The following is a 115343-nucleotide window of genomic DNA, read 5'->3' on the forward strand; positions in this document are numbered from 1 at the left end:
GAAACTAAGACTAACCAAGTTTTTATGATGGTAACTCCGGAATTAGGGGGCCTGACCGATTCTGCCTGGTTTTGCCTACTTTTTCAAAAATAAAGCCTTCATAATCCTCTAATCTTTCCATCGCCCCGTCAACGAGCAAAATAACGGTTTCGGAAACCGCTATGCCAAATTAGTACCTTGTCGTGACCCTCCTCGCTCGCCATGCTTCTCAACAAACAGAACCCTTGCTTGAGTTACTCGTCACAAAACAAAAAGACGCCAGCCTTGTTCTCCTCGAACAGGCCGGCGTCTTACAATTCGATCTTACGCCGTAATGACCGTGATTCCCCGATCCTGAAGCTGCTCCAAGACGTCCTTCGGAATGTGGCGGTCCGTCACGATCACATCCACCTCGGATAAGTCGGCCACATGAGTAAACGCCTTCACGCCGAACTTGCTGGAATCCGCTAGCAATATGACTTGATCGGCGATCGAAATCATTTTTTGCTTGATGCGGGCTTGCAGTTCATGCGATTCGCTGATCCCCCGCTCCAGATGAATGCCTTTGCAGGACAGAAACAGCTTGCTGACGTGATACGACTCCAGAGACCGCTCGGCCAGCGGGCCGACAAAGGACAACGAACGCTGCGCAAGCAGGCCTCCCGTCGAGATCACTTCGATTTTCTCTTTACCGCTGAGCTCGGTCGCAACCTTGATCGAGTTGGTGAGCACGGTCAGCGTATCGTCCGGAACTTCGGAAGCCATGTACCATGCCGTCGTGCTCGCATCCAGCAAAATCCGGTCCCGAGGGCCGATCAATTTGATCGCGGCTTGCGCCATCCGTTTCTTCTCTTCGGCGTAAGCGATTTCCCGCTCGGTATACGGTATTTCCGAATAGGACTCCTTTACGCTGACCGCTCCGCCATGCGAGCGGCGAAGACGCCCCGCTTGCTCCAAGCGGTCCAGGTCGCGTCGAATCGTCTCCTCCGTGACTTGGAAGATCTCGCTAAGCTCGGATACCCTGATTGCGCCTCTTTCGTTGACCAAGCTTACAATTTTCTCATAACGCTCCGCTACCAGCATGGCTGCCCCCCTCTCCCAGACGACCAATTACTTTTCCAAGCCGGTCCGCTTTACAAACTGATCATAAGCACGGCCCCACTGCTCTTGCTCCTGAGGCACATATTCGGTTACCGGGAATGAATCCCGAATGGCGCGGCGCGCCTCCCAAATATCGCTGAACACGCCTTGGGCGATCCATTGAACCGCCAAATTGCCGATCGCGCTGCCTTCCGAAGGACCGGCCCATACCGGCTTGCCGATCGCGTTAGCCGACCATTGGCACAACAGCGTGTTGTTGATGCCGCCGCCGACCATGTGCAAGCCGCTGAACGATTGTCCGGACAGACGCTCCGTCATTTCGAATACGTATCTGTATTTTAAAGCGAGACTTTCCATGATGCAACGGACAACTTCTCCGTCGGTTTCGGGAGCTTGCTGCCCGGTTTGGCGGCAGTATTGCGCAATGCGTCCCGGCATATCGCCCGGCGGAAGGAACAGTGCATCATCCGGATCGATGAACGACTTGAACGGCGCCGCCTCGCCGGCCAGCTTCACCAATTCAGGGAAGGAGTACGCTTTGCCGGCTTTCTCCCAGACGCGCCGCGTTTCCTGGATGATCCATAATCCCATAATATTTTTGAGCAGCCGGTATGTGCCGTAAGCGCCGCCTTCGTTCGTGAAGTTCAGCTCCTGCGCAAGCTCGTTGATGACAGGCTCCTGCACTTCGGTTCCCATCAGCGACCACGTGCCGCAGCTTAAGTAAGCGAACGAGCGCTCCGTCGCCGGAACGGCCGCCACCGCCGAGCCGGTATCGTGCTCCGCAACGGCATACACCGGAATCGAAGGAATGCCGAGCTCCTCGCATACGGAAGCCTGCAGCATGCCGGCTTTGCTGCCCGGCTGCAGAACTTCTCCGAACCAGGATTTCGGCAGTCCAAGCTTCGCGAGCAGCTCCTCGTCCCAGTCGCCGGTGTTCGGATTGAACAGCTGGGTCGTCGTCGCGTTCGAAAACTCGTTGTGCATGTCGCCGGTCAAGAAATAGCGGAGCAAATCCGGAATCATCAGGAACCGATTGCCCTCCTGCAGCCATGGAGAGTTCGCCTGCTTCAAGGCATACAGCTGGAAAATCGTATTGAATTGAAGGAACTGGATGCCGGTCTTGGCGAAAATCTCGGATGCCGGAATGTCCGCAAACAGCTTCTCCATCATGTTCTCGGTATGACGGTCGCGGTAATGATACGGATTGCCGACGAGCTCGCCGTTCTTCCCGATAAAGCCGAAATCGACCGCCCACGAATCGATTCCGATGCTGTCGACTTCGACGCCTTGATTTTTGGCGATGATCAGCGATTGCTTGATTTCGTGATACAGCCGCAAAATATCCCAGTGCAGGCGTTCGCCCACCTGCACCGGATCGTTGGAAAACCTGTGAAGCTCCGTGATTTCGATGTTGCCGTCCACGAGGCGCCCCAGCATCGCCCTGCCGCTGCTGGCCCCCAAATCAAAAGCGACAATGTTTCCCAAAGGAGATCACCCTTATTCGTTAATTAGTTGCCGCGCTTCAGAAGCACTTCTTGCTCGTATGCTTTCACTTCCGCCAGCCACTCTTCGCGAACCGGAACGCCTTTGGATGCGCAGTAGTAATCCCAAACCGCACCGAACGGGTACGTTTTGAATTCCTCGGTCAAAGCAAGGCGAGTCGTATAGTCGCCTTCCAGCTCCGCTTTCTTCAGTGCTTCCACCGGATCAAGCATGGCGCGGAGCAGCGCTTTGACTGTGTTGCGCGTGCCGATGACCCAAGCCGCTACACGGTTGATGCTGGCGTCGAAGAAGTCAAGGCCGATGTGCGTCTTGCCGAGCAGGTCGCCGCGGACCAGTTCGCGGCCGATATCGATCAGCTCGTCGTCCAGCGTTACGACATGGTCGCTGTCCCAACGCATCGGGCGGCTTACGTGCAGCAGAATGCCGTCCGTGAAGAGCGACAGCGAAGACAGCTTGTTGGAGATCACTTCCGTCGGATGGAAATGGCCTGCATCCAGACAAATCAGTTTATTGTTTTGAATGCCGTAGCCCATGTAAAACTCGTGGGAGCCGACGACATAAGCTTCCGAACCGAGACCGAACAGTTTGCTCTCGACAGCGTCGAGGTTATGGGCCGGGTTGAGCTCTTCAGCAAATACTTCGTCGAGCGAAGCCTTCAGGCGCTGTCTCGGCGCCAGGCGATCCGCCGGAGCGTCCTTGAAGCCGTCCGGAATCCATACGTTCGTGACGCAAGTTTGGCCGAGCTGCTCGCCGAAGAAAGCGCCGATTTTACGGGATGCCTTGCAGTGGTCGATCCAGAATTGGCGGATTTCCGGGTCCGGATGGCTCAGCGTGAAGCCGTCCTTCGACTTCTCATGGGAGAAGCAGGTCGGGTTAAAGTCGAGGCCCAGGCCTTGCTCCTTCGCCCAGTCCACCCACTTTTGATAATGCTTCGGCTGCAGCTGGTCGAGCTCGACCTTCTCATCCGTATCCGCGTAGATCGCGTGCAGATTCACCTTGTGCTTGCCCGGAATAAGAGAGAACGCTTTCTCCAAATCTTGGCGAAGCTGGTCAGGCGTTTGCGCGGCGCCCGGATAATTGCCCGTAACGGAAATGCCCCCGGTCAAGTCTTGGCCGCGGTTCAAGAAGCCTCTTACATCGTCGCCCTGCCAGCAGTGCATGGAAATCTTAATTTGCTCCAGCTGCTTCAGCACTTGATCGACGTCAATGCCGTGCGCAGCATACAGCTCTTTCGCCGCTTCATAATTGGCTTGGATCTTGTTGTCCATGGACACAACACCTCATCTGGTTAAATTATTTTATCGGGTAAGCCATAACGGACATCAGCGCATTCTCAGCCTGTGTCGAATCCAAACGGCTGTATTGGACGATAATCGGTACGTCGCTCTTCACTTCGATCGCGTAAGGGACGCCGACAGGAATCGCTTCTCCTGCATTGTTCTTCAGGCCGCTCGTGCGGATATGTCTCGTGCGCCGGCCCGGCACCGTCTCGGCGATCCCTTCAATGGGATCACGATCTTCAAAGAAGATCGTGATCTCAAGATGGGCATCCTCGGAGGCGGTGTTCAGTACGCAAATCGACTCATGGCTGGTCAGTGTCCCGGAGCTGATCTCCGGGATGTAACCGTCGGGAATAATCCAAAGCTTGTCGCCAGCAGCAGATGGCATATGAACTCCTCCTAATGATGAATTCGTATTGCTTGGCCTGCCTGAATTAGCGAGTGAATGCAGCCGGTACGCCGCCGTCGATCGTCAGCATGCAGCCGGTCGTCTTATCCGATTTCGAGGAAGCGAAGAAAGCTACGCCTTCCGCGATGTCGCGCGGATAGATGTTAACCAGCAGCGTCGTGCGCTTGCGGTAGTACTCTTCCAGCTGGTCCGGCTCGATGCCGTACGCAGCGGCACGCTCATTACGCCAGTTGCCGTTCCAGATCGCGGAGCCCTGCAGAATCGCATCCGGCAAAATCGTGTTGACGCGGATGCCGAACTCTCCGCCCTCAGCCGCAATGCAGCGCGCCAAGTGCGCTTCGAGAGCTTTCGCCGCGCTGTACGCCGTAGCGTTCTTACCTGCATAGACGGAGTTCTTGGAGCCGATGAACACCATGTTGCCGCCGATGGCTTGTTCTTTCATCAGAATGAACGCTTCGCGAGCTACGAGGAAGTAGCCGGTTCCGAGCACGTTCATGTTCAGGTTCCACTCTTTCAGCGAAGTTTGATCGAACGGGCTGGACGTAGCAAGACCCGCATTGTTGACGATAATATCTACACCGCCGTAATTAATCGCCGTTTCCGCATACGCCGCTTTAATCAGCTCTTCGCTCGTTACGTCGACCTTCACAGCCAGAGCGCGATTCTCGCCGTATTTCGCATTGATTTCATCAGCAACCTTCTGAGCGCCTTCCAGGTTCAGGTCGGCCAGCACGACATGCGCGCCTTCGGATACGAGACGGCGTGCCGTTTCGCTGCCGATACCGCCTGCTCCGCCCGTGATGAAAGCAATCTTGCGGGAGAATTCCGCTTCTGCCGGAGCAAGGGACAACTTGTACAGCTCAAGCGGCCAGTATTCGACGTTGTAGGACTCGTTCTCGCTCAGGGATACGAACTCGCCGAGAGCCGTAGCGCCTCTCATGACGGCAATCGCACGGTGGTACAGAGCGCCGCTCACCTGCGACATCGCCCAGCTCTTGCCTGTGTTGATCATGCCCACGCCCGGAATCAGGATAACGCGCGGTGCCGCTTCGAACATCACGTCGCCTTCGTTCTTGTTGCGCTCGAAGTACGCCTTGTAGCTTTCTTTGTAAGCGGCGATGCCTTCTTTCAGCTTCGCCTTCAGACCGTCGATGTCTTCTGCATTCGGCGTCCAGTCGATGAACAAAGGAACAACCTTCGTGTGCACCAGGTGGTCAGGGCAAGCTGCGCCTACCTGAGACAGAGCCGGGGAATTTTGTCCGCCTACGAATTGAAGTACATCGTCGGCATCGTCGAAGGAGAGGATCATCTTCTTCGCATCGCTGACAGCGCCGCGAACCGTCGGCATTACTGCAGCTGCAATGCTTCTGCGAACGTCAGCCGGCAGAGCCGCATGCTTCACGCCGCCGAATACTTTATCTTCTTGAACGCGGGCTTCGATATAAGCTTCCGCTTCGTTGATGATCTTAATCGTCTGAGCGTAGGCCGCTTCGGAAGTTTCGCCCCAAGTAACGAGACCGTGCTTCTCCATCAGTACGCACTCTGCCTTAGGGTTGGCCAGTACGCCTTCAGCGATCATCTTGGACAGCTTGAAGCCTGGACGGATATATGGAACCCATACGAAACGGTCGCCGAAAATTTCACGAGCAACGGCTTGGCCGTTGTCCGCGCAGCAGATGCTGATGATCGCGTCCGGATGAGTATGGTCAACATGGTTGAACGGAAGGAATGCGTGCAGCAGCGTTTCGATCGATGCGCGCGGATGCTTCGCGTCGATCATGCAGTTCGCGAGGTATGCAACCATATCCTCGTCGGACATGTCGTCTTTCTCGAACAGCGGGCGAATATCGTCCATACGGAGACCGGTGAAGTTCGAAGCCTTCATCGTCGCAAGGTCGGAGCCGCTGCCCTTTACGTACATCACTTCAACGTCGCGGCCGCGGAAATCTTTAATCACGGTTTTGCTCGACGTATTGCCTCCGCCGTAGTTGCAAACGCGGCGGTCGGTGCCGATCAGATTGGAGCGGTAAACGAGTTGATCAAGACCCGTTACTTGCTCAGCAGCTTTAGAAGCGTCCCACAAACTTTGTACCATTGGTTTTACCTCCGAATAGTTTTATTTATGTTTGTATTCATATTTTCACGTTTGTAGTCATATGAAAACAAAAATATTCAAAAACAAATAAAGACGAAATAAACAGAAAAAGAGAAGCATCGGCTTCTCTCTTTGATTCGCTTTGTCATTATTTTGTCCATCCGCCTAGCGGTTTAACAGCCGTTCCATATAATACGCAATCTGCTTCTTCCACCAGGACCAATCGTGACTGACATCGTATCCCCAGAACTCCACATCCGCCGGAATCCGCTTCTCCTCCAGCACTTGCTTCAGCTTCTGCGTCTCCGATCTCATCAGATCCTCGTAGGCGCCTTGGCCGGTACAGACAACTATGCGGCTGCTTCTGTATGAACTCAATAAAGCTTCATCTTCCAAATTCCGCAAATAATGAAGCGGCGAATGATAGTATACGGCCTCCGACATGTAGTCTCCGAAGAAACGATTTGTGGAATACAATCCGCTGAGGGCAATCAGCCCGTCAAAATCATGCGGGTGCCGGAAAAAAAAGTTTGCAGCGTGGAACGCCCCCATCGAGCATCCGGTCACGATCATGTTGTCCGATCTTCCGCCGTTGCTCTCTTTGCTGCGCTCCAAAATAACCGGGATAAGCTCTTTTTCCACATATTGATCGTACTGCTGGTGCCGCGCCATGCGTTCCTCGATCATCGGATGCTTGGCATAGAACGTCTCTTCATCGATGCTGTCGCAGGTCCATACCTGGATTCGTCCTTCGTTGATTTCCCTCTCGAGCGCACCGATCATGCCGCTGTCTTCATATTGATAGAAGCGTCCGCATGACGTCGGAAACACCAGCACCGGCTTCCCGCGGTCACCGTACACTTTATACTCCATGTCTCTATGTAAGAAACTGCTGTAGGACTTATGATACGCAATATTCACGTTGTCACCTCGGCATACGCTCTTACGGCTTGAATGTATGCCGCCATATCCTTCACCACATCAAGACTCGAAGACCGGAATTGGTACGCGTAGTTCCCTCTCGTTTTACTAGGTACACCGACGATCGGCTCGTGGCGAACCAGCCTCTCTCCCAGCTGATCTACAATATCATGGTGTTCGTACTCGTATTCCAGATGCGGTTTGCGGCTCGCGAAGCCGGTATAATATTTTCCGATAAATGGCCCATCCACCCGATTGTGCACGACCATCGTCGCCCACTGCTTATAAATATCCATATCGTACGAGTAGTTGATCGCATCCGTCATCCACGTGCCGGGCGGCCGCATATTCACTTCCAATCCGATAATGGTTCCGTCCCGCTTGGACTTGAAAAACTCGAGATGGAAAAAACGTTCCTTAATCCCGTAGGCTTGAATGACTCTTCTGCCCGCATCTTCGATGTCGGGACTCACTTCTTTCAAACAATAATAATGAAAATGATCGTTCGTATTCACTGCATCCATAATGCTATGCGGAAACACGTGGCTTGCTGCAAAAACAACTTCGCCGTCTTTGTTGACGAGTCCATCGTATGTATGCAGTACACCGTCAATATACTCTTGGAGAATAAATTCCACATCGGCCGGCTTATTCTTGATGAACTGCTCCAGCTCCCGTTCATTATCCAGCTTGTAGGTCATGTGCGCTCCGGCGCCTTGATTCGGCTTCACGACGAGCGGGTAACCGACCTCGGCCGCGAATTGCTTCACCTTGGACATCCGGCTCAAGCTCGTTAAGGAACGAATCGCTTTCACGCCGCTTTTGAGAAAATATTTATCCATCTTCGACTTCTGCTTCAAATTCGCAATAAAATCAAGCTTCGTCCCCGGAATGTGAAAATCCGTACGGATCGCCGCTTCGAGCTCCAGCCAATGTTCGTTCAGAGATTCAAAGCGATCGATCTTCCCGTATTTGTGAATGTAGTAGCCGACCGTACGCAGCACCGCATCATAATCTTCGAGATGATCGACCTTGCGGTATTCCGTCAGCGACTGCTTCAGCTTATCGCCAAGTGCGTCGTACTCCACATCGCCGATACCTAGCACACGGGCTCCGCAATGATTGAGATGGTAGCAAAACTCTGCGCAATACGCTGGAAAATGAGGCGAGAAAAAAACGAAATTCATCATCCTTCCACCTCCTGACGACTCTTACCTAAAATGGTATCCCGACCTGTCTGACTTTTCAAGATGAAAACCAAAATTAAGGCAATCTTATTACTTTGCGACAAAAAACGCCCATTGCAGGAGCATGCAGGTTTCCCTGCCATGCCTCCGCGCCGGACGTTTCTGACGAACGAACTATTTTCCGCTTACGAATAATTCTACCTTGCTTCTGATGTCTTGTGCCGTGGCCTCGTTCAACAGCTGCCGGGCGAGCTGCTCGCATTCCTCGCGGTTCAGCTTAGCGATCACCGATTTGACGCGGTTCAGCGCCGCCGTTTCCATGCTCCATTCGTCGAGGCCGAGTCCGACGAGCAGCGGTGCCGCCAACGGATCGCCCGCCATGCCGCCGCACATGCCGACCCACTTTCCTTCGGCGTGAGCCGCCTGGATCAACGTATGGATCGCCCGCAGCACGGCGGGATGGAAATAATCATATAAATACGCAACCTTCTCGTTCATACGGTCGACGGCAAGCGTGTATTGGACGAGATCGTTTGTGCCGATGCTGAAGAAGTCGACTTCCTTGGCAAACAAATCCGCCATCTGAATGACGGACGGAATTTCCGCCATGATCCCGACCTGAAGCGAACGGTCGACCTTCACGCCTTCGGCCTCTAGCTCGAGAGCGGCTTCCTGCACGTAAGATTTAGCCTGCCGCCATTCTTCCATTGAAGAAATCATTGGGAACATAATTTTGAGCGTACCGTACGCGCTTGCGCGGAGAATGGCGCGAAGCTGCGTCTTCAGTACGTCGGGCTGATTCAGCCCGATCCGAATCGCCCGGTAGCCAAGGAACGGGTTCTCTTCCTCCGGAAGCGCTAAGTAAGGCAGCGCCTTGTCACCGCCGATATCGAGGGTGCGGATAATGACCGGCCTCTCTCCCCACTTGGCGGCAATGTCCCGGTACACCTCGAACTGCTGCTCCTCGGAAGGCATCCTGCTTGCGTTCATGTACATGAACTCGGTTCGGAACAGACCCACACCTTCGGCGCCGCCTTCCGCAGCAAGCTCGGAATCGTGTACGGAGCCGATGTTGGCGACAAGCTCGAAGCGAACGCCATCCGCCGTCGCGGCGGGTAAATGCCGGAACTTCTCCAGCTTGCTCTTCTCCTCCAGCGTCTGCACCCGCTTCGCGCGATACGTCTCGGCCGTCGACTCCGCTGGATCGATCACGCAAATGCCCGTTTCCCCGTCGACGATGATCGAAGCGCCGTTCGGAATGCCGTCGATCGCCTCGCCCATCCCGACAATGGCCGGGATCCCCATTGATCTTGCCAAAATCGCCGTATGCGACGTTTTGCCGCCGATTCTTGTCACGAATGCAACCACGTTCTGCGGGTTGATCTCCATTGCGTCGGAAGGGGTAATGTCGTGAGCGATCAGAATCGTCCCCTCCGGCATGGCGCTCAGGTCCTGGCGCTCCTTGCCTTGCAGCGCGTCCAGCAAGCGGCCGCCGATATCGCGGATATCCTGTGCACGCTCCCGCATATATTCTTTGTCCATGCTCTCGAACAGCTTGACGAACTTCTCCGTCACCCGCAGAGCCGCCGCCTCTGCGCGAAGATGCTGCTTGCGGATCGTCTTCTCCATGTCCCCGGTAAATGCCGGATCCTTGAGAATACCTTGATGTCCGGCAATAATTCCTTGCTGCTTCTCGTCAAAGCGGCTTGCGTTACGGTCAAGAATGTCCTGCAGCCGCTGATGGACTTGTGCTTTGGCGTCCGCGAGTCTCTCCAGCTCTGCTTCGATCTGTTCCTCCGCGACGACGGCATCCTTATCGACAACACGCTCTTCCTCATGCAATCCGTAATGATAGGCGGTGCCGAACTGGATCCCCGTCGATGCGGCGATTCCTTTCACCGTACGTTCCTTCATCATCATTCTCCAAAACCGCTTTCAATCAGAGCAATCAGCTCGTTAACCGCCTGCTCCTCATCCGGCCCCTCCGCTGTCACCGTGACGGCCGTTCCTTTTTCGAGCCCTAACGCCATTAAGCCCAGGATGCTTTTCGGATCGATTTCGTCATCTTGGCCGGCAACGCTGAAATTGAGCTCACTTTCGAATTTGTTCGCCAGCTCGGTAAACAGCTGAGCGGGCCGCAAATGAAAGCCCTGCTCGTTCTGAATGGTTGTTGTCTTTGTTACCATATCTCTCCACTCCCTATTATCTCTATATTAGAATTGCAGCGCCTGCAAAATATCGTCAGCCGTTGCGGCGCCTTTCAGCTGCTCGCGGAACGATTCGTGAATGAGCTTGCGCGCCAGTGTCGTCAATATTTTCAGATGCTCTTGGCCGGCATGATCGTACGGCACGCCGATGAGGAAAGCCATCACGACAGGCTGCTGATCGAGCGAGTTCCATTCCACCGGCTCCTTGAACTTGACGAAGGAAAGGCCGGGAGAAGCGACGCCTGCCGATTTGCCGTGCGGAATCGCTACGCCAAAGCCGATACCGGTCGATCCGGTTGCCTCCCGGGCCAGTACGTCGCTGACGAATTGGGCGGCATCGGATACGTGGCCTGCTGAGGCCAGCAGCCCCGCCATCTGCTCGATGGCCTCCTGCTTGCTGGTCGCCTCAACATCTAAACGAATGGAATCTTTACTAATGATATCGCTTATATTCATGGATGACACTCTCCTCAGTATTGGGGGCTTCTGGAATTATTCGCGGTTCTTCTTTAACACATTCACCATAATGGCTGTAACGACCGTACCGACGAGAATGGCGATGGCATACATGCCTACGTTCGTAACCGCATGCGGAATCGGCAGGACGAAGATGCCGCCGTGAGGCGCACGAAGCGTAGCGCCGAACGCCATCGAAAGCGCGCCGGTTACAGCGGAGCCGACCATAATGCTCGGAATGACGCGAAGCGGATCGGCTGCAGCGAATGGAATGGCGCCTTCACTGATGAAGGAAATCCCGAGCACGGATGCCGCTTTGCCCGCCTCCTTCTCTTCCTTCGTGTACTTCTTCGGGCTGAGCAGCGTCGCAAGGAACATACCAAGCGGAGGAACCATACCGGCCGCCATTACTGCTGCCATTGGACCGAACACGTTGCTGGCGAGCAGCCCTACGGCGAACGTATACGCCGATTTGTTGACCGGACCGCCCATATCGAACGCCATCATGGCGCCGAGAATGAGTCCCAGCAGGATCGCATTGGTCGAGCCCATGCTCGACAGCCAAGCGGTCATTGCGTCCATCACCGCTTTTATCGGAGTACCGATAACATAGTGCATCAACAATCCGACAGCTAGTGTAGACAATAACGGAATGATCAGAATCGGCTTCAAGCCTTCGAAGTTTTTCGGAAGCTTGATCGATTTGCGGAGCCAGAAAGCGATATAACCGGCAAGGAAGCCGGATATAATGCCGCCGAGGAAGCCGGCGCCGAGCTTCGAAGCGAGCATCCCGCCGACAAGGCCAGGTGCCAGACCGATGCGGTCCGCGATCGAGAAGGCGATAAATCCGGATAAAATCGGAATCATGAGGGCGAATGCCGATCCGCTGCCGATATCCATCAGCGCCGCCGCTAACGTTCCCTGCTCCTTGAATGCTTCAATGCCGAATACGAACGACAATGCGATAATGAGACCGCCGGCCGTAACGAGCGGCAGCATGTTGGAAACCCCGGTCATCAGATGCTTGTAGAAGCCCGTACGCTGAGCGCTGCGCTGCTCCTTCGTCTGCTCCGCCTGCTCGATGTAATTCGCAGCTGCCGGTACAGCCTCCTTCGCAAGCGCTTCCGCAAGCAGCCTCTGCGGATTTTTGATCGCTTCCGCCACCGCAACCTTGACGACGGCTTTGCCGGCAAAGCGGCTTTCCTGTACGTCCGTGTCGGCTGCGATAATAATGGCGTGAGCGTCGCGAATTTCTTGCTCGGTCAGCTCGTCCTCAACGCCCAAAGCGCCTCGCTTCTCGACTTTGAAATCAAGTCCTTGCTCCGCAGCCGCTTTCTCGAGCGACTCGGCGGCCATATAGGTATGCGCAATGCCTGTAGGGCAAGCTGTAATCGCCAAAATTTTCTTATCCAAGTGATCCCCTCCTAATATGTTACCTGCAAAGGAGCAACCGCTACGCGGTGCACATGCTCCAACATTTCAGACAAGCTGCTGACTTGTGTGCCCTCTTTGGAGGCTGTGATCGTGCCTGCCGCGGAAGTAAAAGCGGCGATGTCCGACAACGGCTTGCCGTTCAGCAAGCAATAAACCATCGCGGCCACCATCGAATCGCCGGCTCCGACCGTGCTCTTCACCGTAACGGGGAAAGGGGTAACGCGCAAAGCTTCGCGTTCGTTCATCGCAATGGACCCTTTGCCGCCCATCGAAATCAGCAGGAGCGACACCCCGCCCGCAAGCAGCTGCTTTCCGGCTTCGACGATTTCGGCGTCGCTTTGAAGCCTTCTGCCGCACAGCTGCTCCAGCTCGTGAATGTTCGGCTTCACGGCATAAGGGGCTGCGGCGAGTCCTTCCTTGAGCGCTTCTCCATCTGTGTCCAACACCGTTATGATCCCGCGGCTCTTGGCGTTGCGGATGAGCTCCGCGTAGACGTTGGTCGGCACACCCGGCGGCAGGCTGCCTCCCAGCACCAAATGGGTTGCATTGTCCAGGTTGGCGCGAATCCGGTCCATGACGGCTTGCAGTTCCCGGGGATTGACTTCGGCTCCCTGTTCATTAATCTCGGTCGTCACTTGCAGGGAATGGTCGACGATCTTTAAATTTGTCCGGGTACGGCCGGCTACTTCGACGAAGTCGACATCGATACCCGCTTTTTGCAGAAGCGCTGTCAGCTCGCCGCCCTCCGCCCCGCCGCAGACGCCCGCCGCGACGACAGGAACCTGAAAGCCGTGCAGCAGCTTCGCTACGTTAATGCCTTTACCGCCCGCATCGAGCCGCACTTGCCTCGCCCGGTTCAAGCCGCCGACCCGAAGCTGGTCCAGTACGACCGTTTTATCCAAAGAGGGATTGAACGTAACAGTTAATACAGTAGGTTTCATCCTTATCCATTCCTATTCGGTGTCCGCTACAACGACGGTAATGCCGCGGCTGTGCAGACTGTTTTTGTCTTCGTCATGAATGCCGGAGTCGGTAATGCAGATGTCGATGTGATCGAGTTCGGCAAATTTGGCAAAGCTGGAATTGCCGAATTTGGACGAGTCCGTAACAAGAATGACTTCCCTTGCACACGAAATCATTTTCCGTTTGATTTCGGCCTCCGCCATATTGGGTGTCGTCAAACCGCTTCGGACGTCCACCCCGTTCGTCGCAATAAAACACTTATCGACCCGCAGCTGGCTGAGGCATAATTCCGTAAGCATACCGACGAGCGATTGCGTGGAGGAACGATAGCTGCCGCCCAGGAAAATCAGCTCGATACCCGCATGAAGATTCAAATATTGCGGCGGGATGACCGCATTCGTCACAACGGTCAACTGCTCGAAGGCGTTAAGCTCCTGCAAAATATAGAAGGTCGTCGTTCCGGAATCGAGCAATATCGTATCGCCGTTCTTGATTAAACCCGCTGCCTTCCTGGCGATCGCTTGTTTCTCCAGCTTCGCTTGAATTTCTTTCTCCGCAAAGCTCGGTTCGACAGTTACGTTCTGCTTGGCGGCCAGCTTGATCGACACGGCACCGCCATGCGTTCGCTTGAGCAGATTCGCTTCCTCCAGCTCCCGTAAATCTCTTCGAACCGTTGATTCCGAGACTCCCATTAATTGGCTGAGCTCAAGGACATCGACACGAACCTCTTTCTCTAGCTTGTCAAGGATAATATGTTTGCGTTCTTCGACGAACATGTGTACACCCCCTGTCTCTTCATATGCACCATCATTGACTGTATTTGATCGTTATTGATCGTTTGTGCTTGTAATTTATTATAATCGGTTTGTAATCGCTGTCAACAGTCGTATTCGGGCAAAACCGATCAAAGATAAAAAAATAACCGTCACTTTCGCGCACAACCACCAACTGAGTATCTGTTCACGCATGAAAAAACTGCCGTCACCCCGTAAATGTCGGACCTCGGGATGCAGCAGCTGCGGCTAATCAATCCATCAATTTCCGGCCGGTTGCCGCCGCCGCTCAAGCTCCATGCATAGCCGTTTGACCTATTCCAACCCTTTCCGGGACTCTCCAGGTTTTCGTTGCAGAACGTAAAAAGACCCACAGCATTATGCTGTGGATCTTCGTCTGAATATCGGGATGACACGATTCGAACATGCGACCCCCTGGTCCCAAACCAGGTGCTCTACCAAGCTGAGCTACATCCCGTCATAAAGTGCCGGTGAAGGGACTCGAACCCCCACTCCCTCTCGAGAAACGGATTTTGAGTCCGTCGCGTCTGCCATTCCGCCAAACCGGCGTAAGTACGTGCCCTGAGAGATTCGAACTCCCGACCTTTTGATTCGTAGTCAAACGCTCTATCCGGCTGAGCTAAGGGCACATAGATGAAAGTGCGGTCGGTGGGATTTGAACCCACACGGGCATACGCCCGCCACCCCCTCAAGATGGTGTGTCTGCCGTTCCACCACGACCGCTTATGATGAAGCAAGTGGTGCCGCCGAGAGGAATTGAACCCCCAACCTACTGATTACAAGTCAGTTGCTCTGCCAATTGAGCTACAGCGGCAAATTTATTATTATGGTGGCTCGGGACGGAATCGAACCGCCGACACGAGGATTTTCAGTCCTCTGCTCTACCGACTGAGCTACCGAGCCGTATTGGCTCCCCGAACAGGACTCGAACCTGTGACAACTCGATTAACAGTCGAGTGCTCTACCAACTGAGCTATCGGGGAATAATGGTGGAGCCAAGCGGGATCGAACCGCTGACCTCTTGCATGCCATGCAAGCGCTCTCCCAGCTGAGCTATGGCCCCATAGGTACTGTTCTTCACTTGTTGTTCAACGTTATTTCTACAACAGCGTTTAACAATATAACATATTGCCGATCAGCTTTTCAAGTGCCTGTTTGTTTCCAATTCGTTCATGAAGACCGATGCAGTAAGGGCAGACCGTCAAAGCTCTCGTGTTCCAACCTGCCTGGTGAGGCTGGAATCACATCTTACCACGAGTATTTGCACCCAATCTACGGTAATAAATTCCATTCCGTCCTCCCCTGCTTCTAGCTGCCAGCTCAAATTCCTAATTTGCCATCACTAGTGGAAATGCCGTTTCCAGCTTATCCATTAAACATATGGTATGTTGAGATGCTTCTTAACTGAAGAAGGAGTTGAGATCCTTGTCGGCAGGCTCGAAATATCCCCCCGGAGTTTCCATCATCACATGTACGAATCGGCCAAGCTTTATGGAAAACCTGTTCAAAAACTATAAACGTCAGCGGCATGCCCGGAAAGAACTTATCATTGTTGTCAACAAAGACAAAGCATCGCTTCTGCCTTATCAGCAGCTGGCTAAGAAAGATAAGAGTATTCAAGTTTACCGCTTGCCCGAACGACACTCGTTAGGCTCTTGTCTGAATTTTGCCGTTTCAAGAACGAAATACGACTATATCGCCAAATTTGACGATGATGACTATTATGCTCCTTATTATGTAAAAGACGGCCTTCAGGCATTCCAAAAATCAAACGCCGATATCGTTGGAAAAAAATCGCACTACATGTACTTAAGCGGCTCCAAAACGGTTCTGCTCCGCTTTCCCGGTTGTGAGTATCGCTACGAAACGCCGCTTCCCGGAGCGACGCTGATGGTCAAGCGGCATGTATTCAGCAAAGTACGGTTTCCGGATCAAAGCATCGGCGAAGACGATGATTTTTGCAAATTAAGCAAGAAGCAAGGATATAAAGTTTACTCGGCAGGCAAACATAATTTTATCGCGATCCGCCGGAAAGACACGTCCAGTCACACCTGGACCATCAGCGACAAAACCTTGATCGCCCATCATCGAATCGTTCCCAACGTGAAGGATTACAAACGGTTCGTTCGAAAAAAGCCTTGAAAAGAAGGGAGCGGAAGTATGCCTCCGCTCCCGCCGCAAGCTATTCCGACGTTGCGCTCGCAGTTCTGATCGCGGTCCCGATCAGCTGCTGATCCGTCAAGTCGACGATGCCGTCATTATTGGTATCCGCCGCCCGGGCGAGCTCCCAAGCCTCGTCCGATACCGTCATGCCGCCGTAATAAGCCGCAATCGCCAAGTCGCCGACATTCGTTACCGAATCTAGATTCACGTCCGCGGAACGGTACGTGATCGTAACCATCGCTTTCGCAGGAATCGTCGTTCCGGTTACGACACCACTTACTTCAAAGCTTCCCGGTGTCGCATACTGCTCAGGAGCTATAGCATTCCAGGCGACAGCGAGGCTCTTGGTCGTACTGTCGCTGTACACGGCAGTAACAACGGAAGGCAGCTCAGGCTTCTCATTAACCAAGCCGGTCACGGTTACAGGCGTAATGGAAGCGATGCTCGCCGGCTCCGCCGGAAGTTGCCCTATTCTAGTCAGGAGGATATCGTCGACTACGCCCCAAAGGCTCTTCGTCGATTCCACTCTTATGCCGATCGTAAGCTTGCCGTCTCTTACATAAATAGCGGAAATTTGCGGCTGGCTCCAGTTCGACCATCCCGAATTCGAATAGTCGGCTGTTACTTCACCCTCGCCTGAATCCGCAAAGAGCCGGGATACGACCTCTCCTCCGTCCCCTTGCACGTTAGCAGACAAACTGTAGATTCCGTTCGGAATGTTATAAACATACTGAGATACCGTGAAGGAAAACGCAGAAGCGCTCCAATACTCCAGCGCTTTCGTACCGGAGTAGCTGTTTCCGCTCTTGACCGAAACGATGCCGTCTCCTCCCGTAACCTCCCAGCCTTCAAGACCCCAATTGCCGGACTCTTCAAAGCCCGGATTGAGAACACCACCGTCCGCCGCATTCGCAATCCTATGGGAAGTAAGAATGAAGGGCGCGATCAGCAAAATCATCGCAAGAACCTTAATCCATTGTTTCTGCACCTGCATGACGTTTCATCTCCTTTCCGATTATCTCCGGCTGATCAAGCGATATACGATAACAGCCGCTTCCGCTCTTGTAGTTGGTTCCTTCGGCGCAATGCCGCCTTCCCGCCCATTGACGATCCCGGCTTGAACCAGACCGCCGACAGCCTGCACCGCATAATCGGCGATCGAAGCGCGATCTTCGAATTCATCCAGCAGGTTTACTCCGTTTCCCGCTGCCGGCTGCAGCTTGGCGGCCTGCATTGCCCGCGCAGCGATCACCATGAGATCTTCTCTGGAAACGATCTCATTCGGAGCGAACGCTTCGACGTTCTTTCCGTTCACGATCCCCAGCTTCTTGGCAATACCGACTTCCTCGTAATAATAGTCGGACTCCGCAACATCGGAGAAATTCGTTTCGACCCCGGCCGTCAATCCGAGCGCTCTCACCAGCATCACAACAAAGTCCGCTCTCGTCACCTTCGCATCCGGAGTGAACACGGAAGTGTCGGTTCCCGTCACGACGCCTTTCGAAGCGAGAATATCGATCGCCTCTTTCGCCCACATCACTTGGCTCACATCCGGGAACGTCTTCGGTTCATAAGCTATGGCATAATCGCTGAAATGGGTTGTCGAAAATATCATGCTTCCTCTGAAGGAATCGTATTTGGCGTTCGGTATGGGAGCCAGCTCTCCGCTGGGCGATACGTACCAAATGGTCAATTGCTCCGTGTTCGCAGCCTCTGCTTGGCCAGGTTTATAAGGAATTTGTACCGTCACTGCCGAATCCGGATTATTCCATGCTACCGGTTTACCTTCCACATGGAGGTTCAGCTGAACGACCGGTCTACCCCCGATCCTTGCTTTCACGTCCGCAGGCAGAGCGGATACGTCCGCTTCTCCAATGCTCAAGTCAACCCGTTCTCCGTCCGGAGCGCCGTCCGTACCTAACATACCGCTTGGAACAGACAGTATTCCGTGCGGTGTGACGATGTCCAGCTTCACCGAACGTTCATTCGGGTTAAACCACTGTGCGGGCAGCTCCAGAGCATACCGCTTGGCCCCTTCCACCTTCGGCAGCTCGACTGTGATCCTGGCTTCCTGCGAGCCGCCTTGCTCCTTCAGTCGCTGAGCCAGAGCGGTTAACGTATCCAGCGAAGCTTGCGCCGTCGCTCTTCCCAGCTTGGCATCAAATATGGCTGGGATTGAAACGATACCGGCTTCATTCGGCTTAGACGGGCCAGGTTCGCTGGCCTGCTGACGCCCATTGCCTTGCGGAGCCGACGGGGCCGGAGCTTCATCTTCGCCGCTGCCATCGTCGTCACCATCGCCTTGATCCTGTATTCTCACTGTTACTTCGGTGTCGGCCAAATGAGCCGGCTTGTGCACTTGACCGTTCGGAGCCGTTCCCCACGCCGCCTTCGTCACCTTGATCGCACCGGTGCCAAGCGTCTTCGCCTTAAACATCAGTTGAACGGGCTCAGCCGCTCCCGCTATTCCGCCTTTGGTGGAAGCAAGCAGGGACAGTATTCCCGGCATACGATGATCCAACGAAACGATATCCGTTCCTTCGGCGGTCTTCGCCTCTAACAATTCAAACAAGCTCGAATCGTATTCGATCGAAACATCCTGCGCATACACCTGAGAGGGCTGCCGCTTCACTCCGGTCTTAGCCGTGAACACAGCTCCCGGTACGATATCCGCCGGTACTGCGAGCGTTTGGGCAGATTCGTCGAACACCAATTCAAAGTCGTCGATATTGCCCCAATTGCCGCCGCCGATTTCGGCGTTAACACCGATCGTCAATTGCCCGTTTGTGACCTGGATTTCGCTGATAACGGGCGTTTTCCACTCATGCCACTTGGTATTTACAATATCGGCGGTCTTCGTTTCACCTCCGTATTCGGACGCAAACAGCTGAAGCAGCTTCTCTCCTCCGTCACCTTGGGTGCGGGCTTTAAGCGTGTAGGTCCCGTTCTTCAGCCCCGTAATCGTCTGCCTCACCGTGAACGAAGTCGTCTTATCCGACCAATAATGGATCGAGTAGTCTCCGCTATAGGCATTGCTGCTTTCATTTTTCACCCGGAATACGCTCGTATCTCCTGAAATCGTCCATCCCTCGAAGCTGCCTTTCTCGAAGCCGGGATTGCCGACATAGTTGGTCAAGCCTTCCACTTTGATGACAGCCTTCGCCAGAAGCGTTTCGCCGTTCGCGTTTATCGTTCCGTTAACCGTAAATGTGTTCGGCTTCATGAGGAGCTGCGGATCGATCGTATCCCACACAACCGGATACTTCCGTACGGAATGATCTGAAAAATCGGCTTTCACGTAAGGCGGAAGCGTTACCTCCGTTTCCAATGCCACCGTTGCCTCTACCGGACGGATTCCGATCATCATCGCAGGGATAACGGTTCCGCTGGATGAAACGTTAAATACGTTCAAGGACGCGAGCGCATGGCCTTGAAAATCGAACATCGCCTGATTATCCCAGCCGTTGCCCTCCCCTTCCCTCCAGCCGGCGCCGTTCACCGGAATCCAGTCGGGCTCCCAATAAAAGATGCCGAGTCCTTTGCTGTCCGGCACCTGCGTTACCGCTTCCATAACATCGCGAACAAGCTGCGCCTGACCTTGCACCGTCGCTCTGTATCCGCCTTCATTTTGTTCGTTTTCCCCAAAGTTGTTGCTTAACGAATCGCCGTTATCCAATGTGTAAGCGTATGCAACCTCGGCGACAAGCACTTCTTTATTGTATCTCTTGCTAATGTCGTTCAAATTATGCTGCAGCCGGTCCATCGTCCCGTGCCAATAAGGATAATAAGAGAAGCCGATGATATCGTAGTCCAGCTGTCTGGCCGTAAGCGCATCGAATACCCGATGATACAGCTCGTTATCGCCGCCGTCAGCGAGGTGAATCATCACTTTAATTTTTTTGGACGGGTCCTGTGCATTCGGATCGTTGTCGCGTACAGCCTTGACCCCTTGCTTGAGCAGACCCGCAAACCCGTCGTACCCGCCGATCGTTTCGCCCGCCGTCTGCTGCCACGTCTTGCCGTCATTCCAGACCATGCCGTTATTGAGCTCGTTGCCGATCTGCACCATATCCGGCATCGCCTGCTCCGCTTTCATCGCCTTCAGCACTTGATCGGTGTATGTATACAAGGCCTTCTCCAGTGCCGGTCCGGTTACATCCTTCCATTCGTACGGCTTATATTGCTTTCCCGGATCGGCCCAGAAATCGCTGTAATGGAAATCCAGCAGCACTTTAAAGCCCTTCGCCTTCGCCCGTTTCGCAAGCTCCACCGTTGTTTGCAAATCGTTGTAGCCTCCGCCGACGCCGAGCGGTTTGCCTTCCGAGTCCAGAACGAGATTCCCGTTCGCCGGATTGTTCCAGATGCGCAGCCGGATCCAATTCACGCCGCGGTCCTTCAAAATGTCAAGATGATCCCGCTCCTGGCCGTTGTCGTAAAACTTGGCCCCCTTCTCCTCCAGCTGCTTAAGCATGGAAATATCCGCCCCTCTAATGAAGCTGGGACTTATGCCGGGAATCGGGTTAATATGTACCGATTCCTCAGCCGGTGCGGACAGCGCAATCACGCCAGCTGCTTTCGCTTCGGCGCCATGTCCGATCCCGGCGCTTACTGTGAACAGCATCGGAACTATGGCCAAAAATGAGCATAACGTTTTCTTTCTCATTGTTTTCCGCCTTTCTATATTATTGGCGCAGCTTCCTGACTTGGTCATAAGCGTAAGCCGCCGCACCGATCGTTCCCGCTCTGCTGCCTAATCGGGCCTGCACAATATCGCAAGCCTCGCCGGATAGCTTGAGGGAACGCTTATTTACGCTTTCGCGAACGGAGTTCAGCAGCCGATCTCCGGCTGACGACACGCCGCCGCCGATGATGATTCGCTGCGGATTGAGCAGATTGATGACATTGGCCAATCCGACGCCAAGCAGTGTTCCGGTATCGTGCATGACCTCAATCGCTAAAGCATCGCCTTCATCGTACGCCAGACTCAGCATCTGAGCCTCGATTTGACTTACATCGCCGCGCACCCATTGTTGAATGACGCTGGTTCCGCCCTCTTTCATTCGTTCAATCAGCGTATTCACCATGCCGACAGCGGAGACGTACCTGCCCAAGCAGCCCGAGCTTCCGCACCGGCAGGGGCGGCCTTCACGGTACATATTCATATGGCCGATCTCCCCGGCGCTTGAAGTCGTACCGTACAGCACGCTCCCATCGCTCACAATTCCCGAGCCGAGGCCTGTGCCGACGGTAACCAGAAGCAGGTTCCGGTAACCCTGTCCCGCTCCGAACCTCCACTCGCCATACATATTCATGCGTACGTCGTTGTCGATAAAGACGGGAACATCGAAACGGGTCCGAATCGCCCGGACGACCTCGATCTGTTCCCAGCCGGGAAGATTGGGAGAAAATATCGATACCCCCCGTTCACGATCCAGTAACCCGGGGATGCCTAAACCGATGCACAGCATATCGCCTGGCAAGCCGCCCGCCAACGTCAATAATTCGTTAATCGCGTGGAATATTCTGCCAAGCACATGCTCGGGACCGTAAGCGGCTTCCGTCGGATGAATCAGCTCCTGAACCGGCTCAAACGCCTGATCAAACAGCGCCGCCTTGATCCGGGTGCCTCCCAGGTCGACTCCTATCATCCATTTCCCCACACGGTATCTACTCCTTTTGAAATGCTACACCTTGCTTGGCCTTCTTACACAAATCCGCTTCCAGCTTTAAGGTCTGGAAGCGGATCGCACTCGTGATGATCGTATTATTTTTTCGTGATGGCGTCGGCTTGCGCTTGCATCTCGGCAATAATTTTGTCGATGCCGGCTTGCTTCAGCTTATCCTTCAGATCCTGAACACCTTTAGCCGGATCGATAATGCCGTAGAACACCGGTTTGCCGTTAGCGTTCATGACGTTGTTCACCGCAGCCACTTCGTTCTTCACTTTGGAATCGTCGAACGTGAACGTTTCCAGCGGATGGTTGACCGTCACATTTTTCTTCCACGTTTCCGTGAACTCTTCGATCTCCTTGGCTACCGTCGAATCAAGACGCTCATTGAGCGAGTTCCAGCCCCAAGGACTTACGCCGGCAGGAGGGAATTTGCTAGAATCCGCAAGCGGCTTGAACTGCTTGTCGCCTACAGGCTCGTAGTGCTTGCCGGCAATACCGAAGTTCGTCAAGTCGTGAATTTGCGGGTCATAGCGAAGCAGCTCGATCGCCATCAGAGCGCGCTCCGGATTTTTCGAAGTGGCGTGAATCGACATGCCATTGTTGATGAATGGCTGGGAAAGACGCTTCTTATCCCCGCTCAGATCGTACAGCTCGATTTTCCAATCCGGATTTTTCAGCATGATTTCCGACTTGGCGCGCGTCAGCGTACCGAGGTTCCATTCCACGGACGCCAGCTTGCCGTCCTTGAACGCCTGCATCTTGTCGATCTTCGATACGAGCGCATCGCGGGCCCATGCTCCGCTCTTCGCCGATTCGAACATTTGCGCCGCAAATTTCTCGAACTCCGGCGTCTCCGTGTAGTTGAACAGCTTGCCAGTCTTGTCGTTCAGATTGTAAGCAATCGGAAGCTGAGGGACGATATAGCTCCATTCGTTCGGCTGCAGCAGCTCGATAGTGTTGAATTCGCTGGCGCCAAGGCTTGGCGTGAACGCTTTATCTTTCTCCGCAACCGTTTTCAAATAATTCAAATAATCAGCGTATGTTTTCAGCGGCTGCATACCGTACTTTTCTCTCAAATCGCCACGGATGGAAACGAGATGATAGCTGTACTCAAAGTTATTTTGCGGTACCATGTACACTTTGCCGTTGATTTTCGCCTGATCCCAAGCGACCTTCGGCTCTTTCTCCCACGTCTGCGGAGCGTACTTCTTCAGCATGTCCTCGGTAATCTCGTAGAAGCCGTTCTTCGTAGCCTGCTGAGCGTAGAACAGCCACGGAGCGGAGAGCACCAGGTCGAAATCTTCGTTCGCTGCGAAAATCAGCGGATACTTCTGCTGGTAGTCGCCCCAGTCAATGAAGCTGACGTCCAGCGTCGCATTAATCTTCTGCTTCATGATCTTGTTGACTTCCCCGTACACTGCGTCGAAATCGGCCGGCTTGGAGCCGAGCAGCACCATCTTCAGCTTCACTTCTTTGCTGGTGTCAGCGCTTCCGGATTGCGCAGCTGCAGGAGCCGGAGCGGCCTGCTGTGCCGGAGCTTCCGTCTTGCCGGAGCAGCCGGCGATGACGGAGGCGAGCATGACGCTCGCTGCAAACAGCGGGGTTTTGCGGATTTGTTTGATCGACATGTGTTTTCTCCCCTTTAGTGATATTAACTCCATATGATAAGCCAGCGATGCTGGTTTTATCCAGTTACAAAATTATCCTTTGACCGCGCCGATCGTGAGGCCCTGAACGAAGAACCGCTGAACGAACGGATAAAGGAAAATGATCGGTCCCGTGACGATGATGGCCAGCGCCATCTTAAGGCTTTCCCCAGGCAAATCGGCGATCTTCATCCCGGACACTTCCATGAGCTTGCGGACGCCTTCGAGGTTGCCGAGCGTCTTGTAAAGCAAATACTGCAAGGTATACAGCTTATCGGATTGAACGAATAGCAGCGAATTAAACCAATCGTTCCAGTACGTCAGTGCGGTAAACAGCCCGATGGTCGCCAGCGCCGGCTTGGAGAGCGGCAGGATCAGCTTCACGAAGATCGTGAAATCGCCGGCTCCGTCGATTTTGGCCGATTCCGTAATCGCATCGGGGATGCTGCTGAGAAACGTACGCAGAATGAGGATGTAGAACACGTTCAGCAGCGGCGGCAGCAGCAGCGCCCAGTACGTATCTTTCATGTGCAAATAGTTGACCATCAGAATGTACCAGGGTACAAGCCCGCCGTTGAACAGCGTCGTAAAGTAGAAGTAGAAGGCAAAGCCGTTGCGCCATTCAAAATCTTTGCGCTGCAGCACATAAGCCGTCATCGCCGAAACAAACAGCCCGAGCGCCGTACCGACTACCGTCAAGGAGATCGTCAGACCGTAGGCGTTAATATAGGTTTGCGGATTGCTGAGTGCGAAGGCATAGGCGCCGAGGGAAAATTCTTTGGGCCAGAAGCCGAAGCCCTCCCGCATAATCGATGATTCGCTGGTAAAGGAACCGCTCACGATGAGCAGAAACGGCAGCAGACATACGATCGCTACGAGCGATACGATGACATAGCCCAGAACGTTCAGCAGATACTGATCCCATCGATTTCTTTTTACAGTTGTCGTATTCATTCCATTCACCTCGCTTAGGGTCCGTTAGAACAGCGCGCTGTCTTTATCGGTCTTTCTAACCAAATAGTTCATGAGCAATATCGTGACGAAGCACAAAATCGATTGATAGAAGCCGATCGCTGCGGACATCCCGATTTCGTTATTGATAAGCAGCGAGCGGTAAACGTACGTATCGATGACATCGGTCGCCTTAAACAGCATGCCGTTGTTGCCGACCAATTGATAGAACAAGCCGAAATCCCCTCGGAAAATGTTGCCGATCGCCAGCAGCACCAAAATAATGATCGTCGGACGCAGGGATGGCAGCGTAATGTGCCAAATTCGCTGGAACACGTTCGCGCCGTCCATATCGGCCGCTTCGTACGTCTCCCGGTCGATGCTCATGATCGAAGCCATGTAGAACACGGCGCCGTAGCCGACCGCCTTCCAGGCGGAGAAGAACACGATAATGTACTTCCAATAGGTGTCGGTATTGTAAATGTCCAAGCTCTCCATTCCGATCGCCTTCAAGATCGTATTGATCGTACCGTGCTCGTAGTTGAACAAGTTGTAGGCAACCGCTCCGACGACGACCCAAGAGATGAAGTACGGCAGGAACATGACGGTTTGCGCGACTTTGCGGAACCATTTGGAGCCGAGCTCCACGATGAGAATCGCTACGATGATCTGCAGCACATTGTTCACGATGATAAACGCCGCATTATAAAGCAGCGTATTCCGGGTTACGCTGAAGGCATCGCCCGTCATGAAGAAAAACTTGAAATTGTCGAGTCCGACCCAGGGCGACCCGAAGATTCCCAGATCGTAGCGGTATTGCTTGAAGGCAAGCACAATGCCTGCCATCGGCACGTAGCTGAATAAGAAAAAGAATAGCACGGCCGGCATGATCATGAACAGTAAGCTTCTGTTTTGCCGCAGCCGGTATAACAACCCTCGTTTCATTACGATCCACCCCTTGAAGCTGAAGCTTCTGTTGTTTGTAGATATAGCTTATCAACTCTCAAAGGCGGTTCGTACCGGATAAAGTATCGGTTATCTGTAATTTTTGTCGATCGCCAGCCGAAAAAAAAACGACCGCTCGCAGGCTGCCATACCTGCTTACGGTCTTATCGCGTTCAAACGTTCCGTATTAAACTTCGTTCCGCGGTATTCTGACGGTCACCAGCGTCCCCTTCCCCGCTTCGCTGGCGTACGTTAATCCGTACTCCTCGCCGAAATACGACTGAAGCCGCAGCTTCACGTTCATCGCCCCGTAGCCGCTGCCGGTTTCCGAAGCATCCAGCGTACCGGACTGCAGCTTCGCCAGCTTGTCCGGGTCCATGCCGATGCCGTTGTCTTCGACGGCGACGACCAAGTCGCTGCCGTCCGCATAAGCGCGAATCCGAATCGATCCTTCCCGGCTTACGCGGCCCAGGATCCCATGCATAATCGCATTTTCGACGATCGGCTGCAGCGTAATTTTCGGAATCGGCGTCTCCAGCAGCTCTTCCGGCACCTCGACCGCATAGTCGATCTTGTGATCGAACCGGATATTTTGAATCTGAACGTAGAAGGATACGTGGTCGATCTCCTCGCGAAGCGAGATAATGTCTCTGCCGTTGCTTAGGCTCAGCTTATAGAACCGCGACAGCGCCTTGACCACTCCTTTAATATCCTGATTCATCCCCCGGTTCGCCATCCAGTTGATCATATCCAGCGTGTTGTACAGGAAGTGCGGGTTGATTTGGGATTGCAGTGCTTTCAGCTCGGCGTTTTTCATCTCCTGGCCAAGCCGGTACTGCTCCTTATTCATGTCCTCGATCTTGTTGACCATGAAATTGTACGTATGAATGAGCTCGCCGACCTCGTCGCGTCCCTGCTTGCGCGGAAGCGCCACCAGCGCGCCGCTCTGCACATCCTTCAAATGCGTGATCAGCTGCGAGATGCGGCGGGTAATCGAGTGCGCCAGCACATAAGCGATGAAATATGCCACCGTCGCAATGATGAGCAGAAGAATCAGTAAAAAATTGCGAAGCTTGCGGCTCTCCTCGACAATTTCAATGAGCGGGATTTCGGTGACCATCGACCACTGGGAGGAAGGGATCGGGTGATACAGATAGTAGGTCGTTCCGTTGTCGAAGACGTACGTCTGGTCGTCATTTCCAGGCAGCTCATCGTCGAGCTGAGGAGCCGCCCCGGGCTGGGACGATAAAATCATCCGCCCTTCCGCATCGCGCAAATAGGTGACACTGTTCTTGACGACGTCCGCCTTCGCGAGAATGGACTGGAGCACGCTCTTCTTGACGTCGATCTGAATCCGTCCGAGTATTTCCGCATAGTTGGCCGTATTTAACAAATTGCGGACGACATGAAGATAGGGGCTGTCCGAGCCTTGCTGCTGTATATCGCTCGTCGTGCACCATAGCAGCTTGGCCCGCTCGTCCCTCAGACGCTGAAAGCACGGCGCCTTCTCGGCTTGTTCCATGGGCAGGAAATTTTCTCTCTCATTTGCGAAAATAATATCGTCCTGCATGTACAGCATAACTTTCGCCACATCAATGTCATCTTCGAAAGAGCGCAGCGTTTGCTTCAATTCTTGATACATTTCCATTTGCCGGCTCGTATCCTTGCCCTCCACTTCCCGGAGCGCTGCCGACAAGCTCGGCGTGACCGCGATCGTATCCGACGTCTCTTCCACCCGCTGCAGCCGGTAGCGCAGGAACGAATAAGTCAGCTCGAAGCCCTGTCTGGCGGAATATGTGCTCTGCTCCAGCAGGATGCCCGAAATCCGCTCCGACGCGATGATTTGGAACAACCCCAGCGGCAGCAAAATGAACGCGATATACGTAAACAAAATCTTGTTGCGCAGCTTTGTATGATACAGCAGCTTTAATACATAGCGGGGCAGCACTCGAAACATCATTGAAACCGCTCCCTATATTCGGAAGGCGTCATTCCCGTAAACTTGCGGAACACCTTGGCGAAATATTCCCCGTCCTTGAAGCCGACCTGACCGGCAATATCCGACACCTTCAAGCTTCTTTCCTTCAGGAGCTCTCTCGCCTTCTCGATCCGGTATTCCAGGACATACTGCTTGACCGTCGTGCCTGTCGCTTCCTTGAACACGGATATGACATAGGACATCGACAGCTGCAAATGGTCGCTGATTTCTTGTACCGATAAATGATCGTCGGCATAATGCTGATGCACATATTTCACGATTTTCGACGAAATGTGACCGTGCCCCTTCTGATGGGTCTCCCATGCTTTGTGCCACACCTGCAGCTTCGCCAGCAAAATATCCTGCAGTTCGCCCAAATAGCGGCATTCGAACATTCGTTCCCACGCTGCACTCATGGCTTCGCTGCCCGTTTCCCCGTGTAAGCCGGCTTCGTGAAAATAATGCTCCAGCTCCTGCACCAACCGGTAATACAGCTCCTTCACTTGGTTAACGGGGGTGCCCGGTGCGCGCCGAAACTCCGAAGACAGCTGCCGCACGAGCCTCTCATAGTCATCGAACTTTTCTTGCGCGAGCATCTCCTTGAATCTCTCCAAGTGTTTCGGGTCCGGTGTATGGGGTTCCTTCGGCGACGTGGAAGCGGGATCTCCATATAGGATAAGGGAGTAGGGGCCGCGAAAAAACGACTCCTGCAGCAAAACGACTGCCGTTATATAAGATTCGTGAGCATGAGCCAGCCCTGCAACAGGAACGCCGATCGCAATATCATGCTTGACTTGCCGGCCTCTCAGCTCGTACGAAAACATACTGAAAACATCTTTCAGATTCGTGGCGGAGAGCTTCGAGCGGTCCGGGGCGATCAGCTGCACGACGACATGCCTATCGTCCTTGGCGAACATAAGCGCCGCGACGCCATATTCCGCTGCGCTCGATTCCAGCAGACGTTCCAGCTCGTCCAATTCCGGATGCTCCCGGTCCAGCTTGACCATGCAGGTGACGCCGGCGTATTCCGGCGTTATGGAGCCGGGAAGCCACGACAGCTCTTGGGCCAAGTCTCCCCGGTCCGCATTCGGACGGGTCAGCGTTTGCGCCGCTTGACGCTTCAGCAGATGCGCTTTCTCGGCGGACAGGCTCAGCATTTGCTGCTGCTTGCGCTCCGCCTCATGCTCGGAGACGGCCGTCGCCAGCGCCGCCTCGACTTCATCGACATCGAGCGGCTTCTCCACGTAGCTGATCGCCTTCAAGGTGATTGCCGCTTTCAAATATTCTTTCTCGGCATAGCCGCTCATAAATACGATTTTGCAATTCGGGTATTTGCGGCGCAGCTGCGAAGCCAAGGCAACGCCGTCCATGCGCGGCATCTTTATATCCGTCAGGACGATATCCGGCTCGTAGGCTTCGCATACCGCCAGTGCATCCATCCCGTCGACCGCTTCTTTGACTTCGGATATGTGCAGCCTACTCCAATCGACCGACTCCAGTATCCCTTCCCGCGTTAACCGTTCATCCTCGACGAGGAGAAGTTTCATAGAGATGACCCCTTGCCCTATAGTCATGATGCAGATTAATAGTATCGTGAAAACGATGAATTGGAAAGGGTAAAACCATTCATACGGAGTCGGTTCGAGCCTCGAGACTGGTTCATGTCAGCCATTATGGTGGCTGTTCGGTGACGCGTGTCGCTCCGCGGCTGTAACGACGCTTTACATCGTTACGCTGAGCATTCGTGCTAAACCGGAGTAAGTTAACGATGCAGAACATCGCTAACGGCTCCGACACTTGGGGATGTCGCGCCGCTCCTGCGACTTTAACAATCGACCGCTGTCAGGAAGTCCGCGCACAAAAAAAATCAATCCCCGCGTGACCACGCGAAGATTGATGTACTCTCTACCTTTCAAACCGGAACCAGCCGAAATCGAACAGCGAGCCCGGCAGGAAAATGAACGTTACATGCTGCAACCCCGTTACCCGTTCCAATTCGAATACTCGCTTCTCATAGCCGTCGGACTTCGCGAAATCGACAAGCTGATTGCTTTCAGCGCCGTCCGGACCGGAGAAGCGGATGTGAATCGTATTTTTATCGATCGGCGAATTTCCGTACACGACAAGCTTGGCGGCACCCTCACCGGCAAAATCCATCTGCTCGAACACCAGCGATACGTTATTCCCTATGCCTTCAACGCTGCTCTCCGCAATCGTGAACGTATCGCCGTAAATATGGTCGCACGACGCAGCGAAATTTTGCTCAAAGGCTCTGTTCCTCCGGTGAAACGTAAAGCCTTTAATATGCACCTTCTGATGAAGGACGAAACAAATCGACGTAATGCCGCGCAGCGTCTTGGGCAACCGGTACGTTTCTTCTTGGTACACGTTCCATTTGGATGGCTTCTGATAAATGACGTCGGCCAGCAGCGCGCTGTCCGCTTCCCCCGGCATGCCCTCCCAAATTTGCAAGGCATACGCCTCGCTGGTCAATGCGAAGATCGGAATCGTGATCGTATCCGAGCCGTAAGGGCCGAAGTCGATGTCGCGGAAGCCGACCTGCGTTTCCCCGTCCCGGCTTGTCGCGACTCCGCGTTCGTTCCCGTTGCCGACTTCCCCTTTGCTGTAATCGTACAATCCCGCGGAAATAAATCCGTACGGGTCCTTGTAAGCCGTGCCAAGACCGTCCGCCGAAAATTCCAGCTGCGAGATCAGCTTCGTCTTGTCGCTGCCGTTCTTGCCCGTACAGCGGAGCCGGAACTGTCCGTCGCCGAGCGCCGTAAGCTTCGCTTCGAGTCCGTTCGCTTCGACCTTGGCGATGTTGGAGACGATCCCTGCATCGTTCACAACACTCCACTCCACTTCCCGATAGGAAGCGGATGCAGGGTGCAGCACAGCGCGGACGAGCATTTCCCGGCAGGACGGGTCGAACCGCTGTCCCGACTCGGAGACGATTTCGATTTTGCGGAGCGGGATTTCCGCATCGCTTCCCATGACGATCGGCAGCTCCCGATTGCGCGCACCGGCGGATACACCCGCCAACGTCCGATCCGTAACCGGATAAGACTCGAATTCCGCGCTGCAGCTCTCCATACCGGCGGAGGTAACGTCAATTCGCACTTTGCCCGGCTCCAGCGTGGAAGCGATGACGGCCATCAGCTTGCCGCTGAACAGTCTTCGGCTGAGCCCTTTATACGGATCGTAGTCCGTGCTGTCCCCATTATCGAGCCCGATCAGCCGCCCTGCGCCCGTTACCTCGACCCTTACGCGATTGTTTGCATTTTCCACAGGATTGCCGTGCTCGTCTTCCACCGTAATCGCTGCGAAGATCAGGTCCGTGCCGTCCGCCGCCAGCGTTGTCTTATCCGCATTCAGCCGGATTCGTTTCGCGTCGCCGAACGACCGGCGTACATCGACAGCGATAACCTCACCATGTTCATCATAGGCCATCGCCTTTAATTCCCCCGGCTCATAAGGTAGCTTCCACCAGCCGACCAGCTGCGTTCCGTGCGCATGATCGATATGATGGGTGCCGACAGTGACGCCGTTGAACTGCAGTTCAACGACAGGCGCATTCGAGCATACGCGGACGTCGATCGTTTGCCCCGGGTTGAAGTCCCAATAAGGAAAAATGTGCACCATCGGCTTCTTCTTGTAATCCGTCCACGCCGATTGATAAATGTAGTACGAATCCTTCGGAAACGTCGCGGTATCCGCTTGCCCGAAATACGAGTTCTTCGTATGATACGGCGTCGGTTCCCCGATATAATCGAAGCCGGTCCATAGAAACTGCCCGAGCGAGAACGGGGTATCTCTTTCCGCCACAATGCACGCTTCGGCGGACCGCGCCCCCCAGCTTGTCGCACTGTTGCCAAGGGCGGAGCACTGCTCGTCGTCGTCGGCAAGAATGGATTTCTCGAACGGGAAATGATAAATGCCGCGGCTTTGCACGACGGAAGCGGTCTCGCTGCCGTAGATGATCCAGTCCGGATGCTCCTCGTGATGCTTGCGGTAATATTTTTCCGCGTAGTTATAACCTGCCACCTTGACGATGTCGGCGCATTTTTGAGCGTTCTCCCAAGGCATATAATTCGACCCGATCGTGACTCTGGCGTTCTGCTTCGGATCGTGCTTCCGCACTTCATCCATAAGCATTCGCGTCACTTCTTGCCCGCGCTCATCCGCGTGGGTATCGTAAATCTCGTTACCGATACTCCACATCAGCAAGCTGGGATGGTTGCGGTCGCGCCTGACCCAGCTCCTCACATCCCGCGCAGCCCATTCCTTGAAAAATCTCGCGTAATCATACGGCGTCTTCGGCCGTTCCCACATATCGAAAGCTTCCGAGACGACGAGCAGCCCCATCTCATCCGCCAGGTCCATCAGCTCCTTGGCCGGCATATTGTGGGCGGTCCGCACCGCATTGACCCCCATATGCTTCAGGATCGCGAATCTGCGCCGCAAGGCGGCTTTGTTGAATGCCGCTCCGAGCGCCCCCAAATCGTGATGCTCGCATACGCCGTTCAGCTTCAGCTTGACGCCGTTAAGCCGCAGCCCGTCGTTCGGATCCATCGTAACGGTTCGAAATCCGATGCGCTGCGAGACCGTTTCGAGCGTTTCCTTCGCTTCCGCCGTCTCCAGCCGGGTGACCAGCCCGTAAAGCTCCGGCTCTTCCGTGCTCCACCGCTTCGGATGCGGGATCAGCAGCCTTTGCCGGTTTACAACACCAGCCGCACTGCCTGCCTCTAGCCGTTCCGATGAGGACGCCACCGGGCTGCCAGCGTACAGAAGCGTGTGCGTCAGGAGTACGTCTTCCAGCAGGCTTAGCTCGGTGTCGACTTCAACCAGCCAGCCGCCGTCCGCCAGCTTCGTGCCGATATAGACGCCGTCCGTAACGATATGCGTCGGCCCTCTTGTTTTGAGCCATACGTTCCGGAATATGCCGGCCCCCGAATACCAGCGGCTGTTCGGACTTTGATGCACGACCTTCACGACGACTTCATTGTCACCGTCCACGACGGCATCGGTAATATCATGCTCGAAGGAGGAATACCCATACTTCCATTCGCCCGCCAGCCGGCCGTTCACATAGACGGAAGAATCCATATAGACGCCGTCAAAACAAAGCAAAAGCTGCGTCCCGTCCTTCTTCACGGCAAATCTTTTCCGATACCAGCCGATACTGTTCTCGTACAGCTGCAGCGTTTGGTATATGAGCCAATCGTGCGGAAGGTCGACAGGCTCGAACGCAAGGCCGGTACAGTCCGCTGCTTCCAAACCGCTCTTCGCAAATTCCCATCCGTCGTTAAATAGCTTCTTCTGATTCATCCCCGGTTACCCTCTTTTCGGAATGCTGAAGTCGGCGCCGACCGGCGCATGCCGCAGGGCGATAGCCGCTAGCCGCAATGGACTATACGAAAATCACACGCTTGCCTTGATCGGGAATGCCGGACTTCCGGTAAAAGTACGTGTTGACGACATCGCGCCACTCTTTCGCATTGTCCAGCTGTCTGGCGAGTCTCTCGCCTATATGCCGAAACCGCTCCGCGTCCAGTTTGCCCTCCAGGCTTCGCCAGCGCACAATCCATTGCTCCACCTGCTCCACGCCTTCGAAGTGAGTGTCATAGATATGCTGGATGACCGTCTTGCCCGATTGAAGGCGATACGTGTACGGGACATGATGGAAAAACAGCAGCAGCTCGTCCGGACAGCTTGATGTTCGCTCATACCGTTCCGCGTTGGCGCCGACGTATTGACCCGCATAGCCGGTACCCGTAGCGACCGTCCGGTCGACTCCGACACCGTCCCGATCGGCAAAATGATACGTCCCCCATTTGGAGTATTCGTACCCGTCCACATCAACGCCGTAATGGAGATGCGGACGCACCATCCAGCCTACCCCGAGCGGCGAAGTATACTTCTCGTACGCCGGCCACGATTCCATCAATATATCCGTTACCGCAGACGCAACCTCGGAATTATCGCCGAAGGTGAGCCGCACCCATTCGGCGGCGATCTGCTCGGCGGACAGCTCCGGGTTCCAGATCAGTCTCCCGTACCCGAACAAATTCGCTTGAGCGAGATGGTGTCCGGTCCAGTTGTCGTCATCGCCGACATTCGTAACTGCGGTAATTCCGCAATGCGAGTACGGATGCACGCGGCCGGCCGCAATGTCCTTGACCTTGCTTCCTTCCCCTTTCACCAGCGTATCGAACTCCAGCACCTGTTTCCACTGCGGGACGAGGTAGCACACATCGATCTGATGACCGGTATACTCTTGCGTAATCTGGAATTCCATGATCTGGTTCGTCCGCTCCATCGCCCCGAACAGCGGCGAGACCGGCTCGCGCACCTGGAAGTCCATCGGGCCGTTCTTGATCTGAAGCACGACATTATCCATGAACCGGCCGTCGAGAGGCTTGAAATGGTCGTACGCCGCGCGGGCGCGGTCCGTCGTGCGGTCCCGCCAATCCTGTTGACAATTGTAGACGAAGCACCGCCACAGCACCAGTCCGCCGTACGGCTTCAGCGCAGCCGCCAGCATATTCGCCCCGTCGGCGTGATCCCGGCCGTAAGTGAACGGGCCGGGCCGGTTCTCCGAATCGGCCTTGACGACGAAGCCGCCGAAATCGGGAATATGCCGGTACACCCGCTCCGCCGCTCTTTGCCACCAGGCCGCGACTTCGGCGTCGAGCGGATCGGCCGTCGCCGTTTCCCCCAGCTCTACGGGACTCGCATAATTGGCGCTTAAGAACAAGCGGATGCCATACTCGCGGAACGCGTCCGCAATCGCCGCCACATCCGGCAGCAGCTGTTCGGTGAGGAGCATCGTCTCCTGCCGGTGGACGTTGACGTTATTGATGGCGATGCCGTTAATGCCGATGGAGGCCATCAGCCGGGCGTAGTCCCGAATCCGCGGCGAGCCGCTCAGAACACGGCCATCCGCATAAAGAAACGAACGACCGGCATAGCCCCTCTCGATGGAGCCGTCCATATTGTCCCAATGATTAATCATCCTCAGCCCGTATTTCGGCTGCTCCGTCACATCGAGGCTGCCGAGGTCCGCTCCGGTCACGATCAGGCGCAGGAAGTGAAACACCGCATACAGCAGGCCTTTCCCTGAACCGCCGGCCAGCACGATCGCCTCCCGGTCCGGTTCGCATACGGTCTTGATCCGGTAACTCTCCTCACCGAAGGCGGACGTTTCCCCTCCCCCGATCAACCGGGCGACGTGCGCCGAGCCCCCGACCGTTCCAAGCAAAATATAGCGTCGTCCCGTTACAGGCGCCGGTACGATCGCAGGCCTCTTGCCGAGCATCGCTGCCATCCCCGCGGTCAATTCGTCTACCGCGGTCTTGAGAGGCCCTTGTTCAGCCGCTTCTGTCAGCACGATGTCTTGTGCCCATTCGACGGCCGCCTCTCGCGCTGCTTGACCCAGCAGATCGTATTGCAGCCAGCATGAGTACCCGTTGTTGTTTTTCACAGTAATCCTCCCATAGATAACGTCAAGCTTATCCTTTCACGGAGCCCATCAGGACCCCTTTGGCAAAATGCTTCTGCAGAAACGGATAGACGAGCAGAATCGGAATCGTCGACACGACGATGACCGCCATTTTCACGGATTGCCCATAGTACGCCACCGATTCCCCCGCCGAGCTGCTGTCGCCGAGACCGCCGGAGGCGAGGACGACGATTTGCCGCAGCAGCACCTGCACCGGCCATTTGTCCGGCGTATTGATATACATGATCGCGCTGAAGTATTGGTTCCATATGCCTACGGCATAGAACAGCCCGAACGCGGCCAGCGACGGCAGCGATAGCGGCAGCACGACGCGGAGCAGCACGGTGATTTCATGAGCCCCGTCGATCTTGGCCGATTCAATCAGCTCCGTCGGCACGCTGGCGAAGAAGTCCCGCATAATGATCAGGTTGAAGGCGCTGATCAGCCCCGGAATCATGAGCGCCCACAGCGTGTCGATCATGTGCAGCTCCTTCACGACGAAATAAGTCGGGATGAGACCGCCTTGAAACAGCATCGTGAACAGGATGAGCAGCATAAACTTGCTGCGCCCCGGCAGCTGTTTGAACGACAGCGAATACGCCATCAGCGACGTCGCCGCAAGGCTCAGGAACGTGCCGAGGAGCGTAATGTAGGCGGAGATGCCCAAGCTGTTCACGAACGTTCGCGTTCCGAAAATGTATTGATACGCCCCGAGCGAATATCGCGTCGGCCACACTTGATTGTCGGCGCCGAAGGAGGCGACGACCACGTAAACGAAAGGCAGAAACGTTACGAGAGCGACCAGCGCCAGGAAGCCGTAATTGCAAGCATCGAATATTTTCTCGCCGACAGTCCGGTGAATGTTCATCGCAAATCCCCCTTTCTCTAGTAGATTCCTTCTTCACCGAACCATTTGGCGATTTGGTTGGCAATGACGACCAGGATAAGCCCCACAACCGATTTGAACAACCCGACTGCCGTACTGTAGCTGAATTGTCCTTGTACCAGGCCGACCCGATACACATACGTATCGAACACTTCGCCCACTTCGCGGTTGATCGGATTCAGCATCAGGAAAATTTGCTCGAAGCCGAGGTCAAGGAAGCTGCCCAGCCGAAGAATAAACAAAATAACGATAATGCTGCGGATCGAAGGGAGCGTAATGTGCCACAGCAATTGGAACCGGTTCGCCCCGTCCATACGGGCGGCTTCGTACAGCTGCAGGTTTACCCCGGCAAGCGCCGCCAGGAAAATGATCGTTCCCCAGCCCGCGTCCTTCCAGATCATCTGCAGCACAATGAGCGGCCGAAACCAGTCCGTGCTTGTCAAAAATTCGACCGCCTGCCCGCCGGAAGCGCTGACAATCATATGATTGACAATGCCGTCCGTCGTGGAAAGCAGCACATACGAAATGCCAACGATCACGACCCACGATAAAAAATGGGGGACGTATACAAGCGTCTGCACGAACCGCTTAAACACTTCCTTACGGGCTTCATTCAGCAGCAGCGCCAAAACAATCGTAATCGGGAAAAAAATGACGATATTGTACAAGCCGAGAATGAGCGTGTTCTTGAACAGCATCCAGAAATCCGGCATCGTGAAGAAGCGGGTAAAATGATCGAAGCCGACCCAGTCGCTCTCCATCAGCCCGATGTAAGGCTGGTAATTTTTAAACGCCATCAGAAGTCCCCACAAGGGAACGTACTTGAACACAAGGAAATAGATGAGGCCGGGAAGCATGAACAGATACAGCCATCGGTACGTGACAATCTCTTTCCACCGCTGACGTAACGGCATGTCGGTCGACTCCTTTTTGTTAGGAATGAGAGGGTGTTACACTTGTAATTAATCAACCCTTTTAGGACTGCCTGGATCCGAAAACAACGTTGATCTTTATTATTTTTTTGGCTGTAGTACTATATTAAAATTATAATGAATGCGCTTTTACATCTCCATAGAGGAACCCAATATTATTTGTAATTATTCAATATACATTCGGCTTGACTTGTCCTATAATGAGGACAATGCCGCCCAACACCGGCAAGTCAAGGAGCTGATCTTGTATGGATATTTCCGCTTATGCGGACATCGTTCCGGACATCTTCCTGTTTGTGGACCGGAGAAGCTTTCCCGATTGGGAAATTATTCGCCAGGAAATCAACTTTCACGATCTGACGTTCATTGTCGGCGGCAAAGCCGATTATTACGTCAACGGCAAGAAGTACACCGCTGAGAAGGGCGATTTGATTTACGTTCCTCCGGGCAGCATCCGGGAAGCGAATACGTACAAAGAAAATCCGATGCATTCGTATGCGTTTAACTTTTGGCTGTCTCCTTCCAACGATCTTCACCTGCCGTTTCAGACTGTAACGAGAAGCTTCGTTCCCGTTGAAGTGATCGGCTACGTCAAAGAGTTTGCTCAAGTATGGATGACCAAGCAGCGCGGATACGAGATTCAAGCGCGCGGGCTGTTTCTGCTCATCCTGCACCGCCTCCTGTCCGTAGCTCTGCTGCGAGGCGGCTCCGTGCAGACCGACGACCGGATCGCCAAAGTTCGGGCGTATATTGCCGAGCATTACATGGACAATTTGAATCTGGATACGGTCGCCTCCCTAGTGGGACTGCATCCGGTCTATATCAGCAAATTGTTCAAGCAGGATACGAACTACAGCTTCAAGCAGTTCCTGAATTTGATTCGGGTTAACAATGCGGAGATGATGCTCAAGGCCGGCGGCTTCACCGTCTCGGAAGTAGCGGAGCGGTGCGGCTACGACGACATCAGCTATTTCAGCAACGTGTTCAAATCGGTTAAGGGGTATTCGCCGTCTACGGTGTTGAAGAAGGTGTAAGAAGCAAAGAAGCCGCTCGTCGGGGAGCCGGCTTCTTCAATCGTTATGGAAGGTGCCTACAGCAATTCAAATAACGGCTTGGCGGGTATGAACCGGACCGGCACACCGGGGAACCGCTCCCCGAGAAGCCCGGCAACGTACCGCATGCCCGGCTCTTCGCTGGCGGCGTGGCCGATCAGCAGCAGCGACTTGCGTCTGCCCTGATGCACGGCGTCGCGCACATATTCCGGCGTCTCCCATTCGGGCCCTTCGCCCGCGATGATGAGATCAAGCTTCCGGCTTTCGAACAGCGGGATGGCTGTCGATCCCCCACCCCGATAACCGGCCAGAAGGCCGATCCGGGAGCAGGAAGCCGCCGTGTCTCCGACTGCCCGAACGTAAGGTATCCCCAGCTTGGTTTTGACAGCTTCGGCAATGCTGGTCACGCTCGTATCAGGGATACGGACGATCGTCGCCGCCGGCAGCCGCTCATCTACATATGGCGCCCAGCCCAAATCCCGGACCAAGCCCTCCGTGATCGCGTCCGGCTCATAGCGGTGCACGTGATCATGGAACCGGTACACGGCAATGCCCGACTGCACGAGCCACTCCCGTTTGGTCCGGTACACCGGATCATCCTGCAGCGTGTCCTGCCGTTCGTGATGCGAGTAGAATATTCCCTCATGGGAAATGACGAGGTTCGCCCCGAGTCCGGCTGCCTGCTCCAGAACGTGCTGCGCAGCGACGAAGGTCGTTACGATGCCCGTAACCTCGGTCTCCTCCGACCCGAACATCAACTCATCAACGGTTGGTTCCGGCCGGCTTCCCCGCTCCGTCAACCACTGCAGCACGTCGCCAATCGTAACCGGGCGTGTCACCCCCATGACGTTCTCCTCCTCTCGCTTCCGAACAGCTTCTTATTTCGCGGGCAGCTTCGCGTATTCGGCTGCAAGCTCTTGAGCGGCTTTGTCGCCTCCGGCCTTCTTGTACTGCGCAACCGCTTGATTCCAGCCGTTCTCGTCGATTTTGCCCATAACAAACTTGACCTTGGCGTCGTTCAAAATTTGCAGCAGCTCCTGGCCTTGCTTGTTCCACGTATCCGAAATCAGCACCATAGCCGGATCGATTACTGCGTATTTGGCGTTATCGGCTTCGATGTTCAGTGAACGCTGAGTCGTCGGATCGACGGTCCCCGGCGTCTTAATATCCGCAACCGGCACGGTTTGCAGCAGCAGGCTGTAAGGGAATCTCACTTCGTTATCATACGCCTGCTGATTCGTCCGAATCGCCTTGCCGTCCTTCACTTCATAGTGCGTGCCTGGAATGCCCCACTCGAACAGATCGGCCATCGGCTTGTCGGACAGCTTGTCGAAGAAGCCGAGCAGCTGCTTGAGCTGCGCTTCCGACTTGACTTTCGCCTTCGGGAACATCAGGATGCCGTTGGAGCCGCGATCGGCTTGTGTTCGCTTGCCCTTAGGTCCCTCGAGCGCGCTGACCCCATCGATTTTGGCGTCTTTGTTGTGCGCTTGCACGCGGGCTTCGAAGGCCAGCATGTTATTCGTCGTCGCATTGATGACTCCGGCTTTGCCGTTCTCAAACTCCCCTTCGTATTTCGGACGGTCCACCGTCGCGAAATCTTGATTGAGAAGCTTCTCGTCGTACAGCTTCTTCGCGAACTTCAAGCCGTCGAGATATTCCGGCGTTTCCTCTGCCTTAATGAACTTGCCGTCCTTGACCGCCCAGTTGTTCGGAGCTCCGAACATCAAGCCGAAATCCGGGCTGAACGACGTGTTGGAGATCATGGATGAAACGCCGTATGTGTCGTTCTTGCCGTTCTTGTCGGGGTCGCCCGTCGTGAACGCCTTCAGCATATTGTAAAACTCATCGACGGTCGTCGGCGGCTTCATGCCCAAATTGTTCAGCCAATCCTGGCGGTAGGTGAACACGTAACGCGAGATCGGGCGGTACCGCGGAATCCCGTAAATTTTCCCGCCGATCTTGATGTTATCGTACGACACCTGCGGCATCTTGGACAAATTCGGATAGTCTTTCAAGTACGGCGTAATGTCCCAGAACGCGCCGCCTTGTACGGCGTTGATCAGATAAGGCTGATTCGGCGTGCCGCAGCTGGCGACGACTTCGGGCATGTCCCCGGAAGCGATCACGACAGGCAGCTTGGCGCAATAATCGTTGCTCGGAATTTGCGTAATATTCAGCTTCGTATTCGTATATTTCTCTATTTCCTTCAGCACGGGATTGTCCGGCTTCGGTTGTTCTTTACCGCTGAAATCGAGCATCATCGCAATCTGCAGCGGACCGGAGGAGCTTGCCGCCTTCCCGCCATCAGCCGCCGGTGCCGGCGTCGTGCCGCCGCTCTCGTTCGTACCGCCGCCGCATGCAGCGAGCAATGATGCGGTCATCACGAGCGTTAAGGAAGTGCTTGCAAGCATGTTGAACGAAGATTTACGCATGAAGGTGACCTCCCGTTTGTTTCGTTTAGAAATCGCTTTCATAAACATGGAGTTTTGTACATATTTCGATTATTTTTACAGTAAAGCGCATACATAATCAGTTGAGCGCTTCCGGACCGCGACCCTGGCCAGCGTGTGCGATTGGAAATACTAAACATGATTTATGACCAAATTATAAAGAATGCATTTGTAAATAGCCATAGATAAACACAACATCATTTGTAAAAATTAAACGTGAGTGGAGGGAAATTCACAGCAGTCTGCGTCCCGTTACCGCGCCGGTTTGATACGATTTGGGCGTGACTCCCAGCAATCGTTTAAACGTAGCGCTGAAATGATAAATATCGCTGAACCCGGTTTTCTCCCCGACCTCCCCCACGTTGTACTCCCCCGTTTCCAGTAAAGACGCCGCCTTGTTAATCCGCACACGGTTTATAAAGTCGGAGATCGAGCGCCCTTCCATCTTCTTAAACAGAGCGCCGCAGTAGACAGGATTGATATTGGCTATCTTCGCCAGCGACGCTACCGTCAGCTTCTCGTCATAATGCTCGACGATATACCTTTTGACCGTTTCGATATGCTTGTTGGCCGCATGGCCCGTCTCCTCGAATAACAGCTTATGAAGAATCAGCGAACAAAGCGCTTCGCATTTCATCAGGCAGCCTTCTTTACGCTGCAGCCATTCGAAGTTCAGCTCCTTGAACAGCCATACGAAATCGTCCATATCCGCACGGTATGAGACGGTCGGCAATGCCAGCGTTTCCCCCTCGTGTAAGCAAAAATCGATCGCGGTACACAGCATGCCGGCGGTAGCGGCGCTGCGGGTACTGTTTGGCTTGATAAAGATGACGCTGCCTTTTTCCACGTGATAAGGAACCTCGTCGATTACATAATCCGCGCTTCCGTCGAGTACAAACACCATATCGTAAAAATGAATGCGATTCGTATCCAGCCTCCAGTTGGAGGTGCACTTCTTCGTCACAAAATAGGTCAATCGGGGATGGACTGCCGTCCTCATCACGGTCTCGCTCCTTCGCCGCAATCTTTAATTCACACAAATAAACTATACTTGACACATTTTATCTTACAGCCTCCCTGGCTATAATGAAAGGCAAATTAACAAAGACTTAGGAGGTTGCGGCGATGCTTCGAGTAGCGGTCGTAGGTACAGGAAATATTAGCGCTGCACATGTGAACGCCTATTTGGCTTTTCCCGAACGGTGCCGGATCACGGCTGTCGTAGACATGTACCCGGAGAAGGCAAAGGCCAAAGCCAAGCAATTCGGTTTGGACGTCGAGGTGCTCGATTCGCATAAGCTTCTGCTCGGCCGCAGCGACATCGACCTTGTCAGCGTATGCACACCGCCGTTCACGCATGCCTGCATCTGCGTCGACCTGTTGAACGATCGCAAGCATGTCCTTGTGGAGAAGCCAATGGCGGCTTCTTTGGAAGAATGCGACCGCATGAACGAAGCCGCAGCGCGCAGCGGTACTGTCTTCTCGGTGGTGGCCCAGAACCGTTTCCGCGAGCCGATCATGAACCTCAAGCATGTCCTCGATAGCGGCCTGATCGGCAGGGTTCTTCACGCTCAAATCGATTCTTACTGGTGGCGGGGGCATTGCTACTACGACCTGTGGTGGCGCGGGCTGTGGTCGAAGGAGGTCGGCGGCTGCACGCTGAATCACGCGGTTCATCATATCGATATGCTGGGCTGGATGATGGGACTGCCGAGGAGGGCCGTCGCCTTGTTGAGCAATGCGGCGCATGACAATGCGGAGGTTGAAGATATCTCGGTCGCTGCCCTGCAGTATGATCGAGGCTCCGTTGCGCAGGTAACCAGCTCGGTTATACACCACGGCGAAGAGCAGCAGCTCATTTTCCAGGGGGAACGAGCCCGGATATCCGCGCCGTGGAACGTATATGCCTCTACGTCGAAGGACAACGGCTTTCCGCAGCGCAACCCTGCTTTGGAAGAGGAATTGCACGCGTTCTACGAGCGGCTGCCCCGGCTTAAGCACACCGGCCACGAAGGTCAAATCGACAACGTCCTGACCGCGATCGAGACGGGAACCGCCCCTTTGATAACCGGCGTAGACGGGCGCATGACGATTGAGCTAATCACCGCCATTTACCAAGCTGGCTTCCAGCAGAAGGCCGTCGAGCTCCCGATCGCCAAGGACGATCCGATGTATACGGCCGAGGGGATTTTGGCCAGCGCGCCCCGGTTTTATGAGAAAACGAATGCCGTCGTCCAGCTCGGGTCCGGTCAGGACATCTCGGTCGGCAGCGACTACGGTCAGAAGAACAAACCATAACGCCGAAGCCGAACCTGGAGCTTGCAACGTTTCTATACTCGCTACAAATTCGGCGGATGGAAGTATACAGCATCAAAACCACCATATCCACATCGATCGTGGATACGGTGGTTTTGCATACTAGTTTTGAGGATCGGACACTCCAACTATTGATGTTAACACTTCGGACACCTGCAGCTCCGCTAGCAGCCTTTCCCGTTCGCTCCGCTTACCAACCTTTCAGGCCGAGCTGCTTCGCGGATTTTTCCACATCTTTATCGTACAGCTCCGCTCCTTGCTTCGCCGTTTTATACCCTGCGCCGACTTCTTGCGTAATTTGCGGCAGGCTCGGTCCCTTAAGCGGTGAGACGAATTCCAACGCCGGTGCCGTCTTGCCGCTGTCGAAATAAGGCAGCATATCTTTGACGGCCGGCGCTACGTTGTCGGGCAGCTTGGCGTCTTTAATCGCGTACGGGCCCGATGGCTTGGATACGGATACTGTAGCGGCCAGACCTTCGGCGGAAGCAACGAACTGCACGAACTTTTTCGCCTCTTCGATATGCTCGCTTTTCTTGTAAATATATGCCGCACCCGGCATCCATACGGTTAAGCCGTTGTTCTCCGCGCTGTCGCCCGGCTGAGCGAAGAAGCCGATGTCGTTCATTTTATCCGGGTAGTTTTGCTCAAGAGCCGGAACGGCGAACGTCAGCATCGGGTAATGCGCTCCCTTGCCCTCGGCCAGCATTTTCATGCCTGCGTCATAATTCGTTGCCAGGAAATCTTTGTTCAGGAAGCCCTTCTTATTGATTTCCTCCAGCTTCTCGAACCCGCGCAGGGCGGCCGGATCGCTCGCAAACTTCGCTTTATTGTTCGTGTAATCGTCGGCGAACTTAGGGTTAGCCGTTTGCACATTGTAGTAATCGGCAAGCAAAATCAGCTGGGACGTCCAGTCATCCTTGAAGGAGCCGATCACGGCCGTCAGTCCCGCCGCTTTGATTTTCTCGTTGTTGGCGATCAGTTCCGCCCATGTTTTCGGTACAGAGAGGCCCAAGTCCTTATAAATCTTCTTGTTGTAAAACCAGCCTCCGCCCATCGTCGCCCCGTTTGGCGCACCGTACAGCTTTCCGTTAAACGTTACAGTCGGTCTGAACGAATCGACGACGTTCGGCCAGTAAGGCTCATTCGTTAAGTCCAACAAATTTTGCTCCGGATTAAGCGCTTGCATTAGCGAACCGGAATTATAGAAAAATACGTCCGTCATATCTCCCGTTGCAAGCCGGGTTTTGACGAGATTGTCGCCTTCTCCGCCGGTTGGCCGGGTTTCGATCTCCACTTCAATGTTCGGATATTTCTTCTCGAATGCTTCTACCAGCGCATTGGCCGAATTCGTTGAGTCCTGCGTATTGTCTACGAGCAATGAAAGCGTCACCTTTTTGTCTGATTTCGCCGTACTGTCCGTGTTTGCAACACCCGCAGCTGTCTGAGCAGTGCCCGAGCCGGTGCCGCTGCCGCCACCTGAACCGTTGTCGGAACTGCCCCCGCCGCAGCCTGCTGTTACTCCGCCGAGCAGCAAAGCGGAAGCGATTGCAACGAGAACCTTACTGTTACGAGCATACATGTACGTTTCCTCCCCTTCTTCAATCCCTAAGTAGTGAAGCTATCTTCTCTTCCCATTCTAATGAAAGCGTATACTTCCCGATAGGGAGGCATTTTTTGGATTGATGTCCGCTTTTTTTGGTCTGAGGAACAAAACAACTCATCAAATGCGCCTCACATCGTTCCGTCAAAGGAAGTACGACAGTTGCAGAAATTCGCGAGGTTTCCCGTAAGAGTTCGCCGAAGGCTAGCTAGTTGCAAATAAACAACCCGCTAGCAGCTCTGCTAAGCGGGTCTGTTTCCTTACAGGATACTGTTCAGTAAGTAAATAAGCCGGAATGAGACTCCAATCATTAGGAAATAATAAATTTCGTCATTTATGAAAAATGTGGATGCGAGACAGGAGCCTCAGCGAATCGCTTGCCGCCTGACGCCCCGTTCCCTGCCTGCGGTTGACCAAATAAATACTGAGCCCGATCAGCACAAGCCCGGCCACGAGATTCATCGTAAACGGCTCGTGCAGGAACAGCGTTCCGCTGAACACGGCGATGAGCGGCACGAGGAACGTGTAGGAAGCGACCTTGCTCGCGTCGCCTGCATTCACCAGAGTGAAATAGACGGCCCACGATGCCGAAATGCCGAGGACGATGCCATACGCCAAGCCGGAAACGTATGGGGCGTTCCAAACGACACTGTGCCATGATTCGGTAACGGAACCGGCCGCGGTCAGCATGATGCCGCCGAGGATGGACGGTATTGCGACCAGCCATAAAGCGTCGGCTTGTCCGCTCACTTTCTTGATGTAGACGGTACCGATCGCCCAGCTTACGGCCGTAATGAGCGCGAGCACAATACCGATGATAGCGACGTGGCCGGCAAAGCCTCCCGCACTTACAGTCGCTACGCCGAGGAAACCGATGACGAGCCCGATCACTTTCAAGGCGGTCATTCGTTCCCCCAGCCACATCCAGGCCATGAGCCCGACGAGCACCGGCTGCAAATAGACGATGACGGAGAACAAGCCGGCGGGGACATACAACAGTCCGACGGTTTGCAAGCCGTAAAACAAGACGACGTTAAATAAGGACGATATCGCATAGGCCGGCCAGTTCATTTTCCAGCGAATCCTGTCTAACCTCGATAGCAGGAAAACCGCCAGCAGCAGCCCTCCGAACAACGTTCGCATACCGGCAAACAGAAGCGGCGGCGAATAGGCTAGAGCGATTTTGTATATCGGCCAGGATATGCCCCATACGATAACGAGAAAGGCGATCAGCAGCAATGTTGTTGTGCGGGTGAGGTTGGTAGACATAATAATCGTAATATTCCCCTTATATGTTTTAAGAAATCCAGCGGATAAGGATCGGCGCGGTGCACAGCGTAATGATCGCCGTCAGCACCATCGCGATGGAGGCGATTGAGCCGGAGACGGGACCGAGCTCGAACGCCTTGGCGGTTCCGGCATTATGCGAGCTGGTGCCGAACAGCACGCCGCGGGCAACCTCGTTCTGAATGCGAAGCGCCCGAACCGCCAGCGGACCGATGATCATGCCGGACAGCCCGGTAAGCAGTACGAAGACCGCAGTAATGCTCGGTATGCCACCGATTTGACCGGAGATGGCCATCGCAATCGGCGTCGTAGCGGAACGCGGAGACAAACTGTCTATGAGCTTCGCGTTCAGCTGCAGCCAATCGGCTATCCAAGCGGAGGTCAGAACCGCTACGACGGCGCCGCTGCCTACGCTCACGCCGATCGTGACGGCATGCTTCTTCAGCACGCCGATATTTTTGTATAAAGGCACCGCGAGTGCCACGGTCCCCGGCCCGACCATATCGGTAATCCATTGCGTCCCGGCTGCATACGTATCGTACGGGATTCCGAACAGAAGCACGATCGCGACAACGGCGATGGGCACGGTCAGCAGCGGCGTTAACAAGGTAACCGGTATACGGCGGTAAAGCTTCTTGGCCGCGACGTAGATCGCCACGGTAATTACGAAACAAACCAGGGCCAGCATTACGACGCCCCCCTGTCCCTGATCTTGGCAAGCCCTTGTGCCACCAGGCCGGCGCAGGCCATAACGAGCGCCGTGCTGCTCACAATGACAATAACGATTTGAAGCCCGCTCCCGAGCAGCAGGCTCTTATATGGCAGCACCCCAACCGCGGAAGGGATAAAGAACAGCAGCATTTCCGCCAGCAGCCAGGCCGCTCCGGCCTCCACCCATTCCAGCTTGATCACGCCCAGGAGCAGCAGGACAAAGACGAGCAGCATGCCGATAATGCTACCCGGAATCGGTAATTGAAGAAGGGGCGTAATGACGTTCATCCCTTTTGAAACGGCCATGAAAAATAGAACTTGACTTCCCAGGCGAACAAAGGCTTTCATCGGATCCCCACCCCTCCTTCAATAGAAAAAGTGTACAACAAACTTCACTATAGGTAAAATGAATACATCGAATCATATCGATTCCATTTATCTATGCAACTGGGGTGATCCACATGGATATCCGGCATCTGCAGTATGTGCTGGAGGTTGCCAGGTGCAAAAGCTTTACGAAGGCAGCCGATGCACTTCACATCTCTCAACCGACCATCAGTAAAATGATCCGCAACCTGGAGAACGAGTTAAGCATCGAGGTGTTTAGCAGAAACGGCAAACAAGTCGAGCTGACCGATTCCGGCCAAGTCATCGCCATGCATGCCGCACATATTTTACATTCGTTCGACAATCTGACTTCGGAGCTCAACGATTTGACTCAGCTGAAGAGAGGACGCATCCGCATCGGGCTGCCCCCGATGGTCGGAGCCCGCTTCTTCCCGAAAATTATGAGCGAGTTCAGGAAGATGTATCCGGGCATCGATATGGAGATGGTAGAGGACGGAGCGAAAACGACGGAAGCCGCCGTAGAAAGCGGCCGTCTGGATGTCGGAGCCGTGCTGCTTCCGACGAAGGACGACGTCTTCCATTCGTTCCCGATCGTGAGCGAGCAGCTCAAAGCGGTTATCCATCCTTCGCATCCGCTTGCAGACCGGGATAGCATTGCCCTATCCGAATTGGCGGAGGAGACGTTCATTTCCTTCCGCGAAGATTTTGCCCTTCACGACCGGATTATCGCCGCCTGTCAGGAAGCGGGCTTTCAACCACGGGTGCAGTATGAAAGCTCGCAGTGGGATTTTATCAGCGAAATGGTTGCGGCCGGACTCGGTATAGCGATGCTGCCGGAGACGATATGCGCAAAGCTGGACACGGAACGGGTCCGTACGGTTTCTTTGGCTGACCCCGTTATCCCGTGGCAGCTCGCGATGATCTGGAGGAAAGAAGGGTATTTGTCCTTCGCCGCCCGGGAATGGATCCGGTTTACTAGAGGGATACTGGAAGCGACATAGAGACCGCCGCCAGCTAAAAACGCCAAGCCTACGAATGCAGACTTGGCGCTACCGTTCCTTTAGACAACGTTTTGTACATGCCGGCTGCGTCCAAGATCAAGGCGACGTTGCCGTTTCCTAATATCGTCGCGTTGGAGACGATCTCCCGCTTTTTAACATTGTCGCTGATTGGCTTGATGACAATATCTTGAAACCCGATGAGCTCGGTGACCGGAATCGCAAAGCGCTTCTCCGACAACCCGATTACAATCAGCTTCGTCTCTTGGCCGGAGTGAACGTTTCGCGGGATATCGAAATCGTCCATGATCCAGCGGATCGGAATAAACTGCTCGCGGTAGCGGAATACTTCCTGTCCTGCGGCCGTCTCGATATGCCTCTGATCGAGCTTGACGATTTCCAGCACATTGCTCATCGGCATGGCGAACGTGCGTTCACCCAATCTGAACAAAATGCCCCGAATAATGGCAAGCGTAAGGGGCAGCCTAATATGAAACCTGGTCCCCTGGCCGACTTCGGATTCGATATCGATAATCCCGTTAATTTTCTCGATATGACTTCTGACGATATCCATGCCGATGCCTCTGCCGGATATGTCGGTCACCTGCTTGGCGGTTGAAAAGCCCGGTGCGAAGATGAGCTGAATCGCTTGCTGCGGCGTCAGCTGGTCGGCTTCCTGCTTCGATATCAGCCCCTTATCGAGAGCCGACTTCTTAATCCGCTCGGGGTCGATGCCGCCGCCATCATCCGAAACCGTCAAGATCACGTGGTTTTCTTGCTGTACAGCCCGCACCGAAACCGTCGCTTTGGCCGGCTTACTGCGCTGCTCCCGAAGCTCCTGGCTTTCGATTCCATGATCGAGCGCATTGCGCAAAATGTGAATCAGCGGATCATGGATCTCTTCCAGAACCGTGCGGTCCAGCTCCGTCTCCCCGCCCTCCACAATAAATTCGACATCCTTGCTCAAAGCCTGCGAGATGTCGCGCACCATTCGCGGAAGCCGGTTGAATAGCGTGTCGACAGGCTGCATCCGCGTTTTGATCACATGCTCCTGAAGCTCGCTGATGACCTTGGACATCGTCGACGTGTTTTCCCGCAAATCACTGACCACGCTGTCGCCTCTGAACTTGCCGGACAGGTCGTCGGTAATTTGCACGCTTCGCGTTTGATAAATGACCAGCTCGCTTAGCGTATTCATCAGCTGCTCCAGACGATCGACATCGATCCGGATCGAAGAGCTTTTCTTGTCGGACGACGGTACGGAGGACGAATGGGCGGCCGAAGGAACCGCCTGCACCTTCGCCTCTTCCGTATTCGCGCTGCCGGCGGCCGGGCCGGCGCTCTTCTCAATTGATACGCAGGCAATATCCGTTTCCTTCAAAGCGTGACCTTCAATCTCTTCCGCCGTATGCCCGCTCTCCAGCACAATCTGTAATTGAACCGGATCTTGATCAAGCGTTTCGGACAAATCGGGAGATGTCCTGACCACTGTCCCGATCTCGCTTAATTTGTTCAGCATGACATAGAACCTTGCTGTTTTCAATTCGGCATTTTCATGAAGCGTTACATGAATCGTATACGAGAACGAGCCTTGCTCGTCCGCAATCAGGGCATCGGGAAGCTCGGGGCGCTGCTCCATCATCCAGCGCAGCCGCTCCGTCAGCTCCTTCATCATCGGATGCTCCGTCGACTCCCCATGGCTGATGAAAATTTTCATCTCCGTCAAAACGTCCAGACATCGAAACAAGACGTCAATGACGCTGCGGTCGATATGAAGCCGTTCCGATCGGATGCGATCGAGCACATCTTCCATCCGGTGCGTCAACAGCGTCACATGCTCGAACCCCATCGCCGCAGACGATCCCTTCAAGGAATGTGCAGCCCGAAACATGACAGGAATCAGCTCCGGACCGTTCCCCTGCTTCTCCAGCTTTAATAAGGCATCCTCCAGCAGCTGCAGGTGCTCTTCCATGTCTTGAAGAAATAAAGATAAATATTGGGACATATGATTGTCCGACACGCGTGGAACGCCCCCTTCGTTCAGAATAGCTGACCGTATCAATCGGTAAAAATCCGGCGCGCGTCCAAAATATTAATCAGCTTATCTTTTTCCTGAGCGATGCCGGCCATCAGCTCCTGGCCCGCCTGCACGGCATATTCCGGCGGCGGCACGATGTCCGTCAGCGTTGCGACCCGGTTCACCTGATCGACAATCACACCGTATACATCATCTGAAATGTCGACAACCAGAATTCGCGTAAGCTTTGTGACGGCTGCGCACTCCAGACCCATTTTTTCACGCAAATCGACAACGGGCAGCACTTTGCCGCGAAGGTTGATCACCCCTTTGACGAAGGGCTTATGATTCGGAATTTGCGTAATCTCCTGGATCCGGATGATTTCATGAATATGATGAATCGTAATGGCATACTTGACTTCGCCCACAACAAATTCCACGTATTGATCCTGCGCCATCTCTTCCATGCGTCTCACCCTTACAATTTCGCGATCAAATCGTTCATATTTTGAACGGTTTTCACCATCTCGGTCGTCGAAGCGGCCGTTTGCTCCGCGCCGGCAGCCGTCTCTTCGATAATGGCGGCCATGCTTTGTATATTCGTTTGAACCTCCGTGCTTTGGCTTGCTTGTTCTTCGCAGGCGGCCGCGATTTCGGCAATGCTGGACGCTGTTTGCTGAATCGTCCTTCTGATTTCGGTAAAGGCGCTTCCCGCCCTCAGAGACGCTTCGTCCCCCGTCTTGGCGGTAACGACCGCTTCTTTCGTATTTTGCTGAATCGCTTTGATCAAGCCGGCGATTTCTTTCGTAGCGGTGCTGCTGCGCTCGGCCAGCTTGCGCACCTCGTCGGCGACAACGGCGAAGCCCTTGCCTGCGGAGCCTGCGCGAGCGGCTTCCAGTGCGGCGTTCAGCGCCAGCAAATTGGTCTGATCCGCAATCTCGTCGATCACTTCAATAATGTCGCCGATCTTCTCGGAACGGACGGCGAGCTCTTCAATTTTTAACGAGATGTCTTTCATGCCCGTAATGGTTTGCTGAATGATTTGGTTGCCGTTCTCGGCGAGATCTACAACCTGCTCCGCCGCATAGCTCGCCTTTTCCGAGTTTTCGGCTACGCTCTGGACGGCAGCTGTCATTTCGTTGACCATCGCATTGGACGTTTCGGCGGCTCGCGCCTGCGTCTGGCTGCCTGCGGCAATCTCTTCATTGCTGGCCATAATTTCCTGCGAGCTGGAGAAGACATGCTGGGTCAGCTGATTGATCTTCTTCACCAAACCGCTTGTGGATACGTAGACGATAATGCAGGCGGCCAAGCCTAACAATAGCGCGATACCGGACATAATCGAGACGAGGACGATATTCGTTTGCACATCCTGCTCACCTTTGGCGACCGTGTTATCGGACATATCGTTCAAGTTCACAACCATCTGTTCCGACAGATCAGTAGCGGTGTTGATAAACTTTCTACCGTCAATCGCTATTAATTTCGCCTTTTCTACATCCGTTTTTCCTGTCACTTGAATTTGATCGAGAAGGGGCATATAGTTTTTCACATTGGCTTGAATGTCGCGAAGGATCGCTTTATTTTTTTCCGTTTCCAACGTATTCATCAGACCGTCGATCGATTGATTCACTCTCTTGGAGGCGTCTTTCGACTGGGTCATCAGCGATTCGTCGGAAAACAGCAAATACCCCCGCATGCCATTTAAGATCTGCCTTAAATCCGAATTCATCTGCTGAACCTTCAGCTGATTGGCAAGCGTAACGTCGACCGTATTCTTGAATTGCTTCTGCATGGCGATCATTTTGAACAGCGAGAAGGAAGATATGCCGATCAATAAAATCAATACCCCGATAAAACCAATTGCAATTTGCTTGCGGATGCTCATGTTACGTAACAGATTCATATGTACGTTCTCTCCTTTTTCCCCTTGTGGATTCCCTGTCAATCCATCCTTTTACGGCAACCCGGCTGCCGTAGCTTCCGCGTTTGTTCGCTAGAAGCCTTAGGCCCGCAGCTTTGCGCCCCCACCTTTCAACGGGTTTGCCTTTATGGAGATGGTTGATTTCTCCGCATAATTCGACATTATTTATCTAATTATGTCGATACAAGTCGTTTCTAGTATGATAATTCTCTTTGGAAATAGACCGATTCCTTCTTAAAAAGTGATATCGCTCGTGAAATTATGAATGTTCAGTTTCATTTCTGAAAATGAAAAAGGCTTTGTCTCACTCTGAAGTGAAACAAAACCTCTTTATCATCGATTTCCTTAAGCGGTTGCGTCCTACTTCTTCAGCTTCTGATAGGCCGCTTTATATTCCGCTATCAGCTTGTCGCCGCCCGCTTTTTTCCACTTGTTGATTTCCTCCTGCCAGCCGGCTTCGTCGATCTTGCCCATAATAAATTTCGTTTGCGCGTCCATCATCATCTGATCGAGCTCCGAGCCCCGCTCCGAATACGTCATCGACTTCAGCGTGAGCGCCGGGTTGGGGACGATATACTTGATGCCGTCCGACTCCATCTTCGTCCCTTTCTCCCCGATCGGCACGTCCTTGAGCGGCTTCACATTGTAGCCTTCGAGCACGGTGAGATTATCCCGGTACGGCTTCACTTCACGCTGGAACATATTGAAGCCGTCGCCGATAAACTCCGTCTTGCCGTCGGCCGTATTGGCGAAGTGCGTTCCTTCGATGCCGCGGAGCAGCAGCGTGGACATCTCCGGATCCATCAGCTTATCGAGGAAGCCGAGCACCCGCTTCATCTCCTCCTCCGTCTTCACCGCCGATTTCGGAATAACGAGGAAGCCGTTGTTACCGTTCTCCGATGCGATGCGAATCCCTTTCGGCCCTTCGAAGCTGGCTACGTCGACGACCGCTTTCGGATTCGTCTTGTTCAGACGGTCCTGCTGGCTCTTGCCGTTCGTCGCGACACCGAACCGGATGCCGGCCCGGCCGGTATCCATCAGCTTCTCCGCCTCGGTCGCATCGATGACGGCGAAATCCTGATTGATCAAGTTTTCCGTGTACAAACGGCGGAACATCTTCAGTACGTCGAGAAACTCGGGTGTCGTATACTCCGGAGTGAAATTGCCGTCCTTGTCGACGCCCCACTTGTTGACGCCGCCCATCATGACGGCGAAGCGGGTAATCATCGACGCTTGGCCTTCATTGTATTTCTTGTGCAGCACCATGCCGTACGTATCGTTCTTCCCGTTTTTGTCCGGATCGTTCAGTGTCAGCGCTTTCAGTACGTTGTACCACTCATCGAGCGTCTTCGGATAGGTCAGGTTCAGCGCATCCAACCAATCTTTGCGATATACGGCAGCCCCGCGCCCCATGTTGCGGTACAGCGGTACGCCGTATATGTTGCCTTCGACCGAAATATTTTCGAAGAACTGCTTGTTTTGCGCGTTCAAATTCTTATAATCCTTCAAATACGGACCGACTTCCCAAAATAATTGCGACTCGATCGCGTTCGTAACCGTCGGGCCCTGGTTCACCTTCAGCAGCTTCGGCATTTCGTTGGAGGCCAGCATCACGTTGATTTTATCGTTATAGGCGGAGGAAGGAATCCACTGGAAGTCGATCTTCGTGTTTGTATACTTCTCGATGGCCTTCTCCACGGGATTGCCCTTGGCCGGAATGTCCCCGACCTGGGTGAAGGCGATGGTCAGGTTAAGCGGCGTCGTATCCTCGGCCGCGGCAGCCGGTTTGTCCCCGTAAGTTTGACCGGCAGACGACTGGCCTCCGGTGCTGCTGCAGGCGACCGACAGCGCCATCGTACCGCTCAAGGCTAACACTGTCCAGGTAAGCTTCTTGTTTCTTCTCATCACAAAGTAAACCTCCCCTATGATACGTTTCTGGTTATCCTTTGACCGAACCGAGCAGAACGCCTTTCGCAAAATGCTTCTGCAGGAACGGGTAAACCGCGATAATCGGCAGCGTTGCGAACACGATGACCGCCATCTTGATCGTCAGCGGCTGAATATTCATTTCATCCATGTTCGTGTCGCCGATCCGGCTGCTCGCATTGATGACGATTTCCCGCAGAACAACTTGAATCGGCCATTTTGTATTCGTGTTAATATACATAACGGCGCTGAAAAACTTGTTCCAATGATCGACTGCGTAAAACAAGCCGAAGGTGGCCATGGCCGGCAGCGACAGCGGGATGACGATACGCAGCAGAATGCCGAGATCGTTGCAGCCGTCGATTTTCGCAGAGTCCTCCAGCCCCTCGGGGATTTGCTGGAAAAAGTTTTTGAGCACGATCAGATTAAAGGCGCTGATCGCCGACGGAATCATGAGCGACCAGAGGGAGTCGATCATGCCCAGCGACTTGACCACATAATAAGTGGGAATGAGACCGCCGTTGAACAGCATCGTAAACAGCACGGCCAGCAAAATGAGGCGGCGCCCCTTGAAGCTGGGCCGCGAAAGCGGATACGCCAGCAGCGACGTGAGCACCAGGTTGATGAGCGTACCGAGCAAAGTGACATAGATGGAAACGCCCAAGCTTCGCACCAGCGTATTCGAGGAGAAAATGTACTGGTAGGCTGCCAGCGAAAACTCCTTCGGGTACAGGATAAAGCCTCCCTGCGCCACGATATGCGGAGCTGTGAACGAAACCGCCAGCACATACACGAACGGCAAGATGCAGACGAGCCCAATCAGACTCAGCAAGCTGTAATTGACCGCATCGAACAGCCGGTTGCTCCATGTATTGTCGTGGTTCATGATCCGTCTCCTTTCTGCAGAGGTCAATAAACGCCCTCTTCACCGAAGCGCTTGGCCAGCCAGTTCGCGGCGAGCACGAGCAGCAGCCCTACGACCGATTTGAACAGGCCGACCGCCGCACTGTAGCCGAATTGCCCTTGCGTCAAGCCTTTGACGTACACATACGTATCGAACACTTCGCCGACCTCGCGGTTCGTCGGAGTCAGCATGAGGAAGATGTGCTCGAAGCCCGAATCGAGAAAATGGCCGAGCCGGAGAATGAGCAGGATGACGATCGTACTGCGGATGGCGGGCAAGGTGATGTGCCACAGCTGGCGCCAACGGCCGGCTCCATCCATACGGGCGGCTTCGTACAGCTGTAAATCAACCCCGGCGAGAGCGGCGAGGAAGATAATCGTTCCCCACCCGACTTCCTTCCAGACCGATTGCGAGACGATCATCGTCCGAAACCAATCCGGCTCCAGCAGGAACGCGATTTTCTCTCCGGAAACCGCATAGATCAGTTCATTGACGGCTCCGCCTTCGGTCGTGAACAAGATGTAAAAAATCCCGACGACGACGACCCATGAAACAAAGTGCGGAATGTAAACGAGCGTCTGCACGAACCGTTTGAATCTCTCTCTCCTTACTTCGTTCAGCATTAAGGCAAGAACGATCGGCAGCGGGAAGAAAAAAATCAAATTATAGACGGCGAGCACAAACGTATTGCGGAACAGCATCCAGAACTGCTCTTCGCCGAAGAAGCGCTCGAAATGCCGAAGCCCCACCCAGGGACTGCCGAAAAAACCGAGGTGCGGCTTGAAATCCTGGAACGCCATAATGATGCCGTACATCGGCACGTATTTGAATATCAGAAAATAGACGATCCCCGGCAAAGCCATCAAGTAAAGCCAGCGGTCCTTCAGCACATCTTTCGCCCATCCCAACTTGTTGTTAGCGCTTTCTTTAATGCGCGTATCAGCTTTCACTTGTGTATTCACTTCGTAGTCCCCAGCCTCCTTTCATGATCCTGCCTTGTCTTCGCCGCTTACTCCCATTATTGAGCCGCACGCGATAACATGCTATGGACCGTATGCAACTTCTTGCGAATCCCCCGTCAAACCTTTGATTTGCGCGGATTCCCCGGATCGTGTTACCCGAAACGAACCTGCATAAACCGATTGCAACTTCAAGAGTTCCCATAGGCAAGGCCCCCGGTCCGGCGGGAAGACTTGCGCTTCACCGTCAGACGGAGGCCTTCAAGCGAAAGCCATGGCCTATTCTCCCGGCCGCCCGCACCGTTCGCGGTACTGCCCGGGCGTCATGCCGACCACTTTGCGGAACATCCGGATAAAGGCAGTCGTATTCGAGTAGTTCAGCTGGTCCGAAATGTCCGAGATTTTCAGCGTAGTCGTCTCCAGCCATTCCTTGGCCAGCCTCATCCGGTAATCCGCAACATACTCGCTGAATGTCATGCCGGTTTCCTTCTTAAATACCCGGCCCAAATACACCGGATGAAAGTTCAGCTCCGCCGCGCAGCCTTCCAGCGTTAAATCCTGATTGTATCTTTCCCGGATCAGCTGAATGACCTTACCCGCGATGCTCATATACTGATTCTCCGCTTGCCGGTTCAGATACTGGCCGATTGGAGCAAGCAGCCGGCTCTTCAACCAGTCCACAATCTCTCCGTGCGAGCTCAGCTTCATCAGCTGGGCGTACGAGGCGCCTTCGCCGAGCACATGATGCACCGCCGCACCCTTCTCCTGAATGACTTGATGAAGCCTCGATACGAGCTGCATCAGCATGACGGGATATTCGTTAATACTGACGTTGCTTTTGGTAAGCTCGGATATATACGTTTCCAGCCATGGAACCGCCTTCGCCGTTCCACCGAGCTTCAGCGCCTGTACCAGCTGCTCCTCCGTCCATTTCAGCTGGGTATATGCGGCGGCAGCCATACCGCTTAAACCTGCTCGAACGTCTTCATAGTGCAAGATGATGCCGTGCCCCAGATGCAGGCGGCTCTTGAGCGCTTCCAGGCTTTCGTTGTAGGCGAGCGCCGCATCGGAGGTTCGGGTAAACGGACGGCTAATACCGATACTGACGCTCACTTGAAGAAACTCCTGCACCTTCGCTCTGATCAGCTCCGCGACACTGCAGCAGTACTCCTTGAACTCGGCCTCTCCGGCCAGATCGCTCTTCACAAGCGTCACCTGCGACTGATTCAGCAGAACGGGGCTGAATCTTTGCTGTGCGGGAACGAGCTCCCCGACCATATTGTGGATCGCAAATAACAGCAGCTCCCGATCATGGCTGCGGTAGCGCGTATCCTTCAGCGTATCGATCTGCAGCGTGAGAACGGCGAGCCGGCTCCATTCGGTCGGGAAGCCATACATCTTGCTCCGATGGGCAAAATCGCTTTCGGACAGCTGCCCGGCAAACAGCTTCAGCATCAAAAATTCTTTCAGCTGCGTGAATTGGTCCTGCATCTGCTGCTTCATCTGCTGCCCGGCGCTGAACAGCTTGCGAAACCGCTCCTCCAGCGAAGAAAATTCATCCCTCTCGTTCACGCCCTCGACAGGTACGGTTTGCGTCATCTCGTCCAGCCGCTTGATGGGCGAATACATCCGCCGGCTCATCATCCAGGCCAGCACACTAACAACGAGCAATATGGCGCCGTAAGCAACAACCGTGCCCACCGCGATTTTCCGGGTTTGCCGCGTCATCTCGTCTATGGAAATAACGTACATGTAGATCCAGCCGTTATAAGCGGAATGCCGATAAGAGAAAATCATCCCCTTCCCGCCGACATCGCCGTATACGTATCCGGAGGACTCGCCGCCTTGGTGGATCCGCTCTTGAATTCGCGCAAGCGTCGGAGCAAGAGAGACCACCTCCTTCTCCCTGCCCGCCAGGAATTCGATTCCGTTCCGGTCGAACACATACATGCGCCCCAGCTCCTCCGTATGCTCGGACAATAGCGTACGGAATTGCGACTTGAGCAGCTCGATGATCAAAAATCCCCGGGGCTGCTGGGTAAACGGCAAAATCGGAAGCTTCTGCACCATGCGAATCGTATCGTTTCGGATGCTCTCCCCTTCGCTGTCAACGGCAAGGGCCGACGACCTCGTATCCCAGAACAAATTATTCGGATGCTTCGCGTACGTCTCCAGCTGTTCCCGAAGCGGATGCTCATTGAGCGGAATGACCGAAGTAAAGCTCATCATCCAATTATGCTCCTGATCCACCAAATAACCTCCGCTGATACCTGGAAGCGCTTGCAAATTGTAGAGTCCGGAAAAAAGATTTCGGACCCTGGTCAGATCCGTCACATCGAGCTTTTCCCCGAGAGCTGAAGTAACGGTCGGCGAGTTGGCATATTGAATGGCTGTAAGCTCCAGTGTCTTCATGATTTGTTCGATGCGCATTTGCGTCTGCGCAAGCAGCTGCATCTGGCCTTCCCTTGTCCGCTGCTCCGCATCGCCTTTCGCGACATAATAGGAAAACGTACCGAGCGCGAGCACCGGAATCGCCCCGATCAGCAGGCTGAATGCCAGAAGCAGCTTCATATACTTGGGTATACGTCCGATATTCTTCATCCAAACAAGTATGTTAGCGGAGAACTTCATAGGCTCAGGCCTCCAATTCTTATTGAATGAATATGTTCTCCGTTTCCCACCTTATTCCTTTCGAGCCACAATAAGAAATTGTACGAAATAATACCAGCACCTTAGGCGAAGGTAAACGATGGACTCAACCAATCAGTCGTCAGAGGCCGGCATCCAGCCCGACAGCTCGGCTCCGCCGCCCGGACGATTCGCCGCGTTTAGCTCTCCCCCGTGGCGTTGAATGACCGACCGTGAAATCGACAGCCCTAGTCCCGCTCCGCCCGTTGCCCGGCTCCGCGACGGATCTCCGCGGTACAACGGCTCAAAAGCGCGCTCGAGCTCTTCGGCGGAGAAGCCCTCCCCCTCATCCCATACGGCGAACGATACTTTGGCGCCTTCCCGCGAGCAGCATACGGTAACCCGACCTTCGGGCGGGCTATGTCTTACCGCGTTATCCAGCAGATTGTTCATCGCCCGCTCCAATAGCTGGGCATCGCCGGTAACGTTGCAGGCGTCCGCAGTAAACTCCGTTACAATGGCGACCCGTTTCATACGAGCTTGCGGAGTCAAGCTATCGATCGAAGCCTGAAAGATGAGCTTCAGATCAACGGTGCGGCGAAGAAGCTCCGGCGTGAGCAATTCCGTCTTCGTAAACGTAAAGAGCTCCTCGACTAACCGATCCAGCTGCGCCGATTTCTCCTTGCACACCGCGACATATTTCGCCATCTGCTCCGGCGACTGCACGATGCCTTGCTCCAGCCCATCCAAATAGCCGCGCAATGCAAACAACGGCGTTCTCAGATCATGGGCCAGTGCGGCCATGACGAACCGCCGCTGCTCCTCCAGCTCCGCCTGCTTCATGAACGATTGCCGCAGCCCTTGCACCATGACATCGAACCCGACCTGCACATCGGCGATTTCGGCAACCCCCCGCCGCGGCAGCTGAACGTCCCAATCTCCCTTGGCAAGCTGTCTCGCGGCAAGGCTCATGCTCTCGAGCGGCTGCAGCACGAGTCTGCGCATGGCGGTCCCGGCAATGACGAAAGCAAGCAGCAGCCCGGCGGCAGCCGCAGCCGTTTGCGGTACGTAGGCAAGCTCCCCGCCCATACGCTCGTCAGCCGTTTGCCGGGACTCATGCTCCCCCAGCCTCCATGACTTCGTTACGATCGCATTCGCGGTTACAAAGCTAATCCACGGCAGCGTAAGAATGAGCAAGAAGCCGAGGATCGTCAATGTTCGAATTCGCATTGTTCCCATGTTACCCTCCTTCGAACCGATAGCCAACGCCCCACACATTGACCAAATATGTCGGGTGACTTGGGTCGGCTTCAATCTTGTCGCGAAGCCGGCTCATATGCACGCGAATCGTATGCTTATCGCCAACCCCCTCCCAGAACCGCTGCAGCAGCTGATCGTAGGACACGACAAATCTGGGATGTTCGACGAACCAAAGCAGCAAATCATACTCCCTCGGCGTCAACGATACGATCTGTCCGTCCGCCCATACTTCCCTGGTCGCCAAATCCAGCTTCAGGCGGCCATAGTCCAGCAGCTTCCGGTTCGCTCCCCGCTTAGCGCCGGATCGGCGCAGCACAGCCTTCACTCTTGCTATGATTTCACCGGGCGAAGCATTTTTGACGATATAGTCGTCTCCGCCTAAGGTCAATCCCCGAATTTTGTCCACATCGTCACTGCGGGCGCTTAAGAACAAGATCGGCACATCGCTCTCCGCCCGAATCGTCCGGCACAGCTCGAAGCCGTTGATCCCCGGCATCATGATATCCAGTACGATGCAGTGAATCGGGCTCTCGCGGAACAACGTCAGCGCCTGTCCCGCTCCATCCGCCGTCTTGACCTGAAAGCCCTCGTACTCCAAAAAATCCCGCAGCAATTCGACTATACTTTCGTCGTCATCCACAACCAAAACCGTCAATCGATCGTTCACGATGCTCCTCCCCGCAGCCAGCCTGCCGTATATTCCGTTTGATTGCCCCATCCGGTGAACAACTACAAGTAAGTTTACCATGTTTTCCTTTCATGAACCCGTTCGATCGGAGCTTCGTGACGGTTTGTTGATACATTTGTGACAGTTTGGCGCATGTCATCGTGATGTTCATCTCGTAAGATGATAGGGAGCCTCAGGAAACGGCTGTTGCAGAATGGAGGAGCTAATGGATATGCATGTTCAAATCGTACTGTTTGACGGCTTTGATTTATTGGATGCTCTGGCCCCTTACGAGGTGTTCAGCGCTGCTCAAATGCTCACGGGAGACACGCTGCGCGTTCAGCTCGTCACCGCTGAAGGAGCAAGGGCCGTGCCGAGCGGCGGCAATGGACTGCGTATGGAAGCAAGCGGCAAGCTGGATCCGGAACGCCGTGGTATTATTATCGTTCCGGGCGCATCCGGTCCTGTCGACGACGACGGCCCCGATTCGATCCCGGCTGTATTGGCCCGGGCCATGTCCACAACGTTAACCGATCGTATGAAAATGGCCCTGCACCGGGAAGGCGTCACGGTAGCGGCGGTATGCGGCGGTTCGCTGCTGCTGGCGATGGGCGGCTTGCTGGCCGGGAGACCGGCTGTCACCCATCACTTTGGCATGGAGCTGCTCGAAGCGACCGGAGCCGTTCCCGTTCCCGCACGTATCGTCGATGACGGCAATCTGATCACAAGCGGAGGCGTTACTTCGGGACTCGATGCTGCGATTTACTTGGTTGAACGGGAGCTTGGACCGCGTATTGCCCATGAAGTCGAGCAATGGTTTGAATTTGAACGGAGGGGGACGGTTTGGCGAAGCTGCGGTCTAGCGCCTTCCGGTTCTAAGAAAAAGTCGGCTGCCGTCCGGGGGGAGCAAGGCGCTGCTTCGATCCCTAGCCCTCAGCCGTCATCCCAATTAACGGGCACTCGAAGCATGGAGCCTGAGCGGTGAAAGGAAGGGAACTTATGGGAAAGGGCCGAATCGCATATAAGCTCGTCGCTTGCGCCAGCATCATGCTCATCCTCTATACTTTGGCGAACATCCTCTTCATCGATCCCGAGTTCAAAGAGTTTCTCCGTCACAAAACCGGCTTGAGGCGCCCGCTTCCCCTCCCGGCCTGGTTCAATGTCGTCTACGTTCATGTCGCATTCGCTTGTATCGCAATGGCGGCGGGAGTACTCAATTTTTCCAAACGCCTCTTGCACCGATATCGCCAATTTCACCGCATCAACGGTTACGTTTACATGGCTTCCGTCATCGTTGTCGTGCTGTCGTCCGGATACTTGGCGCCTTATGCCACCGGCGGGAGGATCAGCAGCGTCGGATTCAATGTGCTCAACATCGTCTGGCTCCTTATCACCGCTAAGGCTTTTATCGAAATCAAAAATAAGCGGATCACCTCGCATAAGCACTGGATGATACGCAGCTATGCGTTCTGTTTTACCAACGTTTGCATTCATCTGCTGACTGCGGTTTATGTCGGAGGGTTTGGCTTGAATTATCCGGTCAGCTATACGCTCGGCTTATACAGTGCGATCGCGCTGCTGCTGGCGGTTCCTCAGCTGCTGATCCGGTTCGGACGGACTCAACTGTGAGCAGAAGCAGCCCAAATATTTCGGTATGAAGGTGTGATGCTGAGGGTACGCTAACTCTAAAACGGAGGTATAATATGGAATTGCATAGAGCTGGCGAGCCTCATCCTTTGTACGATGAGATTATGGGGTTGAAAGATGCGAAGATGCGGAACGTTGCCATTAAAGCTGTCAATGGAGTGATTGTCGTATCCTACATTGACGATAAATGGATCGTTACTTTAAACGACCGCTTCCAGCTGGAGAGCACTGATATTAGCGAAATCCTTGACCATGTCGACAAGCTGCACCACGATCGAACGGATGTATACATTCGTTGAGTCGGGGCAATCCTCACTAGCTGCATGACTCGCGCTTACAAGAGGCTGCCGATTCCGGCAGCCTCTTCAGCGTCGATCTCCAGATCTCTCGATGCTTTCGGCGGGCAAACGATACGATGATTCCGTATCGTCAGACGAAACATAAATAATCTGACATTCTTGGGACTGCAGAAATAACCTCACGCTTTCTGAGACAGCAAATTCACTAGCGTATCCAAGGACTTTAGGCACATTCCACATTACGACATGATTTTCCTTCTTTCTACATCTTCCCCTTTCATTTTCCATACATTTCACATAAAATATATTCAAACAATTTTATTTTTATTGTTAGTTTCAACAATTCGATGCGCTCCGCATCCCCATCCTTCACGATTTTTTAACAAATATTACAGGCTCAGGATGTTTACATGAACAATCTGATTATTTATAATAGTCATTAAATGTCAGAAAAGAATAGCTGTAAATGGCAAACTTGTCGAAAGATAAGGGCGCAAAGTTATGGGCCTAAGGCTACAAAGCTATGGCCGCCAGACCGCCAGTTTGAGATAGATAGCCTATCCCGAACATCTTTGGGGTAGGCTTCTTTTCGTCACTTCCGGCATGCAGGGTGCAAATTTTGCTCAAATATGGATTATTTTGTCGCATCGCAACGTTTATACATTCATTACAAATACATCGTAAGGAGTGCAGTCAACTTGAAGACCAAAAACTATTTCGGCAAAAATCTATTATTTTCGATGCTGAATCTTCTCATCATCGGGGTGGTGCTCATTTCCGTCAGCGCCTACAACCAAAACCAAATTTTAACGGATTCACTCAGAAAACAAACCCATAATATGACCTCCGCATGGGCCCAAGCTATTACCTATAAAGATGTTGAGGGTGCTCTTAGCGACAAACGCTGGGAAGCAAGCGAGCAGCAAAGGTTAACCAAGCTGTTTGACAGCTACACGGCTTTCAATGCAAACGTAGCTCAAGCCTACATATTCGGCGTCGAACTGCAGGATGGAAATAAAACTTCGCTGATCGCGTTCCCGAGTCACGTTATTCAAGCATTCAGTGAAGCGAACCTGAAGATTGGGGACATGTACGAGCAGCCGAAAGAAATCGTCAACGGTTTGAAGAGCATGCTGAAAACCAAATCCGAGACCTTTACTTCCTTCTATAACGACGATTACGGTACTTGGGTGAGCGTACTTTATCCTATTATCGACAATAACGGAAATGTTGCGGCTTACTTTGCAGTAGATGTTGACGCCAAAATGATTCCCGAAGCCCAACATTCGTTCCTCCGGAGCTCGATTATCCTGCTTTTCATCTCCCTGATCCTTTGCGGCGGTGCGCAATACGTCGTGGCAAGAAGAACGCTTATGCCTCTGAACCATTTGATGCGGGGGATCGAGCAAGTATCCAACGGAAAATTCAACTTCACCTTGGAGGAAAAAGGCAGCTTCGGCGAATTGAATCAAAAGTTCAATACAATGCTTTCGAATATTCGCGAAATACTATCGAGTATTAAGCAAACCGCCACAAGCGTAGCCGACGCTTCCAACGAGCTGTTCGGCATCACCGAAAACAACCGACACAGCATTGAGACGATTACAACGGAAATCAAGGATATGAACGCACATGTCGACCAGCAAAAAAATTCTACGGAAGAATGCAGCCGATCGATCGTGGAGATCGCCGCATCTTTGCAAGTCATCGCTCAGAACGCAAGCCAAGTGGCCTACGCATCTCAAGATATGAAACACCTTTCCGAAGAAGGCAACACAGCCGCACAAACGATTTCGGATCAAATGGGACGCATTAATGCCAATTCGCACACGACCGCAGGCACAATCAAGCTGCTTGAATCGAAATCCGAACAAATCGGCAACATTCTCAATTTAATTAAAGACATCACGGCCCAAACCAACCTGCTTGCCCTGAACGCCAGCATTGAAGCCGCTCGAGCGGGAGAACACGGCAGAGGCTTTGCGGTAGTGGCCGATGAGGTACGCAAGCTCGCCGACCAATCGAAGCAATCGACAAGTCAGATTGAAGCGCTAATTGCCGACATTCAATCGGAAACCTACAACGCCGTTTCGTTCGTGACGCAAGGTACGAAAGAAACCGAGAAAGGCCTGGTCATCGCTAATAATACAGGGGAATCCTTCAATAATATTCTTGAAGCATCGCAAGTCGTTTCCAATCAAATTTTGGATATTTCCTCCGCTACGCAGCAGATGTCCGCAAGCACGGAGCAGGTCACTTCCATGATGGAGGAGCTGGCGAGCATCTCCAGGAAAACGGCGAACAGCACTAGCAAGATTATGGATTCGGTTCTCACCCAGGAATCTTCCTTACATAGCATTTCAAGCTTTGCGAGCAAGCTCTCCAGCGTTGCGGAAGAATTAAACTATATGGTCGGCAAGTTTGAGACCGAGATGAAATCATAGAGAGTACTTAGACATAGGAGAGAGAAGCCATGCTTAACGTCATCGAAAAAAATCCATCCATCTACAGCCTTATCAACAATACGGACGAAGCTTACCCGGGAGCAGAGACGATCTCCTCCCTGTTTCGGCGGGCAGCCTCGACGTATGCAAGGAAAGCGGCACTTTCTTACGGTGACACAGAAATCAGTTATGCGGATTTGTACGACAAAAGCTCTCAGGTCGCGAACGCTTTGGCCGATGCCGGCTGCAGCCAAGGCGATTTTATCGGAATTTATATGGAGCGCAGTCCCGAAACCGTCATCTCCATTCTTGGGGTGCTGCGTCTGGGCGGCGTCTATGTCCCCATTGACCCCGAGCATCCCATTGAGCGAAATAAATATATCGTCGGTAATGCCAGCTGCAAACAACTGATCATTAAGGAAAAATACACGGAGAGTGCCGCAGATTTGTGCATTGCCTTAGGAGTCGACACCCCCATTTCGATAGAGAAATGTTTTGCTGCGGGGGAAACCAGCTTTGAGGATCCGGCCATTTCCCCGGATGATTTGGCTTACGTGATTTACACTTCCGGTTCCACCGGTAATCCGAAAGGCACGCTGATCGCGCATCGGGGAGTGGTCAATCTTTGGAATACGTTCACCAAAAAGCTGGGGATTACGAGCGAGGACGTACTTACGCAGTTTTCAACCTTCAGTTTTGATGCTTCGATTTTGGATACGTTTAACTGCCTGCTGAACGGTGCAGAGCTAGTCATTTTGACCAAGGAAGAGCAATTGACGCCTGAACTATTTTTGTCGCTTCTTGAAAGGAAAAAAGTCACTCACATTGGATGTATTCCCACTTCAGTATTTAATCGTCTATCCGAAGCGACTACTCCGGCCCCTAAAGCCGTATGGCGGACGGTTAAAAATATTATCGTCGGCGGAGAGGCGCTGCTGTCCGAGCACGTGCGCAAGTTCCAAGACAAATATGGAACGGACACCGTCATATTTAACGCTTATGGGCCAACAGAGTGCACTGTCGTTACAACGACCTTCAAAATATCGGATTATTGGAGCAGCAATTCGGTAACCGTCCCGATCGGCACTCCGATCGGCAACTATAAAATTTACGTGGTTAAGGCTGACGGCACTCTTGCCGGGGTCGGCGAAGAAGGAGAGCTTTACATCGAAACGTTCGCCCTCGCGAAAGGGTACTTAAAGCTTGCCGATAAAACGAACGAAGTTTTCGTGAATAACCCGTTTAGCGGCGATCCCGGCTCCAAGGTTTATAAATCGGGCGATATCGTCAAAATTTTACCGGACGGCAATATCGAGTTTCAGTACCGCAAAGACGGACAATTAAAGCTGCGCGGATTCCGCATTGAGATCGGCGAAATCGAGAATGCTCTGTCCAAACATCCGGCCGTTCTCGATGCAGCCGTCGTCGCTATCCAGGAAAACAATACGGTCAAGCATCTTTCTTGCTTTTACTCCGAGAAAACCCGGGTATCCAGCGCCGAGCTGCGCGAACATTTGAAATCGTACGTACCGTATTATATGATTCCAAGCTATTTTTACCGTTTGAAGGAAATACCGCTTTCTCCGACCGGTAAAGTAGACAGAAAAAAACTGCATGCGATGGATAACGTCGATCTTGCGGAGACGGATATTCCTTATGAAGAGCCGATCGGCGAGCTCGAGCTTGTCATTGCTTCCGTTTGGTCCGAAGTATTAGGGATCGCACAAGTCAGCCGCAACGTGAGCTTCTTCGAGATCGGCGGGGACTCTCTGGCCGTGATGACGGTGTTATCGCATTTAAAGCTGGACTACCTCAACTTGCGGATGAACGATTTGTACGAACATCGAACAGTGAAAGATTTAGCCGCATATATATCGACGTTATCCGGCGATTCCGCCGAGGATGAACATCTGCCGATCGCCGAGTACTTGCCGCTGAAGGAGCTGCCGGTGCTTCCCAAGGTGGAGATCGACAGCCAAGACGCTTTAGGCTCGGACATCTTGTTAACAGGGGCAACCGGATATTTGGGCTCACATCTGATTTATGAGCTGTTGACAACGACGGAAGCCAATCTCCACCTTCTGGTTCGGCCCAAACTTGGCAGCAACGGAATCTCCCGGGTATGGGACACGTTGGACTCGTATTTCGGACAAAACTTTTTTGCCAAGTATACGAACCGGATTTTCGTATTGGAGGGAGATTTGGTACATGCCGATCTAGGCTTGTCTCCGGAAGACCGGAGGTTCGTTTCCAGCCGAATCACCTCCATTATTCACGCTGGAGCGGATGTCAGACATTTTGGCAGTACGGACGAATTCCAAGCTACCAACGTGCTTGGCACGAAAAATTTGTTGAAATTGATCTATGATAAACCTTCCGTTCCGTTCCATTTTATTTCTACAATCGGAATTCCGGAGGATATGGCTGCGGCAGGAAATTGGGAGACGGCTTCGCAAAGCGTTGAAGACTTTTATGGATTGCAGTTAGACAATGTCTATACGAATAGTAAACTTCTTGCGGAGAAAGCTGTCGCTGAGGCGATCATGGCGGGGCTTCCTTGCTCCATCTATCGGGCGGGCAATTTGTCTTGCCACAGTCGGAACGGCCGCTTTCAGAAAAATATTCATGAAAACTTCTTCTACCGCATGATCAAGGCCTTCCTGCTGTTAGGTAAGGCGCCTGCCGTCAACGCATATGTGGATATTTCCCCCATAGATTTCGCCAGCACGTTCATGGTTTCCTTAATGAAACAGCGTACGCTGGGTGCAATCTACCACATCTGCAATCCGGTTCAAGAACGTTACGAAGCATTTATTGAATCGCTCAAAGAACAAGGGTATACAATTGATCTTTTACCGAGTAAAGAGTTCGAAAAGTGGATATTAACGGAAGGCATGAACGTGAGTAAAGAAGGAGTACAACTAGCGATTCCTTTGCTTGAAGGAGACGGGGTTAGAACTTCGCCGTATCGGTATTGCTGCGAAGATTCGCTTCACAAAGCCGGTTCCGGCATCCTCCTGCCCGGCATGAAGGAGATCGTAGCCAAATTGATCGGGCATGCCATCGATCGGGGGTATTTTCCGAAGCCGTAAGGCTATGAAATATCGGTATTCATTGGAACTCAGTATGATCGCACGAAATACCCGCTGGATCAGCTCCGGCGGGTATTTGCATTCCGGTTACTTTCCGGCAGCCGCCAATTCCGCTTCGTTACTCGTGGACGACGGCGGAGAACTCTTCGGAAGACTGGACAATATCGCCCCGCCAGCAGGCTTCACCTCACCGGCCAACTCGTATGGCAGACAGAGCGGAAGTCCCGTCCGCGGGTCGGGAATGACATCCGCTTCGATGCCGAACACTTCCCGCAGCACCTCTGTAGTCATCACATCGCCCGGCTTCCCCTCACTCACGACCTTGCCTTTTTTAATAACCACCATATGGTGCGCATATCGGGTCGCATGATTCAGATCGTGAACGACCATAACGATAGTACGGCCCTCTTCCGCGTTCAACCGCTGCAGCAGCTTCAGAACTTCAAGCTGATGCGCCATGTCCAGGAAAGTGGTCGGCTCGTCAAGGAACAAAATATCCGTTTGCTGGGCGAGTGCCATGGCGATCCATGCCCGCTGCCGCTGTCCGCCGGACAACTGATCGACCGGTCTGTCGTAAAAATCGGCCATCCCCGTCACTTCGATGGACCACCGTACAATATCGTTATCTTCTTTCGTCAGAGAACCGAAGCCCTTCTGATGCGGGAAACGGCCGTATGAAACGAGCTCGCTTACGGTCAGGCCATCGGGTGCTATCGGGTTTTGCGGTAAAATCGCCAGCTGCTTCGCCACCTCTTTGGTGGATTGCTGGTGGATGGAGTTTCCGTCAAGGAATACTCCGCCGCCTTTCGGCTTCATGATTCTCGCCATCGTCTTCAGAATCGTCGACTTCCCCGACCCATTGGCGCCTACAAGCGCCGTAATTTTGCCGGACGGAATCGATATGTTCAAATCCTCCACGATCAGGCTGTCCTCATAGGCAATATCAAGCTTTTGGGTATGCAAGCGAATCATCGTTCTACCTCCCGAAAAACTATCGACAATGATATTCGTTCTCATTAAGATCCCACTCCCGATCGCAACGATGACATATCAAGTTACCTTTCGCAGGATAACGTTAATGATTATCATTATCATTTAAATATACGCTTCTTCACACGATTTTACAAATATTATTTTTCATAGTTCCGTTTCATTCGGAGATATCGGCGGCGGAGCCTGACAAGTCTCTCTTCATTGTCAATGAAGTTCGTTCGTTGCGGCTGGTTGTCGGTAAGATAACGGATCGGATTGTCCGTAAGAGGAGTCATTCTGCAAAGCGTAGTGTGAAAGCCGCACGCCAGTCCTGACATTCTCGGCATCAATCAAGGTGTAGGGTTCATGGCGGCGGCCGTTCTCTTTTTGTTTCCGAGGCTATGTGCTGCCCGCTGCCGCTGAGGCATAATGACGGCGGTAATCGGCACTCCGTCTTTTTATCTATTGGCTGCGCTGAGAAAGGTGAAGCTAGATGCCCATAATCAGCTGCATGCCCTGAATCTGCAGCTCGCCGTGCCGCTTCACCCAGTTCAGGAACGCATCGTATTTGTCCGCTGAAATGCCCAAATGCTCCCGAATTTCGGTGACGATCTGTTTCTCGCTGTCGTTGTAGTCGCCATCCGAGAACGTCATGATCAGAATCTCCGTGAACATAATATGCCGAACCAGCTCGTTGTCGATGCCTCCGATAATGTCAGCAACGCTTCGGTCCGCATATTGCTCATGCTCCGGCTCCGGCAAGTTCATCTCGGCACGGAACGCCTTCAGGTACATTTTCTCCTTCTTGTTCACATAGCCGTCAACCTTGGTTACAAGGTTCGCCAGTTCAAGAAAGGCTGCTTTATGCTCGTCATTGTCCAATAAATGCAGAAACATGGTCGGTCTCCTTTAGGATGTTCAAGTGTTTCCCTGATTATATCAGTTTCGTCGCAGCGGCACCATTCACGGCAAGAGCGCAGATGATGCGGAACTACCCGCATGCAACGGCGCTTTTCGTTCTCCTTCCCCACTATAGTGCCCAGGGCTGAGTTGCCGTCGAATGCTCCTCTCCCGATTCAATGGCTTTCTGCATCATGATCGATAAATAATGATCCTGCAGCGCCTCTTCCAGCGCATAGCAAGACGGCCCGCCTTGCACGTAATCCGCCATTCTCATCAAACTTGTCGCAATGGCAATCTCGTCGTCCGACAGTCGGCCGGGAACGAACGGATTTTCATACACCCATTCGTCGTTAGCCGTAATCCCGCGGTGATAGTACCCTTCCAGGTTGCCGTTATGTCCGGTATCGCCTCTACGAAACTCCCCGTTGATCGGCGTCCGGAAATCCCGCAAATATCGGAACGTTTCGTCCGTCACCTCTCCGTGGCTGCCGCGAACGACGATGCGATTCTTTCTTATCCAGGAACGATATTGATCTGACGTAAAATCAAACAGAGCCAGCTTGTCGCCGAAGCGAAGCGTCACGATATCCTGGACCGAATCGCCGATTTCTTCGCTTTCCGAAAGCCCATATCGCCCCGGACCTTTCACAAGCTTGGACGTAAACCGCTGGCCCCGGATCACAGCGTTCTCCCAGCCGATCCCGAGCAGCTGGCGGATCAGACTGATGCCATGGTAGCCGTGAGCGGCCGACACCTGCACCTGCGAAACGTCACCTAATTTGCCCGATTTGACGAAAGCGATCCGTGCAGCATGCATCGGCTGATACAAATATTGCTCGGCAACCTGTACGCGGCCCTTCAGCTTGCGCAGCGACTCGTACAGAGCGATCATACCCGGGATGTCCGGCGCCGGCGGTGTTTCGGTCAGTACCGGGATTCCCCTGTCCGCCAGCTCCAATGTGCAACCCGGCGCGGCCTCCCATGGAACGGAAACGACTGCGAATGCCATCGGTCCGCTTGAAGCGAAAGTCTCCATGTCACGGTAAGTTGGGACCCCCCATTCGGCCTCGATCTCTCTGCCGCGTTCTTCGTTGCGGACAAGCATCGCACGAACCGCGAATTGTTGTGGCAGCGCTTTCGCAATGCGCAAGTAAAAATCGGCTCTCCACCCTCTGCCGACGATGCCGAACTCTATTTTGGACATATCCGTTTCCCCTCGCCTTCCCATTTTTCAAAAAGATTATAACGGTTTGATGAATCTGTTCATCAGGTTGAGTACAAAGCTGCTCTTCTTCACCATAGCAAATCCAATCGTAAAATGCATGATAAATAATAAGGTGTCCACTTTACTGATGTAGCCAAGACCCCATAGGTCCATATACATCAGAATTTGAGCTATAAACATAATAAAATCCGGCACCGTGGTAATCACGTAAAGTATCCCTACGACATGAATAATCACACCTTTAAGGTGCTCGCTATTCATTCCATCCAGCAGCTGCAACTGGACATTGTTGAAAATCGCGGTTAGCTTTCTGGCCGACACCCATAAGAGGATACTAAAGCAAATGAAAACGATGGACGGATACGTCATCCGAATCATTTCATCCGTTTCGAAATAAGTCGCCATGTACCCGTGATACAGTTCTTCAAGCAGTAAGAGTCCGCGGCCAAATAGTAAAATCGATACGATTCTTAAAGAAAAGTAAGTCATTTGTTTCATGTCATGCTCCCAATTTTGACATTGATGCTGCTAAATGCTTACATATTCTCGGTCAAAATGATGAATTCCTGCTATGTTGAACAGCGAGGCTGCATTCAGGTTTCGCGGGTGAAACAATCTCCGCGATCCAGCTCGGAAAATAAAAAAAGAACCGCCGAAGCAGCTCTTTCGCGTCTATGAAGCGGGTGATGGGAATCGAACCCACGCTACCAGCTTGGAAGGCTGGAGTTCTACCATTGAACTACACCCGCAAATTAATACATAATGGTCGGGACGACACGATTCGAACATGCGACCCCCTGGTCCCAAACCAGGTGCTCTACCAAGCTGAGCTACGTCCCGAAATATGATTTTGAAATGAATGGCGTGCCCTGAGAGATTCGAACTCCCGGCCTTTTGATTCGTAGTCAAACGCTCTATCCGGCTGAGCTAAGGGCACATATGGAGCGGAAGACGGGAATCGAACCCGCGACCCTCGCCTTGGCAAGGCGATGCTCTACCGCTGAGCCACTTCCGCATATGATGCAGTCGAGAGGACTCGAACCTCCACGGCTGTTACACCACTAGAACCTGAATCTAGCGCGTCTGCCAATTCCGCCACGACTGCAAACAAAGCAAAGAGTGAGCCATGTAGGACTCGAACCTACGACACCCTGATTAAAAGTCAGGTGCTCTACCGACTGAGCTAATGGCTCGTATATGAACAAAATTTTTGTGGCAGGGGCAGCAGGAATTGAACCCACACTAACGGTTTTGGAGACCGCTGTTCTACCTTTAAACTATGCCCCTTTATTTAGTTGTTGGTGGTGGAGGCTGATGGATTCGAACCACCGAACTCGTCAGAGAACAGATTTACAGTCTGCTGCGTTTGGCCACTTCGCTAAGCCTCCATATGGTGGTGCCGCCGAGAGGAATTGAACCCCCAACCTACTGATTACAAGTCAGTTGCTCTGCCAATTGAGCTACAGCGGCAAATGACCCGTAGGGGATTCGAACCCCTGTTACCTCCGTGAAAGGGAGGTGTCTTAACCCCTTGACCAACGGGCCTTATCATGTATGGCGGAAAGGGTGGGATTCGAACCCACGCACGGGAGTTACCCGCCTAGCTGATTTCGAGTCAGCCCCCTTGGGCCTCTTGGGTACCTTTCCAATGGCTACGGAGAGAGAGGGATTCGAACCCTCGCACCGCTTACGCAGTCTAACCCCTTAGCAGAGGGTCCCCTTGAGCCACTTGGGTATCTCTCCATCTAGCGGCGGAGGGACTCGAACCCACGGCCTCACGGGTATGAACCGTACGCTCTAGCCAGCTGAGCTACGCCGCCACATGTTGTTTATAAAGCGACGGAGAAGGAGGGATTCGAACCCTCGAGACGCTTGTGACGCCTACACGATTTCCAATCGTGCTCCTTCGGCCAGCTCGGACACTTCTCCATTCTGAATGTAAAGAGTATGGTGGACGCTGACGGGATCGAACCGCCGACCCTCTGCTTGTAAGGCAGATGCTCTCCCGGCTGAGCTAAGCGTCCAAAAGAATGGCTCCCCGAACAGGACTCGAACCTGTGACAACTCGATTAACAGTCGAGTGCTCTACCAACTGAGCTATCAGGGAATAATGGTGGAGCCAAGCGGGATCGAACCGCTGACCTCCTGCTTGCAAGGCAGGCGCTCTCCCAGCTGAGCTATGGCCCCATGGAAAAGTATGATGATGGGCCCTAGTGGACTCGAACCACCGACCTCACCCTTATCAGGGGTGCGCTCTAACCAGCTGAGCTAAGGGCCCTTACAGGTGTAATGAAAGCGGAGAGGTTCGCAGCGCGAACATCCTAGGTAATAAATCCAGGGTATTGGGATAAGCCCTCGACCTAAGTGACAGGAACTACATATTATCATGTATCACTTATTTAAATCAAGTGGTTTGTTTTGGAAAAGATCACTGTAGTCATAGCAGCTTGCCCACCATCGAAACCGACTTGTTTACGTTGCCGCAGCGACAACGAAAATCAATATATCATTTTGAAGGCGACAATGCAACCGTATTTTTTTCCATAACAATCGAGTTTGCAAGTAACGCGGCAGCACTCAACCGACTGCCATAGTTTCTCCCCATTGACCCGCCAATACTCGCCTTTCCGCCATTGTCAGCGGCATGTGTCAGTTACCAATATTCCCGGCGGGCGTTTCGCGGAGTGCGCAGAATTTATCTTTAGTTCCCTACAGGTAAGTCAATCTCTCCGCCCATATAGATCGTAGAGCTGTATAACCGCTTCGTCTGAACTAACGGTCGCGCATCCTCACGCTTGGCCAATGCTTCCTCGCGGCTTGCAAACAAACGGACGTACCGGTCATCATGAATGACGACCTGCTCTCTGCCTACTCCCAAAAAATCCGCATGGCCGACATAGCCGTCAACCGGGAATACCGCCACTTCGTTCATATAACCGTCATAGATCGTAGGGAACACGCCGCCTCCCCGCCTGTATGCCAAAATATAGTCGACACCGCTATCGTCCCAACCACGCAGCGTATCGATGATCGTCAGCCAGCCTTCGGTCTTGCGCTCCTCCTTCCATAGCTCCTTTCCCGTGCAATCCAATAAGAACATGCCGTCCTTCCCTTTCAGGCCCGCTTTCGTATCGCCTCGAACGATACGGTCGAGTCCCGCAATCTGCAGCCCCGGCAAGTCGGTCCGGAATTTGCCGAGCGCAACATGCTGGGATTCGATCGAATCCGCGTATCGCCACAGCTCCCGGCCTCCCTTGTCCATCATAACCGTCACGCTGCCGCCAATAACGAGTTCCTTCTCGCCATCGCCGTTCACATCCCCGACCCAAATACAGTCGGCGTGATCCTCAAGGCCGCGGCAGCTCCACAATACGCGTCCGCGATGATCAAGCAGATCATAGCCTGCCATCACTTCGTCGCGGCCGTCGCCATCCAGATCGTACACCCACGGAAAGTGTCCCGGATTGCCTTCATGCGTCCACAGCAGCTCGAACCGATCGTTCAGCGCCCACATCCGGCGATATCTATCCTTCAGCAAAATATCGCTGGCTCTTTCCTTGCCCGATAAATTGGCGATCACGATACAATCATGCGCGTGCGGGTCCGGCAGCTCATGAGTTTGTTTGACTTGACCGGTTAGTCCGTCGATTGCATGGAAGCGCCCGGCCATGACGCACAGCACTTCCAAACGGCCGTCGCCGTCCCAGTCATAGATTTGGGCAGGATAATCCGAGCCTTGCCCCCCGGCGTTCAGACTCGGCTTTCCCGCCTGCCAAAGCATGCGGCCGTCCAAATCGAATGCCGTGACACACTGTACTTGATGCGGAATATACCGGACATCCTGACGGTCGTCCGGTTGAATCATGACAATCTCCAGCCTGCCGTCACCGTCTACATCGCCGAATAACAACTTGCAGCGCGGACCGGCGGCGCTTGTGTCGATCTTGGCCAAACAAACGGGTACGGATTGGGGCTGACTCATGGTAATCCCTCCAGGTATGCGGGTTGTGAAGCTAGCATACCTGTGCCGGAGGTTTCCTGCAATTGTACTTTTTTTACCGCGGGGTTTACCGGAGTAAGACTTTATTGAAACATATCGATTTCCGCATTCCGCTGGGGCTAGACCGGATGGATGAAAGAAAGCCCGCTTTCCGCGCAAGTGTGCGCCGAAAGCGGGCTTTCTGACGTTAATTGAACTCTAAGACACGAAGGATGACTGCGACCGCTTCCGCCCGAGTGGCATTGGATTGAGGCTTGAAGGCGTTGTCTGGATACCCGGACACGATGCCGAGCGCCACTGCGGCGGCAACAGCCTGACGCGCCCAGGGCGATATGTCGCTTTGGTCCGTGAAAGAAGCAAACTCCCGTGCCGCCTCCGGCCGCAGCGCGTTCACGGCCATTAGAGACATTTCCTCACGGGTGACGAGGTCGTCTGGCGCAAAATGAGTGTCACCGCGGCCCCGAACGATCCCCTGCGCGTAGGCGGTGGAAACGGCTTGACGGGCCCAATGCTGTTCAATGTCTGCGAACGGGCTGCCGTCCTGCTCCGGCAGCTCCAAGGCGCGAATGAGCATGGCGGCGAATTCCGCGCGAGTGACCGTGCTGTCGGGCCGGAATGTGCCGTCCGGATAACCGGTCGCTGCGTCGAGGTTTGCCAACATAAGGATGCTTTGCTCCGCCCAATGACCGGAAATATCCGTAAAGCTTGACTCAGGCGGCATTGGTTGTGCAGGTTCCGGTTGCTGCGGCTTCGGTGCCTCCAATGCCGGGACGGCCAAAGCTGCAAATATGGTGAAATGATTGGTCGTGCCGCTAACCGTCCGAGCGGTCTTATCAATTGTAATATCGTTTAGAGGCACCCACTCGTTCGACTCTTCGTTCAGCCAGTAAAGGCCGATCTCCATGCCTTCCGCTGGGGCATAGCCTTCACTCAGCGGCAGCGTGAGCGTAATATCTTTGTTGAATGTACCTTCGACATCCTTCTTCAAATCGAAGACGCCGCCTGCCCATTGCGCGCCCTCAGGCAGCGGCAAATGGGATGGATCATCGATCTCGGCCGTCATCAGCGTAAATGAACGACTCAATGCTCCGGCGGGAATGCCGATTCGCATTCCTCCGATCATCAGTGTGGCTCCGTTCGTGCCTATCGAGTTCCTTGTGTACATAAGGCGCCGTTCTTCGTCGTTCGACGAATCTGAGCTGTCCGATCCGCCCGATTCCACCGGCGGCGGAGCGGATATCCGATACCGGTTCGAAACGGCGTGCGTTACATTACCCGCCGCATCCGCCGCCCGGATATGCAAATACCAATCCCCTACTCCTTCGCTTCTCGCAATCTTATCCCCGCTCGCGAATGGCGTCCAGCCCGCAGCCGGCGCGGTTGTGTCCGTTGACCACGCATACTGTAGTGTCGAAGCATCCAAACCGCTGCCGATGCTGCCGTCGGCAGCCGTTACGGTCGTTGCCGCCGTACGGACCGGAATTTCGTTCCCGTTCGGGTTGAAGGAAACGCTCGGCGCCGTCTTATCGATCCTCACCTCCAGCGGTATCGAAAGTGTGTTGCCGGCCGCATCCGATGCCCGGAACATCAGCGTATGCACGCCTTCTTGTTCCAGAACAAGCGGCACATCGTTATCGTACTTCTCTGCCGCTCCGCCGTTCCGGGAAACGGTGAGATCCGCAAGGCCGCTCGCCCCTCCCTCGGCGTAGACGCTCACCGTCACACTGAGGTTCGACCAAGCCCGGTTCGCGTATGCGTCGCCGTTCGCTTTCATCAACATCGGCGTTAAACGCAGGCCGCTGCGGCTGATATTTACCATGCGCCGCTCGGTCGCCTCATTGCCCGCCGCATCGGCGGCCTTAAACAAGACGGTGTACGCTCCATCCTCTTGAAGCACGATATCCTCCGGCTTGTAATCGCTCCATCTATTGCCGCCATCGAGCGAATACACGAACGATGCGACGCCGATTTCGTCTTTCGCTTCGGCACGCACGGCTACCGCTTCATTAGTCCATGTACCGTTCCGGTATTCGCGACCGTTCACTTCCGTCATGCTTACTGTAATCGTCGGTGGAACGACGTCCGGCAGCGGAAGCTCGGACGTATCCACGCCCAAATCGGCGAAGCCGAGCAGCGGCACGTTAGCTTGATCGAGGACATGGCCAATCAGAGATTCATACGAGACAGTAACCGTCTGCCCGTATTCCACCGCTTCCTCCAAGAAGAAGATCAGCTTTCTCGTTTGCGGTCCGGTACCGCCGACGCTTCTGATCCCCGCTTCGCTTCCGTCCACCCGAATCGCAAAGCCGGCCCCGTTCGCCGTGCTCACCTCTTCGTCGAATACAACGATCACGCGATCGGGGTGCGCCGCTTCGATCTCGGCGCCAACGACGGTCGGCGGAGCGGCATCCAGCTCCAGATTGGCCGCAATTACCCGCAGGACAGGGTACGTCTTCCCTTCGGTCAAGCGCCATGTTCCGGCGAAATCCCAGCCGGAAGGGTAAACAGCGGGCCGCTTCAGCTCCGAGGTAGTAAGCGGTACGCCTTTACCGGTATCGTCGGACGCCCCCGTCGTCTCCCGGTTATAGAAGCTGTCGACGACGGTTCCGCTCGGCTTGCTCCCCGCAAGACCGCCTGCCTCGACGCCGCTGACGGGGCCTACGGCATACGTTTGACGTACAGAGCCGAGTGCCGTGCGACCGACGAGTCCACCGACTTCCTCGTCGCCGTCAACCGAGGCGGCGGCGTAAGCATTTTCGATAATGCCGCCATGATTCGTCCCGACCAGACCGCCGACCTGCAGCTCCCCGTATACCGCGCCGGTCACGTACGAGAGGCTGACATCAGCGCCGCTGGAGACCCGCTGATTGTAACCGACCAGGCCGCCTACGCTGTTGACGCCGTATACCGCACCGGACACATGCGATAAAGCGAGGGTCGAGCCGTTGCCGTTGAAGCCGATCAGGCCGCCTACGTCTTCGTTTCCGGTTACGGAAACCGACGAAGCCGCGCGTTCCACGGTCCCGCCGTTGTTGTCTCCGACCAGTGCGCCGACGCGGTTCAAGCCAGTGATGGCGCCGCCGGCCAATTCTATGTTACGAACAACACTGCCAGAGCCTATCATGCCGAACAAGCCGGTTCGATCGGCAGCCGGGCGGCGAATCGTTACGTTTCGGATGACGCTGTCCATGCCGTTGAATTCCCCGTCGTAGCTGCCGTTCATCGTACCGATAGGCGCAAAGCCGAGGCCCTCGTCTTTACTGGTCGCCCACAGGTCGGATCGGCTGTTGTCGGTGAGAGCGGTACCGAAGTCGATGTCATTCGCTAACGAATAATCCGCAGTCAAATCCATCGCCATCAGCTGCAATTGATGCGGCGTCCGGATCGACGCCGACCATTCCGCGCGAAGGAACGGACGCGTCGATCCGTCAACCATAAACCAAGCGGCGGTGAAGTCAAGCCCCGGATAGCTCGCTTGCGATAGCGCCTGCGCCGTTGTAAGGCCGGTTCCCGTGCAAATGCCTCCGTAGTCGTTGTCGAATCCGCAGGCGCTCAGCCTGCCCGTCGTCTCGGCGTCCCAATACAGGTGTTCGTTCGTACCGCCGTTGTTGCTGCCGATCAGCCCGCCGGAATAGCCAGCGGGGCCTTCGATGCTGCCTGTAGCGTACGAATGGCCGACGTATCCGAAGTCCGTCATGCCGACGAGACCGCCGACCGCCCCGCTTCCGCTAACGTCTCCTGTGGCATACGTCTGACTCACCATCCCGTTCTCGTTGTAACCGATCAGCCCGCCTGCCGGCCGGTCTCCCGCGCTGACATCGCCTTTCGCATAGGAACGGTAAATTTCTCCGGCGATACTCACGCCCGCCAGACCGCCAACATAACCGGTGCCGCTCACGTTGCCCGTCGCGTACGATTCGCTGATCCCCCCGTCGTTATACCCGATCAGCCCGCCTCCGTAATACAAGGACGCCGTAACGTCGGCTTCGGCGTAGGAGCGCGTCACCAACGCCTCGATCCCGTTGATCCCAAGCAGCCCGCCAACGATCCCGCCGGTGCCCTGAAGCTTGCCGGTTACAAACGAATCCTCCACCGTTCCGTTCGAACGACCGGCGATCCCGCCGAGCCACGTATGACCGACAATGGACACATCCTTCATACCGAGCCTCTTGACGGCGCCGGTTTCGCCGACCCAACCAAACAAGCCGATATAGTCCTTAGACGGCCGGTTGATCGTTAGCCCGCGTATGATATGGCCCGCCCCGTCGAACGTCCCGGTGAATTCGCCCGCATCGACGAAGTCGCCGATCGGCAGGAAGCCTTGGCCGCCGTCCCACGCTGCCGTCGCCGACGCATCGATGTCAGCCCCTAGCACATAATGGGCGTCCATATCGTCACGGACTGCGTCCAGGTGCTCCAGTGTCATCACTACATAGGGATCGCCTACCGTCCCTTCGCCGGTCATGCCGGCTGCGCCGTAGGCGAACGTGTGACCGGGGAAAACGGCCGCCGCAAGCACAAGAGCAAGAAGAAAAGAACAAATACGCCTTGTCCGAAAGTTCATACTTCGCACACCTTCCGCAGCTTGGATGCAATATTTCGACATACACCCGAAATTATAAAGGAAACCCCGTCTTCCCGAATCTAACCCCGGTTATAGGTCTGGTTATAGGCGAGCGCCCATGTTTCGGAAACGAAAACGCGAGACCCGCCTTCCGGCGGGTCCTGTATGTTTTTCCAAACTAGCCTTGCAGCTCTTTGCCTCGCCGGATTGCCTCCACGCGGCTTGTCGCCTGCAGCTTGCTGTAAATATGATTGATATGCGCCTTCAACGTGCCCATCCCGATTCCGAGCGCCACGGCAATCTCCGCGTTGCCCCTGCCCTCTTCCATGTACCCGAAAATCGCCAGTTCCCGCGGCGTAAGCACCGACGCCAGTGCGGACTCGGCAGGCTCCGCCGTACCGGGCGGCGCTCCGGCTCCGAAGCACGAGAGGACCTTGCGGACGAATGCGAGGGACGGAGTGCTTCGGTCCCGGAAGTTCCCCCGCAGGCGCTGTCTCACATATTCCGTGAACAGCTCCGCAAGCGCCGGTCCCTTATCGACGAAGACGCGAACGTAATCGTCGGACTCGGCGAACCGGAGCGCTTCCTCTAACGTCAGCAGCGCCTGTTCCCGGCGATCCAGACGCTGGAGAAGCGTCGCCTGCAGCGCCTCCAGCTCTATTGCATCCATCGGGCGGTGGTTTTTCACCGCGATCATGTGCAGCTTCTCCGCGAGCCCCAGCGCCTCGGAAGCCCGGCCGGTTTCCATCAGTACCCGAACAAGGAACGTATACACAAACAGCTGATAGACCGACACCGGGTCGTCCGCCGACAGTTTATACCGTTCCACCCAATCCAGAGCGTCCGCCGGATCGCCCCGATCCAATCTAAAAGCAGCCAGCTCGGCGTCGAGAAGGATCGGTGCCTCCGCCGCGCCATCCGCCCGCGCCCGTCGGACGGCATCCTCCAGCCAGGCTTCGGCCGATGCGAAATCCCGCCTAGCGTTGGCGATGCGCGAGAGGAACAGACTCGCGGGGACGTATACTTTCTCCGGCTGAAAATTCGCTTGGCTCCGTCCCTGCAAACCCAGCTTCAAATACCGCTCCGCCTCGTCCAGCTCGTTGCGCTCGTACAACAGCTCGCCGTAGCATACCTGCGTTGAACCCTGCAGTCCCATCTGCGACATAAACTCGATCATGCTGCTGAAGAACGTATCCGACATCCCCCTTGGCAGATGCTCGCCGCGCTTGCCGTTGTACGATCGGAAGATGGACGGCGCAAGCGGGGTATGGGGCGACGCAAAGATCAAATCCGTCCCCTTCGGACTGTGCCGCAGCGAGAGGCGGATATACTCGAGACCTTTCATCACATCCATGTCGTATGAGGTCGCTTTGAAATTCCTTACATAGAAGAGGTAACCCAGGAAGCGGTTTTGCTTCTCCTCGTCCCAGCCGGAACGAGCCGCCTCGTAATGGCGCTCGGCCTGCTGCAAATACCGTTCTGCCGTCTCGGGCTCATTTGCCCATAATAAAGAAAAAATATACGAGAAATACAAGTACTGATGCTCAACCAGAAGCGGTTCGGGGATCGCCGACAGCCACGTTCGCAAGGTCGTAAACTCCCGCCGAATGACGATGCTCCTCATCTGCTCCAGCAGACGGATCGCTTCCGGATACGCTCGTCCGGCCAAATAATAGTCCACCGCTTCTTCGGTCAGCTGCCGGGACTCGCACCAAGCGCCGGCCGTCCGGTACAGCGCGTCGGCTTCGGCGGTATTCTGCGTCTTCAGCTGCTTCAATAGAAACTCCCCGAACAGATGGTGAAAACGAAACCACTCCCCCTCCTCATCCAGTGGGATGAGAAACAGATTGCTGGCCGCGAGTTCGGCGAGCTTCGTGGCGCCATGCGTGCCGGCCAGTGCTTCGCAGAGCGGGCCGTTCATCCGCTGCAGCACCGAAATGCTCGTCAAAAACCGTCTGGTTGTCTCGTCCATCGCGTGGAACACTTCCTCGAGCAAAAACTGCTCAAGCCGCCCGCCGACTCCTCCTTGCAGCGACTGCGTCGTACTTTCGCTGACATATGAGGCGAACGTGAGCAGCTTCAACCCCGTCACCCACCCTTCGGTTCGATGCAACAGCCGCTCGAGTTCCTCCCGCCGCAGCTCTCGATGTGCTGTGTTAGCACGGAACAGCTCCACCGTCTCCCGAAGGTCGAATCGCAGCCGTTCCATCGGAATGTCATGGATCCACTCGCGGCTCACCCATCGGGTTTTTGAGAAAGTCGGCTGAATGCGGCTCGCGAAAACCAGATGAACCTGGGGCGGCAAGTACTCTAGCAGGAAAGAAACGGAGGCGGTAATGTCCCCGTCGTCGATAACATGCCAATCGTCGAACACGATCGCCAGAGGCTCCCGCAGACCGTTCCATACGTTGAGCAGCGACACTAGGAACGACTCGTATTGGCCGGGAGCGAGCGTTGCTGCCGCCGCACTGACGGCGGAATCAGACTCCCCGCCTTGCGCCTTCTCGACAGCCTTCGCAACGTAGCGCCAAAAGCGGACCAGGTCGTTGTCTTTGCCGTCTAAGGATAGCCAAGCGACCGGCCGGTCCAGCTTACTGGCCCAATCGGCGACCAGCGTCGTCTTGCCATAGCCGGCGGGCGCGACGACGAACGCTGCCTTGCGGTGCAGCCCGTCGTTCAGCCGCGCTATCAGCTGGGGACGGTGTACTCCATGCCTGGGGGGCGACGGAATCCGCAGCTTCGAATAAATCAAAGCATCGGCTTCGTTCGGTGCGTGAATCATCAGCGATCAGTCCTTTGTCACAATCTCGTCCCAGGTTCAATTCTCCTTTGGATGCGTATTTCCTGCCTCCGGCTCTTGATCCTCTTTATCCAGGTGCTCGACCAGGCGGTCCAGCCTGACGGTCTGATAGCCGTAATCGTAAATCGCAGCGGCAACGATAAAGAGTCGGAACGAGCCGTCCCGGTCTGCGTTACAGCCATTGGTCGCGTGCTTCATGAACGTATCGTTCGCTTCTTCAACCGATGCGGAATTCCAGCTTTCCGGCTTGACCTTGTCCTCCAATTTGAGCAGCACATGTTCATTGAACTTGATCAGCTTCTCCAAATGACGGTCAAAGCTGGCATTGATGTCAGGAGTCCGTTCCGATTGAAAATAGTGCTGCTGCACCGCTTCCAGCACCTCGAAGCCTTTATGCAGGCTGTGCAGCAGCTGCTTGTACACGACGATTTGACGCGTCCTCCGGTACTTCGCTTGCTTGAGCTTGTTCAGCTCCTCCTCCAGAAGCTTGTATTTGTCCGACAGCGAGTGCAGACCGTCCTCCAGCTCCTGCTTTTGCTCCCGAAACACCTTTTCCTTCATTTCGTCGGATATCGCGGTGCGGAGCAGCAAGGAGAGCTGGTTGAATACCGCATGAATCTGCGCGTTGAATTGCTTTCTCGGATCCGGAGGTATGAATGCAATGTTAACGACGAATGCGGATAAAATACCGATCATACTAAGCAGGAAGCGGTTCAGCGCAAACTCCCATTGGCCGGACGCCTCCATCACAGCCACGACGGTAACGAGCGTCAAGCCGATCGAATCGCCCATCTTGATTTTTAAACAAATCATGATGACCAAAATACAGACAACGCCGATGGCGATCGGCTCCTTCGACAAATACGTTCCAGCCAGCAGCGCAATGACGGCGCCGAGCGTGTTGGCCTGCACCTGCTCGAGGAAGTGCTTCCAAGACCGGTATATCGAAGGCTGCAGCGCGAAGATGGCCGCCACCGCGGCAATCATCGGCGGGGTAAAATGAAGCCATGCGCTGACATACAGCGACAGCGTGACGGCGATTCCTGTCTTGAGCATACGGGCTCCGAATGTCATGGTGTGGCCTTCTCTCCTTGGACTTGTTCGTACTCGTCATATTGTACCAGAGGAATATATCCAATCCAATCGATGGCCGGCATGATCCATTCGGCTTCCCGCCGCTTGCGGTCGAGCCGTTTTCCGATTACATTAAGGCTGATATATGTAGATTCAAGCGCTGCTTGCACGAGGTGCTCACCATGCAAACCTGCACGGATTTGGCTTATTGTTGCAAAATCATTCAAGAGAGCGTAGGCCTTCCGGTTACTTGGCGGCAGCTCGAGCCGCCAGGGTCAACGGGGCCGCTGGAGCCGCCAATACCGGCTGGACATGTACCGGTGAACCCGCTCTTTACGACCTATGCCGAACAAATTCGCTCGGTAATCGGCGACTGGACCGGCACCGGCTATCCGGTTCTGCGGAGCTCACCGTTCATGGAACAATTTATCGCGCTGCCCTGCCTGTCCGACCAACGCTCCAAAACGCTCATCATCATTGGGCCGGCAATGCTGGAGCGTCCGAATGACGAGCTCATCGCAAGCCTGCTCAACGACCACGGCATTCCGGGCAAAGATCGCCCGAAGTGGACCGCCTATTTGCAAAGCTTGCCCGTCGTCAGCCGGATACGTCTGCTGCATATCGGCGCGCTGGCCCATTGGTTGATCAATAAGCAGCCGATCGATCCCATGGAGCTGCTTCAATACAATTTCGAATACGAGACACCCCATCCTCCGTCCTCTGACGTCGATATGGCTCTAGCCGATCGCCGAGAAACGCTTACCTTCCACATGAGAATAGAAAGCGAGAAACGGATGCTCAGCATGATTCAGAGCGGTAACCGGGCGGAATTGCTGCACATCCTTGCCGGAATTGAATATGAGGGCTTAGGCGTTCTTTCCAAAAGGAGCCAGCTGCGCAACATGAAAAACTTGTCCATCTGCTGTATAACTCTAGGAACAAGAGCGGCGATCGAAGGAGGATTGTATGAAGAACTGGCCTATACGCTCAGCGACCTGCACATTCAGCATATCGAGGAGTTAACCGATGTGAAATCGGTCGAAGCGGCGATGAATTATGCGCTATTGGATTTTGCCGGCCGCGTCGCTCAATTATCGAATACGAATGACATCACAGCGCCGGTTCGCATATGCCGGGAGTACATTTACGATCATCTGTATGAGGAGATGAGCGCCGGACAGCTTGCAGATCTGGCCGGTCTCAATGCCAATTACTTGTCGAAGCTATTCAAGCAGCAGACCGGTCTGTCGCTCATGAACTTTATCCAGAAAGAACGTATTGAGGAAGCTAAGAAACTGCTGGTCCAGACTAGGGACTCGGTGGCGGCGATCGGGTCCAGGCTTTGTTTTTACGATCAGACCTATTTCATCAAAGTGTTCAAGAAGTATACGGGGATCACGCCGAGGGAATACCGGAATCGCAAATGAAGCGAAAGAAGAGCAGCCCGCTCAGGCTGCCCTCTTCCTATTAGTTAGTCCGATTTAATTGCTCAATCAATTCATCGAGCATCTCTTCGGTTACGGCTCCTTGGCTGAAGCCGACGAGGTTGCGCAGCGGCAAAAACTTCATCAGCGCGGCGAACATATCCCCCATTCCTTCGGCATCTTCAAGCGCGTTCGTTGTAACGCCCATGCCTTCCTGAAACTTTTGAAGCAGTCCCTGAATGACCGCGGCCTTGCCCGGATCGTTCAACAGATCGCCCAGCAAGCTGTTCCGGTGAACGGTTAAAGGAATGCGGACCGTGGATTCGACGTGCAGGCTGCCGATCAACACGATCTCTTCGGACGAACGGCCGATCATAATTTCGAATTCGCCCGACTCCACATACCAATCCTTCAGCGTCACGTTATAGTAAGCGAAGGAGCGCTTGTCGAGCACGAACGATACGGTCGTCGCCTCCCCGGGCTGCAGATCGATTTTGGCAAAATGCTTCAGCTCTTTGCTCGGTCGGATCACCGTGCTGTCGACGTCGCGTACGTACAGCTGAACGACTTCTTTGCCCGCGCGGGGGCCCGTGTTGCGAACGGTCGCCTTGACTTCAACCGTATCCGTATCTCGAATCCGATTATGGCCGATTACGAGATCCGAATATTCGAAGGTGGTATAGCTAAGGCCGTGACCGAACGGGAACAACGGCTTTACTTGCTTGGTATCATAATAACGGTATCCGATGAAAATGCCTTCGCGGTACTCCACCCGGTCTCCTTCACCGGGGAAGAACAAATAAGAAGGATTGTCGCTCAGCTTGGCCGGGAACGTCTCGGCCAGCTTGCCGCTTGGATTCGCTTCTCCGAAGAGCAGATCCGCAATAGCGCCGCCGGCGGCTTGCCCGCCCAAATAGGCCTCGAGTACCGAGCCGACTTGACCGATCCACGGCATTTCAATCGGGGAGCCGTTCATCAGCACGACAACGACATTACGCTGGGCATTCGCCACGGCTTCAATGAGCTTCTCCTGATTGGCCGGCATCCGCAGATGCGTCCGGTCGTAGCCTTCGGATTCGTAGCGGTCCGGAAGCCCGGCAAACACAATAGCGATCTCCGCTTCGCCGGCCGCTTTCACTGCCGCTGCGGACAGCGCGTCGTCGGTTTCATCCTGATCAAGCGAATATCCTTGCTCATAGACGACGGACGCGGACTCCCCCGCCAGCTTCAAGATTTCCTCGAACGGCTCGTCGAGCTTCGTCGGGCGGATGTGCGAGCTTCCGCCGCCCTGATATCTAGGCTTCTTGGCGAATTCGCCGACAACGGCAATCCTCTTCCCTTTGGCGATTGGCAGCAGCGCTTCCTGATTTTTCAACAATACCATGCTTTCGCCGGCAACTTGGCGAGCAAGACGATGATGTTCTTCTTGATCGTAGGAGGCATTCGGCTTTTTCCGGTCCACACTCATGAAAATCACACGGAGCAGCCGCTCCACAGCCCGGTCAAGCGCTTCTTCGGCCAGCCGGCCGCTGCGGACGGCCTCGATAATTTTCCGGTCCCCGCTTCCCCCGCTGCCCGGCATTTCCAGCTCATTGCCCGCGGCAAGACCGGCGACGCGCTCGTTCGTCGCACCCCAATCCGTTACGACGATCCCCTCATGTCCCCACTCTTCTTTCAAAATACGAGTCAGCAGGTACTCGTTCTCCGATGCAAATTCGCCATTCACTTTATTGTAGGAGCTCATGACGGTCCATGGCTGCGCCTTCTTCACGGCGCCCTCGAAGCTGGCCAAATAAATCTCGCGCAGCGTCCGTTCATCGACGATCGCGTCGACCGACATCCGGCGGTGCTCTTGGTTATTGACAGCGAAGTGCTTTAAGGAAGTGCCTACACCTTGGCTTTGCACTCCGTTTATGTGGCTTGCGGCCATTTCCGACGACAAATACGGATCTTCCGAAAAATATTCGAAGTTACGGCCGCACAGCGGCGAGCGTTTCATATTCGCACCGGGTCCGAGCAGAACGGCAACGTCCTCCGCCTGGCACTCTTCGCCAAGCGCCTCACCGACACGGTTGATAAGCTCACGGTCCCACGAGCTGGCCATGCCTGCAGCCGAAGGGAAGCATGTCGCAGGAACGCTCGCGAACATGCCCAAGTGATCCGTATCGCCCTGCTGCTTGCGCAGCCCATGCGGACCGTCGGTCACCATGATGGACGGAATGCCCAGGCGTTCCACGCCTTTAAGCCGCCAAAAGTCGAGTCCGGAGCATAAACCGGCCTTTTCTTCCAAAGTCATTTGGGAAATCATAGCTTTTAGGTCTCTGCTCATCATAGAGCCTCCCGCGTATTCATGATTCTTTACAATATGATTATTGCACGGTTGATCGCCATAGGATGGTATAATTAAAAGAATAATGGTACTCATCCGATTAAATGAACAACTTCAGCACAATAATCTGATAACGTCAGCAGCACAAAAAAATCACCCTCCGTCTCCGGAAGGTGATTCGCCCGCATTACCATTCTGCGATGCTGCCGTCTTTGTGGCGCCATACGGGATTTCTCCAGTTGTGCCCGACGGCCGCCATTTTCCTCACATAGTCTTCGTTGATTTCGATGCCCAAGCCCGGTCCTTGCGGAATTGTCACATACCCGTCCTTATAGTCGAATACGGAAGCGTCTGTAATATAGTCGAGAAGATCGCCGGTTTGATTGTAATGAATGCCGAGGCTTTGCTCTTGGATGAATGCGTTATGGGCCGTCGCGTCAACCTGCAGACAAGCCGCCAGCGCGATCGGGCCGTGCGGGCAGTGGGGAGCCAGAGCGACATCGTAGGCTTCCGCCATCGATGCGATTTTCTTGCACTCGGTAATTCCGCCCGCATACGACAAGTCCGGTTTAATAATATCGACAGATCCTTCGGCTAGAAGCGTCTTGAAGCCCCAGCGCGAGAACATTCGCTCGCCGGTCGCAATCGGTATCGAAGTGTGCTTGGACAGCTCCTTGAGCGCCTCGTTGTTTTCGGAAAGCACCGGCTCTTCAATATCGCTTATTTAGCAAACGCTTACAGTCCTATCTCTACTGTATGACGTTCCCCATGTGCCGACAATAGATAAAAGCATCCTGATCATGGACAAAAGTGTGTTTGTCGTCAAACCTGGCTTGGCGGGGGCCGCCCCCTTCACCCTTTGACCGCGCCCGCCGTAATCCCCTTAATGAAGGTCCGGCTTCCGAGCAGGAACACGATCAGCACCGGCAGCGTTGCCATCGCGAGCGCGGCCATCCGGGCGCCGTAATCGGTCCGGTGTACGATGCCCAGCGTCGATATGAATACCGGCAGCGTAAACCATTTGGAGTTGTTGATCGTAACGAGCGGCAGCAAGTAGTTGTTCCACGACCACAGGAAAACGAGCGTCGACAGTGTGGAAATCCCTGGCTTAATGAGCGGCATGACGATGCCGAACAAGATTCTCGGCTCCGAGGCGCCGTCGATGCGCGCGCATTCGATCACCTCGCTCGGCACCGTATCCCGGATGAATTGAGCCATGAAGAATGCGCCGAACGACCATGCGCTCCACGTCAGGATGACCGGCATTAGCGTGTTGCCGAAGCCCATCGTCCGCATCTCGATAATGTACCCGATCAGACCGACCTGAGCCGGCACCATCATCGTGACAATGATGAAGTAATTCAGAAACTTCTTCAGCCGGAAGTCAAACTTCGCCACCGCATAGCCGATCAGCGTACTGGTCATGACGCCGAGCAGCACGGAGCAGACCGACACCGTCAAGCTGTTCGCATAGACACGGAGGAAGTTTGTTTTGAACACCGTTTGCAGATTTTCCAGCAAATAGTCGGAAGGAAGGAGCGGCAGCCCTTTGAAAATATTTTCCGAATAATAGGTGGACATCATGATCATGACATAGAACGGAAACAAAGACACGACCGTTACCAGCCCGATGAAGAGCCATTTCACGAGCTTCATGCCTTCTCCCCCTTCCCCGAGCTGATCCGGTAGCTGACAATCGAGAACAGCACGATGACGACGAACAGCGTGTAGGCGATGGCGGAGCCGTAGCCGAAGCGGGTTCCGGTAATGAACGAATCGTTCACGAATTTCCAGATGACGGTGAGCGCCGCATTGTCCGGACCGCCGGAGTTGCCGCCCGTCCACCCTCCGTACAGCAGCTTCGGCTCGTCAAACAGCTGCAGCCCGCCGATGATCGACGTTACGATCAGGAAGACGGTAATATTTTGCAGCAGGGGAAGCGTGATCCGGGTAAACGTATGGAGCCCCGTCGAGCCGTCCACCCGCGCCGCCTCGTAAATATCTTGCGGAATCGCGGTCATTCCCGCCAAATAAATCGTCATGAAGTAGCCGAGATTCCGCCACACAATCATCAAGGCAATAATGACTTTCGCCATCGTCGGGTCCTGCAGCCAGTGATAGCCTTCCGACATAAGGCCGAGCTTGAGCAGGATGTTATTGACGATACCCGTCTGGAAATCGAACATGAACGAGAATATGAATCCGATCGCGACCGGCGTCGTAATATAGGGCAGGAAATTGACCGTCTGGAAGAAGACCCGCCCTTTCACGAGCTGAAAAATCAGATAAGCCAGCGCCATGCCGAGCAGGAGCATCGCCGGAACGGACATGACCATGATGATCAGCGTGTTGTACAGCGATTTGTAGAACAGCGGATCCTTCGTCAGCAGCGTAACGTAGTTGCGCAGCCCGATGAACGTCTTGGCGCCGATCCCGTTCCAGTCGTGCAGACTGAGCCAGAACGAATAGATGACCGGGTAGAAATGAAACGTAAAATAGAACACAACGAACGGCAGGGCAAATAAGTAAGGCCAGACCTTGACCCCCGACCGTCCGGCCGGGGCCGTGCGGGCGAGCTTCGCCCGCTTCGCGGCCGCTTCCGCATGCATGGCTTCCCCTCCTCTCTGAGCCGAAGACGCACCTATTCGCTAATTGATCGTAGCTTCCGGTGCGAGATTTTTCACTTCGCTCTTCAGCTTCTCGAGCGCCGCGTTCACTTTGATGCTCGTATCCTTCATCCACAGCGGGTACAGCGAGCTATAAGCCGTCTGGACCATGGCATTATATTTCGTTTGCGGGTCCGCCTTGACGGAAGGTACGATTTTCTCCAGGAACGTCTTGTTCAAATTCTGGCCGGCAAAATACTTATCGTAGTCCGTACCCGCTTCGATCCAATCTTTATGCTTCTCGAAGAACTCCTTCGTGCCCGCCATATTGCCGAATTCTTTGTAGCTGACGGCCATCCCCTCGTCGGACATATAGGCGAAATTGATGTACGCCCAAGCGGCTTCCTTGTTCTTGCTGCCTTTGAACACCCCGATCGACGTACCGCCGTAAGTGTAGCTGCCGCCCGGCGCGGGAATGAGACCCCAGCGGCCGATGCCGTCCTTGTCGTTGGCGGCGATGTTCCACTTCGCGCTCCACGGCGCCATCGGGTAGAAGATGTTGTCTCCCTTCGCGAACGACGCGTTCCAGCCCGGCGTATAGGCTTCGTACTTGCCGAGCACGCCGGCGTCGCGCATGCTGAACACGGTCTCGAGCGGCAGCTTCAGCCGTTCCGTCAAATTGATCGTTGTGCCGTTCACATACGGCTTCGAGTTCTGCTCCCTAAGCACCCGGTACGCGTCGTCGAAGCTGGCGAACATCGTCACTTTACCGCCGCTGTCCTGCTGTACCTTTTTCCCTTTCTCAATAAATGTATGCCAATCGGGAATCGCCGCCGCAAGCGCGTCCGGATCGTCGGTGCCCAAGTACTGCTTCGCGAGGTCGCGCCGGTAAGCGAGTCCCGCAGGCGTAATGGACTGATCGACGCCGACCAGCTCGCCCTTCGAATTGGACAAAATCGACGGCAAGTAATCGAGCAGCTGCGTACGCTTAAAGTTATAAGGAGCTCCTTCGAGATTATCCAAAATATCAAGATCGAACAGCTGGCCGCGGTAGTTCATCTCGCCAAGGATGACATCCGGCACATCCGAGCCGGATGCGATGCCGCTCTGCAGCTTCTGCATGTAATCGGTGTTGTTGACGACGGTGTACTCCACTTTCACGTTCGGATACTTTTTGTTGAACTCCGGAACCATCCTCTTCAGGAACGCCTCATCCCAGTCCCACACCTTGATCGTTCCTTTAATACCGCCGCCAGCGGACGAAGCGCTGTCGCCCGCCGCCGTATTCGTGCCCGTTTCGCCGCTCCCGCCGCCCGCACTCTCGCTTCCGCCCGTGCAGCCGGATAACGCAACGGCCGAGGCCAGCAGGAGCGCTGCCGGCGTATACAGCCAGGATCTGTTCTTCCGTTTCATGGCCAAACCCTCCTCGTGTAAGCTTGTAACCGCTTCCTTTATTATGGTAACGCTTACTCCCCGCGCTTGAAATGAAACGAAGCGGTTATTTCACTCACAATCCGGTTATTCGCTTCAAATCCCCCGGTTCGCCGGCCGCGTAAGGAATTCGGATCGTGACGGAAGTTCCTGCATTCGGACGCGAGGCCAGATCGATACCGTACTGGCCGCCGTAATGGAAAGCGATCCGCTCCCGGATGTTGGCAAACCCGATCCCCTTCGTTTGCCCGGAATGGGCGGGGTTGCGCTTCAGCATATCCTTATCCGCAATCCCGGAATCCAATCCAACGCCGTTATCTTCAACAGTGACGTGCAGTGCCTCTCCCTGTACCGTGGCGGATATCCGGATCAGCCCCTCCTCCTCCATGTTGAATATGCCGTGGAACAGCGCATTCTCTACGAGAGGCTGGATCATCAGGCGCAGCACGACGCACGAACGAAGATGCTCCGGAATGTCCCACTCCACCTGAAATCGCCCCGGATACCGGTACTGCTGAATGTGCACATATTTGGCGATCAGATTCATTTCACCCTCGAGCGTCGAGAAGAACGCCTCCTCGCCGGTCTTGATCGTATCCTGCAAAATGTCGATCAGCGCCTTCGTAATCGTAATCGTATCTTTGCTGCGCCCGGCGTGGGATAAATAGATGACGGTATTCAGCGTATTGTAAATAAAATGGGGATTGATCTCCGACAGAAGCAAATTAATTTGCATGTTCCGCTTGATCTCCTGCTCCCGCAGAGACGATTTCATCCATGTATCGAGCTCGTTCACCATCCGGTTGAAGCCTTCTCCGAGCACCTCCATCTCGTCCCCGCTGCGGATCAGCACGTTCGTGTGCAGCTCGCCGCTGGACACCTTCCTCATCGCCCGCGTCAGCACCGTAATCGGCTTCGTGAAATTGAAAATCAGCGTAGGTACGATCAGCAGGATGAACAACAGGCTGCCGACGACGATGAGCAGATAGAAGAATAAAATCGGACGTATCGAGTCCTGCAGCTTTTGCTTGGAAATGAACGCCTCTTGGCTCCAGCCTTCACTCATCGCACCGTAACGGATCGGGATGAAGCCGCCCGCACCAGCGGCGGTTTGCGCCGAAGCCGTGGCTCTTTTCGTATCGTACAGGATTTGCCCGTCGCCGCTCCTGAGAATGATGCGTTCGAAGTCTTTGCTGCTGTCCGCAAACACTTTATCGATTTCATCCTTCTTCATCTCGATGACGAGGACATATACACCGGGCGAGGACTTGTCCTCCCAATTGCGGTAAGGCGTCACATAGCTGATCACTTCGCGCGCCCCGCTCGTATAACTGAAATGATGAATGTCGGAAAAGCGAGTCCGATTCGTTCCGTTCAGGAACGGACTGAACCACGCTTCCTTCAAATATTCCGCATAGTAATCCTCGTAGCCGCTGTTGTTGGAGAAAACCTCTTGATCGGGACGAACGATCATAATGTTGAGCAGACTTGAATCCAGAGCCACGAACCGCTGCAGCTGCTTCATTACGGCGACTTTGTTAAAATAATTTTGCTCCAGCGTCGAGCCGGCCCGCGGTACGAGCCTCGCGTTGATCTCCGGGTCGGCGATAATCGTTTCCGCCGTCTTGACCAGCCGGTCCTGCATGCGGGTAAGCGAGGAAGACGTCTGGGCCAGCTTGGTCATATTATCTTTCACAGCCTGCTCGCCCAAAATCTTGGACATGTACGCATAAGTGATGTAACCGCTTAATAGAAGCGAAATAGTCACGACCAGCATCGTACTGCCGATCATTTTCGTCCGTATCGTCGCTCTCATCGGCTCGCACCCCTTGTCTCAGCGTATTCGAGCGGCGTCATGCCGACCGTCCGGTAAAAGATTTTGCTGAAATAGTGGCTGCTCTTGTACCCGACCTTGTCCGAAATTTCGTAGAGCTTGAAATGGCCGCTCTCCAGCAGTGCCTTCGCCCGCTCCATTCGGCAGGCTGTAAGGTAATCATGCAGCGTTTGCCCGGTTTCCTGCTTGAACAGGTGCCGCAGATGCTCCCCGCTGATGCCGATCCGGTGGGCAATGGTCTCGGCGCTAAGCTCGCCCTCGCAGTGCGCCGCGATGTAATCGCAAGCCTCCCGGATTTTGCGGCTGTACGGAGGCGTGTTCCCGAAGGCGGCGGTCTCCTCGATTCTCGCTAACAGCCATGTCTTGATGCCGTCAAGCGTGCGCCACTCTTCGGTCCGAACGGCCCCTTCCTCTGCGAGACGCTGCAGCGTAGTCAATCCGCGCTCGGCCCTGACAGCGTCCAGCGCGGACACAAGCGTCCCGCACAGCTGAGTCAAATACGGCACGCTGCGGGTTCTCGCCGCCGCATCGAATTGAGTCTCCACAAGCTTACCGGCTGCCGCAGCGCCGCCGGTGTGCAGCAGCCGGATAACCTCCTCCATACCGGGCAATGTGCTCCAATCCGGCGAAGGCATATGGGCTGCACTGCCGGGGCCGGCAAGCTTCGTCCCCCTTAGGAACAGACAAGCATCGAGCTGCAAAGCGGTTTTGCGGTGAATGGCGTTCAGCTCCTCCGGATTGTCAAAAGGCTCGGAGTAAGCGGCGCAGATCGGCACTCCCGGACAGCCCTTCTCCAGAAATGCCTTCAGCAGGGTAACGGCATCGGCATACAGCTGTGCCGTTTCTCTCCTGCTGGCAACCGGCGCCGACAGAAGCAGAAAGCCGATACGGCCGTTCTTCTTGTGGGCGAGCTCGATCTGATGCGCGGGCAGCTCCGGCAGCCGCCCGTTCCAAATGGCAGTTGGCGTCCCAGCCCCCTTCACCTGCATGACCGGAAACGGTTCCTCCGCTGCCGCGAGAACATACATAAACTGCTTGCCCTTCAGCTGCTCGTATTGTGACACCTCGGCAGCGAGCTCCTCCGCCGGCACCTGATCTCCCGTCAGCTCCTTCAAGTACTGGCGAAGCACCATCGCGCTTCTGTGACGTTCTTCTTCGATCGATGCTCTCACTTTGGCCAGCTCGCTGCGCAAACTGTCCGGTTCGAGCTCATGCTTGACCAAATAGCTGACAACGCCGATGCGCATCGCTTCTTTGACGTATTCGAATTCTTTATAGGAAGTAAGCAGAAGGATCCGGCAGCGTGATCCCGAGGCTAAGACGCGCTTGCTGAATTCAATGCCGTCCAAATTCGGCATGCGGATATCGGCGATAATGAGATCCGGTTTCAGCTCGGCCACTTTCGAAAGCGCTTGCAATGGGCGGATGAACTCACCCGCCAACCGGAAGCCTTCCCCCTCCCAGTCGATCAGCTGCCTCAAATGCTCGATGGCCAAAATTTCATCATCGACAATCATCACATTCAGAATGGGCATTGAGACACCTCCTAACGATCATGTGAAAAACGAGAAGCAACCATCCCCGGTTCGGGATGATTCTTCTCGTCATACTGATCACTATTCTATTACTAGTTATATTTTGCTGACAACTTCTTTATTCTGAATCAGCGCTACCAGATAGGCAAGGGTCAGTCCTTGCCCCCACCCTTGAACCCGTTTCTTGGAAATAACCTTGTAATCTTCCGCAGAGTACATCACCGCGGTGCCGGCCGATACGTTCCGAACCGAGCCGTCTTCGTCAATGTTGGCCAGAATGCCCTTGTACGCTTTGGCCATAAAATTTTGGTGCAGCGGATGTCCATTGATCATGAGTGCGGCGGCGATACCGGCGGAGGCGGACGTCTCTTCATACGATGTTTCATCGTTTAGTACTGTACGCCACAGCCCGTTTGGCGTCTGCAGCCGAACCAGTGCGCTCAGTTGGTCGCCGAGCGCCCCGCCGATCTGCATCCACATCGGCATGAACGGATTCAGCATTTTGTACGCCTGCGCCATCGTATAGGCGGCCCATGCATTGGCGCGTCCCCAGTAAATGCCGGACAAATGGTCTTTTCTCACATTATCCCAAGCATGATAGAACAGATTCGTCTTCGTATCCTGCAAATATTCTTCATGCCAATAAAATTGGTTGAGCGCATCGTCGATGTATTCCTTGTTGTCCAGCTTAAAGCCAAGACGAAGCAGGAAATACGCCGCCATGAACAGCGTATCCGCCCACGCCTGCTCCGGGAAGTCGTTCTTCGAGGATACCGTATGCTGGAATACGCCTTCTCCAAACCGGATCGCATCCTTGCGCAAGTACTCGGCCTTCATCAGAGCAAGATCAAGATACTTGGAGTCGCCTGTAGCTTCATGCAGAGTCAGCATCGTATGCCCCATAGCGCAAGCGTTGACCATCATCGGCGGCAGGCCAAGCTCCAAATATTCGTCCACCCAATTGACCAGAAAATCGATATACTCTTGGTTGCGGGTTACTTCCCAAGCCTTGCTGATGCCGTAATAGGCGACCCCGCAGGACCAGTTCCAAGTGAAATCCATATTCATCGTTCTGCGAACTACCCGGTCGATCAGTTCTTTGACTTCGTTCTCATCGCATTCAAATTTACGCATGTCATCATCTCCTGGTATTTGAAGGATATTGTTCATGATTCAACGTTATTTGATTTCGTAGTAACGTAACCATAACATAATATTTGAGAGAATTCTCCGCATATAGACGCAATAACTATCCCAACCCCGCATATATTGATATAATCGGGTTATGAAGTCCGTATGAATGAAAGGATCCTGCCATGACGATGCAGTCCCTTCCCGACTCGCTTCACTTCGGATCGCTTAATGAGCCGCTATGGATCGAATTCGATCGCAGAATCGGTCACTATTCCATGAAATCGAACCACTACCATTTGGCCTATGAGTTGTTTTACCTGTTAAGCGGGGAAAGGAACTATTTTATCAAAGACTCCGTTTACCGCGTGTACCCCGGCGATTTGATGCTCGTCGAATCCAACGTCGTGCACAAGACGTCGGAGCTGAGCAGGCCCAATCATGAACGGGTCGTCGTCCATTACAGCCCTTCCTTCTTTGACGGATTTGCGCCGGAGGACAAGCGCCTGCTCCAGCTGCCCTTTACCGGAGGCCATCCGCACGTCAGGCTGAACCTTCAGGAACGCATGCACATCGAAGCGCTGTTCGGCTCCATGCTGCACGAGCTGTACGAACGCCCCCATGGGTATTTGCTGCACATTCGGAACATGGCGGTCGAGCTGCTGCTGTTTACCGCGCGCCTCATGATGAAGCGTAACGATCAGCCTTGCGATGAGCTTTCTCCGATCCAGGAGAAGGTGACGGCCATCGTCCGCCATATTAACACCCACTTCGGAGAGCCGCTGCATCTGGACGAGCTGGCCAAGCAATTTTTTATCAGCAAGAGCCATCTGAGCCGTGTCTTCAAAGAGGTCACCGGCTTCGGCTTCAGCGAGTTCGTCAACATCGCCCGGATTCGGGAAGCCGAGCGTCTCCTTCGGGAAACGGATCTCGGCATCACGCAAATATCGGAAACCTGCGGATTTGAGAACTTCTCCCACTTCGGCAAAATGTTTAAGAAGCTGTCCGGCGTCTCGCCGCGTGCCTATCGTCAGGCCATGAAGCCTAGCGGGCGAAACTAAAAACGGCACGGCGCCTCTGCTATGGGCATATAGATGAAACGGCTTTCGCCGTTTTCCACACGCTCGTGTTTCCACGTGAAATTTATTGGGCTCAGCGATATTGATGATATGTACATATTTACCGGAGCCTCTCGTTTCGTTTAAGGGGTGACCTCGTCTTTTTAGGGGAGGCTTGGCGTGGCTGATGCAGGTTGTTTACGGATTTTGAGGGCCTTATTTTACCGCTATCGCACTTTTCATTGAAAATAACGGACTGTGGCGGCTCTATCAAATGTCAATTGATTGATTTGGGCTTGATTTCCCCTGATTGCTGGAAAATAAAGCCCTCAAAATCCGCTAAACTTGATAGACGTCAAGTCTCGAGCCAAATAACGGTTTCCGAAACCGTTATCGCTCACAAAACATACTGGACAATGAGAAAAAACGTCAACAGCCGTACTTCGCAGCACGACTATTGACGTTGGCTGTTTTATTGGAAATACGCTACCGCTGCTTTTTCGATAGCAAGTCCCTTAGTGTACCTCTCCATGAACGCTTCGAAGCCGGCCACGTCCTTAGGCTCGGGCGGCACCGTTTTGCCCGCTTTTTCCGCGAATACGTTACGGTTCAAATAGTCCTCCAGCGTTTCGTTCTCCGCCTTGTTGATCATGTAGGAGGCCAGCAGGGCAATCCCCCATGCTCCGCCTTCACCTGCGGTTTCCATCACGGAGACGGGAACGTTCAAAGCAGCCGCCATAATGCGCTGCCCCACACCTTCGGTCTTGAAAAATCCGCCATGGCCCAAAATTTCATCCAGCTTCACAGCCTCCTGCTTCAGCAGGATGTCCATGCCGATTTTCAATGCGCCTAGTGCCGTATACAAGTGGACGCGCATGAAATTGGCCAAATTGAAGGTGCTGTCGGAAGAACGTACGAACAACGGACGGCCTTCTTCAAAATGCGTGATGTGCTCCCCCGAGAGATAGCCGTATGCCAACAGGCCGCCGCAGTCCGGGTCGCCTTGGAGAGCCAGGTTATACAGCGTACCGTATAATTGATTCGCATCTGCTTGGAAACCCATGGCTTTGGCAAACTCGTCAAACAAGCCCACCCATGCGTTAAGGTCGGAAGAACAGTTGTTGGAATGGGCCATGGCCACCAGATTGCCGGTAGGCGTAGTGACCAGGTCGATCTCGGTGTACACTTTGGATAATTCTTGTTCAAGAACAACCATGGCAAACACGGATGTGCCGGCAGACACGTTCCCCGTACGCTTCGCAACGCTGTTTGTCGCAACCATGCCGGTTCCGGCATCCCCTTCCGGCGGACAAAGCGGTATGCCGGCTTGCAGCTCCCCGCTCACATCCAACAGCTTGGCTCCCTCTTCGGTGAGAACGCCGGCGTCGTCACCCGCCACAAGAACTTGCGGTAAAATATGGTCAAGCTTCCAAGGAAGGTTTTGCGCCGCGATGGCATCATTGAATTGCCGGATCATAGTCGCATTGAACGTTTTCGCATTCAGATCGATCGGGAACATGCCGGAAGCTTCGCCAATTCCCATTACTTTACGTCCGGTTAGCTTCCAATGGATATAGCCGGCCAAAGTAGTCAAGTAATCAATCCGGGCGATATGCTCTTCTCCGTTCAAAATAGCTTGATACAGATGGGCAATGCTCCAACGCTGGGGAATCTGATATTGAAACAATTCGGTCAGCGCTTTGGAGGCCTGCTCGGTAATATTGTTGCGCCAAGTGCGGAACGCTGTGAGCTGCTCACCCGCCTGATTGAATACCATATAGCCGTGCATCATCCCGCTGAAGCCGATCGCTCCGATCGTTTGAAGCGGAATGCCGTACCGCTGCTTCACCTCGGCGGCCATCTGCCGATAACTGTCCTGCACGCCCTTCCAAATATCGTCCAGGCTGTATGTCCAAATCTGATTCACATAGCTGTTCTCCCAAGCATGGCTGCCGGTTGCGATCGGAGTGTGGTCTTCGCCGAGCAGAACCGCTTTGATCCGGGTAGAACCGAGCTCGATGCCAAGAACGGTTTTGCCGTTCTGAATCGCCTGTTTCACTTCCATACTCATACCAAGTCCCTCCTTTTCCGTAAAGAGGCCCTCCCCCATCTATGAGGGAAGGGCCATTTGATGGGCTGCTTCCGCTTATCTCAGCTTCCAGGCGATATCGCTCCACTGCAGCTCGCGGCGAAGCTGTTGGACGCTCGTATTCCGGTCGATGAGCACATATTCGATGCCGGTCATATCGGCCCAGTCGATCAGCTGTTCAACCGTTACTTTATTGGAGAACACGGTGTGGTGCGCACCGCCAGCCAAAATCCAAGCTTCGGCCGACTCCTGCAGGGAAGGATGCGCTTGCCACAGGACGCGGGCAACCGGCAGCTTCGGCATCGGCTGCGGCGCAGGAACGGCGTCGACCGTGTTGATCAGCAGACGGAAGCGGTTGCCCAGATCAATGACCGTAGCGTTCAGAGCAGGTCCGGCCTGACCGTCGAATACAAGGCGCGCCGGGTCGGCCTTGCCGCCGATACCTAGCGGATGCACTTCGATGCGCGGCTTGTTCGCTGCAATCGTCGGGCAAATTTCCAGCATGTGCGATCCGAGCACAAGCTCGCGTCCCGGCTCGAAGTGATACGTATAATCTTCCATAAACGAAGTGCCTTCGTTGCCTGCAATCAGCTTCATGATGCGGGTAAACGCCGACGTCTTCCAGTCGCCTTCGCCGCCGAAGCCGAAGCCCGCTCCCATGAGACGCTGTACGGCGAGACCCGGCAGCTGCTGCAAACCGTGAAGATCTTCGAACGAAGTGGTGAACGCCCCAAAGCCTCCCTCAACCAAGAATGCCTTGAGTCCAAGCTCGATGCGGGCCTGATAACGGATTGCGTCGCGCACGGCGCCGGCCTCGCGGCCTTCCGGCGCAATGTCGTAAAGCGACTCGTATTCGTCCATCAGAGCATTGATCTCGGCTTCCGACACGTCATTGACGCGCGCGACCAGATCGCCGACGCCGTAGCCGTTGATGGACCAGCCGAACTTGATCTGCGCCTCCACCTTGTCGCCCTCAGTTACGGCTACCTGGCGCATATTGTCGCCGAACCGGGCCACCTTCAAACGGCGCCCTTCCTGCAAAGCGACGGCGGTGCGCATCCAGGAGCCGATGCGGCTCTGCACGTCGGCATGCTCCCAGTAGCCAACAACGATTTTACGGGATACTCCCATGCGGGCGCCGATAAAGCCGTACTCGCGGTCGCCGTGCGCCGCTTGATTCGTGTTCATGAAGTCCATATCGATGCTGTCCCACGGAATGTCGCGGTTGTACTGCGTATGCAGGTGCAGCAGCGGCTTGCGCAGCTCGCTCAGGCCTGCGATCCACATTTTTGCCGGGGAGAAGGTGTGCATCCATGTGATCAGGCCGGCGCAAGCTTCATCCGAGTTCGCCTCGATCAACAGACGGCGAATATCGTCAGGAGTCGTAAGCACCGTCTTATATACGACCGGGCAAGACAGCTTGCCGCTGGCGTTCAGGCCTGCGACCATTTCCCGCGAATGCGAAGCGACTTCTTCGATCGTCTCCGGACCATACAGATGCTGGCTGCCGGTGACGAACCAAAATTGGTGTTTTGTCATATCGAACATGGAAATCCCTCCTAAGGATCATAAAAATGGTAATGAGAGCTTACTTGTACGATCAATGATCAACCCTTCGTTTGGCCGTAATAGGCGTTCTTGCCGTGCTTGCGCAGAAAATGCTTGTCGAGAAGCGCTTGATCCATGGAGCCGATGCCCGGATGCAGCTGCAGCGTGTGGAAAGCGATCTTCGCCACTTCCTCGAGCACAACCGCGTTATGTACGGCATCGTGCGGGTCCTTGCCCCAATTGAACGGAGCGTGGCTCTTGACCAGAACGCCGGGCACCATCGTCGGATCCAGCTCGCGGAACGTCTCGGCGATCACGTTGCCGGTTTCCAGCTCGTAAGCGCCTTTAATCTCGTCCTCGGTCATGTCCCGCGTGCACGGGATCGTGCCGTAATAATAGTCGGCGTGCGTCGTGCCGAGCGCCGGAATGGCCCGCCCCGCCTGCGCCCAGCTCGTCGCCCACGGCGAATGAGTGTGGACGATGCCGCCGATCGCCGGGAACGCCTTGTACAGCACCACATGCGTCGGCGTATCGGACGACGGCTTCAGCCTGCCTTCCACGACGCTGCCTTCCAGGTCGACGACTACCATGTCGTCCCGTTTCAAATCTTCGTAAGGCACACCGCTTGGCTTAATGACGACAAGTCCGGAGGCGCGGTCGATACCGCTTACATTTCCCCAGGTGAACGTAACGAGACCGTACTTAGGCAGCTCCAGGTTCGCTTCCAGTACGGCTTGCTTCAAATCCTCGAGCAAGGACGACACACTCCCTATGTTAAAATAGCTCGCACTCCTCAGCGGGCTCCGTGCAAAAGGTACGCAACAGTGCGACTACCTCTATTATAACTTGTACATACATGTTAGGCTACTATTTTTTTCTAAGTTTGTCCCGCCGGGGGTGCGGACGATTCGCGGACGACCAGCTCCGGCTTGTACACAATCGGTTCGACGGTAGCATCCTCCCCTCCTTCGGCTTCCCGGCTTGTGCCGGTTGTGCGGCGGCGCTCGATCATCTGGATCAGCAGACGGGCGGACGCTTCGCCCATGACGGTCTTCGGATGGACCAGCGTCGTCAGCTTCACCTCGGTTGCGGTAGCCAGCGGAGAGTCGTCGAAGCCGACGAGCGAGAGCTGCCCCGGTACGCTTAGCCCTTGCGAGCGGGCTGCATCGAGCAGCCTTACGGCAAGCTCGTCGTTGTAGCACACGAACGCTGTCGGCCGCTGCTCGCTCTCGGCAAGCAGCCGCAGCGCGGCCTGGTGAGGCGTATGCTGCTTATCCTCCGTCTTGTACTGCACGATGAGCTCCGGCCGCAGCGGTACGCCAAGCTCGTGGTGAGCCCGCAGGAACCCTTTGAGCCGCTGCACGCCCTGCATGTCGTCCGTCTTGAAGAAGCCGGCGACGCTGCGGTGCCCGAGCCGCAGCAGATGCTCCGCGGCGAGATACCCGCCCAGCTCGTCGTCCAGCTTGACATACGGGCAGTTCAGCTCAGGGTACGTCTCGTTGATCATTAAGTACGGAATGCCTTTGTAGTCGAGAGAGGCATAGTACGAGAAGTTCGGGTTGCCCAGCGCGCTTCGCGTCGGCTCCACAATGAGCCCGCTGAGCGGCTCGCGGAGCAGCATCTCCAGGCTTTCGCGCTCCCGCTCTTTGTCGTTGTCGGTGCTGGACAGAACGAGCCGGTAGCCGTGGCGGCGCAGCTCCGATTCGATGCCGCGTACGATGTGCGGGAAGATGTAATCGGAGATGTAGGTCGTCAGTACGCCGATCGTCTTGGGTTCGGTGAATTCCGCTTCGGCGGTTTGGGCTGGGGTAAAGCTTTCGGAAACGTACGTACCTTTCCCCTGCTGGCGGCTAAGCAAGCCTTCCTGCTCGAGCGCTCCGAGCGCCTGCCGAACCGTCTGGCGGCTCATCTGAAAGCGCTGCGCGATATCGTTCTCGGACGGCAGCAGATCTCCGCTGCGCAGCGTGCCGTTGTCGATCCACGATTTAATTTCTTGCTTGAGTCGAATATGTTTAGGGACCGTCTTGTCCATAGGATGGTTCACTCCCGGAGGGTCAGCATCATAGCCTTATTGGAAATATCGCTATTATATCATCCCTCCTACTTGTATGTACATATAGACGATGCTACGACAAATTTGTCTATTGGATCAAGATCGATGCTCGGCGGGACCGGATTCGCTTCTCGTGCAAAGCACGCTGAGTTTACCGGTAGGTGAGAGCGCTATTTTGTGGGTTACTCGGTTCACCAGCAATTTAGCGGAATTTGAAGGCGCCATCGAGACGCTCGTTGTCATCTTGCATGGTTATACCTTGTTTCTCAACATTAACTCCCTCATAATCCTCTACACGATGAAGCCGCCCCCTAAAGAGCAAAATAACGGTTTCGGAAACCGCTAGGCTTGGGCAGAAAGCCCATTTCGCATTGCAAATGTTAACTTTCCGAAATGGTAAAAAGAGGAGCTGCCGCAAGCACGCTCCCCGCTTGTTAGTGCCAATAAATAGTGCTCTAGACTCTTACCCGCATGGTAGATATATCCATATTGCGCAGTCAATAGTCTGAACGCCGCCATTATAGAACTGACAACAATTACTGAATTTCTCCTATTTTCGACAATTCCTCCTACAAACTATAATTAGGACACAAACCCAATACATTCATCTCGCGATAAAGGCAAACCTGGCGAAAGCCAGCGGCGCAAAGCTAGAGGGGCTTCCGCAGGACGACCGTTCACGATGCCAGCCAGCTACCGAAAGAGGGTCCCAGGATAACCCTTTCGGCAGAGAAAGGGTTATTTCATCTATGGAGGGTATCAACATGAAAAAATGGAATGGTTTATTGCTCGTAATGGTTCTGCTGCTGTCCTTCGCTGCACCTGCCGCCCATGCGGCAAGCGAAGTGACGACCAAAGCGAAGATTGTATCCGGCGTCAGCTTCCGCGATCAGCCGAACACGTCCAGCAGCGTTATGCGTTATTTAAAAACAGGCGAGATCGTGACCGTGCTGCAGATCGTCAATCCTTATTGGTATCAGGTGAGTGACGCGCAAGGCGTTACCGGCTTCGTCTCTACGAACGAGAAATACATATCGGTTATCAGCAATGCCGAAATCATCTATGGCGTTAATTTCCGCACCGGTCCTTCGACGGATGCCACCCGCATCCGCATGCTGCGCGCCGGAGAGGACGTGCTGGTACTGGAAAAGGTGAATGACAGCTGGTACAAGGCGGTCGACTCCACCGGCGTGGTCGGCTACGTCAGCTCGAGCAGCAAATATATCATTACCGATTTCTCTGTTACTCTCGTAACGCTCCCGCTGGCCGAACGGATCGAAAGCGTCATTGCGGAAACGTTCAAGTATACCGGCGTTCCTTATGAATTCGGCTCCAAGAGGTTCGACACCGCAACCTTCGACTGCTCCGACCTGTTACAGCAAGCCCGCTGGGATGCGACACGTGAAGTGATTCCAAGCGACTCGCGCGAACAAGGCGAATATGTAAAGAGCCTCGGACCGGTAACGACCGACTGGAAACAGCTGAAGCGCGGCGACTTGATGTTCTTTATGTCCTACAAGGGATCCCGCGCGTCGGATTATGCGTCGATCGACAAGTCGACGGAAACGATTACACATACAGGTATTTATTTGGGAGACGGCATGGTCCTGCATACGTATTCCCCGGAATCGGGCGGCGTCCGTACCGATCTAATCGAAGGAAAACAATGGGAATACCGCTTTCTGTTCGGCGGAAGCAGCATGAAGTAACCAAATTGCATGGGCATAGGGGGCCACATCACGATGAGAACAAAGATCCTCGCGCTGCCATTATTGACTTCTGTGCTTTTCTCGTTATACGCTTCGACCGTTAGCGCCGCCGACGCCGAATTAACCAAGCAATCCGTCATGGGCTTCTACGTCAATTCAAGCAGTTCGACCTCACTACAAACATTCGGAACCTATCTCAAGGATATGGGGGTCATCACGTATCAAATTGAAATAGACGGTTCGATTACAGGCGGAACGCCTGCAGCGGATGTAAACACAGCCAAATCCAAAAACATCAATACTTACGCTGTTATTCAAAATCACTTCGAGCCCGATCTAACCCGAAAGGTGCTGTCCGACTCGGCCCTGCGGCAAAAAGCGATCAACAATATCCTCACATTAACGCAGAACAATGGCTATCGAGGCGTCAACCTAGATTTTGAAAATATGTACGCAGCCGACCGGCAGCTCTTTAACAGTTTCGTTAAGGAACTGACGCAAGTAGCGAAAACCAAAAGTTTGGAAGTCATCGTATCCGTAACCGCCAAGACGAATGAATGTACGACCTGCAGCTGGTCCGGGGCGTTCGACTTCTACACGTTAGGCCAAACCGCTGATAAAATTCAATTAATGTCCTATGACCAAAATGGCAGCTGGGGCCCTCCAGGGCCTGTAGCCGGCTATCCGTGGTTCGAGAAAGCCATTCAGTACGCCGTATCCCAAATTCCGAGCCGGAAGGTGCTGCTAGGGCTGCCGGCTTACGGCTACGACTGGAATGTGACGACGAATACCGGGCATAAAGCCGTCATGTGGAAAAGCATCCCCGGCCTGCTTTCAACCTATCACGCACAGCCTGTCTGGAACGAAACGGAGAAGTCTCCAACGCTGACGTATACGGACGCTCTCGGCAGCAAGCACGTGGTATGGTATGAAGACGACAAAAGCATCGAACTGAAAACCGAGCTGGCGAACAAATACAGCTTAGGCGGAATCTCCGTGTGGAGAATGGGCTTCGAGAACGAAAGCTTTTGGAGGTCTGCCTATTCCGGTTTAGCCCCGAAGCTATCCGGCTTAACCACATCAGCATCCTCCTTATCCGTCAATGGTCTGGACAGGGTATTCGTGAGCTTTAACTTAAATAAGCCGTCCGCCGCAAGCATCAACGTATTGGACAGCTCCCGCGCCCCCGTCAAATCATTGCTGATGAATGAGGTCAAACCGGCCGGTCTCCACAGCTTCGAATGGGATGGCAGCGGCCTGCCGTTCGGTGCCTATACGATCGAAGTGAAGGCCGTTGACGGAAACGGGCTCTCCCATTCGGCTTCGACAAGCATCGAGCTGCTGGACGGAACGGCTCCCGCGATTTCTTCGCTGGACGTGTCTCCGCCTAGCTTAAAGGTAGACGGAACGAATAGCTCCATTCTCCGTTACAGCTTGAACGAACCGGCAGCCGTCACCCTGAAGCTTATCAACCAGGCGGGCGCTGCTCAGGTGCTGGTGGATCGCGAGCTGAAGCAGTCGGGCCCGAATGAAAATTCCTTTAACGGCTTGGGCTTCGCACTAGGCACATACACCATTGAGCTGACAGCGGCTGACGAAGCAGGAAACGCGAGCAAGGCGAGCGCAGCCATCACCTTTCGGGATGGTTACGCTCCGGTCATTTCGAATGTGACGGTTTCGACCGCGACACTGAAGAAAACAGCGCTGCTGAACGCCAAATCCGAATTGCAATATTCTACGAATGAGCAAGCTCAAGTTGAAGTCGTTCTGCGTAACCAAAGCGGCAATATCAAGCCGTTGGCTCCGCCAATCGTTCAGAATGCCGGAAGCTATAAACTGACGATCGATTCCGCACCGCTCAATGACGGCGTCTATGACGTGCTCATCAAAGCCACGGACGATAACGCCAACACCTCCAGCGCTGCAGCCCGGATCACGGTAGTGACGGAGAAGGTGTACGGCAAAGTTACGGCAAGCAAATTGAATGTCAGAAGCGGTCCGGATACTGCTTATTCCATCGTAGCCTCTTACCTCTATGGACAATCGGTTGAAATTACAGGTAAAACGGACGTTTGGTATCAAGTAAAATATTCGAGCACGCAAACGGGGTATGTTCATAGCTCCTATCTAACGCTGAACTAATGCCACAAGACCATCCGAACCGGCGCGAACACGTGCGGTCGGATGGTTTTTATTTATCGCTTATGACAGGGTAAAGAACAGGCGGAGGAAATCAACCGACCGTGCACGAATATATCATGGTATCAACCATACAACGCACTGATCATTCTTATATCCGGTTGTTCGATCAGCGGTTCCGGCAGAACGGAAGGTCGGAATCCAGACTCAGCCGCTTCAGCTCCAGCTTCGAACGTCCCTCCCCTCACTTCCGATCGGGATGAAGCAAGCGTCTATGTACTTGAAATGCTGACGAAGTCGATCGAAGCTTCCTGGTAACGCAGCAGCTCGCGGGATCGAATGTTTCGATACGGTAAAATCAAACTCTCTGTCATACATCCAATTCAGCTGCAATATGATGGCTCTAGATCATCTGATGAGAGGTGAGCCGATGGCTGTCGTGAAAGCCAGGAAGCGGGATATTGACCTGTTGGCAAGGCTGCTTCGAGCCGAGGCCGTGGGCGAAGGGGAATTAGGTATGCTCCTTGTCGGAAATGTAGGCATTAACCGGATAAGAGCCAATTGTTCGGATTTTAAAGGACTCCGCACAATCCCCCAAATGATCTACCAGCCCCATGCGTTTGAAGCGCTGCTTCACGGTATGTTCTATCAACAAGCAAGGGAGCAAGAACGGCGTCTGGCACGGCGGGTTGTGAATGGAGAGCGGTTTTGGCCGGGTAAATTTTCCCTTTGGTATTTTCGGCCGGGGACGGCCCAATCCCCTCTGCCCTGTCCGGCAAACTGGTATAATCAGCCGCATGTGGGACGCTACAAGCTTCACTGTTTTTATGAGCCGACCGGAAAAGAATGTGAAAATGTGTATAGGGTATATTAATAGCAGCGGCGACAGCTATGGGCTGGAAAGCAAAGTCCAAAGCTGCCGCTGTTTTTTATTGATGCGCCATATCTTCAGTTTTATGCAACCGCATTCAAAGACTAAAGTGGTTTCTTCATACTATGTTTCCCGGAAAACATGCACGGGCTTAAGGGTATAAGGAACGATTTATTTCCAGCTTTCCTTTCCGGTGAGGGTGCAGTACTATGGAAGTATTGCAATACCAATCGGACGGCATGACGAATAGGAGCGAAGCAGCATGGAGGTTCAGTCCCGAGAGCATACAAATCCAGGACATGCTACGGCAGCGGTGCGGCCCGAGCCGGCCCCGCAGGAGTGGAAGCGCACAATGTGGCTGCTCTGGATCTGTTTATTTCTAACGTCGGCAGGCATCACAATGGTCGTTCCGTTTCTCGCCATCTATGTACAGGAACTGGGTGTTACCGATGTGAAGGAGGCTGCCGTTTGGGCTTCCGTCATTTTTGCCGTGAATCATGTGGTCATCGCGCTGATGTCCCCGTTTTGGGGAAAAATTTCGGATCGCTACGGTCAAAAACGGTTGATCGTCCTCTCCGGTATCGCCATGGGCCTCGTCATGGCGGCGATGGGCTTCGCGTTGATTCCGCTTCACCTATTGGCGCTAAGGATTGTGTTCGGACTGGCGAATGCGGTATTTCCGGCAGCGCAAACCATGCTGTCGATACAGACGCCGAAGGAGCATATCGGCCATGCCGTCGGCACGGTGCAAACCGGCAATATGCTGGGTCAGCTGCTTGGTCCTCTGATCGGCGGTGTTCTAGCGGAGGCATTCGGAATGCGCAGCTCGTTCTTTATTACGGGAGCCTGTCTGACCGCTGCCGCTTTGCTTGTCCTGATTTTGTGCCGCGAGCAGCGCGTTGCCGGCTCCGGCGCTACGGTGCGGAAATCCGCTGCTCCAGTGACGTTCAAGAGGATGATCTCGGAATCCCCCGTTCTGCTGCAATTGATGCTGTGCGGCTTCCTGATGTCGGCCAGCTTGCAAAGCATCAGCCCGATTCTCCCGCTCTACCTGAAAATGCTCAATGTGACGGAGCAGCTGTCTCTGATCAGCGGGCTGATGTTTGCTGCGCAAGGGCTAGGGATGATGATCGCCTCACCGGTGCTGGGCCGGCTTGGCGACCGGATCGGGCACGGCCGGATCCTGATCGCCAGCGTGATCGTTATGGGAATCCTGCACGTTCCCCAAGCTCTCATTCAAGACCCATGGTCCTTACTAGTGGCTCGATTTCTTACGGGAATTAGCATCGGCGGACTGATCACCTCGGTCATGTCGCTGATGCGCCACTTAACGCCATTAGAGCTTCAGGGTACGGCGCAGGGCTACAACTCCAGCTTTAACTCCGTCGGCAACGTGAGCGGAGCCTTGCTCGGCGGACTGCTCGTGAGCCAAGTTGGCATTGCGGCCGTGTTTTATTTACTGACAGCGCTGTTTCTCATCTACACTTTGGTGCTTCTCCGCTATCGGCCGGCGCTTCGTTGCGACGCTCCATTGGCTTCAACATCGTAATACGAATGAACGAAAAATCCACTCTCACAATGGGGAGTGGATTTTTTGCATGCTATCGTACGCCATCGGATTTTGGGTCAATGGTCCAGCTTCAGATCCTCTTTTTCGGCGCGGCGCGCAAACCAAGTTGCCAACAAGGATCCGGAAATGTTATGCCATACGCTGAAAATGGCACTTGGAACAGCAGCGATCGGGCTGAAATGAGCCGATGCCAACGTAGCGCCAAGACCCGAATTTTGCATTCCGGTTTCAAACAAAATGGCCTTGCGCTTGCTAAGATTCATGCGGAACAGCTTGGCGAACAAGTAACCTAGCAAATACCCGAGACCGTTGTGCAAAATAACGACTGCAAAAATCAGCAAACCGCTTTCCACAATTTTGGCTTTACTCCCCCCCACTACGATAGCCACGATAATGACAATCGCCAAAGTGGATACGAGCGGAAGTGCCGTAACACTTGCTTCTGCTTGTTTTCTAAACAAACTTTTGACGATAACACCAAGAATAATAGGGAAAATAACGACCATCAAGATATCCTTGATGAGAGCTCCGCCATCAATCGGCATCCAACGTCCTGCAAGCAGACTGATTAAAGCAGGCGTTGCTAGCGGTGCGATCAGCGTAGAGACGGAAGCGATGGAAACCCCAAGCGCAACATCGCCTTTGGCAAGCAGCGCCATTACATTGGAGGAAGTCCCGCTCGGGCAGCAGCCGACAAGAATGACACCGACTGCAATTTCTGGCGGAAGCTTCAACACAATCGCCAGCACATAGGCGAGCAGCGGCATAATGATATAATGGCCGACAACGCCGATCAACACTTCGAGCGGACGGCGGAAAACTTCACGAAAGTCCGCGGATGACAGCGTAAGCCCCATCCCGAACATGACGATGCCTAGAAAAACAGAAATATACCCTTTAAGCGGTATAAAGACCGCGGGGTAAAAAAATCCTAGACAAGCAAACAGGATAACCCACAGAGAAAATGTTCTCCCTACAAAACTGCTTACTCTTGCAACGGCGTTCATACTTATGACCTCGCTCTTGATGTAATTTACTATTAATACCTCGCAGCTGTCTGACAATAAAGGGGCATATACGGGCATCCGATCCCCCCTCTTCCTACGGCATTAATAGTACATACATCGTATGGCATCAAGTCTTATAAGTCTAATATATAATGTGTATAAAGCTTATAGATAATGTCTATATAGCCTCGTATTTTAGTTACTGCTATTCGAATCCCGTGCTTCCTTTTTCAGTAACGCTATCGTATGAAAAAGCCCCTTTGCACACTATCGCACGAAGGGGCTACCGCTATACGTATTTTACTGATACCAGGCGCTCTTTATATTATTCATAAAATTCGCGTCGTTCAAAGGAACATTCGCATCAACGAAATCAGTTGTATTTAACGCGTTCCTTGCTGCCGAAGGTAAATCGTCCCATCCGATTAACGGCTGTGTTCCGCCCGATTGACTAGTCGTGTATAAGGCATGGTTTAGCGGCCAAATGCTCTTATATTCGATCTTGGGATGAGTTCCATTCGTATTTGTACTGCTAGGAGCCGTTTGGGGGAATTTCCCGTGCTGGGAAGCCGCGATCGACAATATTTTCGGATTGGCAGCAGCCGGGTTATCAATCCACACGACCACCGACTCCCAGTCATGCCTATGTCCCATTCCCGATGAAGGTTCGTCTTTAGGAAAATACCAGGCATACATAATTGCCCACACCCCGTTGTACCATGTCGAACGCGAGTACACTTGCCCGGTGCTGGAGCTGCAGCCTGCATCGGATCCTCCGGTAGGACTTAACCCGCCGCTTGTATTCCCCTGCGCATCCACGGCTGGAAAAGGTACACAACCGTTCGTAACCTTCAAAGTCGGTTGAAACAGCTTCTCCGCTTTTTGAGTTGTCGTAGTGGGCGTTACTTCTGCGAATCCTACTATTTTATCATGATTGATGACCGCTGCATTCGCTGCCGGGACCAAGTTGAACGATGCTGCCAAAGCGATCAAAGTGATACGTGTAACTGCCTTCAATTTGTTGACCATCTTGGTTTAACCTCCATATTTAAGTGGTAACACGTTGGCTCTGCCCGCACAGATTGAAAGTTGATTCGCAGAAGCCGGATCGTCGTCTGCAGCGAGGGCAATCCGTAATTGATCTCAGTAATCATCTCTCCTTTTCCAAGAAATAAGGCACCGGGCCGAGCGCATGCAGAACCTCCCGGGTCTTTCGTGATCATTATAGAGGGGCAAAGAAAACGAACCCTTAAAAATTTATAGACATACCTATAAATTCGTTGGGTTCGTATGAAAATCACGTAAATGCCGAATCAAACGCTATACAACAAAAAAAGTGCCGACCTCTTCAGATCAGCACCTGCATGAAAGTCCGTTATTCCTTCTCCTTCTTCTCCACAAAGCCGTCCATTCCTTGCCGTTTCAGCTCTTCATACACGAGACGAGCCAGCTCTATCGCTCCTGCACGGTTCGGATGAAGGCTGTCTCCCGTCATGTACAAAGAGCGGGTCTCATCCGGACCGATGGACGTGAAATATGCCGAGCTAATCACGTTCAGATCGACCAGCGGCACCTGCTCCTCCTGTGCCAGGCCAACAATCGAGTGCCGGTACCAGCGGTTTTCGGAGGAATGCTGCTGCTCGGCGTTGAAGTCGGTCGCTCGGCCTTGCGGCGTAGACAGCACGACCGTGGCTCCGGTTGCCTTCACCTGACGTACCATATCCCGCATAATCTCCTTGAATTCCGCCTCGGTCGTGTTATTTTTCGGATTGGTGTCATTGATGCCCAGCTGTAATATAAAATAGTCTCCCGGCTTAATGTATTTCAGAATTGCCTCCAGTTGTCCGTCGTTGCGGAAGCCTCTCGCAATTTGTCCGCCGGAAGCCATGTTGCGCACGACAAACTCCTTCGGATCCACGAACTGCTCCAGCATTTGTCCCCAGCCCCCCTGGATACTGGCCGCCAGCGGATAATAGTTGGCCACGGTGGAGTCGCCGCCGATGTAGATCGTACGGTTCGTTACCGCATGATGGGACAGCTTGTCGATCTCCAGCGCGCTCAGCGTAAAATTCGTACCGGCCTTCCCTTCGGTAACGAGCAGATTGAGCTGTCCGTCGGTGATCGGAATTTGGAACTTGTCTACAGCGCCGTTTCCGGTCATATTGATAATCTGAAATACACCTTCGGCCGCTACGCTGGCTCTTGCCGTATCGCCCAAAGTAACGGTTACTTCATAGAGCCCGTTCGGAAGGTCGACATTGAAGGTGTTCATGCTTTTGGTCCCGAACTGCAGAAACTGGACGGCATCGGCCCCGACCCCCGTGCCCTTGGCCGGAACGTTGCGCATATGCTCGGGCGTGGCAAAGCCGTAGCCCTTCTCGGCCGAATATCCATCCGATGCGCTGACGACGATATACCCTTTTTCCACAGGTCCGTCGCCAAAATCAAACTTGAAGTTGCTCACCTTCGCTTCCGCCGGGGTGCTCCCGCCTCCCGCAAACAACGATGAGGTCAGCAGCAATGCTCCCATCGTTTTCATGATCCACAACTTGTTCATCAAATTGAGCCTCCTTTAGGTAGGAATGGGCTCATTATAGAAAAGGATGTGTTTTACTTCAATAAGACATTATTGGTTTCATTTGGAATTATTTGAACGCGATGATTTTACGGTACAAAATGTCCGAATTCATTAATTGAGGATTCCTTCGGGTCATAAAAAATCAGCCTCGAGATCATGTCTCTCATCGTTTTTTTTCGGATCGAGATGATTTCCTCTTCGGAGATATTCCCGTAAAACTTCCGAACCGCCTTGTGATGGGAGAAATAAAAATAAACCGCACCCAGCAAGCTGACGACGAAATCTTCAGGATGATCGACCTTTCGGCATTCGCCGGTCTGAACGCCAAGGAGATACATTCCCATCACCGTCTCGAAGAAGATATTTTGGTGATGAAGCTGTTGAAAGATGTCTCGATCTTGCGCGACGCTTTGGTCCATAATCCTCACGAAATACGGGTTTCGATGAAGAAAATCGATAAAATGCTCCACGACTTGAGCCAAGTTTTCCCGAACGGATGCTCCTGTTGGTTCAATGGAGACGGAAGCCGCTTGTTCGAACAAATCGTTAATAACCGCCGTGAATAATTCTTCCTTGCTTTTAAAATGATAATAAATTAATGCCTTGTTTACGCCCGCAATTTTTGAAATATGATCGATTCGTGCGCCGTCATACCCTTTTTCCGCAAATTCCTGTAAGGCGGTTTGCAAAATTTTTTCTTTCCCCTGGCTCATTCATGCATTCCTCCATCAAAGACCATATATCCTAGTTCGTTTAGGATAACAGATCAGCGACCTTCTTCGCACTATCATAGCAAGGCATTCCGAGCGCTCCCGAACCTTCCGTAGAATCTCCGACCAAATATAATCCCCGTACGGCCCGGCTTTGCAGCGGCAGCAGCTTGGCATTCGTTCTCCTGGCGATACCGTTCACCATAGCTCTGTTTATTATTCGTTTGCTTACCACGTAGTTATCCCAACCCGGGTATACCTTATTGAGCAAAGCCTCAAATCGGGTTTGAGACTCCTTCGCGTGGGTGTCGTCCAGCTGTTCCTGTTCGGTCAAAAACTTCAGGCCGTTGAGTAATTGTCCCCCAGCTGGAGCGGATGAGGGATTGTTTAAGCCGTAGTCATTCACATAGAAGCCGCCGTCCAAATCCAGCAAATTACCTATATCGCCGCGAAGCCTCTTGGAAAGCATGAGATCATAGACGAATACATAATGAGCCGATTGTGATGCATAGCCGGCGAACTCGTCCGCAAGGGATGGATGGCTTAGCAGCTTACTTAACTCTTTCGGTGGAATGTTCAGCACAACTTCATCGAATTCAACCCGTTCTCCCGAACATACGACGCCTTTTACCTGACCAGCTTCAACGATAAGGTCCGAGATTAGCTTCCCGCAAAGAATGCTGCCGCCATGTTTCGTAATCGCTTTTTGCAATTCCTCCAAAAGAACATCATACCCCATGTAGCTTAGAGGCTCATTTTTTTCATACTCACGGGCGGTTAATTCAACGAAACGGTTCATCGAGTACAAGTCGAGTGCGCCGTCGTAGACCGATAAAGCAGCATATGCGGAAAGAACTTTGGCGATCTCCGGGTTGCTGACATGATCCCGGATCCATTGGCCAACGGACATCGTTTGAGGAAATACCGGAGCTTGCTTGACCATCCGATAAAATTGCTTCAAACATAGCATATGATTGAACAATCCCGTAATCGCGGGTGAGGTAAGCGCACCAAAGCCAAGCGGACTGGAGATCACTTTGTCGTTCATAAGCAATTTGAACTTGGACAAGCTCGCCTTCCTATACGCCATAGGCAGTTCAAGCTCGCGAACAATAGACCGCAGGGGTTCTTGTTTGGGAGCCAGAACCGCATGGGCGCCGTAACTCATTGTAAACCCATTCTTTGAAATGACATGGCTTCTGCCTCCTAGAATCGGCGAACGTTCCATAATCACGACCTGGTTTCCTCTTTTCGCTAATAAAGCCGCTGTTACCAAACCAGCTAGACCTGCTCCTACGATACCCACTTTTTTCATACGATCGGCCTCCATGAATTTAAACTAACTTTTTAGTCTAATTGTATAGATACAATCTCCTGTGCGCAATAGTTAATTGAATTGCAAACGTGAATAATTTAGGAACATTTTCAAGGTTGATCGAGTCAGCAAGTACATTTCAACAGAAAGAGACCCCCTGCAGCATGGCAGCGGGCCATAAGTTCGTGAGCGGGGAAACGTCTTCCCAACGTCTACAACGCAAAATATTGGTTCTTATCCTTCTCCAGCCCGAGCCCATCGAGGAATCGCGGCAGCTCGGCATCCCAAAACTCCCACGTATGCCCAAGACCTTCCGCTTCCCGGTACTGATAGCGGTACGGATCGTTCGGCAAGCCTGTAAAAAACTCGCGCAATATCACATTCAGATCGAGCCAAGGGTCCAAACTGCCGCACGCATGATAAATCGCAGGCAGCTCCGCCCCGTTCTTCAGCGCTTTCCGGGCTAAATATTGCAGGTCGTTGTCCGTATTCTTCATGTCGCCGTCGCCGAACAGCATCATCCGTTCTTTAGCCCGCGGCGAACCGTCGTCCACGAACGCGACGTCGGACTTGTCCCCGGCCGAAAAGGCGCCGATCGCTGCATACAGGTCGGGCCGGGCCAGCCCGGCTTTCAAGCAGGCGTATCCTCCGTTCGAGAAGCCCGACACGTAATTATCCTCGCGCTGGGCGGATAACCGCGGGAACAAATGCCGGATCACCGCAGGAAGCTCTTCGGTCAAATACGTATGGAACCGTCCGCCATGCTTCATATCGGTAAAACAGGAGTGAAATCCGCCAGGCATGACGACGGCGATGCCGTAAGCCAGCGCGTAACGCTCGACCGCAGTCATCCGCAGCCAAGCCGTATCGTCCCCGGAGCCGCCGTGCAGCAGCCATAACGTCTTCAGCTTGCTGCGGTCCGGCGCTACGGCGAGGCTCGTCTGCGGCAAAATTACGTTAACCGTCATCTCCATGCCAAGCGTCTCGGAATGGAAATGCGTCTCGATCCAAGCCATCGCGGCTACGCTCCTTTCTTATCGGCCGGCATCGGAAGCGGAAGCCCGGCAACGAATTGCCTGGTCCACTCGTCCCAGTCACTCCATCCCCCGCAGCCGCCTTGAACGGCGTTGAAGGAGACGGGCAGCCCCAGCTCAGCCGCATGTGCCGCGAAGCGGATATGCTCCCCGTACCTGCGGTCACCGCTCCCGCACCACATCCGCATATCCGGACGTTGGCCGCCGGATTGCGCAAGCCGCCGCACCGCCGCAAACAAATCGTGCCCGCTTCCCGGCAGCTGTTCTCCGGAACCGAAGATGTTTTCCGCCGTAATTGGCTC

81 protein-coding genes, 26 tRNA genes, 2 pseudogenes and 3 riboswitches (1 of these 112 running past the window's edge) are annotated in these 115343 nt (G+C 54.0%); of the genes and pseudogenes, 15 read left to right on the forward strand and 94 right to left on the reverse strand.

What is annotated here, in order from left to right; all coding sequences use genetic code 11:
- Positions 1-303 precede the first annotated feature (303 nt).
- From ACFFK0_RS19175 to ACFFK0_RS19275, 21 genes are all read right to left on the reverse strand, one after another.
- Positions 304-1062 carry a DeoR/GlpR family DNA-binding transcription regulator gene (locus ACFFK0_RS19175; RefSeq protein WP_377471944.1) on the reverse strand — a complete coding sequence of 253 codons (759 nt, stop codon included), beginning with the start codon at positions 1060-1062 and terminating at the stop codon, positions 304-306.
- A gap of 27 nt (positions 1063-1089) precedes the next feature.
- Complete coding sequence (locus ACFFK0_RS19180) at positions 1090-2565, reverse strand: rhamnulokinase (protein WP_377471945.1); 1476 nt, start codon at positions 2563-2565, stop codon at positions 1090-1092.
- Between the two features lie 23 nt (positions 2566-2588).
- Positions 2589-3851 carry an L-rhamnose isomerase gene (rhaA, locus tag ACFFK0_RS19185; RefSeq protein WP_377471946.1) on the reverse strand — a complete coding sequence of 421 codons (1263 nt, stop codon included), beginning with the start codon at positions 3849-3851 and terminating at the stop codon, positions 2589-2591.
- A 25-nt stretch (positions 3852-3876) separates the two neighbouring features.
- A complete protein-coding gene (locus tag ACFFK0_RS19190; RefSeq protein WP_377471947.1) occupies positions 3877-4251 on the reverse strand; it encodes a sensory rhodopsin transducer in 375 nt (124 codons plus the stop codon).
- A 46-nt stretch (positions 4252-4297) separates the two neighbouring features.
- Positions 4298-6367, reverse strand: coding sequence for a bifunctional aldolase/short-chain dehydrogenase (locus tag ACFFK0_RS19195; protein ID WP_377471949.1), 2070 nt, complete (start codon positions 6365-6367; stop codon positions 4298-4300).
- A 165-nt stretch (positions 6368-6532) separates the two neighbouring features.
- Entirely contained in the window at positions 6533-7288 is a 756-nt protein-coding gene (locus ACFFK0_RS19200) for an esterase family protein (RefSeq protein WP_377471950.1), read from the reverse strand.
- Positions 7285-8478: an ATP-grasp domain-containing protein gene (locus ACFFK0_RS19205; RefSeq protein WP_377471951.1), complete on the reverse strand. Its 1194-nt coding sequence runs from the start codon at positions 8476-8478 to the stop codon at positions 7285-7287. The genes ACFFK0_RS19200 and ACFFK0_RS19205 overlap by 4 nt, the downstream gene beginning before the upstream one ends.
- A gap of 171 nt (positions 8479-8649) precedes the next feature.
- Positions 8650-10395: a phosphoenolpyruvate--protein phosphotransferase gene (gene ptsP, locus ACFFK0_RS19210; protein ID WP_377471952.1), complete on the reverse strand. Its 1746-nt coding sequence runs from the start codon at positions 10393-10395 to the stop codon at positions 8650-8652.
- Positions 10392-10661, reverse strand: a complete 270-nt coding sequence (locus tag ACFFK0_RS19215; RefSeq protein ID WP_377471953.1) for an HPr family phosphocarrier protein — start codon at positions 10659-10661, stop codon at positions 10392-10394. Before ACFFK0_RS19215 ends, ptsP begins: the two co-directional genes overlap by 4 nt.
- Before the next feature lie 27 nt (positions 10662-10688).
- Positions 10689-11138 carry a PTS sugar transporter subunit IIA gene (locus tag ACFFK0_RS19220; protein WP_377471954.1) on the reverse strand — a complete coding sequence of 150 codons (450 nt, stop codon included), beginning with the start codon at positions 11136-11138 and terminating at the stop codon, positions 10689-10691.
- A gap of 36 nt (positions 11139-11174) precedes the next feature.
- Entirely contained in the window at positions 11175-12551 is a 1377-nt protein-coding gene (locus ACFFK0_RS19225; protein ID WP_377471955.1) for a PTS fructose transporter subunit IIC, read from the reverse strand.
- Positions 12552-12562: 11 nt separating this feature from the next.
- Positions 12563-13513 (reverse strand): 1-phosphofructokinase, encoded by a 951-nt coding sequence (gene pfkB / locus ACFFK0_RS19230; protein ID WP_377471956.1) that lies wholly within the window; start codon positions 13511-13513, stop codon positions 12563-12565.
- 12 nt (positions 13514-13525) lie between these two features.
- A complete protein-coding gene (locus tag ACFFK0_RS19235) occupies positions 13526-14311 on the reverse strand; it encodes a DeoR/GlpR family DNA-binding transcription regulator (protein ID WP_377471957.1) in 786 nt (261 codons plus the stop codon).
- 401 nt (positions 14312-14712) lie between these two features.
- Positions 14713-14786, reverse strand: a tRNA-Pro gene (locus tag ACFFK0_RS19240).
- A gap of 8 nt (positions 14787-14794) precedes the next feature.
- Positions 14795-14877, reverse strand: a tRNA-Leu gene (locus tag ACFFK0_RS19245).
- 7 nt (positions 14878-14884) lie between these two features.
- Positions 14885-14958 (reverse strand) — tRNA-Arg (locus tag ACFFK0_RS19250).
- Positions 14959-14969: 11 nt separating this feature from the next.
- Positions 14970-15052: transfer RNA gene (locus ACFFK0_RS19255), tRNA-Leu, on the reverse strand.
- Positions 15053-15067: 15 nt separating this feature from the next.
- Positions 15068-15143 (reverse strand) — tRNA-Thr (locus tag ACFFK0_RS19260).
- A 13-nt stretch (positions 15144-15156) separates the two neighbouring features.
- Positions 15157-15232, reverse strand: a tRNA-Phe gene (locus ACFFK0_RS19265).
- Between the two features lie 4 nt (positions 15233-15236).
- A tRNA-Asn gene (locus tag ACFFK0_RS19270) sits at positions 15237-15312 on the reverse strand.
- A gap of 4 nt (positions 15313-15316) precedes the next feature.
- Positions 15317-15392 (reverse strand) — tRNA-Ala (locus ACFFK0_RS19275).
- 362 nt (positions 15393-15754) lie between these two features.
- On the opposite strand from ACFFK0_RS19275, the gene ACFFK0_RS19280 reads away from it, so the two are divergent.
- Positions 15755-16471 carry a glycosyltransferase family 2 protein gene (locus ACFFK0_RS19280; protein WP_377471958.1) on the forward strand — a complete coding sequence of 239 codons (717 nt, stop codon included), beginning with the start codon at positions 15755-15757 and terminating at the stop codon, positions 16469-16471.
- A gap of 40 nt (positions 16472-16511) precedes the next feature.
- Here ACFFK0_RS19280 and ACFFK0_RS19285 read toward each other — a convergent pair whose 3' ends face one another.
- The 12 genes from ACFFK0_RS19285 to ACFFK0_RS19340 all read right to left on the reverse strand — a co-directional run bounded on the left by ACFFK0_RS19285 (position 16512) and on the right by ACFFK0_RS19340 (position 36985).
- Complete coding sequence (locus ACFFK0_RS19285) at positions 16512-17486, reverse strand: Ig-like domain-containing protein (protein WP_377471959.1); 975 nt, start codon at positions 17484-17486, stop codon at positions 16512-16514.
- A 21-nt stretch (positions 17487-17507) separates the two neighbouring features.
- The gene (locus tag ACFFK0_RS19290) at positions 17508-21155 is read right to left on the reverse strand and encodes a glycosyl hydrolase 53 family protein (RefSeq protein ID WP_377471960.1); all 3648 of its coding nucleotides are present in this window, start codon (positions 21153-21155) and stop codon (positions 17508-17510) included.
- Between the two features lie 19 nt (positions 21156-21174).
- Positions 21175-22152 carry an ROK family protein gene (locus ACFFK0_RS19295; RefSeq protein WP_377471961.1) on the reverse strand — a complete coding sequence of 326 codons (978 nt, stop codon included), beginning with the start codon at positions 22150-22152 and terminating at the stop codon, positions 21175-21177.
- A gap of 104 nt (positions 22153-22256) precedes the next feature.
- Positions 22257-23792, reverse strand: coding sequence for an ABC transporter substrate-binding protein (locus tag ACFFK0_RS19300; protein WP_377471962.1), 1536 nt, complete (start codon positions 23790-23792; stop codon positions 22257-22259).
- 72 nt (positions 23793-23864) lie between these two features.
- Positions 23865-24764, reverse strand: a complete 900-nt coding sequence (locus ACFFK0_RS19305; RefSeq protein WP_377471963.1) for a carbohydrate ABC transporter permease — start codon at positions 24762-24764, stop codon at positions 23865-23867.
- A 24-nt stretch (positions 24765-24788) separates the two neighbouring features.
- On the reverse strand, positions 24789-25706 hold the full coding sequence (locus ACFFK0_RS19310) for an ABC transporter permease (protein ID WP_377471964.1): 918 nt from the start codon (positions 25704-25706) through the stop codon (positions 24789-24791).
- A 187-nt stretch (positions 25707-25893) separates the two neighbouring features.
- The gene (locus ACFFK0_RS19315; RefSeq protein WP_377471965.1) at positions 25894-27666 is read right to left on the reverse strand and encodes a cache domain-containing sensor histidine kinase; all 1773 of its coding nucleotides are present in this window, start codon (positions 27664-27666) and stop codon (positions 25894-25896) included.
- Positions 27663-29231, reverse strand: a complete 1569-nt coding sequence (locus ACFFK0_RS19320) for a response regulator (RefSeq protein WP_377471966.1) — start codon at positions 29229-29231, stop codon at positions 27663-27665. Before ACFFK0_RS19320 ends, ACFFK0_RS19315 begins: the two co-directional genes overlap by 4 nt.
- 358 nt (positions 29232-29589) lie before the next feature.
- Entirely contained in the window at positions 29590-33012 is a 3423-nt protein-coding gene (locus tag ACFFK0_RS19325) for a glycoside hydrolase family 2 TIM barrel-domain containing protein (RefSeq protein WP_377471967.1), read from the reverse strand.
- An 82-nt stretch (positions 33013-33094) separates the two neighbouring features.
- Entirely contained in the window at positions 33095-35167 is a 2073-nt protein-coding gene (locus ACFFK0_RS19330; RefSeq protein ID WP_377471968.1) for an alpha-glucuronidase family glycosyl hydrolase, read from the reverse strand.
- A 28-nt stretch (positions 35168-35195) separates the two neighbouring features.
- A complete protein-coding gene (locus ACFFK0_RS19335; RefSeq protein WP_377471969.1) occupies positions 35196-36053 on the reverse strand; it encodes a carbohydrate ABC transporter permease in 858 nt (285 codons plus the stop codon).
- A 17-nt stretch (positions 36054-36070) separates the two neighbouring features.
- On the reverse strand, positions 36071-36985 hold the full coding sequence (locus tag ACFFK0_RS19340; protein WP_377471970.1) for an ABC transporter permease: 915 nt from the start codon (positions 36983-36985) through the stop codon (positions 36071-36073).
- Positions 36986-37251: 266 nt separating this feature from the next.
- Here ACFFK0_RS19340 and ACFFK0_RS19345 point away from each other — a divergent pair, with 266 nt between their 5' ends.
- Positions 37252-38037, forward strand: coding sequence for an AraC family transcriptional regulator (locus ACFFK0_RS19345; RefSeq protein ID WP_377471971.1), 786 nt, complete (start codon positions 37252-37254; stop codon positions 38035-38037).
- Positions 38038-38093: 56 nt separating this feature from the next.
- Here ACFFK0_RS19345 and ACFFK0_RS19350 read toward each other — a convergent pair whose 3' ends face one another.
- The 3 genes from ACFFK0_RS19350 to ACFFK0_RS19360 form a co-directional block, all read right to left on the reverse strand.
- Positions 38094-38900, reverse strand: a complete 807-nt coding sequence (locus ACFFK0_RS19350) for a Nif3-like dinuclear metal center hexameric protein (protein ID WP_377471972.1) — start codon at positions 38898-38900, stop codon at positions 38094-38096.
- 33 nt (positions 38901-38933) lie between these two features.
- Complete coding sequence (locus tag ACFFK0_RS19355) at positions 38934-40487, reverse strand: extracellular solute-binding protein (protein ID WP_377471973.1); 1554 nt, start codon at positions 40485-40487, stop codon at positions 38934-38936.
- Positions 40488-40737: 250 nt separating this feature from the next.
- Positions 40738-41505, reverse strand: coding sequence for a helix-turn-helix transcriptional regulator (locus ACFFK0_RS19360; RefSeq protein WP_377471974.1), 768 nt, complete (start codon positions 41503-41505; stop codon positions 40738-40740).
- Positions 41506-41630: 125 nt separating this feature from the next.
- On the opposite strand from ACFFK0_RS19360, the gene ACFFK0_RS19365 reads away from it, so the two are divergent.
- On the forward strand, positions 41631-42803 hold the full coding sequence (locus ACFFK0_RS19365; RefSeq protein WP_377471975.1) for a Gfo/Idh/MocA family protein: 1173 nt from the start codon (positions 41631-41633) through the stop codon (positions 42801-42803).
- Between the two features lie 208 nt (positions 42804-43011).
- Here the strand turns inward: ACFFK0_RS19365 and ACFFK0_RS19370 are convergent, their stop codons facing one another.
- The 4 genes from ACFFK0_RS19370 to ACFFK0_RS19385 form a co-directional block, all read right to left on the reverse strand.
- The gene (locus ACFFK0_RS19370) at positions 43012-44400 is read right to left on the reverse strand and encodes an ABC transporter substrate-binding protein (RefSeq protein WP_377471976.1); all 1389 of its coding nucleotides are present in this window, start codon (positions 44398-44400) and stop codon (positions 43012-43014) included.
- A 351-nt stretch (positions 44401-44751) separates the two neighbouring features.
- Positions 44752-45690, reverse strand: coding sequence for a DMT family transporter (locus ACFFK0_RS19375; protein ID WP_377471977.1), 939 nt, complete (start codon positions 45688-45690; stop codon positions 44752-44754).
- A gap of 28 nt (positions 45691-45718) precedes the next feature.
- The gene (locus tag ACFFK0_RS19380; RefSeq protein ID WP_377471978.1) at positions 45719-46396 is read right to left on the reverse strand and encodes an LrgB family protein; all 678 of its coding nucleotides are present in this window, start codon (positions 46394-46396) and stop codon (positions 45719-45721) included.
- A complete protein-coding gene (locus ACFFK0_RS19385; RefSeq protein WP_377471979.1) occupies positions 46396-46767 on the reverse strand; it encodes a CidA/LrgA family holin-like protein in 372 nt (123 codons plus the stop codon). Before ACFFK0_RS19385 ends, ACFFK0_RS19380 begins: the two co-directional genes overlap by 1 nt.
- Before the next feature lie 113 nt (positions 46768-46880).
- Between ACFFK0_RS19385 and cidR the strand changes: the two genes are divergently transcribed.
- A complete protein-coding gene (gene cidR / locus ACFFK0_RS19390) occupies positions 46881-47768 on the forward strand; it encodes a cidABC operon transcriptional activator CidR (RefSeq protein ID WP_377471980.1) in 888 nt (295 codons plus the stop codon).
- A 28-nt stretch (positions 47769-47796) separates the two neighbouring features.
- Here the strand turns inward: cidR and ACFFK0_RS19395 are convergent, their stop codons facing one another.
- From ACFFK0_RS19395 to ACFFK0_RS19435, 9 genes are all read right to left on the reverse strand, one after another.
- Entirely contained in the window at positions 47797-49785 is a 1989-nt protein-coding gene (locus ACFFK0_RS19395; RefSeq protein WP_377471981.1) for a chemotaxis protein CheA, read from the reverse strand.
- A gap of 38 nt (positions 49786-49823) precedes the next feature.
- The gene (locus ACFFK0_RS19400) at positions 49824-50249 is read right to left on the reverse strand and encodes a chemotaxis protein CheW (protein WP_377471982.1); all 426 of its coding nucleotides are present in this window, start codon (positions 50247-50249) and stop codon (positions 49824-49826) included.
- Positions 50250-50260: 11 nt separating this feature from the next.
- Positions 50261-51688 (reverse strand): HAMP domain-containing methyl-accepting chemotaxis protein, encoded by a 1428-nt coding sequence (locus tag ACFFK0_RS19405; protein WP_377471983.1) that lies wholly within the window; start codon positions 51686-51688, stop codon positions 50261-50263.
- A gap of 52 nt (positions 51689-51740) precedes the next feature.
- Positions 51741-51840, reverse strand: a riboswitch (cyclic di-GMP riboswitch).
- Positions 51841-52066: 226 nt separating this feature from the next.
- The gene (locus ACFFK0_RS19410) at positions 52067-53611 is read right to left on the reverse strand and encodes an extracellular solute-binding protein (RefSeq protein ID WP_377472038.1); all 1545 of its coding nucleotides are present in this window, start codon (positions 53609-53611) and stop codon (positions 52067-52069) included.
- A gap of 34 nt (positions 53612-53645) precedes the next feature.
- A complete protein-coding gene (locus tag ACFFK0_RS19415; protein ID WP_377471984.1) occupies positions 53646-54518 on the reverse strand; it encodes a carbohydrate ABC transporter permease in 873 nt (290 codons plus the stop codon).
- A gap of 23 nt (positions 54519-54541) precedes the next feature.
- Positions 54542-55468 (reverse strand): ABC transporter permease, encoded by a 927-nt coding sequence (locus ACFFK0_RS19420; protein WP_377472039.1) that lies wholly within the window; start codon positions 55466-55468, stop codon positions 54542-54544.
- Positions 55469-55774: 306 nt separating this feature from the next.
- Positions 55775-58126 (reverse strand): helix-turn-helix domain-containing protein, encoded by a 2352-nt coding sequence (locus ACFFK0_RS19425; RefSeq protein WP_377471985.1) that lies wholly within the window; start codon positions 58124-58126, stop codon positions 55775-55777.
- Positions 58127-58258: 132 nt separating this feature from the next.
- Complete coding sequence (locus ACFFK0_RS19430; RefSeq protein ID WP_377471987.1) at positions 58259-59362, reverse strand: sensor histidine kinase; 1104 nt, start codon at positions 59360-59362, stop codon at positions 58259-58261.
- A 1-nt stretch (position 59363) separates the two neighbouring features.
- On the reverse strand, positions 59364-60050 hold the full coding sequence (locus ACFFK0_RS19435; protein WP_377471988.1) for a response regulator transcription factor: 687 nt from the start codon (positions 60048-60050) through the stop codon (positions 59364-59366).
- Positions 60051-60282: 232 nt separating this feature from the next.
- Here ACFFK0_RS19435 and ACFFK0_RS19440 point away from each other — a divergent pair.
- The 5 genes and pseudogenes from ACFFK0_RS19440 to ACFFK0_RS19460 all read left to right on the forward strand — a co-directional run.
- Positions 60283-60939 (forward strand): annotated as a pseudogene (locus ACFFK0_RS19440) (DJ-1/PfpI family protein); the annotation flags it as partial.
- A gap of 110 nt (positions 60940-61049) precedes the next feature.
- Positions 61050-61679, forward strand: coding sequence for a DUF2306 domain-containing protein (locus ACFFK0_RS19445; RefSeq protein WP_377471989.1), 630 nt, complete (start codon positions 61050-61052; stop codon positions 61677-61679).
- Between the two features lie 74 nt (positions 61680-61753).
- Positions 61754-61996: a hypothetical protein gene (locus ACFFK0_RS19450; RefSeq protein WP_377471990.1), complete on the forward strand. Its 243-nt coding sequence runs from the start codon at positions 61754-61756 to the stop codon at positions 61994-61996.
- Between the two features lie 458 nt (positions 61997-62454).
- Positions 62455-62539: riboswitch (cyclic di-GMP riboswitch) on the forward strand.
- Between the two features lie 155 nt (positions 62540-62694).
- Positions 62695-64440, forward strand: coding sequence for a methyl-accepting chemotaxis protein (locus ACFFK0_RS19455; protein WP_377471991.1), 1746 nt, complete (start codon positions 62695-62697; stop codon positions 64438-64440).
- A 29-nt stretch (positions 64441-64469) separates the two neighbouring features.
- On the forward strand, positions 64470-67532 hold the full coding sequence (locus ACFFK0_RS19460) for an amino acid adenylation domain-containing protein (protein ID WP_377471992.1): 3063 nt from the start codon (positions 64470-64472) through the stop codon (positions 67530-67532).
- Positions 67533-67619: 87 nt separating this feature from the next.
- Here the strand turns inward: ACFFK0_RS19460 and ACFFK0_RS19465 are convergent, their stop codons facing one another.
- The 26 genes from ACFFK0_RS19465 to ACFFK0_RS19590 form a co-directional block, all read right to left on the reverse strand.
- The gene (locus ACFFK0_RS19465; RefSeq protein WP_377471993.1) at positions 67620-68504 is read right to left on the reverse strand and encodes an ABC transporter ATP-binding protein; all 885 of its coding nucleotides are present in this window, start codon (positions 68502-68504) and stop codon (positions 67620-67622) included.
- Positions 68505-68993: 489 nt separating this feature from the next.
- The gene (locus tag ACFFK0_RS19470; protein WP_377471994.1) at positions 68994-69401 is read right to left on the reverse strand and encodes a tellurite resistance TerB family protein; all 408 of its coding nucleotides are present in this window, start codon (positions 69399-69401) and stop codon (positions 68994-68996) included.
- A gap of 133 nt (positions 69402-69534) precedes the next feature.
- Positions 69535-70611: a Gfo/Idh/MocA family protein gene (locus tag ACFFK0_RS19475; RefSeq protein WP_377471995.1), complete on the reverse strand. Its 1077-nt coding sequence runs from the start codon at positions 70609-70611 to the stop codon at positions 69535-69537.
- 36 nt (positions 70612-70647) lie between these two features.
- Positions 70648-71130, reverse strand: coding sequence for a hypothetical protein (locus ACFFK0_RS19480; RefSeq protein ID WP_377471996.1), 483 nt, complete (start codon positions 71128-71130; stop codon positions 70648-70650).
- A 180-nt stretch (positions 71131-71310) separates the two neighbouring features.
- Positions 71311-71381: transfer RNA gene (locus ACFFK0_RS19485), tRNA-Gly, on the reverse strand.
- Between the two features lie 14 nt (positions 71382-71395).
- Positions 71396-71472, reverse strand: a tRNA-Pro gene (locus ACFFK0_RS19490).
- A gap of 20 nt (positions 71473-71492) precedes the next feature.
- Positions 71493-71569, reverse strand: a tRNA-Arg gene (locus tag ACFFK0_RS19495).
- A gap of 3 nt (positions 71570-71572) precedes the next feature.
- Positions 71573-71647 (reverse strand) — tRNA-Gly (locus tag ACFFK0_RS19500).
- A 6-nt stretch (positions 71648-71653) separates the two neighbouring features.
- A tRNA-Leu gene (locus tag ACFFK0_RS19505) sits at positions 71654-71737 on the reverse strand.
- Positions 71738-71752: 15 nt separating this feature from the next.
- A tRNA-Lys gene (locus ACFFK0_RS19510) sits at positions 71753-71825 on the reverse strand.
- A gap of 20 nt (positions 71826-71845) precedes the next feature.
- A tRNA-Trp gene (locus ACFFK0_RS19515) sits at positions 71846-71919 on the reverse strand.
- A 15-nt stretch (positions 71920-71934) separates the two neighbouring features.
- Positions 71935-72020: transfer RNA gene (locus tag ACFFK0_RS19520), tRNA-Tyr, on the reverse strand.
- A 6-nt stretch (positions 72021-72026) separates the two neighbouring features.
- Positions 72027-72102 (reverse strand) — tRNA-Thr (locus ACFFK0_RS19525).
- A gap of 3 nt (positions 72103-72105) precedes the next feature.
- Positions 72106-72177 (reverse strand) — tRNA-Glu (locus ACFFK0_RS19530).
- Between the two features lie 10 nt (positions 72178-72187).
- Positions 72188-72279, reverse strand: a tRNA-Ser gene (locus tag ACFFK0_RS19535).
- Between the two features lie 8 nt (positions 72280-72287).
- Positions 72288-72375, reverse strand: a tRNA-Ser gene (locus ACFFK0_RS19540).
- Between the two features lie 3 nt (positions 72376-72378).
- Positions 72379-72452, reverse strand: a tRNA-Met gene (locus ACFFK0_RS19545).
- 20 nt (positions 72453-72472) lie between these two features.
- A tRNA-Ser gene (locus ACFFK0_RS19550) sits at positions 72473-72561 on the reverse strand.
- 19 nt (positions 72562-72580) lie between these two features.
- A tRNA-Val gene (locus tag ACFFK0_RS19555) sits at positions 72581-72656 on the reverse strand.
- Positions 72657-72663: 7 nt separating this feature from the next.
- A tRNA-Asn gene (locus tag ACFFK0_RS19560) sits at positions 72664-72739 on the reverse strand.
- A 4-nt stretch (positions 72740-72743) separates the two neighbouring features.
- Positions 72744-72819 (reverse strand) — tRNA-Ala (locus ACFFK0_RS19565).
- Positions 72820-72836: 17 nt separating this feature from the next.
- Positions 72837-72910, reverse strand: a tRNA-Ile gene (locus ACFFK0_RS19570).
- 423 nt (positions 72911-73333) lie between these two features.
- Positions 73334-74614: a rhamnogalacturonan lyase family protein gene (locus tag ACFFK0_RS19575; RefSeq protein ID WP_377471997.1), complete on the reverse strand. Its 1281-nt coding sequence runs from the start codon at positions 74612-74614 to the stop codon at positions 73334-73336.
- A gap of 205 nt (positions 74615-74819) precedes the next feature.
- The gene (locus ACFFK0_RS19580) at positions 74820-79196 is read right to left on the reverse strand and encodes an S-layer homology domain-containing protein (protein ID WP_377471998.1); all 4377 of its coding nucleotides are present in this window, start codon (positions 79194-79196) and stop codon (positions 74820-74822) included.
- A gap of 178 nt (positions 79197-79374) precedes the next feature.
- Positions 79375-81978, reverse strand: a complete 2604-nt coding sequence (locus tag ACFFK0_RS19585) for a winged helix-turn-helix domain-containing protein (protein WP_377471999.1) — start codon at positions 81976-81978, stop codon at positions 79375-79377.
- Between the two features lie 36 nt (positions 81979-82014).
- Positions 82015-83070 (reverse strand): FUSC family protein, encoded by a 1056-nt coding sequence (locus tag ACFFK0_RS19590; protein ID WP_377472000.1) that lies wholly within the window; start codon positions 83068-83070, stop codon positions 82015-82017.
- A 182-nt stretch (positions 83071-83252) separates the two neighbouring features.
- Between ACFFK0_RS19590 and ACFFK0_RS19595 the strand changes: the two genes are divergently transcribed.
- Positions 83253-84497 carry a helix-turn-helix domain-containing protein gene (locus ACFFK0_RS19595; RefSeq protein ID WP_377472001.1) on the forward strand — a complete coding sequence of 415 codons (1245 nt, stop codon included), beginning with the start codon at positions 83253-83255 and terminating at the stop codon, positions 84495-84497.
- A 40-nt stretch (positions 84498-84537) separates the two neighbouring features.
- On the opposite strand, the gene ACFFK0_RS19600 is transcribed toward ACFFK0_RS19595, so the two are convergent.
- From ACFFK0_RS19600 to ACFFK0_RS19635, 8 genes and pseudogenes are all read right to left on the reverse strand, one after another.
- Complete coding sequence (locus tag ACFFK0_RS19600) at positions 84538-86823, reverse strand: beta-glucosidase (RefSeq protein ID WP_377472003.1); 2286 nt, start codon at positions 86821-86823, stop codon at positions 84538-84540.
- A 187-nt stretch (positions 86824-87010) separates the two neighbouring features.
- A pseudogene (locus ACFFK0_RS19605) lies at positions 87011-87538 on the reverse strand (enolase C-terminal domain-like protein); the annotation flags it as partial.
- A 137-nt stretch (positions 87539-87675) separates the two neighbouring features.
- On the reverse strand, positions 87676-88479 hold the full coding sequence (locus tag ACFFK0_RS19610; RefSeq protein ID WP_377472004.1) for a carbohydrate ABC transporter permease: 804 nt from the start codon (positions 88477-88479) through the stop codon (positions 87676-87678).
- Positions 88476-89432, reverse strand: coding sequence for a carbohydrate ABC transporter permease (locus ACFFK0_RS19615; protein WP_377472005.1), 957 nt, complete (start codon positions 89430-89432; stop codon positions 88476-88478). Before ACFFK0_RS19615 ends, ACFFK0_RS19610 begins: the two co-directional genes overlap by 4 nt.
- 39 nt (positions 89433-89471) lie before the next feature.
- Positions 89472-90842, reverse strand: coding sequence for an ABC transporter substrate-binding protein (locus ACFFK0_RS19620; RefSeq protein ID WP_377472006.1), 1371 nt, complete (start codon positions 90840-90842; stop codon positions 89472-89474).
- Between the two features lie 94 nt (positions 90843-90936).
- The gene (locus tag ACFFK0_RS19625; RefSeq protein WP_377472008.1) at positions 90937-92676 is read right to left on the reverse strand and encodes a cache domain-containing sensor histidine kinase; all 1740 of its coding nucleotides are present in this window, start codon (positions 92674-92676) and stop codon (positions 90937-90939) included.
- Positions 92673-94229 (reverse strand): response regulator transcription factor, encoded by a 1557-nt coding sequence (locus ACFFK0_RS19630; RefSeq protein WP_377472010.1) that lies wholly within the window; start codon positions 94227-94229, stop codon positions 92673-92675. Before ACFFK0_RS19630 ends, ACFFK0_RS19625 begins: the two co-directional genes overlap by 4 nt.
- 96 nt (positions 94230-94325) lie before the next feature.
- Positions 94326-95363 (reverse strand): glycoside hydrolase family 88/105 protein, encoded by a 1038-nt coding sequence (locus ACFFK0_RS19635; protein WP_377472011.1) that lies wholly within the window; start codon positions 95361-95363, stop codon positions 94326-94328.
- Positions 95364-95545: 182 nt separating this feature from the next.
- Here ACFFK0_RS19635 and ACFFK0_RS19640 point away from each other — a divergent pair, with 182 nt between their 5' ends.
- On the forward strand, positions 95546-96421 hold the full coding sequence (locus ACFFK0_RS19640) for an AraC family transcriptional regulator (protein ID WP_377472012.1): 876 nt from the start codon (positions 95546-95548) through the stop codon (positions 96419-96421).
- A 469-nt stretch (positions 96422-96890) separates the two neighbouring features.
- Here ACFFK0_RS19640 and ACFFK0_RS19645 read toward each other — a convergent pair whose 3' ends face one another.
- The 4 genes from ACFFK0_RS19645 to ACFFK0_RS19660 all read right to left on the reverse strand — a co-directional run bounded on the left by ACFFK0_RS19645 (position 96891) and on the right by ACFFK0_RS19660 (position 102087).
- Positions 96891-98489, reverse strand: a complete 1599-nt coding sequence (locus ACFFK0_RS19645) for a xylulokinase (protein WP_377472013.1) — start codon at positions 98487-98489, stop codon at positions 96891-96893.
- A gap of 75 nt (positions 98490-98564) precedes the next feature.
- Positions 98565-100055: an L-arabinose isomerase gene (gene araA, locus ACFFK0_RS19650; RefSeq protein ID WP_377472015.1), complete on the reverse strand. Its 1491-nt coding sequence runs from the start codon at positions 100053-100055 to the stop codon at positions 98565-98567.
- Positions 100056-100114: 59 nt separating this feature from the next.
- Positions 100115-100810 carry an L-ribulose-5-phosphate 4-epimerase gene (gene araD, locus ACFFK0_RS19655; protein ID WP_377472016.1) on the reverse strand — a complete coding sequence of 232 codons (696 nt, stop codon included), beginning with the start codon at positions 100808-100810 and terminating at the stop codon, positions 100115-100117.
- A 122-nt stretch (positions 100811-100932) separates the two neighbouring features.
- A complete protein-coding gene (locus ACFFK0_RS19660; RefSeq protein WP_377472017.1) occupies positions 100933-102087 on the reverse strand; it encodes a GntR family transcriptional regulator in 1155 nt (384 codons plus the stop codon).
- Positions 102088-102717: 630 nt separating this feature from the next.
- A riboswitch (cyclic di-GMP riboswitch) is annotated at positions 102718-102809 on the forward strand.
- 63 nt (positions 102810-102872) lie between these two features.
- Between ACFFK0_RS19660 and ACFFK0_RS19665 the strand changes: the two genes are divergently transcribed.
- The 4 genes from ACFFK0_RS19665 (at position 102873) to ACFFK0_RS19680 (ending at position 108376) form a co-directional block, all read left to right on the forward strand.
- Positions 102873-103817, forward strand: a complete 945-nt coding sequence (locus tag ACFFK0_RS19665; protein WP_377472018.1) for a C40 family peptidase — start codon at positions 102873-102875, stop codon at positions 103815-103817.
- Between the two features lie 33 nt (positions 103818-103850).
- Positions 103851-105959: a glycosyl hydrolase family 18 protein gene (locus tag ACFFK0_RS19670; RefSeq protein WP_377472021.1), complete on the forward strand. Its 2109-nt coding sequence runs from the start codon at positions 103851-103853 to the stop codon at positions 105957-105959.
- Positions 105960-106386: 427 nt separating this feature from the next.
- Positions 106387-106830, forward strand: a complete 444-nt coding sequence (locus tag ACFFK0_RS19675; protein ID WP_377472022.1) for a cell wall hydrolase — start codon at positions 106387-106389, stop codon at positions 106828-106830.
- Positions 106831-107089: 259 nt separating this feature from the next.
- Positions 107090-108376 carry an MFS transporter gene (locus ACFFK0_RS19680; protein WP_377472023.1) on the forward strand — a complete coding sequence of 429 codons (1287 nt, stop codon included), beginning with the start codon at positions 107090-107092 and terminating at the stop codon, positions 108374-108376.
- Positions 108377-108453: 77 nt separating this feature from the next.
- On the opposite strand, the gene ACFFK0_RS19685 is transcribed toward ACFFK0_RS19680, so the two are convergent.
- The 7 genes from ACFFK0_RS19685 to ACFFK0_RS19715 all read right to left on the reverse strand — a co-directional run.
- Positions 108454-109404, reverse strand: a complete 951-nt coding sequence (locus tag ACFFK0_RS19685; RefSeq protein ID WP_377472024.1) for a bile acid:sodium symporter family protein — start codon at positions 109402-109404, stop codon at positions 108454-108456.
- A 300-nt stretch (positions 109405-109704) separates the two neighbouring features.
- A complete protein-coding gene (locus tag ACFFK0_RS19690) occupies positions 109705-110433 on the reverse strand; it encodes an NPP1 family protein (RefSeq protein ID WP_377472025.1) in 729 nt (242 codons plus the stop codon).
- A 346-nt stretch (positions 110434-110779) separates the two neighbouring features.
- Entirely contained in the window at positions 110780-111946 is a 1167-nt protein-coding gene (locus ACFFK0_RS19695) for a rhamnogalacturonan acetylesterase (protein ID WP_377472040.1), read from the reverse strand.
- Positions 111947-112068: 122 nt separating this feature from the next.
- Positions 112069-112695, reverse strand: coding sequence for a TetR/AcrR family transcriptional regulator (locus ACFFK0_RS19700; RefSeq protein ID WP_377472027.1), 627 nt, complete (start codon positions 112693-112695; stop codon positions 112069-112071).
- Positions 112696-112735: 40 nt separating this feature from the next.
- Positions 112736-114007 (reverse strand): phytoene desaturase family protein, encoded by a 1272-nt coding sequence (locus ACFFK0_RS19705; protein ID WP_377472028.1) that lies wholly within the window; start codon positions 114005-114007, stop codon positions 112736-112738.
- Between the two features lie 212 nt (positions 114008-114219).
- Positions 114220-115023, reverse strand: coding sequence for an alpha/beta hydrolase (locus tag ACFFK0_RS19710; RefSeq protein WP_377472029.1), 804 nt, complete (start codon positions 115021-115023; stop codon positions 114220-114222).
- Between the two features lie 5 nt (positions 115024-115028).
- A protein-coding gene (locus tag ACFFK0_RS19715) for an alpha/beta hydrolase (RefSeq protein ID WP_377472030.1) crosses the window boundary here: on the reverse strand, positions 115029-115343 show its 3' end. Its footprint extends 474 nt past the window's final position; only the last 315 of its 789 coding nucleotides appear in the window; the start codon falls outside the window, past its right edge; the stop codon is at positions 115029-115031.

Source organism: Paenibacillus chartarius, assembly GCF_042432825.1.
Lineage (GTDB): Bacteria > Bacillota > Bacilli > Paenibacillales > NBRC-103111 > Gordoniibacillus > Gordoniibacillus chartarius.

Coding starts and splice junctions, on each gene's coding strand:
- ACFFK0_RS19175 (WP_377471944.1), bottom strand. CDS start 1,062: ATGCTGGTAGCGGAGCGTTATGAGAAAATTGTAAGCTTGGTCAACGAA.
- rhaA (WP_377471946.1), bottom strand. CDS start 3,851: ATGGACAACAAGATCCAAGCCAATTATGAAGCGGCGAAAGAGCTGTAT.
- ACFFK0_RS19190 (WP_377471947.1), bottom strand. CDS start 4,251: ATGCCATCTGCTGCTGGCGACAAGCTTTGGATTATTCCCGACGGTTAC.
- ACFFK0_RS19195 (WP_377471949.1), bottom strand. CDS start 6,367: ATGGTACAAAGTTTGTGGGACGCTTCTAAAGCTGCTGAGCAAGTAACG.
- ACFFK0_RS19205 (WP_377471951.1), bottom strand. CDS start 8,478: ATGATGAATTTCGTTTTTTTCTCGCCTCATTTTCCAGCGTATTGCGCA.
- ptsP (WP_377471952.1), bottom strand. CDS start 10,395: ATGATGATGAAGGAACGTACGGTGAAAGGAATCGCCGCATCGACGGGG.
- ACFFK0_RS19215 (WP_377471953.1), bottom strand. CDS start 10,661: ATGGTAACAAAGACAACAACCATTCAGAACGAGCAGGGCTTTCATTTG.
- ACFFK0_RS19220 (WP_377471954.1), bottom strand. CDS start 11,138: ATGAATATAAGCGATATCATTAGTAAAGATTCCATTCGTTTAGATGTT.
- pfkB (WP_377471956.1), bottom strand. CDS start 13,513: ATGAAACCTACTGTATTAACTGTTACGTTCAATCCCTCTTTGGATAAA.
- ACFFK0_RS19235 (WP_377471957.1), bottom strand. CDS start 14,311: ATGTTCGTCGAAGAACGCAAACATATTATCCTTGACAAGCTAGAGAAA.
- ACFFK0_RS19285 (WP_377471959.1), bottom strand. CDS start 17,486: ATGCAGGTGCAGAAACAATGGATTAAGGTTCTTGCGATGATTTTGCTG.
- ACFFK0_RS19290 (WP_377471960.1), bottom strand. CDS start 21,155: ATGAGAAAGAAAACGTTATGCTCATTTTTGGCCATAGTTCCGATGCTG.
- ACFFK0_RS19300 (WP_377471962.1), bottom strand. CDS start 23,792: ATGTCGATCAAACAAATCCGCAAAACCCCGCTGTTTGCAGCGAGCGTC.
- ACFFK0_RS19305 (WP_377471963.1), bottom strand. CDS start 24,764: ATGAATACGACAACTGTAAAAAGAAATCGATGGGATCAGTATCTGCTG.
- ACFFK0_RS19310 (WP_377471964.1), bottom strand. CDS start 25,706: ATGAAACGAGGGTTGTTATACCGGCTGCGGCAAAACAGAAGCTTACTG.
- ACFFK0_RS19315 (WP_377471965.1), bottom strand. CDS start 27,666: ATGATGTTTCGAGTGCTGCCCCGCTATGTATTAAAGCTGCTGTATCAT.
- ACFFK0_RS19320 (WP_377471966.1), bottom strand. CDS start 29,231: ATGAAACTTCTCCTCGTCGAGGATGAACGGTTAACGCGGGAAGGGATA.
- ACFFK0_RS19325 (WP_377471967.1), bottom strand. CDS start 33,012: ATGAATCAGAAGAAGCTATTTAACGACGGATGGGAATTTGCGAAGAGC.
- ACFFK0_RS19335 (WP_377471969.1), bottom strand. CDS start 36,053: ATGAACATTCACCGGACTGTCGGCGAGAAAATATTCGATGCTTGCAAT.
- ACFFK0_RS19340 (WP_377471970.1), bottom strand. CDS start 36,985: ATGCCGTTACGTCAGCGGTGGAAAGAGATTGTCACGTACCGATGGCTG.
- ACFFK0_RS19345 (WP_377471971.1), top strand. CDS start 37,252: ATGGATATTTCCGCTTATGCGGACATCGTTCCGGACATCTTCCTGTTT.
- ACFFK0_RS19350 (WP_377471972.1), bottom strand. CDS start 38,900: ATGGGGGTGACACGCCCGGTTACGATTGGCGACGTGCTGCAGTGGTTG.
- ACFFK0_RS19355 (WP_377471973.1), bottom strand. CDS start 40,487: ATGCGTAAATCTTCGTTCAACATGCTTGCAAGCACTTCCTTAACGCTC.
- ACFFK0_RS19360 (WP_377471974.1), bottom strand. CDS start 41,505: ATGAGGACGGCAGTCCATCCCCGATTGACCTATTTTGTGACGAAGAAG.
- ACFFK0_RS19365 (WP_377471975.1), top strand. CDS start 41,631: ATGCTTCGAGTAGCGGTCGTAGGTACAGGAAATATTAGCGCTGCACAT.
- ACFFK0_RS19370 (WP_377471976.1), bottom strand. CDS start 44,400: ATGTATGCTCGTAACAGTAAGGTTCTCGTTGCAATCGCTTCCGCTTTG.
- ACFFK0_RS19375 (WP_377471977.1), bottom strand. CDS start 45,690: ATGTCTACCAACCTCACCCGCACAACAACATTGCTGCTGATCGCCTTT.
- ACFFK0_RS19380 (WP_377471978.1), bottom strand. CDS start 46,396: ATGCTGGCCCTGGTTTGTTTCGTAATTACCGTGGCGATCTACGTCGCG.
- ACFFK0_RS19385 (WP_377471979.1), bottom strand. CDS start 46,767: ATGAAAGCCTTTGTTCGCCTGGGAAGTCAAGTTCTATTTTTCATGGCC.
- cidR (WP_377471980.1), top strand. CDS start 46,881: ATGGATATCCGGCATCTGCAGTATGTGCTGGAGGTTGCCAGGTGCAAA.
- ACFFK0_RS19400 (WP_377471982.1), bottom strand. CDS start 50,249: ATGGAAGAGATGGCGCAGGATCAATACGTGGAATTTGTTGTGGGCGAA.
- ACFFK0_RS19405 (WP_377471983.1), bottom strand. CDS start 51,688: ATGAATCTGTTACGTAACATGAGCATCCGCAAGCAAATTGCAATTGGT.
- ACFFK0_RS19410 (WP_377472038.1), bottom strand. CDS start 53,611: ATGAGAAGAAACAAGAAGCTTACCTGGACAGTGTTAGCCTTGAGCGGT.
- ACFFK0_RS19415 (WP_377471984.1), bottom strand. CDS start 54,518: ATGAACCACGACAATACATGGAGCAACCGGCTGTTCGATGCGGTCAAT.
- ACFFK0_RS19425 (WP_377471985.1), bottom strand. CDS start 58,126: ATGAAGTTCTCCGCTAACATACTTGTTTGGATGAAGAATATCGGACGT.
- ACFFK0_RS19430 (WP_377471987.1), bottom strand. CDS start 59,362: ATGGGAACAATGCGAATTCGAACATTGACGATCCTCGGCTTCTTGCTC.
- ACFFK0_RS19445 (WP_377471989.1), top strand. CDS start 61,050: ATGGGAAAGGGCCGAATCGCATATAAGCTCGTCGCTTGCGCCAGCATC.
- ACFFK0_RS19450 (WP_377471990.1), top strand. CDS start 61,754: ATGGAATTGCATAGAGCTGGCGAGCCTCATCCTTTGTACGATGAGATT.
- ACFFK0_RS19460 (WP_377471992.1), top strand. CDS start 64,470: ATGCTTAACGTCATCGAAAAAAATCCATCCATCTACAGCCTTATCAAC.
- ACFFK0_RS19465 (WP_377471993.1), bottom strand. CDS start 68,504: ATGATTCGCTTGCATACCCAAAAGCTTGATATTGCCTATGAGGACAGC.
- ACFFK0_RS19470 (WP_377471994.1), bottom strand. CDS start 69,401: ATGTTTCTGCATTTATTGGACAATGACGAGCATAAAGCAGCCTTTCTT.
- ACFFK0_RS19475 (WP_377471995.1), bottom strand. CDS start 70,611: ATGTCCAAAATAGAGTTCGGCATCGTCGGCAGAGGGTGGAGAGCCGAT.
- ACFFK0_RS19480 (WP_377471996.1), bottom strand. CDS start 71,130: ATGAAACAAATGACTTACTTTTCTTTAAGAATCGTATCGATTTTACTA.
- ACFFK0_RS19575 (WP_377471997.1), bottom strand. CDS start 74,614: ATGAGTCAGCCCCAATCCGTACCCGTTTGTTTGGCCAAGATCGACACA.
- ACFFK0_RS19580 (WP_377471998.1), bottom strand. CDS start 79,196: ATGAACTTTCGGACAAGGCGTATTTGTTCTTTTCTTCTTGCTCTTGTG.
- ACFFK0_RS19585 (WP_377471999.1), bottom strand. CDS start 81,978: ATGATTCACGCACCGAACGAAGCCGATGCTTTGATTTATTCGAAGCTG.
- ACFFK0_RS19590 (WP_377472000.1), bottom strand. CDS start 83,070: ATGACATTCGGAGCCCGTATGCTCAAGACAGGAATCGCCGTCACGCTG.
- ACFFK0_RS19595 (WP_377472001.1), top strand. CDS start 83,253: ATGCAAACCTGCACGGATTTGGCTTATTGTTGCAAAATCATTCAAGAG.
- ACFFK0_RS19600 (WP_377472003.1), bottom strand. CDS start 86,823: ATGAGCAGAGACCTAAAAGCTATGATTTCCCAAATGACTTTGGAAGAA.
- ACFFK0_RS19610 (WP_377472004.1), bottom strand. CDS start 88,479: ATGAAGCTCGTGAAATGGCTCTTCATCGGGCTGGTAACGGTCGTGTCT.
- ACFFK0_RS19615 (WP_377472005.1), bottom strand. CDS start 89,432: ATGCATGCGGAAGCGGCCGCGAAGCGGGCGAAGCTCGCCCGCACGGCC.
- ACFFK0_RS19620 (WP_377472006.1), bottom strand. CDS start 90,842: ATGAAACGGAAGAACAGATCCTGGCTGTATACGCCGGCAGCGCTCCTG.
- ACFFK0_RS19625 (WP_377472008.1), bottom strand. CDS start 92,676: ATGAGAGCGACGATACGGACGAAAATGATCGGCAGTACGATGCTGGTC.
- ACFFK0_RS19630 (WP_377472010.1), bottom strand. CDS start 94,229: ATGCCCATTCTGAATGTGATGATTGTCGATGATGAAATTTTGGCCATC.
- ACFFK0_RS19635 (WP_377472011.1), bottom strand. CDS start 95,363: ATGCGTAAATTTGAATGCGATGAGAACGAAGTCAAAGAACTGATCGAC.
- ACFFK0_RS19640 (WP_377472012.1), top strand. CDS start 95,546: ATGACGATGCAGTCCCTTCCCGACTCGCTTCACTTCGGATCGCTTAAT.
- ACFFK0_RS19645 (WP_377472013.1), bottom strand. CDS start 98,489: ATGAGTATGGAAGTGAAACAGGCGATTCAGAACGGCAAAACCGTTCTT.
- araA (WP_377472015.1), bottom strand. CDS start 100,055: ATGTTCGATATGACAAAACACCAATTTTGGTTCGTCACCGGCAGCCAG.
- ACFFK0_RS19660 (WP_377472017.1), bottom strand. CDS start 102,087: ATGGACAAGACGGTCCCTAAACATATTCGACTCAAGCAAGAAATTAAA.
- ACFFK0_RS19665 (WP_377472018.1), top strand. CDS start 102,873: ATGAAAAAATGGAATGGTTTATTGCTCGTAATGGTTCTGCTGCTGTCC.
- ACFFK0_RS19670 (WP_377472021.1), top strand. CDS start 103,851: ATGAGAACAAAGATCCTCGCGCTGCCATTATTGACTTCTGTGCTTTTC.
- ACFFK0_RS19675 (WP_377472022.1), top strand. CDS start 106,387: ATGGCTGTCGTGAAAGCCAGGAAGCGGGATATTGACCTGTTGGCAAGG.
- ACFFK0_RS19680 (WP_377472023.1), top strand. CDS start 107,090: ATGGAGGTTCAGTCCCGAGAGCATACAAATCCAGGACATGCTACGGCA.
- ACFFK0_RS19685 (WP_377472024.1), bottom strand. CDS start 109,404: ATGAACGCCGTTGCAAGAGTAAGCAGTTTTGTAGGGAGAACATTTTCT.
- ACFFK0_RS19690 (WP_377472025.1), bottom strand. CDS start 110,433: ATGGTCAACAAATTGAAGGCAGTTACACGTATCACTTTGATCGCTTTG.
- ACFFK0_RS19700 (WP_377472027.1), bottom strand. CDS start 112,695: ATGAGCCAGGGGAAAGAAAAAATTTTGCAAACCGCCTTACAGGAATTT.
- ACFFK0_RS19705 (WP_377472028.1), bottom strand. CDS start 114,007: ATGAAAAAAGTGGGTATCGTAGGAGCAGGTCTAGCTGGTTTGGTAACA.
- ACFFK0_RS19710 (WP_377472029.1), bottom strand. CDS start 115,023: ATGGCTTGGATCGAGACGCATTTCCATTCCGAGACGCTTGGCATGGAG.